This is a genomic window from Streptosporangium sp. NPDC000095 (assembly GCF_042899335.1).
Taxonomy (GTDB): Bacteria; Actinomycetota; Actinomycetes; order Streptosporangiales; family Streptosporangiaceae; genus Streptosporangium.
On sequence record NZ_JBIAZS010000003.1, the window covers coordinates 57672 to 171091 of the forward strand.

106 protein-coding genes and 1 tRNA gene (2 of these 107 cut by a window edge) are annotated in these 113420 nt (G+C 69.1%); 55 read left to right on the forward strand and 52 right to left on the reverse strand.

Features of this window, described 5'->3' with window-relative positions:
• The 5 genes from ACFY3V_RS08565 to ACFY3V_RS08585 form a co-directional block, all read left to right on the forward strand.
• Positions 1–314: the final stretch of a lytic polysaccharide monooxygenase gene (locus ACFY3V_RS08565; protein WP_362905053.1), read on the forward strand. It extends 553 nt beyond the left edge of the window; 314 of the gene's 867 nt are visible here — the last part of the coding sequence; its start codon lies beyond the left edge, outside the window; it ends in the stop codon at positions 312–314.
• Positions 315–427: 113 nt separating this feature from the next.
• Positions 428–1222, forward strand: a complete 795-nt coding sequence (locus tag ACFY3V_RS08570; protein WP_362905055.1) for a DUF305 domain-containing protein — start codon at positions 428–430, stop codon at positions 1220–1222.
• A gap of 89 nt (positions 1223–1311) precedes the next feature.
• Complete coding sequence (locus tag ACFY3V_RS08575; protein ID WP_362905057.1) at positions 1312–2148, forward strand: MetQ/NlpA family ABC transporter substrate-binding protein; 837 nt, start codon at positions 1312–1314, stop codon at positions 2146–2148.
• A gap of 271 nt (positions 2149–2419) precedes the next feature.
• Positions 2420–2686, forward strand: a complete 267-nt coding sequence (locus ACFY3V_RS08580) for a DUF6458 family protein (protein ID WP_350944916.1) — start codon at positions 2420–2422, stop codon at positions 2684–2686.
• Between the two features lie 127 nt (positions 2687–2813).
• The gene (locus ACFY3V_RS08585) at positions 2814–3065 is read left to right on the forward strand and encodes a DUF4235 domain-containing protein (protein ID WP_350944918.1); all 252 of its coding nucleotides are present in this window, start codon (positions 2814–2816) and stop codon (positions 3063–3065) included.
• 228 nt (positions 3066–3293) lie between these two features.
• Here the strand turns inward: ACFY3V_RS08585 and ACFY3V_RS08590 are convergent, their stop codons facing one another.
• Positions 3294–4580, reverse strand: a complete 1287-nt coding sequence (locus ACFY3V_RS08590; protein WP_389772185.1) for a glycosyltransferase — start codon at positions 4578–4580, stop codon at positions 3294–3296.
• 145 nt (positions 4581–4725) lie between these two features.
• Here ACFY3V_RS08590 and ACFY3V_RS08595 point away from each other — a divergent pair, with 145 nt between their 5' ends.
• Both ACFY3V_RS08595 and ACFY3V_RS08600 read left to right on the forward strand, forming a co-directional pair.
• Positions 4726–4971 carry a BON domain-containing protein gene (locus ACFY3V_RS08595; RefSeq protein ID WP_389771391.1) on the forward strand — a complete coding sequence of 82 codons (246 nt, stop codon included), beginning with the start codon at positions 4726–4728 and terminating at the stop codon, positions 4969–4971.
• Positions 4968–5681, forward strand: a complete 714-nt coding sequence (locus ACFY3V_RS08600) for a metallophosphoesterase (protein ID WP_362921225.1) — start codon at positions 4968–4970, stop codon at positions 5679–5681. The genes ACFY3V_RS08595 and ACFY3V_RS08600 overlap by 4 nt, the downstream gene beginning before the upstream one ends.
• A 469-nt stretch (positions 5682–6150) precedes the next feature.
• Here ACFY3V_RS08600 and ACFY3V_RS08605 read toward each other — a convergent pair whose 3' ends face one another.
• Both ACFY3V_RS08605 and ACFY3V_RS08610 read right to left on the reverse strand, forming a co-directional pair.
• Entirely contained in the window at positions 6151–6300 is a 150-nt protein-coding gene (locus tag ACFY3V_RS08605) for a GPGG-motif small membrane protein (protein ID WP_184719841.1), read from the reverse strand.
• A 22-nt stretch (positions 6301–6322) separates the two neighbouring features.
• Entirely contained in the window at positions 6323–6835 is a 513-nt protein-coding gene (locus ACFY3V_RS08610; RefSeq protein WP_362905066.1) for a DUF6328 family protein, read from the reverse strand.
• Between the two features lie 66 nt (positions 6836–6901).
• Between ACFY3V_RS08610 and ACFY3V_RS08615 the strand changes: the two genes are divergently transcribed.
• Complete coding sequence (locus ACFY3V_RS08615; RefSeq protein WP_350944928.1) at positions 6902–7501, forward strand: hypothetical protein; 600 nt, start codon at positions 6902–6904, stop codon at positions 7499–7501.
• 150 nt (positions 7502–7651) lie between these two features.
• Here ACFY3V_RS08615 and ACFY3V_RS08620 read toward each other — a convergent pair whose 3' ends face one another.
• Positions 7652–8020 (reverse strand): PRC-barrel domain containing protein, encoded by a 369-nt coding sequence (locus tag ACFY3V_RS08620; RefSeq protein ID WP_362905070.1) that lies wholly within the window; start codon positions 8018–8020, stop codon positions 7652–7654.
• A 281-nt stretch (positions 8021–8301) separates the two neighbouring features.
• On the opposite strand from ACFY3V_RS08620, the gene ACFY3V_RS08625 reads away from it, so the two are divergent.
• Positions 8302–8375 (forward strand) — tRNA-Lys (locus ACFY3V_RS08625).
• A gap of 145 nt (positions 8376–8520) precedes the next feature.
• A complete protein-coding gene (locus ACFY3V_RS08630) occupies positions 8521–9123 on the forward strand; it encodes a DUF998 domain-containing protein (protein WP_389771396.1) in 603 nt (200 codons plus the stop codon).
• A 46-nt stretch (positions 9124–9169) separates the two neighbouring features.
• Here the strand turns inward: ACFY3V_RS08630 and ACFY3V_RS08635 are convergent, their stop codons facing one another.
• Positions 9170–10042: a hypothetical protein gene (locus ACFY3V_RS08635; protein ID WP_389771398.1), complete on the reverse strand. Its 873-nt coding sequence runs from the start codon at positions 10040–10042 to the stop codon at positions 9170–9172.
• Between the two features lie 325 nt (positions 10043–10367).
• On the opposite strand from ACFY3V_RS08635, the gene ACFY3V_RS08640 reads away from it, so the two are divergent.
• From ACFY3V_RS08640 to ACFY3V_RS08650, 3 genes are all read left to right on the forward strand, one after another.
• Positions 10368–13238, forward strand: a complete 2871-nt coding sequence (locus tag ACFY3V_RS08640) for a BTAD domain-containing putative transcriptional regulator (RefSeq protein WP_389771401.1) — start codon at positions 10368–10370, stop codon at positions 13236–13238.
• A 468-nt stretch (positions 13239–13706) separates the two neighbouring features.
• Complete coding sequence (locus ACFY3V_RS08645) at positions 13707–14564, forward strand: alpha/beta fold hydrolase (RefSeq protein WP_389771404.1); 858 nt, start codon at positions 13707–13709, stop codon at positions 14562–14564.
• A 184-nt stretch (positions 14565–14748) separates the two neighbouring features.
• Complete coding sequence (locus ACFY3V_RS08650) at positions 14749–15204, forward strand: DUF488 family protein (protein WP_389771407.1); 456 nt, start codon at positions 14749–14751, stop codon at positions 15202–15204.
• On the opposite strand, the gene ACFY3V_RS08655 is transcribed toward ACFY3V_RS08650, so the two are convergent.
• On the reverse strand, positions 15182–16045 hold the full coding sequence (locus ACFY3V_RS08655; RefSeq protein WP_389771410.1) for a hypothetical protein: 864 nt from the start codon (positions 16043–16045) through the stop codon (positions 15182–15184). The two genes, ACFY3V_RS08650 and ACFY3V_RS08655, sit on opposite strands and share 23 nt — an antisense overlap.
• 332 nt (positions 16046–16377) lie before the next feature.
• On the opposite strand from ACFY3V_RS08655, the gene ACFY3V_RS08660 reads away from it, so the two are divergent.
• Positions 16378–16533, forward strand: a complete 156-nt coding sequence (locus ACFY3V_RS08660; protein ID WP_389771413.1) for a hypothetical protein — start codon at positions 16378–16380, stop codon at positions 16531–16533.
• On the opposite strand, the gene ACFY3V_RS08665 is transcribed toward ACFY3V_RS08660, so the two are convergent.
• Positions 16534–16905, reverse strand: coding sequence for a hypothetical protein (locus tag ACFY3V_RS08665; RefSeq protein WP_389771416.1), 372 nt, complete (start codon positions 16903–16905; stop codon positions 16534–16536).
• 576 nt (positions 16906–17481) lie between these two features.
• Here ACFY3V_RS08665 and ACFY3V_RS08670 point away from each other — a divergent pair.
• Entirely contained in the window at positions 17482–20427 is a 2946-nt protein-coding gene (locus tag ACFY3V_RS08670; RefSeq protein WP_389771418.1) for a glycosyl hydrolase, read from the forward strand.
• A 6-nt stretch (positions 20428–20433) separates the two neighbouring features.
• On the opposite strand, the gene ACFY3V_RS08675 is transcribed toward ACFY3V_RS08670, so the two are convergent.
• Positions 20434–21330 carry a hypothetical protein gene (locus ACFY3V_RS08675; protein WP_389771421.1) on the reverse strand — a complete coding sequence of 299 codons (897 nt, stop codon included), beginning with the start codon at positions 21328–21330 and terminating at the stop codon, positions 20434–20436.
• Positions 21331–21672: 342 nt separating this feature from the next.
• Here ACFY3V_RS08675 and ACFY3V_RS08680 point away from each other — a divergent pair, with 342 nt between their 5' ends.
• The 6 genes from ACFY3V_RS08680 (at position 21673) to ACFY3V_RS08705 (ending at position 28333) form a co-directional block, all read left to right on the forward strand.
• Complete coding sequence (locus ACFY3V_RS08680) at positions 21673–22740, forward strand: hypothetical protein (RefSeq protein ID WP_362901537.1); 1068 nt, start codon at positions 21673–21675, stop codon at positions 22738–22740.
• A gap of 250 nt (positions 22741–22990) precedes the next feature.
• The gene (locus ACFY3V_RS08685; RefSeq protein ID WP_362901539.1) at positions 22991–23947 is read left to right on the forward strand and encodes a TIGR03885 family FMN-dependent LLM class oxidoreductase; all 957 of its coding nucleotides are present in this window, start codon (positions 22991–22993) and stop codon (positions 23945–23947) included.
• A gap of 335 nt (positions 23948–24282) precedes the next feature.
• Positions 24283–24753: an ATP-binding protein gene (locus tag ACFY3V_RS08690; RefSeq protein WP_350944949.1), complete on the forward strand. Its 471-nt coding sequence runs from the start codon at positions 24283–24285 to the stop codon at positions 24751–24753.
• A 270-nt stretch (positions 24754–25023) separates the two neighbouring features.
• Complete coding sequence (locus ACFY3V_RS08695; protein ID WP_362901542.1) at positions 25024–26325, forward strand: MFS transporter; 1302 nt, start codon at positions 25024–25026, stop codon at positions 26323–26325.
• Positions 26326–26503: 178 nt separating this feature from the next.
• A complete protein-coding gene (locus tag ACFY3V_RS08700; RefSeq protein WP_350944953.1) occupies positions 26504–27667 on the forward strand; it encodes a M20 family metallopeptidase in 1164 nt (387 codons plus the stop codon).
• Between the two features lie 252 nt (positions 27668–27919).
• Positions 27920–28333, forward strand: coding sequence for a VOC family protein (locus ACFY3V_RS08705; RefSeq protein WP_350944954.1), 414 nt, complete (start codon positions 27920–27922; stop codon positions 28331–28333).
• Between the two features lie 64 nt (positions 28334–28397).
• On the opposite strand, the gene ACFY3V_RS08710 is transcribed toward ACFY3V_RS08705, so the two are convergent.
• Positions 28398–30689, reverse strand: coding sequence for a hypothetical protein (locus ACFY3V_RS08710; RefSeq protein WP_389771429.1), 2292 nt, complete (start codon positions 30687–30689; stop codon positions 28398–28400).
• Positions 30690–31338: 649 nt separating this feature from the next.
• Here ACFY3V_RS08710 and ACFY3V_RS08715 point away from each other — a divergent pair.
• From ACFY3V_RS08715 to ACFY3V_RS08735, 5 genes are all read left to right on the forward strand, one after another.
• Complete coding sequence (locus ACFY3V_RS08715) at positions 31339–31971, forward strand: hypothetical protein (protein WP_389771432.1); 633 nt, start codon at positions 31339–31341, stop codon at positions 31969–31971.
• 73 nt (positions 31972–32044) lie between these two features.
• Positions 32045–32602 carry an SdpA family antimicrobial peptide system protein gene (locus ACFY3V_RS08720; protein ID WP_389771436.1) on the forward strand — a complete coding sequence of 186 codons (558 nt, stop codon included), beginning with the start codon at positions 32045–32047 and terminating at the stop codon, positions 32600–32602.
• A complete protein-coding gene (locus ACFY3V_RS08725) occupies positions 32596–33759 on the forward strand; it encodes a sporulation-delaying protein SdpB family protein (RefSeq protein ID WP_389771438.1) in 1164 nt (387 codons plus the stop codon). Before ACFY3V_RS08720 ends, ACFY3V_RS08725 begins: the two co-directional genes overlap by 7 nt.
• Complete coding sequence (locus tag ACFY3V_RS08730; protein WP_362901553.1) at positions 33756–34217, forward strand: DUF393 domain-containing protein; 462 nt, start codon at positions 33756–33758, stop codon at positions 34215–34217. Before ACFY3V_RS08725 ends, ACFY3V_RS08730 begins: the two co-directional genes overlap by 4 nt.
• A gap of 199 nt (positions 34218–34416) precedes the next feature.
• Positions 34417–35067, forward strand: a complete 651-nt coding sequence (locus ACFY3V_RS08735; protein ID WP_389771441.1) for a hypothetical protein — start codon at positions 34417–34419, stop codon at positions 35065–35067.
• Positions 35068–35248: 181 nt separating this feature from the next.
• Here the strand turns inward: ACFY3V_RS08735 and ACFY3V_RS08740 are convergent, their stop codons facing one another.
• Together ACFY3V_RS08740 and ACFY3V_RS08745 are read right to left on the reverse strand one after the other, a co-directional pair.
• A complete protein-coding gene (locus tag ACFY3V_RS08740) occupies positions 35249–38608 on the reverse strand; it encodes a BTAD domain-containing putative transcriptional regulator (protein ID WP_389771444.1) in 3360 nt (1119 codons plus the stop codon).
• Between the two features lie 372 nt (positions 38609–38980).
• Positions 38981–41170 carry an N-6 DNA methylase gene (locus ACFY3V_RS08745; RefSeq protein WP_362901559.1) on the reverse strand — a complete coding sequence of 730 codons (2190 nt, stop codon included), beginning with the start codon at positions 41168–41170 and terminating at the stop codon, positions 38981–38983.
• Between the two features lie 664 nt (positions 41171–41834).
• On the opposite strand from ACFY3V_RS08745, the gene ACFY3V_RS08750 reads away from it, so the two are divergent.
• Positions 41835–42359: a sigma-70 family RNA polymerase sigma factor gene (locus ACFY3V_RS08750; RefSeq protein WP_362901561.1), complete on the forward strand. Its 525-nt coding sequence runs from the start codon at positions 41835–41837 to the stop codon at positions 42357–42359.
• A gap of 26 nt (positions 42360–42385) precedes the next feature.
• Positions 42386–43495: a CU044_5270 family protein gene (locus ACFY3V_RS08755; protein ID WP_389771448.1), complete on the forward strand. Its 1110-nt coding sequence runs from the start codon at positions 42386–42388 to the stop codon at positions 43493–43495.
• A 165-nt stretch (positions 43496–43660) separates the two neighbouring features.
• Here ACFY3V_RS08755 and ACFY3V_RS08760 read toward each other — a convergent pair whose 3' ends face one another.
• Positions 43661–44071 (reverse strand): ATP-binding protein, encoded by a 411-nt coding sequence (locus ACFY3V_RS08760; protein ID WP_389771451.1) that lies wholly within the window; start codon positions 44069–44071, stop codon positions 43661–43663.
• Positions 44068–44355: a hypothetical protein gene (locus ACFY3V_RS08765; protein ID WP_362921265.1), complete on the reverse strand. Its 288-nt coding sequence runs from the start codon at positions 44353–44355 to the stop codon at positions 44068–44070. The genes ACFY3V_RS08760 and ACFY3V_RS08765 overlap by 4 nt, the downstream gene beginning before the upstream one ends.
• A gap of 216 nt (positions 44356–44571) precedes the next feature.
• On the opposite strand from ACFY3V_RS08765, the gene ACFY3V_RS08770 reads away from it, so the two are divergent.
• Positions 44572–45435 (forward strand): helix-turn-helix domain-containing protein, encoded by an 864-nt coding sequence (locus tag ACFY3V_RS08770; protein WP_389771455.1) that lies wholly within the window; start codon positions 44572–44574, stop codon positions 45433–45435.
• A 42-nt stretch (positions 45436–45477) separates the two neighbouring features.
• Positions 45478–45828, forward strand: coding sequence for a DUF397 domain-containing protein (locus tag ACFY3V_RS08775; protein WP_389771459.1), 351 nt, complete (start codon positions 45478–45480; stop codon positions 45826–45828).
• 46 nt (positions 45829–45874) lie between these two features.
• Here ACFY3V_RS08775 and ACFY3V_RS08780 read toward each other — a convergent pair whose 3' ends face one another.
• Together ACFY3V_RS08780 and ACFY3V_RS08785 are read right to left on the reverse strand one after the other, a co-directional pair.
• Positions 45875–46165 carry a hypothetical protein gene (locus ACFY3V_RS08780; RefSeq protein WP_389771462.1) on the reverse strand — a complete coding sequence of 97 codons (291 nt, stop codon included), beginning with the start codon at positions 46163–46165 and terminating at the stop codon, positions 45875–45877.
• 529 nt (positions 46166–46694) lie between these two features.
• Positions 46695–48923, reverse strand: a complete 2229-nt coding sequence (locus ACFY3V_RS08785; protein ID WP_389771465.1) for a hypothetical protein — start codon at positions 48921–48923, stop codon at positions 46695–46697.
• Positions 48924–49281: 358 nt separating this feature from the next.
• On the opposite strand from ACFY3V_RS08785, the gene ACFY3V_RS08790 reads away from it, so the two are divergent.
• On the forward strand, positions 49282–50712 hold the full coding sequence (locus tag ACFY3V_RS08790; protein ID WP_389771468.1) for a serine hydrolase domain-containing protein: 1431 nt from the start codon (positions 49282–49284) through the stop codon (positions 50710–50712).
• Between the two features lie 63 nt (positions 50713–50775).
• Positions 50776–51246, forward strand: a complete 471-nt coding sequence (locus ACFY3V_RS08795; protein WP_389771471.1) for a hypothetical protein — start codon at positions 50776–50778, stop codon at positions 51244–51246.
• 122 nt (positions 51247–51368) lie between these two features.
• On the opposite strand, the gene ACFY3V_RS08800 is transcribed toward ACFY3V_RS08795, so the two are convergent.
• Entirely contained in the window at positions 51369–52364 is a 996-nt protein-coding gene (locus ACFY3V_RS08800; protein WP_350944989.1) for a hypothetical protein, read from the reverse strand.
• Positions 52361–52954, reverse strand: coding sequence for an RNA polymerase sigma factor (locus ACFY3V_RS08805; RefSeq protein ID WP_389771479.1), 594 nt, complete (start codon positions 52952–52954; stop codon positions 52361–52363). Before ACFY3V_RS08805 ends, ACFY3V_RS08800 begins: the two co-directional genes overlap by 4 nt.
• A gap of 550 nt (positions 52955–53504) precedes the next feature.
• On the opposite strand from ACFY3V_RS08805, the gene ACFY3V_RS08810 reads away from it, so the two are divergent.
• Complete coding sequence (locus ACFY3V_RS08810) at positions 53505–55775, forward strand: elongation factor G (RefSeq protein WP_389771482.1); 2271 nt, start codon at positions 53505–53507, stop codon at positions 55773–55775.
• A gap of 242 nt (positions 55776–56017) precedes the next feature.
• Here the strand turns inward: ACFY3V_RS08810 and ACFY3V_RS08815 are convergent, their stop codons facing one another.
• The 5 genes from ACFY3V_RS08815 to ACFY3V_RS08835 all read right to left on the reverse strand — a co-directional run bounded on the left by ACFY3V_RS08815 (position 56018) and on the right by ACFY3V_RS08835 (position 66031).
• Positions 56018–58900 carry an NHLP bacteriocin export ABC transporter permease/ATPase subunit gene (locus ACFY3V_RS08815; RefSeq protein ID WP_389771485.1) on the reverse strand — a complete coding sequence of 961 codons (2883 nt, stop codon included), beginning with the start codon at positions 58898–58900 and terminating at the stop codon, positions 56018–56020.
• Between the two features lie 154 nt (positions 58901–59054).
• On the reverse strand, positions 59055–61298 hold the full coding sequence (locus ACFY3V_RS08820) for an NHLP family bacteriocin export ABC transporter peptidase/permease/ATPase subunit (RefSeq protein WP_389771488.1): 2244 nt from the start codon (positions 61296–61298) through the stop codon (positions 59055–59057).
• 133 nt (positions 61299–61431) lie between these two features.
• Positions 61432–62244: an HlyD family efflux transporter periplasmic adaptor subunit gene (locus ACFY3V_RS08825; RefSeq protein ID WP_350944999.1), complete on the reverse strand. Its 813-nt coding sequence runs from the start codon at positions 62242–62244 to the stop codon at positions 61432–61434.
• Between the two features lie 167 nt (positions 62245–62411).
• Positions 62412–63773: a SagB family peptide dehydrogenase gene (locus ACFY3V_RS08830; RefSeq protein WP_389771492.1), complete on the reverse strand. Its 1362-nt coding sequence runs from the start codon at positions 63771–63773 to the stop codon at positions 62412–62414.
• A 14-nt stretch (positions 63774–63787) separates the two neighbouring features.
• Positions 63788–66031 (reverse strand): TOMM precursor leader peptide-binding protein, encoded by a 2244-nt coding sequence (locus tag ACFY3V_RS08835; protein ID WP_389771496.1) that lies wholly within the window; start codon positions 66029–66031, stop codon positions 63788–63790.
• Positions 66032–66271: 240 nt separating this feature from the next.
• Between ACFY3V_RS08835 and ACFY3V_RS08840 the strand changes: the two genes are divergently transcribed.
• Positions 66272–68710 carry an AAA family ATPase gene (locus tag ACFY3V_RS08840; RefSeq protein ID WP_362901599.1) on the forward strand — a complete coding sequence of 813 codons (2439 nt, stop codon included), beginning with the start codon at positions 66272–66274 and terminating at the stop codon, positions 68708–68710.
• Between the two features lie 158 nt (positions 68711–68868).
• Here the strand turns inward: ACFY3V_RS08840 and ACFY3V_RS08845 are convergent, their stop codons facing one another.
• From ACFY3V_RS08845 to ACFY3V_RS08890, 10 genes are all read right to left on the reverse strand, one after another.
• The gene (locus tag ACFY3V_RS08845) at positions 68869–70275 is read right to left on the reverse strand and encodes an NAD(P)/FAD-dependent oxidoreductase (RefSeq protein ID WP_362901601.1); all 1407 of its coding nucleotides are present in this window, start codon (positions 70273–70275) and stop codon (positions 68869–68871) included.
• A gap of 191 nt (positions 70276–70466) precedes the next feature.
• On the reverse strand, positions 70467–71285 hold the full coding sequence (locus tag ACFY3V_RS08850; RefSeq protein WP_389771500.1) for a VOC family protein: 819 nt from the start codon (positions 71283–71285) through the stop codon (positions 70467–70469).
• Positions 71219–72064, reverse strand: a complete 846-nt coding sequence (locus tag ACFY3V_RS08855; protein ID WP_389771503.1) for a hypothetical protein — start codon at positions 72062–72064, stop codon at positions 71219–71221. The genes ACFY3V_RS08850 and ACFY3V_RS08855 overlap by 67 nt, the downstream gene beginning before the upstream one ends.
• Positions 72065–72138: 74 nt before the next feature.
• Complete coding sequence (locus ACFY3V_RS08860; protein WP_389771506.1) at positions 72139–72933, reverse strand: alpha/beta fold hydrolase; 795 nt, start codon at positions 72931–72933, stop codon at positions 72139–72141.
• Positions 72930–73967: a Rieske 2Fe-2S domain-containing protein gene (locus ACFY3V_RS08865; RefSeq protein ID WP_389771509.1), complete on the reverse strand. Its 1038-nt coding sequence runs from the start codon at positions 73965–73967 to the stop codon at positions 72930–72932. Before ACFY3V_RS08865 ends, ACFY3V_RS08860 begins: the two co-directional genes overlap by 4 nt.
• Positions 73967–75202, reverse strand: a complete 1236-nt coding sequence (locus tag ACFY3V_RS08870) for a flavin monoamine oxidase family protein (RefSeq protein WP_389771512.1) — start codon at positions 75200–75202, stop codon at positions 73967–73969. Before ACFY3V_RS08870 ends, ACFY3V_RS08865 begins: the two co-directional genes overlap by 1 nt.
• Complete coding sequence (locus ACFY3V_RS08875) at positions 75192–76514, reverse strand: cytochrome P450 (RefSeq protein WP_389771515.1); 1323 nt, start codon at positions 76512–76514, stop codon at positions 75192–75194. The genes ACFY3V_RS08870 and ACFY3V_RS08875 overlap by 11 nt, the downstream gene beginning before the upstream one ends.
• 242 nt (positions 76515–76756) lie before the next feature.
• The gene (locus ACFY3V_RS08880; protein WP_350945384.1) at positions 76757–77587 is read right to left on the reverse strand and encodes an ABC transporter permease; all 831 of its coding nucleotides are present in this window, start codon (positions 77585–77587) and stop codon (positions 76757–76759) included.
• A 5-nt stretch (positions 77588–77592) separates the two neighbouring features.
• On the reverse strand, positions 77593–78546 hold the full coding sequence (locus ACFY3V_RS08885) for an ABC transporter ATP-binding protein (RefSeq protein WP_350945018.1): 954 nt from the start codon (positions 78544–78546) through the stop codon (positions 77593–77595).
• An 89-nt stretch (positions 78547–78635) separates the two neighbouring features.
• Positions 78636–79022, reverse strand: a complete 387-nt coding sequence (locus tag ACFY3V_RS08890) for a hypothetical protein (protein ID WP_350945020.1) — start codon at positions 79020–79022, stop codon at positions 78636–78638.
• Positions 79023–79273: 251 nt separating this feature from the next.
• Here ACFY3V_RS08890 and ACFY3V_RS08895 point away from each other — a divergent pair, with 251 nt between their 5' ends.
• The 3 genes from ACFY3V_RS08895 to ACFY3V_RS08905 are packed head-to-tail and all read left to right on the forward strand — an operon-like array spanning position 79274 to position 81731.
• Positions 79274–80599: a cytochrome P450 gene (locus tag ACFY3V_RS08895; RefSeq protein WP_389771519.1), complete on the forward strand. Its 1326-nt coding sequence runs from the start codon at positions 79274–79276 to the stop codon at positions 80597–80599.
• Positions 80596–81549 (forward strand): class I SAM-dependent methyltransferase, encoded by a 954-nt coding sequence (locus tag ACFY3V_RS08900; protein WP_389771522.1) that lies wholly within the window; start codon positions 80596–80598, stop codon positions 81547–81549. The genes ACFY3V_RS08895 and ACFY3V_RS08900 overlap by 4 nt, the downstream gene beginning before the upstream one ends.
• The gene (locus ACFY3V_RS08905; protein WP_350945024.1) at positions 81546–81731 is read left to right on the forward strand and encodes a hypothetical protein; all 186 of its coding nucleotides are present in this window, start codon (positions 81546–81548) and stop codon (positions 81729–81731) included. The genes ACFY3V_RS08900 and ACFY3V_RS08905 overlap by 4 nt, the downstream gene beginning before the upstream one ends.
• A 270-nt stretch (positions 81732–82001) precedes the next feature.
• On the opposite strand, the gene ACFY3V_RS08910 is transcribed toward ACFY3V_RS08905, so the two are convergent.
• Together ACFY3V_RS08910 and ACFY3V_RS08915 are read right to left on the reverse strand one after the other, a co-directional pair.
• Positions 82002–82796: a hypothetical protein gene (locus ACFY3V_RS08910; RefSeq protein ID WP_389771525.1), complete on the reverse strand. Its 795-nt coding sequence runs from the start codon at positions 82794–82796 to the stop codon at positions 82002–82004.
• Complete coding sequence (locus ACFY3V_RS08915) at positions 82793–84202, reverse strand: hypothetical protein (RefSeq protein ID WP_389771528.1); 1410 nt, start codon at positions 84200–84202, stop codon at positions 82793–82795. The genes ACFY3V_RS08910 and ACFY3V_RS08915 overlap by 4 nt, the downstream gene beginning before the upstream one ends.
• A gap of 286 nt (positions 84203–84488) precedes the next feature.
• Here ACFY3V_RS08915 and ACFY3V_RS08920 point away from each other — a divergent pair, with 286 nt between their 5' ends.
• Together ACFY3V_RS08920 and ACFY3V_RS08925 are read left to right on the forward strand one after the other, a co-directional pair.
• Entirely contained in the window at positions 84489–85094 is a 606-nt protein-coding gene (locus tag ACFY3V_RS08920; protein WP_389772188.1) for an RNA polymerase sigma factor, read from the forward strand.
• Complete coding sequence (locus ACFY3V_RS08925; protein WP_389771531.1) at positions 85087–86091, forward strand: CU044_5270 family protein; 1005 nt, start codon at positions 85087–85089, stop codon at positions 86089–86091. Before ACFY3V_RS08920 ends, ACFY3V_RS08925 begins: the two co-directional genes overlap by 8 nt.
• Before the next feature lie 95 nt (positions 86092–86186).
• Here the strand turns inward: ACFY3V_RS08925 and ACFY3V_RS08930 are convergent, their stop codons facing one another.
• Entirely contained in the window at positions 86187–86870 is a 684-nt protein-coding gene (locus ACFY3V_RS08930; protein WP_362901631.1) for a methyltransferase domain-containing protein, read from the reverse strand.
• Between the two features lie 49 nt (positions 86871–86919).
• Here ACFY3V_RS08930 and ACFY3V_RS08935 point away from each other — a divergent pair, with 49 nt between their 5' ends.
• From ACFY3V_RS08935 to ACFY3V_RS08945, 3 genes are all read left to right on the forward strand, one after another.
• Positions 86920–87558 carry a helix-turn-helix domain-containing protein gene (locus ACFY3V_RS08935; RefSeq protein WP_362901633.1) on the forward strand — a complete coding sequence of 213 codons (639 nt, stop codon included), beginning with the start codon at positions 86920–86922 and terminating at the stop codon, positions 87556–87558.
• Positions 87559–87879: 321 nt separating this feature from the next.
• Positions 87880–89301, forward strand: a complete 1422-nt coding sequence (locus ACFY3V_RS08940; RefSeq protein ID WP_389771535.1) for a hypothetical protein — start codon at positions 87880–87882, stop codon at positions 89299–89301.
• Positions 89302–89386: 85 nt separating this feature from the next.
• Positions 89387–90541 carry a hypothetical protein gene (locus tag ACFY3V_RS08945; RefSeq protein WP_389771538.1) on the forward strand — a complete coding sequence of 385 codons (1155 nt, stop codon included), beginning with the start codon at positions 89387–89389 and terminating at the stop codon, positions 90539–90541.
• A gap of 1125 nt (positions 90542–91666) precedes the next feature.
• Here the strand turns inward: ACFY3V_RS08945 and ACFY3V_RS08950 are convergent.
• The 3 genes from ACFY3V_RS08950 to ACFY3V_RS08960 form a co-directional block, all read right to left on the reverse strand.
• On the reverse strand, positions 91667–93784 hold the full coding sequence (locus tag ACFY3V_RS08950) for an NACHT domain-containing protein (protein WP_389771541.1): 2118 nt from the start codon (positions 93782–93784) through the stop codon (positions 91667–91669).
• Positions 93785–93899: 115 nt separating this feature from the next.
• Positions 93900–94109, reverse strand: a complete 210-nt coding sequence (locus ACFY3V_RS08955; RefSeq protein ID WP_362901641.1) for a hypothetical protein — start codon at positions 94107–94109, stop codon at positions 93900–93902.
• Positions 94110–94258: 149 nt separating this feature from the next.
• Entirely contained in the window at positions 94259–95506 is a 1248-nt protein-coding gene (locus ACFY3V_RS08960; RefSeq protein WP_389771544.1) for an FAD-dependent monooxygenase, read from the reverse strand.
• Positions 95507–95620: 114 nt separating this feature from the next.
• Here ACFY3V_RS08960 and ACFY3V_RS08965 point away from each other — a divergent pair, with 114 nt between their 5' ends.
• Positions 95621–96145, forward strand: coding sequence for a TetR/AcrR family transcriptional regulator (locus ACFY3V_RS08965; RefSeq protein WP_362901645.1), 525 nt, complete (start codon positions 95621–95623; stop codon positions 96143–96145).
• A gap of 284 nt (positions 96146–96429) precedes the next feature.
• A complete protein-coding gene (locus ACFY3V_RS08970; RefSeq protein WP_362901647.1) occupies positions 96430–96552 on the forward strand; it encodes a hypothetical protein in 123 nt (40 codons plus the stop codon).
• Between the two features lie 64 nt (positions 96553–96616).
• Here the strand turns inward: ACFY3V_RS08970 and ACFY3V_RS08975 are convergent, their stop codons facing one another.
• Genes ACFY3V_RS08975 through ACFY3V_RS08985 form a run of 3 tightly spaced genes read right to left on the reverse strand, consistent with a single transcriptional unit; the run spans position 96617 to position 97964 of the window.
• Positions 96617–96826 (reverse strand): DUF397 domain-containing protein, encoded by a 210-nt coding sequence (locus tag ACFY3V_RS08975; RefSeq protein WP_389771548.1) that lies wholly within the window; start codon positions 96824–96826, stop codon positions 96617–96619.
• A 23-nt stretch (positions 96827–96849) separates the two neighbouring features.
• Complete coding sequence (locus ACFY3V_RS08980; RefSeq protein ID WP_389771551.1) at positions 96850–97056, reverse strand: DUF397 domain-containing protein; 207 nt, start codon at positions 97054–97056, stop codon at positions 96850–96852.
• Between the two features lie 14 nt (positions 97057–97070).
• Positions 97071–97964 carry a helix-turn-helix transcriptional regulator gene (locus ACFY3V_RS08985; protein ID WP_362901651.1) on the reverse strand — a complete coding sequence of 298 codons (894 nt, stop codon included), beginning with the start codon at positions 97962–97964 and terminating at the stop codon, positions 97071–97073.
• Between the two features lie 353 nt (positions 97965–98317).
• On the opposite strand from ACFY3V_RS08985, the gene ACFY3V_RS08990 reads away from it, so the two are divergent.
• Genes ACFY3V_RS08990 through ACFY3V_RS09000 form a run of 3 tightly spaced genes read left to right on the forward strand, consistent with a single transcriptional unit; the run spans position 98318 to position 99494 of the window.
• Positions 98318–98788 carry an ATP-binding protein gene (locus tag ACFY3V_RS08990; protein WP_389771554.1) on the forward strand — a complete coding sequence of 157 codons (471 nt, stop codon included), beginning with the start codon at positions 98318–98320 and terminating at the stop codon, positions 98786–98788.
• The gene (locus ACFY3V_RS08995; protein WP_389771557.1) at positions 98785–98946 is read left to right on the forward strand and encodes a hypothetical protein; all 162 of its coding nucleotides are present in this window, start codon (positions 98785–98787) and stop codon (positions 98944–98946) included. Before ACFY3V_RS08990 ends, ACFY3V_RS08995 begins: the two co-directional genes overlap by 4 nt.
• Before the next feature lie 5 nt (positions 98947–98951).
• Positions 98952–99494: an NUDIX domain-containing protein gene (locus ACFY3V_RS09000; protein ID WP_362901657.1), complete on the forward strand. Its 543-nt coding sequence runs from the start codon at positions 98952–98954 to the stop codon at positions 99492–99494.
• A gap of 230 nt (positions 99495–99724) precedes the next feature.
• Here the strand turns inward: ACFY3V_RS09000 and ACFY3V_RS09005 are convergent, their stop codons facing one another.
• The 4 genes from ACFY3V_RS09005 to ACFY3V_RS09020 form a co-directional block, all read right to left on the reverse strand.
• On the reverse strand, positions 99725–100189 hold the full coding sequence (locus ACFY3V_RS09005; protein WP_350945083.1) for a hypothetical protein: 465 nt from the start codon (positions 100187–100189) through the stop codon (positions 99725–99727).
• A 659-nt stretch (positions 100190–100848) separates the two neighbouring features.
• Positions 100849–101250 carry a hypothetical protein gene (locus ACFY3V_RS09010; RefSeq protein ID WP_389771562.1) on the reverse strand — a complete coding sequence of 134 codons (402 nt, stop codon included), beginning with the start codon at positions 101248–101250 and terminating at the stop codon, positions 100849–100851.
• Positions 101251–101484: 234 nt separating this feature from the next.
• Positions 101485–102252 (reverse strand): hypothetical protein, encoded by a 768-nt coding sequence (locus ACFY3V_RS09015; RefSeq protein WP_389771565.1) that lies wholly within the window; start codon positions 102250–102252, stop codon positions 101485–101487.
• A 103-nt stretch (positions 102253–102355) separates the two neighbouring features.
• Positions 102356–103513 carry a hypothetical protein gene (locus tag ACFY3V_RS09020; RefSeq protein WP_389771568.1) on the reverse strand — a complete coding sequence of 386 codons (1158 nt, stop codon included), beginning with the start codon at positions 103511–103513 and terminating at the stop codon, positions 102356–102358.
• A gap of 143 nt (positions 103514–103656) precedes the next feature.
• Here ACFY3V_RS09020 and ACFY3V_RS09025 point away from each other — a divergent pair, with 143 nt between their 5' ends.
• The 4 genes from ACFY3V_RS09025 to ACFY3V_RS09040 are packed head-to-tail and all read left to right on the forward strand — an operon-like array spanning position 103657 to position 105281.
• Entirely contained in the window at positions 103657–103818 is a 162-nt protein-coding gene (locus tag ACFY3V_RS09025) for an NUDIX domain-containing protein (protein ID WP_389771571.1), read from the forward strand.
• Positions 103819–103846: 28 nt separating this feature from the next.
• Positions 103847–104185: a metalloregulator ArsR/SmtB family transcription factor gene (locus ACFY3V_RS09030; RefSeq protein ID WP_344746984.1), complete on the forward strand. Its 339-nt coding sequence runs from the start codon at positions 103847–103849 to the stop codon at positions 104183–104185.
• A complete protein-coding gene (locus tag ACFY3V_RS09035) occupies positions 104182–104658 on the forward strand; it encodes an SRPBCC domain-containing protein (RefSeq protein ID WP_362901669.1) in 477 nt (158 codons plus the stop codon). Before ACFY3V_RS09030 ends, ACFY3V_RS09035 begins: the two co-directional genes overlap by 4 nt.
• Positions 104655–105281 carry a dihydrofolate reductase family protein gene (locus tag ACFY3V_RS09040; RefSeq protein WP_389771576.1) on the forward strand — a complete coding sequence of 209 codons (627 nt, stop codon included), beginning with the start codon at positions 104655–104657 and terminating at the stop codon, positions 105279–105281. The genes ACFY3V_RS09035 and ACFY3V_RS09040 overlap by 4 nt, the downstream gene beginning before the upstream one ends.
• On the opposite strand, the gene ACFY3V_RS09045 is transcribed toward ACFY3V_RS09040, so the two are convergent.
• Genes ACFY3V_RS09045 through ACFY3V_RS09055 form a run of 3 tightly spaced genes read right to left on the reverse strand, consistent with a single transcriptional unit; the run spans position 105278 to position 107159 of the window.
• Positions 105278–105730 carry a hypothetical protein gene (locus tag ACFY3V_RS09045; protein ID WP_389771579.1) on the reverse strand — a complete coding sequence of 151 codons (453 nt, stop codon included), beginning with the start codon at positions 105728–105730 and terminating at the stop codon, positions 105278–105280. The two genes, ACFY3V_RS09040 and ACFY3V_RS09045, sit on opposite strands and share 4 nt — an antisense overlap.
• A gap of 48 nt (positions 105731–105778) precedes the next feature.
• A complete protein-coding gene (locus ACFY3V_RS09050; protein WP_389771582.1) occupies positions 105779–106693 on the reverse strand; it encodes a hypothetical protein in 915 nt (304 codons plus the stop codon).
• Position 106694: 1 nt separating this feature from the next.
• Complete coding sequence (locus tag ACFY3V_RS09055; RefSeq protein ID WP_362901858.1) at positions 106695–107159, reverse strand: sigma-70 family RNA polymerase sigma factor; 465 nt, start codon at positions 107157–107159, stop codon at positions 106695–106697.
• A gap of 212 nt (positions 107160–107371) precedes the next feature.
• On the opposite strand from ACFY3V_RS09055, the gene ACFY3V_RS09060 reads away from it, so the two are divergent.
• Positions 107372–107740: a hypothetical protein gene (locus tag ACFY3V_RS09060; RefSeq protein ID WP_389771585.1), complete on the forward strand. Its 369-nt coding sequence runs from the start codon at positions 107372–107374 to the stop codon at positions 107738–107740.
• 152 nt (positions 107741–107892) lie between these two features.
• On the opposite strand, the gene ACFY3V_RS09065 is transcribed toward ACFY3V_RS09060, so the two are convergent.
• From ACFY3V_RS09065 to ACFY3V_RS09075, 3 genes are all read right to left on the reverse strand, one after another.
• Positions 107893–108495 carry a DUF6461 domain-containing protein gene (locus tag ACFY3V_RS09065; protein WP_389771589.1) on the reverse strand — a complete coding sequence of 201 codons (603 nt, stop codon included), beginning with the start codon at positions 108493–108495 and terminating at the stop codon, positions 107893–107895.
• Positions 108496–108586: 91 nt separating this feature from the next.
• On the reverse strand, positions 108587–109150 hold the full coding sequence (locus ACFY3V_RS09070; protein ID WP_389771592.1) for a hypothetical protein: 564 nt from the start codon (positions 109148–109150) through the stop codon (positions 108587–108589).
• 190 nt (positions 109151–109340) lie between these two features.
• The gene (locus tag ACFY3V_RS09075) at positions 109341–110447 is read right to left on the reverse strand and encodes a hypothetical protein (protein WP_389771595.1); all 1107 of its coding nucleotides are present in this window, start codon (positions 110445–110447) and stop codon (positions 109341–109343) included.
• A gap of 432 nt (positions 110448–110879) precedes the next feature.
• Here ACFY3V_RS09075 and ACFY3V_RS09080 point away from each other — a divergent pair, with 432 nt between their 5' ends.
• From ACFY3V_RS09080 to ACFY3V_RS09090, 3 genes are all read left to right on the forward strand, one after another.
• A complete protein-coding gene (locus tag ACFY3V_RS09080) occupies positions 110880–111131 on the forward strand; it encodes a hypothetical protein (protein ID WP_389771598.1) in 252 nt (83 codons plus the stop codon).
• Positions 111132–111142: 11 nt separating this feature from the next.
• Entirely contained in the window at positions 111143–111316 is a 174-nt protein-coding gene (locus ACFY3V_RS09085) for a hypothetical protein (RefSeq protein ID WP_386209026.1), read from the forward strand.
• A 211-nt stretch (positions 111317–111527) separates the two neighbouring features.
• Positions 111528–113096: a CBS domain-containing protein gene (locus ACFY3V_RS09090; protein ID WP_389771603.1), complete on the forward strand. Its 1569-nt coding sequence runs from the start codon at positions 111528–111530 to the stop codon at positions 113094–113096.
• A gap of 199 nt (positions 113097–113295) precedes the next feature.
• On the opposite strand, the gene ACFY3V_RS09095 is transcribed toward ACFY3V_RS09090, so the two are convergent.
• Positions 113296–113420 carry the 3' end of a helix-turn-helix transcriptional regulator gene (locus ACFY3V_RS09095; RefSeq protein ID WP_389771606.1) on the reverse strand. 715 nt of this gene lie beyond the right edge of the window, so only the last 125 of its 840 coding nucleotides appear in the window; its start codon lies beyond the right edge, outside the window; its stop codon occupies positions 113296–113298.

Below are 113420 nucleotides of genomic sequence, written 5' to 3' on the forward strand. Positions count from 1 at the left end.
AGCTCATCTTCTCGATCTGGCAGCGTGTCGTGGGCAGTACCGAGGCCTTCTACACCTGTTCCGACGTGAACTTCGGCGGCAGCAACCCCACCCCCACATCGACTCCGACCCCGACGCCGACTCCCACGCGGCCGACCCCGACTCCGACGCCCACCCCGACGAGCCAGCCGGGCGGCACCTGGAAGGCGGGCACCGCCTATGCGGTGGGCGCGACGGTGACCTACGGCGGCGCGACCTACCAGTGCCTGCAGGCACACACCGCGCTGGCCGGTTGGGAGCCGCCGAACGTACCCGCCCTGTGGCGACGACTCTGATCCGGTGAGATCCGGGCGGGGCGGTGATCACCGCCCCGCCCGGATCCGTCGTTCCTTCCGGGAATCCTCCCGAGAACTTTCCGGGAATCCTCCCGAGAACCGAGGAGTTCGTCTTGAAGCGTGCGGTCACAGTGGTCCCGGCGATCCCGGCGGCCTTGGCGGTTCCGGCGGTCTCGGCGGTGGTCCTGGGGGTCCTCCTGCTCTCCGGTTGCGGCGCCGACAGCATCCAGGAGCTCCGGGGAGGCCCCGCCGGTCACGGGGCACACGGCGCCGTCGGCGCTCCCGCCCGGCCAACATCCGCCCAGGGGACGCACGGCGACCCGGAACACGGCTCAGGCCCGGGTTCCGGAGAGGACTCGGCCCAGGGGGCTGATCACTCGGCGCGGGGCGCCGGTGCGGGAGTGCCCACGCCCTCGCCCGCCCCGCCCGTCGGGACCGCCGCCGGAGTCGCCTTCAACCCTCCCGACGTGATGTTCCTGCAGATGATGGTGCCCCACAACGCCCAGGGGGTACGGCTGGTGCGGTTGGTGCGCGAACGGCAGGTCCGTCCGGAGGTCAGGGAGCTCGCCGAGGCGATCGGCGTGACCCAGGAGCGGGAGTCGGTCTCGATGTCCGGCCTGCTGGACGCCTGGGGGCAGCCCGCGACCGCCGACGACGACGAGCACGCCGCCCACGGCGGGATGCCCGGGGTGAGCGAGGAGGAGGTGGCGGCGCTGACCGCCGCCCCGCCGGCCGAGTTCGAGCGGAGGTTCCTCGACATGTTGATCGCCCAGCAGGACGACGCCGCCCAGATGGCGAAGGTGGCGGTCGCGACCGGGCTGCACCCCGAGGTCACGAAGCTGGCCAGGCTCGTCGACGTCTCGCGTACGGCGCAGATCGCGCGGATGCTCGCCCTGCGCGGAGAGTAAAGATCTGCGCGGACCAGTAGGGATTTGTCCTTGCACTCCCTTTTGTGAGATATATTTCCTACTTGATGTGTAGGAATTTAGGGAGAGTCATGCGCAAGATCTTTGGGGTTGTGGCCGGACTGATCCTGGCCGGGACCCTGGCCGCGTGCGGGGGGACGTCCACCGACACGGCCCAGCCCGCCGGCGGCACACCGAACGCCGACGCGCCGCTCAAGGTCGGGGTCAACCCCGTGCCCCACGGCGAGGTGCTCAAGTACGTCAAGGACAACCTCGCCGCCAACGCCGGGCTGAATCTGGAGATCGTCGAGTTCACCGACTACGTCCAGCCCAACACCCAGCTCGACGAGGGCAACCTGGACGCGAACTACTTCCAGCACATCCCGTACCTGGAGGAGTTCTCCAAGGGCAAGGGCATCAAGCTCAGCTGGGTCGCCCCGGTGCACATCGAGCCGCTCGGCCTGTACTCCAAGAAGATCAAGAACGTCTCCGAGCTCGCTCAGGGCGCCCAGGTGGCGCTGCCCAACGACGCGAGCAACCTCGGTCGCTCGCTCAAGCTCCTGGCCGACAACGGCGTGATCACCCTCAAGGAGGGCGTGGGGGTGAAGGCGACCGAACGTGACGTCGCCGACAATCCCAAGGCACTGGAGTTCAAGCCCCTTGAGGCGGCCCAGCTGCCCCGTTCCCTGGAGGACGTGGACGCCGCGATCGTGAACGGCAACTACGCCCTGGAGGCCGGGCTGCAGCCCGCGACCGACTCCCTGATCCTGGAGAAGGGCGAGGGCAACCCGTACGCCAACGGCCTGGTCACCGTCCCGGCCAAGGTGGAGGACCCCCGGGTGAAGAAGCTCGCCGAACTCCTCACCGGCCCCGAGGTCAAGAAGTTCATCGAGGACAGGTACAAGGGCGCGGTGCTGCCCGCGGAGTAGGCCGTCCGGTGCCCGGCCTCGGGGGATCACCGTTCGCGCCCGCCCGCGGGGTGGACCGTCCGGGATCCCCACCGGGGAGTGCCGTCACCTTCCGCGCGATGCCCTCGGCCGCGCCCCCACCGTCGCGGGGGGCGCGGCCGAGTCTTTTCCGGGGCCTTCTACGCCTGTGACGACGCGTGGGAGGCCGACGTCCGCATTTACCGCCGCCAGGTGACGTTTGAGATTCGCACGGAGGATAGAGGAGGTGAGTTGGCTCGAAGGAGGAGATCCCATGACCATCGCAGGCGGCATCGTTCTCATAATGCTCGGCGCCATTCTCACGTGGGCGGTCGAATTCGACATCGCGGGCTTCGACATCAACATCGTCGGTGTCATCCTGATGATCGGCGGTCTCGCGTGGCTCCTGTTCGCCGTGTACCGGCTCAGCCTCGCCCGCCGGGCGGTGGCGGACACCACGGCCACCACGGTGATCGAGGACCCCGTCACCCACCGCCGCACCTACCAGGAGCGTCACTACAACGACCCTCCGGTGGTGTGAACCGCGGATCTCTCTCATAGGGGAGCCGCACCGTCAGCGGGTGTCGCCCGTCGTTCCGGATCCGTTATGGACTGGTTCGCATGGGTAGGCAGGCCGCTTCAGTGAACGCGAACGGAGGGCAGAGGACGTGAGCAGAGTCGTATCCCGCGGCGCGAGCGCCGTGAGCGGAATGCTCGGTGGCGCGATCGCCGGAGTCATCTTCAAGCAGGTCTGGAAGCTCGCGTCGGGCAAGGACGACGCCCCCCAGGCGACGTCGGACGAGTACGGCTGGGGCGAGATCCTCGTGGCGTCCGCCATCCAGGGCGCCATCTTCGGCGTGGTGAGGGCCGCGATCGACCGTTCCGCCGCCCGGAGCATCCACAGAGCCACCGGCAAGTGACTTTGTGAGGTGGCCGCCCTCACCCCTGGCGGCCGACCTCGTGCGGAGGCCCCCGATCCCGTCCGAGGGACCGGGGGCCTCCGCACGTCCGAAGCGTGTCCGGAGCGGTGTCCCGAACCGTGTCCCGCCTGTGTCCCGAGCCGCACTCCGAGCCATGTCCGGAGCCTTGCCCGGGGCGTGTTCGAAGCCGTTCGCGAAGTCACGTCCGAAGACGGACCGCAGGATCCGTCAGGCGGCTCCGGGACACGGTTGGGCGCCGTGTGCGCGTTCCACCCGCCGTACGGGGGCGGGGACGCCACGGGAGGCCGGGAGGTGGTGGGGTGTCGGGACGGGGGAGGCCGGGACGCGGGAGGAGAGCACCTCCGCGTACACGGCGGACGTCTGGGCGGCGATCCGGTTCCAGTCGTAGCGGGACCGTGCCCGCGCGACGGCCGCGGCGCCGTAGGCCGCCAGCACGGACGGCGCGGCGAGCAGCCGGCGCAGCGCGTCGCCCAGCGCGTACGGCTCGCGCGGTGGGACCAGCAGACCGGTGACCTCGGGCACGACGGTGTCCAGGTGCCCGCCCACCGCGGACGCGACCACCGGGACACCGCAGGCCATCGCCTCCAGCGGCACGATGCCGAACGGCTCGTACCACGGCATGGTGACCACGACGTCCGCCGAACGCATCAGGGTGGGGACGTCCTGCCTGCTCACCTTGCCGAGGAACCTCACGCGGTCGGCGACGCCGCACCTGGTGGCCAGGCGGGAGAGCCGCCTCGCCTCCGGGTCGTCGACATCGCCCCCGGCGACGACCAGGGTGGCGCCGGGGATGCGGGCGAGGGCGTGAATCGTCGTGTCCACGCCCTTGCGGCGTACGGGACGGCCGATGGCGAGCAGGACGGGCCCCGGCCCGAGGTCCCTCTTCGGACCGGAAGGGGTGAAGGACCGCACGTCGACGCCGCAGGGCACGATCCTCGTCCGGCGCCGGGGGATGTGCATCCGGCGCAGTTCCGCCACCTCGTCGGCGCAGGTCGCGATCACCGCGTCCACCTGGGAGGCGACCATCGCCTCGACCCTGAGACGCTCGCGCGGGCTGGAGTCGGCCGGTCCCTGATGGCGGCGCTTGACCGTGCCGAGGGCGTGGAACGTGTGCACGATGGGGACGGCGGCGTCCCTCGCCGCGGCGAGGGCGGCGAGGCCGCTCATCCAGAAGTGGCTGTGGACCATGTCGGGGGGTGCGGCGCTCCACCGCCTGGCGAGCCACCGGCCGAAGTCCGGCATCCAGGGGAGCAGATCGTCCTTGGCCAGGGTCATCGCGGGTCCGGCCGGTACGTGGACCACGGTGACCCCGGGGGCCAGGGAGGTCTCATCGGGTTGGGAGGGGCACTCCCTGCGGGTGTAGACGGTCACCTCGTGCCCCCGGGCGGCGAGCGCGAGGGAGAGGGCGGCTACGTGGACGTTCTGGCCCCCGGCGTCGGCTCCGCCGACGGTGGCTAGAGGGCTCGCATGCTCTGACACCATCGCGATCTTCATGGACACGTCTCCACCGGGTGTACGGGGCAGGCGTGCCTGCGTCCTGGGCATGACGCTCTCCCCTGCCCTGACCGGGGGGTTTAAACGTGTTTGACCTTGGGATTCGCGGGAAGGCGATGAGTTTTCGACGGAAAGGAGTTCGGCGATGGAGGCTCCCCAGTACGTCGCGGCGCGTGTGCAGCGCGCGCTCGCCGAGGACGAGAGGACCACGGAACTCGGCATCCGGGTGGACATTCGAGGTGATCAGCTCTACCTGCGAGGTCAGGTCGTCGGCTCCGAGCGGCGCGAGCTGATCGCGGAGGTGGCGGGTGAGGCGGCTCCCGAGCTGGAGGTCCACAACGAGATCGACGTCGTGGACGTACGGGAGCCGATGGGGGAGGAGAGGCTGTGACAGACGTGCGGATCGCGGCGGTCGGGGACGTACACCTGGACGAGAGCCGCAGGGGAAGCTACCGCGAGCGGCTTCACGACATCGGGGAGAAGGCCGACGTCCTGCTGCTCGCCGGGGACCTGACCCGGCACGGCACCATGGACGAGGCGCGGGTGGTGGCGGACGAGTTCCGCGACCTGCCGATCCCGGTGGTGGCGGTGCTCGGCAACCACGACCACCACTCCGACCAGCCCGCCGAGATCGCCGCCCTGCTGCGCGACACCGGGATCGAGGTGCTGCACGACGACGCGACGGTGCTCGACATCGACGGCGTGCGGCTCGGCGTGGTCGGCGGCAAGGGCTTCGGCGGGGGGTACGCGGGCAAGTGCGCCAGCGACTTCGGCGAGCCGGAGATCAAGGCGTTCGTCGGGCACACCAAGCGGATCGCCGACCGCTGGCGGGTCGCGCTGAAGGAGCTGCAGGCCGACCGCACGGTCGTGCTGTCCCACTACTCGCCGGTCAAGGACACCCTCGCCGGGGAGCCGCTGGAGATCTATCCGTTCCTCGGCAGCTACCTCCTGGCCGAGGCGGTCGACGCCGAGGGCGCCGACCTGATCATCCACGGTCACGCCCACTCGGGTACCGAGAAGGGCGTGACACCGGGAGGCATCAGGGTGCGCAATGTGGCGCTGCCGGTGCTGGGCCGGGCGTACGGCGTGTATCTCCTCTGACGGGGGTCTCGCGCTCGGGTGCCGAATGACGCGAATACCCGCTGATGTCTCAGCGGGTATCTCGGATTTTCCGACCGAAGAAGAAGCGGGCCTGTCCCTGTCCGGGAAGAGGTGGACATATCCCGGTCCGGGAAGAGGCGGGCCGGTATCCCGGACAGCCGGGGACGACCGGTATTCCAGACAACCGGCGACGATCGGTATCCCGGACAACCGGGCAAGAAGAAGCGGGCCGGGTACACCCGGCCCGCGAGGCTTCTTATGGGAGTTCGGGGCGCTTACATTCTTGCGAAGTGTTCTCGCGGGTGTGAAACCCGCTTGGAGAAAATGGTGCCGGCCTCAGGGGCGCACCGGACGGCGTACGGACATCGGACCGTACGGAATCGGCGTGCGGGTCGGGTGGCCCGCACCTGGACGGTGTGCGAGCCGCCGGCTCGCACCGATCTGTGCTGTCGCGAGCGCGAGGCTCGCGTCACACATTGAAGATGCTCACACCCCCAGGGCCGACGAGGAAGCCGAGGACGATCAGGACGATCCCCCAGAGCAGGTCGCGACGGGCCAGGATGACGTAGATCCCGGAGATGACGAGGACGACTGCGATGATCCAAAGCAAAGTAGCCATAACCGGCCTCTGCCCTCACAATTCACTGCTTAACATCTTCCTCATCCTTGGTTCTGTACAGATCAACCAGCGGCTGGACGAACCACAGCCAGGCGCTCAGCAGCGCCACGACCCCGGCGAACAACGCCGCGGGCCAGGCGTTGAGCACCGTCTCGGCGACCAGTGCGACCGTGCTCGTCATCGCGACCGCGAGTCCGGCGGCCCCCGCGATGCCAAGGGTGTTGGCGCGGTGCAGCATCTTCTCCTTCAGGTTGCTCCTGAACAGGAGGCGGTGCTGGGCCGCCGGGGTGATGAAGCAGACGGACGCGACGCCCGCGCTCAACAGGGCGATGAAGAACAGTATGTGCCCCAGGTCGTCCAATTTTTCGAAGCCCGCCGCGAATGGCAGGCTGAAGAGAAAGGCGAAAAGCACCTGCACGCCGGTGACGGCGACGCGCAGGCCCTGTAACAACTCGCCGAGTTCGCGGTCGACCCGCTCCTTGTGTGTCTCTCCGGGCGCTGATTGTTCTTTTTGCGAGGGTTCGGGGTGAATCATGTGCATCGTTTACCCAAGGAAAGGTTTGGCATGCCTACCTGGGGGGTTACGGGGTACGCGTGGGTTATGGGAAGCCACAGTCACGAGGTCACCGACGCGATCCTGGAAACGCTGAAGCGGGCGAGCAGCGGTTTGAAGGACGCGGACGTCAGGTTCGCGCTCGCCGGAGGTTGCGCGGCCTACGCCCGCGGAGCCGCCCCCTCGCTCCACGACGTCGATTTCGTCCTTCCCCAGGAGGACGTGCCGCTCGCGCTCGAGGCGCTGGGCAAGCTGGGATTCGAGACCTCCAGGCAGCCGCCGGAGGACTGGCTGGTCAAGGCCTTCGACGAGGGCAGGCTGGTGGATCTGATCTTCTCGATCTGCGACCACCCGGTCACGCCCGAGTTGCTGAAGCGCGCGGAGCCGATGAAGGCCTCGGCGGTGATCCTGCCCGTCCTGGAGGCCACCGACCTGGTCATCTCGTGGCTGCTGCCGCTCTCCGAGCACAGTTGTGACTACGGCTCGCTGCTGCCGCAGGTGCGTGCCCTGCGCGAGCAGGTCGACTGGAACCGCGTCGCCGCCGTCGTGCGGGACTCCCCCTACGCCTCCACCTTTCTCACCCTCCTTCAGCGCCTCGATGTCATTCCCGGTCCCGTCGACTCCTCGGGCGACCCGACCTGGCCCTGAGACGGCCTCACCTGCGACCCGCACCCGTGCCCGAGACGACCTGGCCTTCCAAGACGTGGCCGTTCTCAGGACGACATGAGGAGGGGGCCCACCAGATGGTGGGCCCCCTCCTCATGTCGTCTCGCCCGGTGTCCCGGGATCGGAGGACGCTCAGACGGTGCCGGGTCCGCCGAAGGGGAAGCGGCCGTAGTACTCGCCGACCCGATCGCGGTACGCGGGCTCCTTGAAGTTCGCCTCGTCGAACTCGGGGGCGTCCTTGATCTCCTGCTTGGTGCGCGCGACGTAGACCTTCTTCTCCTGCGGGTCGATCTGCGTCACCGTGCTCGCGGGCAGGAGGACCTTCTTGCCGAAGATCCAGGGGCCCGTGTCGACGACGAGGTAGCTCTCGCCGACCTCGTAGGTCGCCTCGTCGACGGAGCCGATCTTCCCGTCGGTGGCTTCGACGTGGTACCCGGCGACGTCGAGTGTCTTGTCCTGGGTGTGCACGTCGGCTCGATAGTTCCAGATCTCAGGCTGCATGACTGAATGTCTCCCTTGATGTGATACCTCGGGCTCCGGATCTCGTACCCGAGAGAGAAGTCCTAAACGGCATTTGCCCAAGTCAGCCGGTACGGAACACTGTTCGCTCCGCCCTCGGCACCAGGTCGTCGCGGGATTTCGCCCCGCCCGGCTCGGGGTGAAGTTTCTCCGGTCGGCACCCCCGATGGGCATATGTCAGCTCATCTCCAGACTTCCGGATGGGCATATATCCGATCATGTACGGACCACGGCGCCGGGTCCGGTAGGCTTGTCACCGTCAAGCGCCGCTAGCTCAGTTGGTTAGAGCAGCTGACTCTTAATCAGCGGGTCCGGGGTTCGAGTCCCTGGCGGCGCACCCAAGGAAACCCCAGCTCGCACGCCGAGCTGGGGTTTCCTGGTTTTCGAGAGGCCGAGACCGCCGAAGCGCCGGCGTCGAGCCGTGGTCGGCCGGTTCGCGGTAGGACCTCACCGATGGCGTGCGAGACAACGGAGGACGTCAAGTGGCATACGTCATCGGCGCGAGCGGTGCCCTGTTCTTTGTGTTGGTCTTTCTGATCGACGGACTGACCCGTCCCGGTTACTCGCCGGTACGCCACCCGGTCAGCGCCCTCGCCCTCGGTGCCCGCGGGTGGATCCAGATCTCGAACTTCGTCGTCTCCGGCGCCGCGATCACCGTCGGCGGCGTCTCGATCGCCACCGCGGGGCGGCAACCGCTGCTGGGCGGGATGTTGGCGATCTTCGGGCTGGGCCTTGTGGCATCGGGCTTCAGGATGGACCCGATGCGAGGCTATCCGCCGGGTACGCCGGAGGGTGATCCGGCGGACGTCACCGTCTCCCACAAACTGCACGACTACGCCGGAGCCGTCGTGTTCTTCTCGCTGCCCGTCACGGCGGCGGTGGCGGCGTTCGTCCTGCCGGAGGTGGCGTGGAAGGTCGTTTCCGCCGTCGCCGCGGCCGCCCTGATGGCCGCCTCCTACGCGTTCGGCAAAGCCTGGGAGCGTGACTCGCCGAGGACCGGACTCGTCCAGCGGGCGTTCATCGTCCCGGGATGGCTCTGGGTCGCGGCGGTGTTCCTGCGCTTCGGCTCGCAGAACGCGCTCTGACGCCTCGATCCGGATGCCGGGATGCCGGGTGCGCCGACGCCGGGTGTCAGGCTCGCGGGCCCACGGTCTCCCTGGTGCCGCGACGGCGCCACAGCAGTCCGGAGACGGCGCCGAAGGTGACCAGGGAGCCGGTGAGCACGAGTGCCCGTCCGTCGGGGCCGCTCTCACCGCCGCCTCCGGTCTCCGCTCCTCCGGCCGGTGTCTCGGAGATCTCCCCGTCCGTGTCCTGCGGGGTCTCGTCCGTCTCGGCGTCGTCGTCCGACGTGGTCTCGTCGGAGGGCTGCGTGGTGGTGTCCGTCGGGTCGGGGTCGGCTTCCTGGCCGCCCGCCGTGATGGTGAGGGGGTAGGTCGTGAGGGTGTCCCTGTTCTTCGGCTCGCACTCGATGGAGGTCTGGCCGGGCGCGGTCCCGAAGTTGACGGCGCCGGGCTTCACCGTCGCGGTGCCCGGACTGTTCGACGTGGTGGCGAGGGAGACCGGGGTCGTCGGCAGCGGAATGGTCTGACCCGCGCCGGTCGCGTCGAGGGTTCCAATCCCGGTGGCGGAGGTCAGCCCGGAAAGCCCGCTGATGGAGACGTACGCGTACAGCTTGGTGCCCGTGGGCAGTCCCGCGGCGGGCGCCGTCAGCGCGGTGCCGGTGTAGGTGCCGCTCCAGCCGATCGTGAACTGCCGGCCGGTGGTGGCGTCGGTCGGTATCGTCAGCTCGACGTTGATCGAGGTGGTCTGCTTCCCGGTCACGCCGCTGGTGGTGCACTCGTACTCCACCATGCCTATCGTGTTCACTGTGCCCGCCGTGCTCGCTGTGCCCGCGGTGACGACCGAGCCCCGCTCCGCCGGGGGAACGGAGGCGTGCGCCGGTTGCCAGAGGAGGGTCAGGCCGCAGACCAGGGCGGCGACTGAGAGAACCGAGCGGACGCGCACATCGCCTCCTGCGTACGACAGATAGGGCTTAAGTGAGACGGGGGGCAAAGGTGATTGGTTGCCAGCAATGCCACTAATGGCCTGATCTGGACAGCTGTAACTCCTATAGCGGACACGTCCATCCGGCAGCGGATCGACGGTGTTTCCCCGGCAAAGGTCGATGTGCTGCCATACGATGCTTCATCGTGATGAATCGGGGCGAGCTGCCACGGTGCGGCACAGCGGAGCGAAACGGCCCCGAGCCGACCGGGCGACGCCCCGGCGCGGGAGAACGGCATCGGTTCCACGGCACCGTTCGAGAACAAGGGAAAGACGGCGCTGTCGGATGAGTGATCCCGGGCTGCGGTTCTCGATCCTGGGACCGGTACGCGTCTGGCGCGACGGCGCGGAGGTGGAGATCGGTTCTCCCCAGCAGCGGCTGGTCCTCGCCGTCCTCCTCCTGGCCGAGGGCAGGGCCGTCGGCCACGACCACCTGCTCGACGCCGTCTGGGGCGAGGAGCGTCCCCGCGCCGCGATGAGCACGTTGCGCACGTACGTCTCGCGTCTGCGCTCCGCCCTCGGCGCCGAGGCGATCATCTCGATCGGCAGCGGATACGCCCTCGCGGGAGGGGCCTGCGACCTGGTCACGATGGAGAGGCTCGCCAACGAGGGGAGATACGGCGAGGCCCTGGCGCTCTGGCGAGGAGAGCCGCTTGCCGGGCTGGAGGGAGGCTACGCCGAGGGGCAGCGGGCGCGGCTCGGGGAGCGGCGGCTCGCCGTGCTGGAGCGCAGGCTCGCCCAGGAGGTCGAGGAGGGCGGGCACGCCGAGGTCGTCGCCGAGCTGACCGCGCTCTGCGGGGAACATCCGACCAGGGAGCGGTTCTGCGGGCTGCTGATGCTGGCGCTGTACCGCGCGGGAAGGCAGGCCGAGGCGATAGGCGTGTTCACCGACACCAGGAAACTGCTCGCCGAGGACCTCGGTATCGATCCCTCGCCCGAACTGGCGGAGCTCTACCAGCGGATCATCACCGCGGACCCCACACTCGGCCAGGCGAGGACGACGAGCCCGGTCCCCAGGCAGGTGCCCCGCCAGCTCCCCGCCGACACCGCCGACTTCACCGGCAGGGAGCCCGAGATCGACGAGATGGTGGCCGCCCTGAGGTCGGGGCACATCTCGGCACTCGCGATCTCGGCCGTGTCGGGCGCCGGAGGCATGGGCAAGACCACCCTCGCCGTCCACGTGGCCCACCGGCTCGCGCCGGACTATCCCGACGGTCAGCTCTTCGTGAACCTCGGGGGCTCCGGGACGCGGCCGCTCACGCCGGAGACCGTGCTCGCCCGGTTCCTGCGCTCCCTCGGGGCCGAGGTCCCGCCCGACTCCGAGGAGCCGGGCGAGCGGGCGGCCATGTACCGCTCCATCCTGGCGGACCGGCGGATACTCGTCGTGCTGGACAACGCCGCGAACGCCGCGCAGGTACGGCCGCTGCTCCCCGGCGCCGCCGGGTGCGCGGTGATGGTGACGAGCCGCGCGAAGATGATCGGACTGTCCGGCGTACGCCAGGTCGACCTGAGCGTGATGTCCCACGACGAGGCGACGGTGCTGCTCGCCACGATCGTGGGGGAGACGCGGGTGGCCGCCGAGCGCGAGGCCGCGGCGGACCTGATCGGGGCGTGCGGGCACCTGCCCCTCGCGATCAGGATCGTGGCCGCACGGCTCGCGGCGCGGCCCACCTGGAGTGTGGCCAGGATGCGCGACCGGATGGCCGACGAGCGCCGGCGCCTCGCCGAACTGCGCGTGGACGACCTGGCCGTCGAGGCGACGTTCGCCCTCGGCTACGACCAGCTCGACGCCGCGCACGCCTCGGCGTTCCGGCTGCTCGCCGTCCCCGACGCGTCCGACTTCTCACTGGGTTCGGCGGCGGCCGTACTCGGTCTGGACGAGCAGGACGCGGAGGAGGTGTGCGAGGCGCTGGTGGACGTGAGCATGCTGGAGTCGCCCTCTCCCGGCCGCTATCGCTACCACGACCTTCTCAAGATCTTCGCCCGGTCACGACCGGACGACGAGGACGTGCGGCGAGCCGCGCTGGACAGGCTGCTCGGCCACTACCTCGCGGGCATGACCGCGGCCCACCGCCTCACCTATCCGGGTGCCCCGGTGTCCGACCCGGGCCGACCGGCCGGTGCGGGACCGTCCTTCGCGGACGAGGAGGCCGCGGTGACCTGGGCCGAGGACGAGGAACAGGGGGTGATCAGCTGCGTACACCAGATCGCCCAGGAGGGGGGAAGCGCCCTCTCCGACGCGATACGGCTGCTCGACATGGCGTCCGACGTACTGGAGACCGACGTGACCCCCGAGCGCTACGAGCGGGCGGCCGGAGCCCTCGTCGAGGCGGCGGCGGCCCGCGGGGAACGTCGCGCCGAAGCGCACGCCCGGTGCGTGCGCGGAGGGTTCTGGGCGAACCGGTGGCTCCTCGACGCGGCGACCGAGGACTGCGTCGCCGCGAGGGACCTCAGCCTCGCCGAGGGCGACCGGGCACGGTACGCGGACAGCCTCAACCTGCTGGCCACGGTCCTGTCCCGTCGCGGATCGACGACCGAGGCGATCGCGCTGTACGCCGACGCGGTCGAGATCTGGCGCGGGCTCGGCGACCGAAGCGGTGAGGCGGCCGGCCTGGGCGACATGGCGCTCGCCCTCGCGTCGGTCGACAGGATCGACGAGGCGGTGGAGGTGGTGGAACTGGCCGACCGCACCGTCCGCGAGTCGGGCGGTGGGACGGATCCCGACGTCATGTACCGGTCGGCCGTCGTGCTGTGCGACGCCGGGCGTCCCGAGGAGGCGCTCCTTCGGCTCAGGGAGACGCGCAAGGCGTATCGGAGGCTCAAGCAGCGCGTCCGTGAGGGGGCGACCCTGCTGCGGATGGCCGAGACCCACCTCGCCCTGGGGCAACCGGAGCGCGCCGTCGACTGTGCCGAGGACTCGCTGGGCCTCATGGCGGAGGCGGGCGACGAATGGATCCAGGGCAAGGCGCTCGTCGCGCTCGGCGAGGCGTTCTCCCGGCTCGGCCGACCGGGAAGGGGAGTGGCCTGCCTGACCGAGGCGCTGGAGATCTTCGTGCGGCGGGACATGCCGGAGGCCGACGAGGTACGGGCACTGCTCGACCGGGACGAGGACTCGCGGTGGGACGCCGAGCGGAAAGAGACCACCCTGACCCGCTGAGCGCACACCTCCGCTCGGCCCACGTGGTGAAAACGGAGCCGTGTGCCGTTCGGCTCATGGGATGGATTCCTGGGCGGTGCGTTCGTCCGGCCCGCGCGGTGAACTCCGGTGTACCGCCGGTGCGCGCCCGGCCCGCGAGACGGGCGAGGGGCACTGTGTTCGGCCGGAAACTGTCGGTGCCCACTGGCATCATTAGGCGTGTGGAACCGCACTACTACGCACGCGTCGTCGCGGTGGCCGACATGTCGGCCACCGCGACGACGCGTGGTGTCCCCCCTGAGGGGAAGTGGGCAGGACGGTGGCGGTGGTGCGGTCCGGCACGCACCGCCGACCCGGGGTGGCCCGCCACAGGAGGAGACGCTCTTTCGCTGCGACTGTGCGGGTGGGGATGTCGAGAACGCATCCGTGGCTCCGATTCTCTGTGATCAGAGAAGCGAGACGGCCGACGACTTTCGAGGAGAAGCGACCATGCAGCCCGTCAAGACGAACACCCTGAAGGTTCCCGGCGCGACCCTTCACTACGAGATCCGCGGCTCGGGGCCGACCCTGCTGCTGATCTGCGGCGGGGTTTACGACGCCGCCGGATACGCGGGTCTGGCCCAGCGGCTCGCCGACCGCTACACGGTGGTGACCTACGACCGGCGCGGCAACTCGCGCAGCCCGCTGGACGGGCCGCCCGAGTCGCAGAGCATCGAGACGCACGCCGACGACGCGCACCGCCTGCTGGTGGAGGTGGGCGTCACCGCCGACGAGCCCGCGTACGTCTTCGGCAACAGCTCCGGCGCGATCATCGGCCTGGAGCTGGCCACCCGCCACCCCGAGCAGGTGCGCACCCTCGTCTCCCACGAGCCGCCGCTGTTCGAGCTGCTGCCCGACCGCGACCGCTGGCGCGATGTCATCCGGGACGTGGAGGAGGCGTTCGCCAAGGAGGGGACCGGAGCCGCGATGCAGGCCTTCGCCACCGGGTTCGACAGGACCGGCAGGGAGCACGAGGAGGCGGCCACCCAGGGAGAGCAGGAGGAGCCCACTCCCGAGGCGGCGGAGACGATGGCGCGGATGGAGAAGAACATGGAGTTCTTCATCGGCTACGAGGTGCCGCCGTTCGTGAGATACGTCCCCGACGCCGACGCGCTGCGGGCCTCCTCGGCACGCGTCGTGATGGTGGCGGGCGAAGCCTCGGAGGGGCAGCCACCTTACCGGGCCTCCTTCGTCGTCGCCGAGCAGATCGGGGGGACGCACGTGATGTTCCCCGGTGACCACGGGGCCTTCGGCAGCCTGCACGAGGAGTTCGCCGCCAAGCTCGACGAGGTGCTCTCGCGCTCCTGAGCGAACGCGGCCGACAGCCGTCTCCTGACGACCCGGCTCAGGAGACGGCCGTGACCTGACCGACCACACATTGAGTGCGACGACACATGGCAGTTGTGAGTACCACTGCCTGCCGTGGGAGTGGATGCCGAGGTCTTACGAGATCTGTGTGACGGTTACGACTGGGCGTGAGAGGGTGCAGATCATGCTTACGATCGGACAGTACGCACGGTTGACCGGGATCGGATACGAGGGATGTGACCTCGAAGGGTTCATCCAACGGCTTCACCGCGAAAACGTCACCTTGCTGATCGACGTCCGGCTGAACCCGATCTCCCGGAAGCGCGGATTCAGCAAGACCGCCTTGGCCGCCGCGCTCGCCGATACGGGAGTCGCCTACGAACATATGCGAGTGCTCGGCAATCCCAAATGGAACAGGGCAGGGTTCAGCGGCAGCCCGGCCGAGCTGGGGGCGGCTCGGGGTGTTTACGTGGGACAGCTCATGGATGCCGACGCACGTGAATGCCTGGACCGGATCGCGGAAGCCGCTCGACGACAGATGGTGGCGATCATGTGTTTTGAAGCCGACGAGCATCGCTGTCATCGCGACCTCGTCCTGGAAGCCGTCCGTGAACGGTTCAGCCACGCGGTGTCGGTTTGAGCCGCTGGGGATAAGCGACTCCCAGAATTATGAAGCTCTGCGGATGGGCTTGTTGGTTACCGACGTAGAAGACGGTGTCTCGATCCGAGGCGCACATCAGATCCCAAAACTTCTCACGAATGGCCCGTTTTACCCCGATGTCGTCGCGGGCGTTCACGGTGCGTTGGAGAGCGACCAGTTCCCAGTCGTAGATCCCCTGACGGTGTGTGTTGCAGGCAGCCGAATGACAGCGGTAGCGGTACCAGGCCTTGAAGCGGGGAGCTTGAAGCGCGGTGCGGGGTACGGAGTCGAAAAGACCGAGTTGCTGAACGTACCGGTCTATCTTCTGTCGCTCCGCGGGCGTCCAACCCGGGTGGGGTTCGACATCCAGGGCAAGGATCTCCTCGGGCCGTATGGCTGCCAGCGACCGGGCCGCAGGGTGTCGACGGACAGCGGCGATGAGGTCGCACATAGATCCCTCAATGTAGTCATCGAGGTACGGCATCCGTTTTGACCAGCCATCGAGATGCTTCTCTACGACGAAGCTGTCGGACCGTGGTCGCCAACTCTCCGCCCGTGGATCGTTCGAAGTAGGTTTGGCCTCCAGAGTGACGACATCATATTTTCGGAATTGGCTATTACCATCCAGTTCGCGGAAGTTGATTGGGTAGAGCCGTACCCATCCCGGTTGGTCAAGGTCGAGCCGTAGCGCGGCTACGCACACGGTCTCCCCGTAGCTCTCTGAGGGGTTGGGGGCGGCCTTGACAGTGATCAGCACTCTCATGCGCTGGAACCGGGTTTCCGACGGCTTGATCTGAACCGTTTCGAAATCGGGACTGAACAGGGAACGCTGCTCCGCCAACAGACCCTGCGTGCTGCCCGCGATGATGATTCACCAGGCTAACCTTGCTCCTCCTTGCTGTTTCCTTACTGGAGTGAGCTGTCCACAACTGGACGGATTACCGGCTGATCGAGGGTCTCGCTCAGTTGCTTGGCAATGCGGGTGTCCAGCCGTTCGGGATCCGGTTCGGCGCGCTGAATCTCTACTGGTTCGGAGCCAGGGCGACCCTTGGGGCGGGGTTCTTCGCGGGGCGGTTTGGGGGAACGTGCGGAACGGCTCCGGTCGGACCTTTTATGGTCTGGCCGGAGCCGGTGTTTCCCTGGGGACGCTGATCAGGGGAAGGTGATCAGACGGTGGTGATCGCTGGGGACGGCGATCACCGGGGGGAGATGGGCGGGGTGGTGGTGACGGCGAGGACGGTGGTCACCGTGGTGGCCCGGGTGCTGTGTCGCAGGGGGAAGGTGTCGCAGGGGGCCAGGGGGGGGACGGCAGGTGTCGCGGAGCGGTGATCAGCTGACGTTGGCACAGATCGCGTAGACGCTGATGCCCACGTCGTTGTAGCCGATCTGGCGACCGAGCCCGATCCAGCCGTTGCCATCGTCGGTGGGGAAGGAGCCCACCAGGATGGCCCCGTTGCCCTGCGCCTCGGCGCCGCCGCCGATGACCTTCTTCCCGCCGGGGCAGTAGACCACGCGGCGCTGGAAGTTGGGCACGTTGGCGTTCGGCAGCTTGACGATCTGGTAGCCGGTGAAGGCGGCGGTGGCGGGAGCATCGGGGACGGTGGGCACGGAGGCCGTGGCCGGAGCGGCGGCGGTCATCGTGGTCAGACCCGCGACGGCGGCGGCGCTCAGCACGGCGGTCATGAGCTTCCTGCTTCGCATGATGTCTCCTGTGGCAGAGGGTGCCTGTGTGTTCACAGAGAGTAATTCTTCATCACTCTCAGTGTCCAGCCCTGTTTTTGTCGCCGTCTCGCCAGTTGCGTCCGCCCTGGTGATCGGGCATGTGCGGGCGTGGGGGGAGGGCGTTCCGGGTGAAGGGTTCGCGCCGCCGAGGAGGTGTTTCAGGTGGGGGTTCACGCCGTCGAGGGGGTGGTCGACGGTGAACGGGGAGGGGTGCCCTCGGGGCCCGGCCGGGAGGGAGCGGGCGCCGTCAAGAGGTCGACCGGCGTTGAACGTCGACCGACTATGAGAGCGCTCTCAGATCAGGGTAGGGCCATTTCTTGATCGTCGGCCAGGCGGGCGATGTGATAGGTGGGCGGACGAAATGATGGCACCGCGCGGTAGAACGCCCTATTTTTCTGGGCTTACGCCCTCCCGCCTGCACCTCCGTCCTTTACCTACTCGTTACCAACGTGAAACATTGACTGACGTGACGCATCCCGTTACTTTTCGGTGAGAGAGCGCTCTCTCGTATCGGTCAGCTTCAGAGCCCGATTCCTCTCCCCGGAGGCACCCCCTATGGATCCCTCGATCCGGACCACGGGTCCGGACAGTGCGCACCCCCGCGAAGGACGACTCGCCCGGTCGGCGGCCCGCCTCAGGACCCGCCGTCGCCGCCTCGCCGCCGGTGTGGTCGTCGCGATGGTGGCCGGGCTGCTCGGCCTCGGCGCCGCCCGCTCCGCCGAGGCCGCCACGGTCGGCGCCGGCAGCTACGCAGACACCCTCCCCGCAGGACGCTCGCTGCCGACCGGCTGCGGCTCCATCTCCACCAACCCCCGCCAGTGGGTGACGTCCAACGCCCCCGCGGGGGCCGTGCCCACCAACGACTGGTGGTCGTCGATCCTCTACAAGAAGACCGACTGCGCGTACGGTGAGCCGCTCCACGCGCACCCGATCTCGTACGACACCTTCGGCAACGGGCTCGGCTTCTCCTACAACACCACCCCCGCCATCAGCGGCACCGCGACCGGCGTCGGCGAGTACCACTACCCATACGTCGAGAACATCCGCGTCGGCGTCGCGGGCCTGAACTCGCCGGACGTCAAGGTCGACGGCTGGAGCGACTGGACCGTCACCCCGTACTGGAGCGGCGGGGGCCGGACGATGAAGGCCACCATCGGCCACGGCCTGCCGTTCGCGTACTTCCAGATCACCGGCGGCAACGCGCAGATCACCGCCGCGGGCACCCCCACGGTGTGGTCCAACAGCGGCGCCACCATCGGCTTCACCGTCGGCGGCCGTGACTACGTCGCCTACGCGCCGACCGGAGCGACCTGGTCGGTGAGCGGCACCACGATCAGCTCCTCCCTCGCGGGCAAGGACTTCTTCTCCGTTGCGGCGCTCCCCGCGGGCGGCGACCGCGCGGCGCTGGCGAGCACCTACGGCCAGTACGCGCACGCGCACGTCACCGGCACCCGTGTCTCGTACGCCTACAACCAGTCCGCGAGCACGCTGACCACGACGTACGCCTTCACCACCACGGCGAGGCAGGGCAGCCAGACCGGCACGGTCATCGCGCTCTACCCGCACCAGTGGAACTACCTGACCGGCTCGACGCCGCTGGCGCAGACGTACGTGTCGGCGCGCGGGCAGATGAAGATCGTCACCGGTACGCAGTTCAGGACGACGATGAAGTACACCGGCGTCCTGCCCGAGGTCCCCGCGGTGGCCGACAGCTCGGGGGCGGACCTCACCACGGTCACCAACCAGCTCAACGCCGAACTCGGCAACCCGATGGACATCCGGGGCGACGACACCTACTGGACGGGCAAGGGCCTGGGCCGGGCCGCCCGCATCGCGGAGATCGCCGACCAGCTCAACCTGACGTCGGTGCGCACCGCCGCGCTGAACGCGATCCGCACCCGCCTCAACGACTGGTTCACCGCCTCACCGGGCAAGACGACCAGGGTCTTCTACTACAACCAGAACTGGGGGACCCTGCTCGGCTACCCGGCCTCCTACGGCTCCGACCTGGAGCTCAACGACCACCACTTCCACTACGGCTACTACATCGCCGCCGCCGCGACCCTCGCCAAGTTCGACCCCAACTGGGCGAAGGCGAGCCAGTACGGCGGCATGGTGGACCTGCTGATCCGCGACGCCAACAACTACGACCGGTCCGACACCCGCTTCCCGTACCTGCGCGACTTCGACATCTACGCGGGCCACGACTGGGCGTCGGGTCACGGCGCGTTCGGTTCGGGCAACAACCAGGAGTCGTCGTCGGAGGGCCAGAACTTCGCCAACGCCCTCATCCAGTGGGGACAGGCCACCGGCAACACCGCCGTCCGCGACGCGGGCATCTTCATCTACACGACCCAGGCCGCGGCGATCCAGGAGTACTGGTTCGACGTGCGCGACCAGAACTTCCCCGCCGCCTTCGGCCACAGCACGGTCGGCATGGTCTGGGGCAGCGGCGGCGCGTACGCCACCTGGTTCAGCGCCGAACCGGAGATGATCCAGGGCATCAACATGCTCCCGATCACCGGCGGGCACTTCTACCTGGGCGACAACCCCGCCTACGTGAACACCAACTACGCCGAACTGGTACGCAACAACGGCGGGCCGCCCACGGTGTGGCAGGACATCATCTGGCAGTTCCAGGCGCTGGGCAACGGTGACGCGGCCCTGGCGAACCTGCGCGCCGCCGGAGGCTACACCCCGGAGGAGGGGGAGAGCAGGGCGCACACCTTCCACTGGATCCGCAACCTGGCCGCCCTCGGCACGGTGGACAACTCCGTCACCGCGAACCACCCGCTGGCGAAGGTGTTCAGCAAGAACGGGGCACGCACCTACGTCGCGTCCAACATCACCGGGAGCCCGCTCACGGTGACCTTCTCCAACGGCACCGTGCTCAACGTCCCGGCGGGCAAGACGGCCACCTCCGGCGCCTTCACCTGGAGCGGCGGCAACGCGGGGGGCGGCACCACGAACCCCGACCCGACCCCCACGCCGACCCCCACCCCGACGCCGACCCCCACCCCGACCCCGGGTGTCTTCGCCGCGACGCGCTACCTGCAGAGCGGCGGAGGGCTGACGGGCACGACCGGTACGGCGGGCAGCGTCACGCTGGCCGCCGCGAACGGCAACCACGACGGCGTCCCGACCAACGCCCAGGTCTTCACGGCGACCGGGCTCACCGCCAACCGCAACGGCGGCACCACCGCGTTCGACCTCTTCCTGGACTCGGGCACCGCGGTCGCGAACGGCACCCAGGTCAGGGTCTCCTACGACCTGACCGGCGACGGGAGCTGGGACAGGGTGGAGACCTACGCCTACTTCGCGACCGACCCGGTGACCGGCTGGGAGCACTACACGCAGGGGGGCGGCCCGCAGTCCTCCTCGGGCACGCTCGGCAACCTGTCGAACGGCCGGGTGAGGGTCGAGGTCTGGAACGCCATCGGCACCAACACCGTCAGCCTCGGTGTCGGTAACCGGTCCTTCGTACGGCTGCCGTTCGGCTGATCCCCCTCAGCCGATCCGCGAAGGGACGGCCGGGAGCGTGAGCCCCCGGCCGTCCTCGCCTGCCGCGAGTGAGCGCGGCAGGCCGATCGCGTTCGAGGGCGGAATGACGCCCGACTCCAGGACGGCCGTGGTCAGCGGGTGGAGCAGCAGGGCGAGCTCGGAGGTGCGCTCGTCTCCCAGGGCACGCCACGGGGTGGCGGCCGCCTCGTCGGTGAGCCGCTCGATCCGTCCGCGCTCCCGCGCGCCCTCGGCCGTCAGGACGCCGGAGTCGTCGACCCATCCGCGCTCGCGCAGGGCGGCGGCACCGGCCTCCCACTCCTCGTCGTCCCAGTGCCGTCCCAGGCGCAGCTGCTCCAGATCCGTCTCACCCGCCGCGACCTTGAGCAGATGGGCCTGGACGGGGGAGACGCCGTGGGCGACGAGGGCGGCCACGTGCCCGTCGCCCCGGTGCTCGCGCAGCGTGGTCGCGGCCTGCCAGAGCAGCAGGTGCGGCTCGTCGGGCGCGGGCAGCGCCTGGTTGGCCGCGCCGAGCACCCGGCCGGCGGTGTCGGCGAGCCGCGCGGCCTCCCAGGCGAGGTCGGCCGCCGCGCGCATGTCGTCCGATCCGATCACCTTGTCGGTGAGCACGTTCCGCAGCGCCGCTCCCGCCCCGTCGAGCCTGGCGCGCAGCACGTCGCCGGGGGTCGCGAACGTCCACGCGTCGGGGAGCGCCCTGGCGACCCTCGCCGGGGGGAAACCGTGGAAGGCCGCCGTGACGACGCCGGGACCGACCGGCCCGAGGGGCGCCGCCCTGGACGCGAAGTAACCCATCCAGAAACCGCGCATGCCGACCGCGTCGGACGCCGCCAACGCCTCGGGGGCGAAGTAGGTGACGGCGTGCAGGGGCTCAAGTAACTGCCACATGACACGCGGAACGTTCGGTTCGAGCTCCGGCACGGTCTCACACCCCGTCTAGGGATCCTGGCGGATCGGCTGTGCGTTGTTCATACGGTACTCGCAGGAACGACCGGGTGATCTCTGGGGGAGAAGACCGCCATCTGGTCGGAACCCTGACCTGATCTGGGAAGACGAAGTCATCTCACCCGTCAGGTTGGGTCTTTTCAAGGGGGGACGGGCGGGTTATCAAGAGCTCAGGACGAACTGTGATTCCAGACATTTCCGCTCACTTCGCTGGTTCCTCGGTCGCGTCCGATCGCCCAACCCCCCAAGCCGATGGAGTACGGCATGCCGCAGTTACGAAGAGTCATGATTCAAATCCTGTGTGTCATCGCGATGCTTGCCGCGAGCGTCACCGCGGCGGCAACGGGCGCGCAGGCCGCCGTTCCCAACCGGTGGGGTTTCGCGGTGGTCGACGTGACCTCCGGCGTCCCCGACATCAACCACCAGGCGGGCAGCTGGGCGCCGGGCTTCAACGTCACCGTCACCCCTGGCGTGGTCGGGCAGACGTACGTGAGGTTCCCGCAGCTCGCGATCAACGGCGGCGTCGTCCACGTCACGGCGATCTCCCAGAACGCCTACTGGTGCCAGGTGCAGAAATGGGGCCCCTCGGGATCCGACCTGCTGGTGGCGGTGCAGTGCTACCGGTACGGAGGGGCTCAGGTCTTCACCCCGTACAGCATCGTCTTCGAGCAGAGCACCGGCACCCTGCCCGCACCGCAGGCGTTCGGTTACGTGCACCACAACGGTGCTGGCATCGCCGACCAGTTCAACTCGGCCGGGGGCGTGAACACCGCCGTCCCCGGTGGGGTGGGCGTCTGGACGGTCACCCTGCCGGGCCTCGGCTCGGCGAGTGCCGCGGGAAACCTCCAGGTCACCGCGGTGAACCCCAACCAGCCCGCCCGCTGCAAGGTCGGCGCCTGGTCTCCGGGCGTGGGCGCGCAGGCGGTCCAGGTGCGCTGCCACAACGCGACGAACGTGCCGCTCAACACCGGATGGACCCTCACCTACCAGCGTGAGCGCGCCATCACCGGTGCGGCGATCCCGCCGAAGAACTTCGCCTACACCTTCGACACCAACCCGGCCAACCCCGGCCCGTACGCGCCGACGCCCGCGGGTCTGAACTACAACTCCCAGGGGGCCACGAACACGATCCAGAGCGCGGGACTCGGTCTGCGTCTGGTCACCTTCCCGAAGGTCGGGCTCCTGCAGGACCAGGTCCAGGTCACCGCGTACGGGCCGGGCCCCGAGTTCTGCAACCTGCAGAGCCTGTGGAACACCAACGCCGGCAATGCCATCGTGCGCAACGTCGCCTGCTACGACGCGGCCACCCGCGTCGACCGGCTCTCGTTCGTCACCTACACGTCGGCCTTCTGAGGCCCGGGTGATGTCCGGGTGAGGCCGAGCGCGGTACCGTCCGTGACCTCGGGCGGTACCGCGCTTCCCGTCCGGCCCGTTCCCCCGTACGCCTCCGGCCTGTTCATCGGTACGGCTTCGGCCCTGCCATCCGTCCGAGCCGGTCACCCGTCAGGATCCGGCCCGGCCGCTCACGTGAGAGGCTCATCCGTACGGCCAGGTCGGGGGCGTGTGCCCGAATGGACGGCCTTCTCCCGGGTAGCCGGAGGCGATGACGACTTATGGCTTCCATTCCTCACACGAGCAGATCCACCCGGCAGAGCTTCTGAAAGCCGTCACCCAGGCCGAGCAGGCGGGGTTCGGGGCGGCGATGTCGTCGGACCACTTCTCCCCGTGGAGCGAGCGACAGGGGCAGTCGGGGTTCGCCTGGTCCTGGCTGGGCGCGGCGCTCCAGGCCACGAACCTGCCGTTCGGCGTTGTGAACGCCCCCGGCCAGCGCTACCACCCCGCGATCATCGCCCAGGCGATCGGCACCCTCGGGGCGATGTTCCCCGAGCGCTTCTGGGCCGCCCTCGGCACGGGCGAGGCGAGCAACGAGCACATCACCGGTGACCGCTGGCCGCGCAAGGAGCTTCGCACGCGGCGTCTGCGGGAGTGTGTCGACATCATCAGGGCGATGCTGGCGGGGGAGGAGGTGAGCCACGACGGCCTGGTGACCGTCGACCGCGCCCGGTTGTGGACCCGGCCCGAGGTCCCGCCGAAGCTGGTCGGCGCGGCGGTGAGCGTCGACACGGCCCGCTGGTGCGCGGAGTGGGCCGACGGCCTGATCACCGTGGGAGGACCGGTCGACCACCTGCGCGAGGTCATCGGCGCCTACCGGGACGCCGGAGGTAAGGGGAAGGTGGCGCTCCAGGTTCACCTCAGCTGGGCCGAGAGTGACGACGAGGCGATGGCCATCGCCCACCACCAGTGGCGAAGCAATGTCTTCTCCCCGCCGGTCAGCTGGGATCTCGACACCCCCGAACTCTTCGACGTGGTCTCCGCGGACGTCTCGTCCGAGCAGATCGCCGAGGTCGTCAACGTCTCGTCCGACCTGGGCTGGCACGCCGCCAGGATCAACGAGTACGCCGACCTGGGCTTCGAGGAGATCTATCTGCACCATGTGGGCCAGGAGCAGGCCCCCTTCATCGACGCGTTCGGCGCGAAGGTCCTTCCCCAGCTGCGCTGACGTGGTCGCGGCCCTTCCAGGCGCGTTGGTCCGGGAGGGCGGGGGACAAGGGCACGGACGGGTTCACGGACGGATTCACGGAGGGAGGGGCGGGGCGCGGGCGGGTTCACGGACGGAGGGGAACCCGCCCAGGTGGTGTGGCGTGGTGTCCGGTAAGGGGTGGTGATGACTCCTGCTGGGGTCTGTGGCCCCATCCTCCCCAAACGTCACGAAACGCACTGACTTATCGTCACTCTTACGACATCTAATAGAAACAATTAGGAGGGAATCAATTCCCAGACGTGACCGGATGTTCTACATTTGTCATGGGAGCGCTCCCATCAGAAGGAGGCGCAGTGTCTCTCCAGCACAACTCATCCGCGGCGGCCCTCGAGGTCGCCCACGAGTACGTAGGCGAGTGCCTGCTGCCCGCCGTCCCCGCGAGCGTGCGCGACGCCCGCTCGCTGGTTCGCCGGGAGCTCTCCCTGTGGGGCGCTGACGATCTCATAGACGACTGCATGCTGATCGTGAGCGAGCTGGTCACCAACGCCGTCAGGTACGGCGGCGCCGCGTGCGCGCTGCGCATCCGAGGCGGCGAGAACCTCGTCCGCGGTGAGCTCTTCGACCCCGGGGCGGGAGTTCCCCGCATGTGTGCCCGCGACATGGACGCCACCAGCGGCCGGGGCCTCCAGATCGTCGACTCCCTCGCCGACGACTGGGGCGTCGCCCATCCCGCCACCGGAGGAAAGATCGTCTGGTTCGTGCTCGGCCTGCCCGCCTCCCCCCGCTCGCATTCCGCCGTCGCCCCGGTCCTGCAGCTCAAGTAGGCGCCACGCGCCCCGAACCGCCCGGCCGCCCGGGGAACGCGCGGCCCAGGAGCACGATCGTCCGCCGGGGGTGAGAGGCCCGCGGCCCAAGACAGCCGTCCGCCAGGTGTGAGATCCGCCGCCCAAGGTCGCACGGCTGTCCGACCCTCCCGATGACCTGGTGTTTTCGCGCGCCGGGGGTGGGTGTCCCGCGGTGTCGGCGCGCCCCGTAGTGTGCGGACGATCGCCCCCCAGGGCGATCGGCCCCCCAGGGAGAGAAACGCATCACCCATGACGACGTACGACCACACCCGCCGCGCCTGCTACACCGGATATGTCACCCAGGCCATCGTCAACAACCTGGCCCCCCTGCTGTTCATCGTGTTCCAGACCCGCTACCAGTTGCCGCTGGAGATGCTCGGGCGCCTGGTGCTGCTCAACTTCGCCACCCAGCTGGTCACCGACATCGTGGCCGTGAAGTTCGTGGACCGGACCGGTTACCGCGTCCCGCTGGTGCTGGCCCACGTCCTGTCGGCGCTGGGACTGATGCTGCTCGCGGTGGCCCCGGCCGTGTCGCCCTCCCCGTACCTGGGACTGTGCGTCGCGATCGTCGTCTACGCCGTCGGCGGCGGCCTGCTGGAGGTGCTCGTCAGCCCGGTCGTGGACGCGCTGCCCAGCCCGCAGGAGGGCAAGGCCGCGGCGATGAGCCTGCTGCACTCCTTCTACTGCTGGGGACAGGTCGCGGTGGTGGCGGGCAGCACGCTGCTGCTGGCCTGGATCGGCCAGGACGCCTGGCAGGTCCTGCCCGTCGCCTGGGCGCTGGTCCCGCTGGTCAACATGGTGGCGTTCCTGAGGGTGCCGCTGCCCGCGACCGTGCCCGACGAGCACCGCACCTCCCTGCGGGCGCTCTTCGGGGCTCCCGCCTTCGCCGCCGCCCTCGTGCTGATGCTCAGCGCGGGCGCGGCCGAGCTGACCATGTCGCAGTGGTCCTCCCTCTTCGCCGAGGAGGGGCTGGGAGTCTCCAAGGTGTGGGGCGACCTGGCGGGTCCGTGCCTGTTCGCGGTCCTGATGGGCATCGGCCGCATCGTCTACGGCCTGTGGGGTGAGAAGATCCCGCTGGTGCCCGCTATGGCCTCGTGCGGCGCGCTGGCGACCGTCTGCTATCTCGTCGTCTGCCTGTCCTCCAACCCGGTGGTCAGCCTCATCGGCTGCGCGGTGTGCGGCCTCGCCGTCAGCCTCCTGTGGCCGGGTACCTTCAGCCTCGCCGCGGCCCGCTTCCCCCTCGGCGGCGCGGCGATGTTCGGCGTGCTCGCCGTCTTCGGGGACGCCGGTGGCGCGGCCGGCCCCTGGATCGCCGGGGCCGCCGCGGACGCCTCCGCCGCCGCCGGCGGGTTTCTCGCCACCCTGTCGGCCGCGCTCCCCGACGACGGCGGCTCCGGTCTGCGCACCGGCATCCTCGTCGCCGCCGTCTTCCCGATCACCGTCGTCGCCCTCACCCTCGCGTACGCCGTCCGGGGGAGGAACGCGGGCACAGTAGCGGGCACGGCGACGGGCGAGGCGCCCGGTGAGGTGGAGCGGCCGATCGGCGGGTGAGCCGGCGGGGATATTCGGGCATGACATTTCCTTGGGAACGGCCCCGCCTCACCCATGCACCATGAGAACGGCACCACGCACAGCAGAGGGAGATCCATGATCGGCACCCACGTCCGCGCGCTCGCACAGGAGGGCGCGTGAGGGTCGGCCACGACGCACCCCGGTCCGGGGAGGGGCGATGAACGAGGTTCGTGAGCGGCTCCGCGCCGCCCTGCACGCCGAACTGCCCGCCGCCTTCCAGCTACGGCGAGAACTGCATGCCGAGCCCTGCGTCTCGGGAAAGGAGGAGCCGACCCTCAAGCGTGTGCTGGACGCGCTGCCCGAGGGCAACGCGATGGAGCGGGTGGCCGTGACCGGCGCGCTCCTGCGGGTCGGCGGCGAAGGGCTCGCCGTCGGGGTACGCGGAGAGCTGGACGCCCTGCCGATCCCCGAGGAGACGAACGTTCCCTGGGCCTCGCGCAACGGCGCGATGCACGCCTGCGGCCACGACGTGCACCTCGCGGCCCTGGTCGCGCTGACCAGGGCGGTCGACCGGGTACGGGCGCCGGCGCCGATGGTCGCGGTGCTGCAGCCGCGTGAGGAGACCCCTCCCTCCGGTGCCAGGGACATCGTCGAGTCGGGCGCGCTGCGCAGGAACCAGGTCGGCGCGATGATCGCGGCACACGTCCAGCCGGTGCTCGGCGCGGGTGAGACGGCCTGCACCCCCGGCGCGGTCAACGCCTCCTCCGACGAGTTCGCCGTCGTCGTCCGCGGGCAGGGCGGGCACGCGGCCTACCCTCACCTGTCCAGTGATCCGGTTCTCGCGCTCGCCCAGATCATCGTGGCCGCGCAGCAGCTCGTGAGCCGCGACGCCGACCCGATGACGCCGACCGTGGTCACCTTCGGGACCGTGTCGGCGGGCAACGCCCCCAACGCGATCCCGGGACAGGCCGCGGCGCGCGGCACCCTCCGTACGATGTCGGAGCCCTGGCGCCGGCAGCTGCACCACCGCTTCCGCGAGGTCGTCGAGGGGGTCGCCCGCGTCCACGGCTGCGAGGCGGAGGTACGGATCGCGAACGGGGAGCCGGTGCTCGTCAACCACGCCCGGCTCGCCGAGGAGACCGGCCGCATCCTCGTCGAGGTGGCCCACCACATGCCCGCGACGCTGCGCTCCTGCGGCGCCGACGACTTCGCCCACTTCGCGTCGGTCGTGCCGTCGCTGATGCTGTTCGTGGGCACCGACACGACCTCGGGGCTGCACAGCCCGTACTTCCTGCCGGGAGACGAGACCGTGACGGCGGTCGCCGAGAGCCTGCTCGCCGCCTACCTCGCCGCCGCGCGGGTGATCGGCGCGGACACCTGAGCGGGCGTTCCCGGCGTGGGCTCCGAGGTCGGCGGCGGTTGACAGCCGCCACGCGGGCCTGTAGAAAGCCGAATGACCATAAATCGAACAGGTTGTCGAATGGTGGACGCCGACCGGCTCGACCCACGTTCGCGGGACTCGCCGGTCTGAGGAGGCGGGCGAGGTCGCGGTGACGGGGCCGGTCGTGCCGTCGCCGCTGTGAGCCGACCGGCCCCCTTCGCAGCAGGGGCCGCCGACAGAAGGAGCGAACTCGTGAACTGGACCCTGGAAGTGGTCGTGGTCCCGGTCAGTGACATCGACCGTGCCAAGGACTTCTACGCGGAGAAGCTCGGCTTCACGGTGGACCACGACACCCGGATCGACGGCGGCCCCCAGTTCGTCCAGCTCACCCCTCCGGGATCCGGTTGCTCGATCGTCCTGGGGAAGGGGTTCGTCGCCATGGAGCCGGGCTCGCTCCAGGGGCCGCAACTGGTGGTCTCCGACGTCCACGCGGCCCGCGCGCACCTCGTCGAGCGAGGTGTGGAGGTGAGCGAGGTCCAGGTGCTGGGCCCGTCGGGCGCCCGCCCGAGCCGTGAGGGCGACGACCTGAACAACGTGGGATTCGTCTTCTTCAAGGACCCGGACGGCAACGGCTGGGCCGTGCAGCAGATAACCTCCCGCGGCTGATCGGTTCCACGGCCGCGGGAGCGCTCGTCCGGGAGTCCACGACCCCTCGAAGGCCACGGGGCGGTCAGTTGGTACGGGTGTTGGGGAGGTGCCCGCCCAGGTAGCCGATCCAGATCTTGCCGGTGGCGCCGCCGGAGTCGTCGTGGAAGTACATCCGGGGCGCGGGATAGCCCACCGGCCGCAGCTTGACGTGGGACTCCATCAGGACCTGCCCGCCGGGGCTCACCTCGGGCGGGACGGCGAAGGTCCGGCGATCGCTGAACTTGGCGCGGGTGACCACGCTCTTCGACTCGCGCATGGACAGCATCCCGGTGGGGATGGTGCGGCGCCCGGGGGAGCCCTGGGCGCACCAGTCGTAGAAGCCGCCCGCGAACTCCCCTCCGGACCGGGCCCTCGCGAAGTCCTCCAGGGCGCGCAGGGAGTCCCAGGCCTTCGCCGCCCAGGTCCGCGACTGGGCCGGATGGTCCAGGTCCAGTCGGGCGGCGGGACCGTCGGTGTCGCCGACGACGATGTGGCGCAGGCTCTGGCGGGCCTCGATCAGGACCTCGATCAGGCTGGCGGGTTCGAAGACGGGCACCTCCTCGTTCACGCCGTACACGGGCTGGCCCGCCTCCGCGAGCCTCGCCTCCAGCCAGCGGACCCGCTCGGTGAGCTTCCTCGCGTTCGTGACGGCCTCGGCGTACTCCTCGGTGAGCAGCCGATGCTCCTCGCGCAGGCTCCTGGTCCGCGTGGCCGACCGCTCGCTCCCCTCCTCCGTGACGGATCCGTCGATGTGACGTCCGTTGCCGTGCCCCCGGGATTCGACGACATCGCCATGCCCTCCCGTGCCGTCGCTCCGGAGGTGCGTGAGGTCGCCATGCCGCCCGGCGACGATGTCACGCTGTTCCGCGACGATGTCGCGCAGGCCGGAAAGGTGCGCGCCGAGCGTGCGGATCTCGCGCAGCACCCGCTCGGAGTCACCGTCGGAATCACCGCCGGCGGCCTGTGACGACGTGGCGAGCCCCAGTGCCGTCTCCAGCTCCCCGCGCAGTTCCTTGACCACCATGTCCGCGACCACCTGGGCGATCTCCTCCGTACTCGACGCCGGGACGCCCGCCGAGGTGGTCGTTCCTGTCTCCGTGGGCTTTACGGGTTCCAGGGTGGCGGTGGGTTCCTCCGAGCCGGGAGCGGGTTCGGAGTCCTCGGCGGTCCCGGTGACCGAGGCGGGGGTGGTGGGAGCGGGGAGCACGACGGGCGCGGGACGCCGGGTCATCGCCATCATCCGCCGCCGTAGCTCCTCACGAGCGGCATCGGTCTTGGCGGGCCGGGGCGCGGCGGCCTCGGAGATCTCACTCAGTTCGGCGCGTCCGGCGAGCACGCGGTAGACGACGCCGAGCGTCCGCCGGACGTCGTCGGGAAGCTCGCGATGGACGGTCGCACCGACCGCTCCGGTGGCGATCAGGTCTAGGGCGGCGACACCCTGTTCCCGGATCATGGCGGCGCCCATCGGCGGATGCCTGCGGGGGTAGGGCTCCCCGGCGGGGTCGAAGGGGGCGAGATAGGTGCGGATCCCGCCGCCGAACACCCCCAGCTCCTTGCCCATCGCCTTGTTGAACCGGTTCTGGGTGCGCAGGTCGGCGAGCCGTACGACCAGGCTCGCACCGGTGACCGCACCGGCCAGATAGTCGGCATGGGTCCGCACGCCCTCCGGGTTCTGCGGATCCACGGAGAGGACGAGGATCGGCACCCTCCGGAGAGGCTCGGTCATCACCGGGACGAACCGGTCCAGGTCATCCTCGTGGAGAACCAGCGGGCCGTCCTCCAGGTGGATGCCGCCGTCGCTGATCCGCGCGGTGCGCAGGTATGCGGGGAGGAACCCGGGCGCGCTCGCTGTGGGCGGTTCTCGCCTTTCCGCTCGCCCCGGCTCGTGCTTTCCGTTCCGGTACGACCCTGGTGCATGTCGTCCTTTTTCTGGTTTTCCATTCTGCTGAGACACCGGTTGGTGTCGTTCCGTTTCGTGCTTTCCGTTCTGGTACGGCGCCGGCCGGTGCCCTTCCGGGTCGTGTCCCTCGTGCCGGTCCACGGTGACGATGACCCAGCCGGTCATGCCCGCGACCGACTCGGTGTAGGTCACCCTGGTCTTCAGGTGCCCTTTCCCGTACGGCTCGTCCAGCGTGTACCGGCCGCAGTCGCCGCGCCGTTCCATCGTGAGCCGTGCCCGGCCGGCCTCGGCCTCGACCATCGCCCGCGCGGCACCCGGGGGCGGGAACCCCTTCTGCTCGACCCACTCCGAGAAGGTGCGGCGCAGCCGGATCGAGATCGGGGCGACCGGGTCGCGCAGCACCGCCTGGTATAACCGCGTTACATTCGACGCCATAGTCACGACACCTCATATGTCATCAACCTGGGGGATGTACGGCTCACTTCCGGTAAAAGGACGTCAGTCGTACGGGGTTGGATGTCAGCCGGGCTCCGCAGGTTCCAGCGGGGGCAAAGTGCGCCGTAAATGCTGTTTTAATGCGGAATTAGGCTGTATATGACGTAAATCGGGTTCAAGGGCTTCGTGTGCTGCCACAATCAACCGACTTTGTCACACCTCAGTGTGACGACATCCTGACGCGGTGTCGCGGTCTTTCCCGAGGTCGCAGCTGAGCGACCATCCGGAACGGCCGCCCGCGCGGGGCCTTTTCCCGGTCGAGAAGAATCCGAAACGGACACCGTCGTCGACGACGGCATGGAAACCCGCCGAGCCGCGGACCGGAGCGGGCCGGTGTGGTTCGGGCTGGTCCGACCGGGCTGGGCTGGGTTCCAAGTGATTCACTGGCGAGGGCGGCGCCGTTCCAAGCGCACGCCAAATCGCCTGTGACACCCTCCGTCGAAGCGGCGAAAAGTCCGTGGAGACAATGGCCGGAATCCAACCTCTTTTGCGCCGGAATGTCGCGGACCGTAGGAAAAGGCTCCTGTCGCCGGCCAACGAGCTCACATCGGGATTCCGGGCGCCGTCTCACGTTCGTGGAAGGAGTTCGATGCGGGTATCGAAGACGGTTCTGGCGGCGTTGGCCGCGGGGTTGGTGGCCGGTGCGGTGGTGGTGCCGGTGCACGCGGCCGGTGCCAGTGCCGGTGCGGTCGTGGCCGGTGCTGGGGCCGTGGTTTCGGCGTATGACGGTGAGAGTGTCTATCGGGGTCTGATCCTGGGGATCGGGCCGGTGGCCGAGAGGTTCCCCGAGATCGTGCGTCCGGCCGGTGGGGTGACGGAGAAGCAGGAGGAGTTCGCCTCCGCGGTGGTGGCGGCGATCTCGAAGAAGGACCCGGCGTTCCTCGAATCGTTCGGCAGGGAGATGACCAGCGGCGACCGGGTCAGGATCGACCGGGCCTTCACCAGGGCGCAGAACCTCACCCGCGACGTGCTGGCCGAACGGTTCGGCTTCAAGGCCGACTCCACGGCCGTCGACCAGGCGGCCGGCCTGGCGTTCTTCGTGTACATGGTCTATCTCGGCAACGTCTACGAGATCGTCAACGTGTACAAGATGGCCAACGCCGTCCGCGAGTCCAATGTCTACGAGATCGAGAACTGGACCGAGTCCCTGGTGAGCAAGGACCTGGCCAGGCTCGACCGCGAGCGTTTCGTCGACCTCGTCGCCAAGCGGCTCGCCGCCTGATCTCCGGCCCCCACGCCCGGTTCCGCGCCGCGTCCGGCGCGGAACCGGGCCTTGAGAATCCACGGAGATTCCGTTGACCGAAACCGCCACGGCCAGGCGCCTCGGGTGGGCGCTCGTCGGCATTGTCGCCTTCTGGGGATCAGTGATCTTCTACGTGGTGCACACCCAGCTGCCGAGCAACGCCATCTCGCTTCCCGGGCAGGAGCAGCTGAGGCTGACCATCACCACCCTCACCCCGCAGGGGTGGGCGTTCTTCACCAAGTCGCCGCGCGAACCGCAGATCGGCGTGTGGCAGCCCGCGAACACCGGCGGCTGGCAGGACGCGCGACTCGGCCCGCACTCGGAACCGCGCAACGTGCTGGGCTTCAACCGGCGCTCCCGGGCCCAGGGGCTGGAACTCGGCATCATGCAGACCTCGGTTCCCGCCGACGGATGGACGGCGTGTGACGGCGGCGACGTCGCCTCATGCCTCGACCGAGCCACCAGCGCCGTGACGATAAGCAACATCGCGCCCAACCCCATCCACTGCGGTTCGGTGGGCCTGGTCCAGCGCGAGCCGCTGCCGTGGGCGTGGGCCGGGAGCGACACGGCCATGCCCGCCACGGTCGCCCGATTGGAGGTCACATGCTGACCAGAGCCGGTCTCGCCGTCGCGCGCCTCGCGCGGGTCTCGCCGTGGACGAACGTCTACGGCCTGGCCCGTACCCTGATGGCGCTCGGCACGCTGGGCACACTGCTGTTCAGTCACAGCACCTCGCTCTTCCGCCCCGCGCAGGGAATGCCCGACTTCCCCAACTGCTCGGGCATCGCCCAGGTCAGCGTCTTCTGCGTGGTCCCGAGCGACCAACTGGAGATCGCCCGCTTCCTCTCGGTCGGCCTGCTGCTGCTCGTGGTCATCGGCTGGCGTCCGAGGTTCACCGCCCTGGGGCACTGGTGGGTCACGGTGAGCCTGATGGCGTCGGCCACCATCCCCGACGGGGGCGACCAGATCAGCGCGGTCGTCACCCTGCTGCTGCTTCCCGTCGCGCTGATGGACGGGCGCAGGTGGCACTGGGGCCCGCCCGCCGACGTGAGCGGACGCCCGGTCCTGTCGTTCTTCGCCTGGACGACCTTCTTCGTGATCCGCCTGCAGGTCGCGGGACTCTACTTCCAGGCGTCGGTGGCCAAGCTGAGCCACGCGGAGTGGGCCGACGGCACGGGACTGTGGTACTGGCTCACCGACCCGTTCTTCGGCATGCCGAGCTGGATCAAGCCGTTGCTCACCCCGATCCTGGTCAACCCGATCGGCGTCACCCTGATGACGTGGGGGCCACTCGTCATCGAGTTCGCGATCGCACTCGGAATGATCGCTCGCCGACCGGTCCGGCCGTACCTGCTCGCCGCGGGTGTCGCCTTCCACATCTCGATCGGTGTGCTCATGGGCCTCGGAAGCTTCATGTTCGCGATGCTCGCCTGCCTGGTGCTCCATTTGCGCCCGGTCGACGTGCCGTTCCGGCTGCCCAGCCGCCTGCGGGTTCTCGCCCGGCTCGACCGCGTACGGGCGACCTGGCCGGTCCTCACGCGCCGTACGGACGCGACCTCGGGGGCCGCCTCCGCCGTTCCTGACGAGGTGACGGCCGTTCCCGCACCGCAGGAGGCGTCGGTCGCACCGCAGGAGGTGGTGGTCGGCGCCGCGTCTCCGGAGGCGATCACCGCCCCCGACCCCGAGGACGAGGCCGGGCGGACGTCTCCCGTCCCCGCCGTCCCCGCTCCGGCCCATGCGGGCCCGGCTCCCGAGGGGCGGCCGTGATCCCGGTGGGAACGCCCGCGCGCTTCCTGGTCTACGACGGCGACTGCGGATTCTGCGCGAACGCGCTGCGCACCCTGCGCCGTGTGCTCCCCGACTGGCCGGACACCTTCGCCTGGCAGGCCCTCGACCTCGCACATCACGGGCTCTCGCCGGAACAGGTGGCCGGAGCCGCCTGGTGGATCGAGCAGGGGAAGGCGCCGGCCGGTGGCGCGCGGGCCTTCGCCGCGCTGCTCGTCTGGCAGCGCTCGCGCGGATGGCGCGTACTCGGGAGGCTCATGTCGGTCCCTCCGGTGTCCTGGGCGGCACACCTGGTCTACGCGGTGGTGGCCAGGACGCGGCACCGCCTGCCCGGTGGCACCCCCCTGTGCTCGGTACGCGGCGAGAGCCCGGAATGGCGGGCCGGTCTGTCGGCGAGATCGGCGTCAGAGCGCCCCTCGCGCCGCGAAGGACGGTCGTGACGGTCATGACCGGGCCGGGCGTCGCCGGCCCGAGCTCGAAGGAGCCCTGTTCCGGCCGGTCGTACCGGCCGGGACACGAGTGGGTTCCAGGCTGAGCCCGGCGGGCCCCGGGCGCGGCGCGAGGTGCGCCCACCGCCGGGGACCGCTCCGGTCTCACGACCGGGTTTCATCCATCGTTCACGTATGTGGAAGGAGTTCGATGCGGGTATCGAAGACGGTTCTGGCGGCGTTGGCCGCGGGGTTGGTGGCCGGTGCGGTGGTGGTGCCGGTGCACGCGGCCGGTGCCAGTGCCGGTGCGGTCGTGGCCGGTGCTGGGGCCGTGGTTTCGGCGTATGACGGTGAGAGTGTCTATCGGGGTCTGATCCTGGGGATCGGGCCGGTGGCCGAGAGGTTCCCCGAGATCGTGCGTCCGGCCGGTGGGGTGACGGAGAAGCAGGAGGAGTTCGCCTCCGCGGTGGTGGCGGCGATCTCGAAGAAGGACCCGGCGTTCCTCGAATCGTTCGGCAGGGAGACGACCAGCGGCGACCGGGTCAGGATCGACCGGGCGCTCACGACGGCGCGGAACCTCACCAGGGACGTGCTGGCCGAACGGTTCGGCTTCAAGGCCGATGCCACGGCCGCCGATCGGGCGAACGGCCTGGTGACCTATCAGATCGCCCCGATGGCGGGCTATGTCTACGAGGTCGTCACCGTCAACCAGGTCGTCAACGTGTACAAGGTTCTCAACATGGTCCGGGAGTTCGGCGACACCGCCGGGCAGGAGGGGAACGCGCTCGTGCTGGACCCGGACATGGCCCGGTTGCAGCACGAGCGTTTCGTGGATCTCGTCGCCGCACGGCTCACCGCCTGAGCGGCGTGCCCTTCGTCCCCTCGTCCTCTTGTCGCCGCGTGACTCGCCCTGCGGGCCTGCCTGAGCGGTTCACGGCTTGAGCGGTTCACGGTCTGGGAGTTTCACGGTCTGGGCGGCTTGTGGCCTGAGCGGTTCACGGCTTGAGTGGCTTGTGGCCTGAGTGGTTCACCATCTGAGCGGCTCATCGACCGAACGACGGCCCCACCCGCCGGGCAGCGCCCAGCGGGCCCGGGGCCGTTCCCGCCTCGCCGTTCCCTCGGGACAGCGCAGCCGTCGCCCGGTCCCGCCAGGCGGTGAGCCCGTTCCTGTCGGCCTGCCCGGCCAGGCTCAGGAGATGCCCGGCGGCGCTCTCGTGCTCGCCCAGCGTCGAGGCGAGCAGGGCGAGGAACCAGTCCACCGGGCCCGCCAGGGCGATGGCCGAGCCCACCGCGATGCTCCCGCTGTGCGGCAGTAGCGCCGCGTAGCTCTCCCGGCAGGCCGGGAGGTCGCCGACCACGGCTTGGGCCTCGCCCTGCAGGCAGGTCATGGTGAGCCAGGACCAGTCGCCCGGCGGCCTGGGCCAACCGTTCTCGACCGTTCGAGCGGCCTCCTCGACGCGGCCCTGGGCGCACAGCCGTAGAATCCCGGCGTCGTGGTCCATGGTGGTGTGGATGCCGGTGATCGAGTCGATCAGCGTCTCGGTGTCGGTCATGGAACCGCGCCGGTGATGCAGCAGGATGCGCCCGGTGGCCACCACCGCGCCCGCGTACCACATGCCGAGCCGTCCGGCCTGCCGCTCCGCCTCGCGATACAGCGCCTCGGCGTCGTCGAAACACTCGGCCAGGACCAGCCGGTTGGCGCGCCACATGGTGTGCTGGAATCGTGGCCAGGGCAGCGGCAGCCGTTCCAGCATCGCGTCGCAGCGGAGGGCGGCCTCGTCCGCGCCGGCCACGTCGAACAGCTGCAGCCTGTGATGGGTCAGCAGGATCCACCCGAGCAGCTCGTACTCCGGCATCCGGGTCCGCGACGCCAGTTCGACCAGCTCGGTGGCGATCTCGACCAGCTCGTGTGGGTGGGCCGCCTGGGGCAGCGAGAGCTGACGGGCGTTGAGCATCCGCATGAGCAGGTGCGGATCCCCCAGCCTGCGCGCCATCTCGACGGCCTCGGCGGAGAAGGAATCACAGCGCGGGTCGTCGCTTCCGTCGTAGAGCTCCTGCGCGAGCCCGCCGAGCAGCCTCGCCCGCTCGGGACCGTCCTCCTCAGGCAGCGACCGCAGGGCCACCTCGAAGCGGTGCACCAGCCGAAGCTCCACCTCCTCGTACGGGTTGCGCAGGGTCCAGGCCGACGGGGCGTCCAGCGAGGTCAGTACGCGGGCGATCAGCGTGGGGCCGCCCCGATCGGCGACGCGGTCGGCGACGCGGATGGCCCGTGCCCGCGCCTCGCGGGCGCCGAGCGGGTCCCCGGCCTTCAGCAGTGCCTGGATCTGCCGCAACAGGAGTTCGACGTGGTCGAGCGGGTCGCCGGCGGAGGAGCCGTGGGCCTCCACCGCCCGGCCCCACCACAGGGCCGCCTCCTCGTACGCGAGCCGGAGGGACGCCTGCTCCGCCACGGCGCGGGCCCACCTCGTCGCCTCGCCGTACGCGGCGGGACCGGCCTCGATCGCGTGATGGGCGATGACGGCCACGTCCACGGCGGGGCGGGCGGCGAGGGCCGCCATCACCTCCCGGTGGATCCTCGCCCTGCGCAGCGGAGGGATGTCCTCCAGGAGGGTCTCTCTGACCAGGTCGTGCGCGAAGGCCATGCGACGGTCGCGGGCCAGCAGCAGCCCGGCGTGCGCGGCCCTGTCCAGCGGGTCGTACACCTCCCCCCGGCACGCCTGGGCGACGACGTCGGGATCGAAGTCCCGGCCGATCACCGCCGCCCTCCTGAGCACCGTGCCGACCTGCGGGCCGAGCGCGGCCACCCGCCGTCGGATCAGGTCGGCGACCGCGCCGGGTACCGCGTCCAGGGTGCCGCCCTGGGCGAGCATCCGCACGGTCTCCCTGACGAAGAAGGGGTTGCCGCCGGTGCGTTCGGTCAGCGCGCGGGCGGCGCCCCCGTCGATCTCGACACCGATCTCCGCGGCGATGGCCCGTACGGTGTCGGAGCCGACACCGGTCAGCCGCAGGCGGAGCGGGTTGTGGCGGGCGAGCCGGCCCAGCACGCCGTCGAGGGGGAGCAGGTCCGCGCCCTCGCGGAACGCGGTGACCACCGTGACGGCGGCACCTCTCCCCGCGTCGTTCCCCATGCCGTTCCCCTCGTCGTTCTCCGCGTCACCGATGAGCGCGACCAGGTCGCCGAGCAGGCCGAGTGAGGCCGCGTCGGCCCACTGCAGATCGTCCAGGACGATCACCGTGGGCCGGGTCCGCGCGGTCTGCCTCACCCAGTCGGCGACGGCCTGGTGGCGGCGGAGCCGGGCGGCCTCCGCCGAGCCCGTGGGCGTCTCGTCGTCCATCAGCCCGGCGAGGGCATCGGGGTCCGGCGGGGGGTAGACCCGGGCGAGTGCCCGCAGGATCTGCAACCACGGCCAGAGCGGAGGAGCGCCCTCGGTCTCGGGACAGCGCCCCCACAGCACCAGACGGCCGGACTCGACGCACCGGTCCCTGAAGGCTTCGAGCAGCCACGTCTTACCGATGCCGGGCTCACCGCCCACCGTGGCGATCGCGAGTCCGCCGCCCCGCGCCGGCAGGCTCTCCAGGTCGGCGAGCTGCCGGTCCCTGCCGTGCGGGACCCGGCGGGCAGGGGAGATCGGGACGGGAACCTCGGGGGCGGAGGGGAGCAGGAGCCGGTCGGACTGCCGCAGGATGTCCGCCTCCAGAGCCCGCAGCCCGGGACCGGGATCAAGGCCGAGCCGTTCGGCGAACAGGTCCCTGACCCGGCGCAGCACGGCCAGCGCGTCGGCCTGCCGCCCGGTGCGGTACAGGGCCAGGGCCAGCAGATGCCAGAGCCGCTCGCGCAACGGGTTCGCGTCCGCCTCGGCCTCCAGGCCGGTGATGACGGTCTGCGGACGGCCGAGATCCAGCCGGGCCTGGGCGCACCGCTCGACCGCGACCAGGCGCAGTTCGCGCAGGCGGTTGACCTCGGGGGCCGCCCACAGCTCACCGTGGAACTCGCCGTACGGCAGGCCGCGCCAGAGCCGCAACGCCTCCTCCACGCGGGTGAGTGCCTCGGCGGCGGGACGTGACTCCGTCCCGGACACCAGTTCGGTGAACCGGGCCGCGTCGACGTCGGTCGCGGCGAGCAGGTAACCGGGCGGCCGCCCGACGAGCAGTCGAGGCGGGGTGCGCGGCGGGCGTTCCGGCTCGATGATCCGGCGCAGGTTGGACACGTACGCCTGGACGGTGGCCACCACGCTCGGCGGCGGGGCGTCACCGTACAGGTCGTCGATCAGGGTATCGGTGGGGACGAGCGCGCCACCCGCGACGAGCAGCCGCGCCAGCACCGCCCGCTGACGTGGACCGCCCAGCCCCAGGCGAGCCTCGTCATGATGAACCTCCAGCGGGCCGAGAACCCGAAAATCCATGCCTACCGCCTTCTTACGGTTGGCACAGCAGGTGCGGACCACTGTGACAGGAACGCGAACTGGGGTACATCGAACATCGTTTACCCCCAGTCGGCAAACCAGGTCCGATGCCCAGATAAATCATGAAATGTTGCCAGGGCATGGAGGCTCGCCGTGTCCGGCTGCGATGTCGCGAACGCCCAGGCGATCGCCCGCGTCCGGTCTGGGGTGTCGTCCGGAGGGGATCGTGACCGGCTCCGGGGGTGTCCGGTGGAGATCACGTCCGGTCTGGGGTGTTGTCCGGAGGGGGGCGCGGCCGGTTCCGGGGGGTGCCCGGTGAAGATTGCGTCCGGTGTGAGGTGGCGTCCGGTTCGAGGTGTTATTCGGTGGAGATCACGGCCGGTTTCCCGGAAGCCTCCCGGCGGCGATGCCGTCGGTCAGACCGTCGACCAGCTTCCCGCCGATCGTCCCCGCCTCCCGCAGTGATCGCTCGAAGGCGGTGAGCCGCCGGAAGGCCTCGCCGTAGCGACGCTGCTCGTCGAGAGGGAGCCGCAGCACCTGCAGCCTGCGGACGTCGATGCGGGAGGACGTCGAGGCGTGGGTGCCCGCCTGCCTCGCGTTGGCCGGGGCGCGCAGGCAACCGGCGAGGAACCAGGGATCGAGGAGTGCCGGATCGGCCCGGAGGGCGTACAACTGGGAGCCCAGCACCGTGGGGGCGTCGGTGTCGACCCAGGCGCCGAACGCCCGGTGGGCGCCGACGACCACCACCTCCTGCGGTGCGGTCAGCGTGAGGCCGCCCGCGTTCTCTCCCGCGGAGGCGTCGGACGCGGTCAGCCAGCCGGACGATCTGCCTCCGGCCGGCATGTCGGCGACGGTCAGCACGCGTACGGCGTCGTCGGGGGCGTCGCCGGTGCGCACCAGGCCGTCGGCCGGTTGCTGCCCGGCCCGCATCGTGAGCGCACCCGCCCGCAGCAGGTCGCCCACGGTCACCGTGCCCTGGCCCGCGAGCTCCTCACCGCTCAGTTCGAGGGCGGACAGGGTCGCGGTCAGATCGCGCAGCTCGTGCAGGAGGGTGCCGAACCGGTTCCACGAGCGCCGCAGGCCCAGGTTCGCGGAGGTCGCCTTCTTCGGGACGTGCCGCGCGGGGGTGAGGTCCACCTCCTCGTCCAGCAGGTCGATCACCGGGACCACGGCGTGATCGGCCGACCGCTCCCCGTCGGCGTCTCCCACCGGAGCCGCCGGAGTCGTCCGGGCCGCCTGGGGTGCCTGGCCCGTCCAGGCCGCCTGGATCGTCCGGAGCTCCTGGACGGCCGACACCACGCGCCTGTGCAGGAGGGGCCAGTCGATCGCCGCCCTGCCCGCTCGCTGCGTTCCCCCCGACGGCTCCTGCTGGACGTCGGCCGCGTCGACCAGGAGCACCCCGGCCCCCGCGTCCGTTCCGCCCTCGGCCGGTGCCCGCAGGACCCACAGGTGCAGCGCGACGCTGTGCGGGGGCGCGGACCCCGGAGGCAGGGCGACCACCGCGCGCAGCACACCGCTGCGGAGCAGCCCCGCCCGGACCCGGCGCCCCGCCCTGCGGGAGGCGACACCGGGCGGCAGCAGCAGCACGGCCGTCCCGCCGGGTGCCAGGCGGCTCAGCGCGTGCTGCGTCCAGGCGAGCTCCGGCTCGGTGCGGGGAGGCAGGCCGTACGTCCAGCGGGCGTCGGTGGCGAGTTCCTCGTATCCCCAGTCGCGTTCGTTGAACGGCGGGTTGCACAGCACCACGTCGGCGCGGACATCGGGTTGGGGATCGGCGCGCAACGTGTTCCCCGCCCGTACGTCGACCTCCCAGGCGCTGTCACGCTCCGGGGAACGGCCGGCGAGCAGGAGCCGTACGGCGGCGAGCGCCGCCTGGGTCGCGTCCACGTCCTGGCCGAGCAGTCTCAGCGGGGCACCCGAGGCAGGCGCGTCCGCCGTACCGGCCCACTGCCGGGCGGCGGCGAGCAGGAGACCGCCCGTGCCGCACGCGGGGTCGAGCACGGTGCCGACGTCACCGGCCTCGCCGTCGCGCGACAATCCGGCGACCTCGGCCATCAACGCCGCCAGCGGGGGCGGCGTGACATTGATCTGCCGTACGTGGGTGTCGAGCCAGCGGCCGAGCAGGAAGTCGAAGGTGTCCCGGGCCCCGTGCTTCTTCGCCAGGCCGACCGCGCGTTCCACCAGGGACCGCTGGGCGTCGGAGAGGTCGGCGCCGCCCGGAAGCCATTCGGCGGTGTCATCGAGGCCCGCCTCCTCACCGGTGAGCCTCGCGAGCCGGGCACCGGCGACGGCGATCGCCCTCCCCATCGCGTCGCGGTCACCGAGCGCCTCGAACTCCGGCCACAGCCGTTCCCGGCTGCCGACCTCGTCGAGCTTGCCCTGCCGCCTCAGCCACTCCTCCACCTGCGACAGCGCGAACTGCGGGCTGGTGTCCGTACCGCCGACCGGCGTGGGAAAACTGTCGTGACGGCGGCGCCAGTTGCTGACGGCCGCGCGCCCGACACCGGCGATCCTGGCTATCTCCGCCAGAGTGACGGAGACGGTGGGGTCGGCAGAAGGAGGCATCGTGTCTCCGGGTGAGGGCCAGAAAGGTGACGACCCGGCAGGAAAGCACGATGACGGCATGTGCCCAGGTAGGCGGCCCCGGCTTTCCAGAAGGTCATTTTGGCAGCCTATCCGTTGACTCAGTTCACCGTGGAGCCAACCCGGCCGTGGAAGCTCAGTGGGCGTATCGCCACTGAGATGTCGGTCGGCTGGGAACGAGCCAGCTCGGATGCCGCGCTGTGGACGGCCGATGTCGTCGCGGGGATCGTGACCGGATGGCTGGGGGAGATCAGCGATGGTGGCCGCTGTTTGAAGACCGTGTCACATTCCTGGAAGCGTCGGAGACGTGAAGGGAGAAAGCGCAAGCGCCGGGCTCCCGATTCCATCGGGGGGTTCCCGGCGCCACTTCCGTGCCCCAGAGGACACGACACGGTCGGTATCCGCCTGCTTCCCCTCAGTCGTCAAGCCGGATGGTGTGATCAAGGGACAGGGTGAGTCCGGCTATCGCGCCAGTTCGTGAAGTAGGGCGATCCACATGGTCTGCTTCGCCGTAGGCGGGTCATCGCGCAGGTGGTGGCCTTGCGGCGTGCGTGGATGGTCGCCGTCAGCCCATATGGTGCCGCGAGCATGAGGGATGAATCGACGGGACGCGGTAATCCGGACGCGTTCGGAGGGACTACTTGGTGTGGACGATCCCGAAGAACGATTCACCGACCTGTATGACCGGCACTACCGCAGCGTGCTCGGCTACGCCCTGCTGCGGGCCGAGCGCGACGTGGCCGAGGACGTCTGCAGCGAGACGTTCCTCGTGGCGTGGAGGCGGCTCGCGGAACTCCCCGAGCCGGCGTTGCCCTGGCTGCTCGGTGTGGCCCGCAACCTGCTGGCCAAGCAGCGCGACTCGCGCACCCGCCGCCAAGCCCTGGTCGATCGGATAGCCGCACTCACCACCGCACGCGACCAGGTGGCGTGGGACGTGGCCGAGCACGTCATCGACAGGGAGAACGCCCTGGCCGCGCTGTCGGCCCTGCCCGAGCAGGACGTGGAGGCGATGGTGTTCGCCACCTGGTACGGCCTGCCACCGGAGCAGGCCGCCACCGTCATGGGGTGTTCGGTCCGCACGTACAACGTCCGGCTCCACCGGGCGCGCAAGCGCCTCACCCAGGCGATGCACGTCGGCGGCCCACGCCGCGTTCGCAGTCTCGAATCCTGATCCGCACCCCTTTGGAGACCCCTTTCATGGATGACCGTACGTTCGCCCGGCTCAGGCCCAGTGAGCTGGACGAGTTGACCGAAGACGGCTACCGGCGCCGCCGGGCGGGCGACCTGGCCCGCGCCTTCGCCACTCCGCGTACCGAACAGGCCGGGCCCGCCCGCCCTGCCCGGCCGCGCCTGCGGTGGCCGCACTTCCTCATGGCCGGCACGGTGGCCGCCGGGCTCGCGGCCACGGCCGTCGTCGTCACGACCGGCGGCTCCGGTGCGGACCCGACCGGTACGGGCCCGAGCGGCGCCGTGGTCGCCTCCACGACGCAGGGCGCGCCAGAACGCGTGGCCGACGCCCGCACGTTCCTGCTGGCCGCGGCCTCGACCGCGCGCCGGGAACCGGCGCACTCCGGCCGCTACTGGTACGTCAACGAGCGCACCCTGCAGAAGGTGGACAACGCCCCCGGCGAGTCCACCGCCAAGACCAAGGCGGAGCCGGCCGAGTTGCCGTACGAGGCATACCTGGCCGACACCCGCGAGACCTGGCGTGCCATGAAGGCGGGCGAGGTCGGCCGGAGGGCGAGCAACCAGGACGTGAAGGTCACGTTCGGCTCCCCGCAGGACGAGGCCGCCTGGAAGGCGGCGGGGTCGCCCATACTGGCGGACGACAAGCCCAGGACCACCGACGACACCTTCGAGCCGATCCTGTCGATCGACAACCCGAGCCTGAACCTGCGGAACGTCACCAAGCTGCCCACCGGCAAGGACGAGCTCAAGCGCCACCTGGACGACCTCTGGAAGCGCAGCCCCAACTCCGCGGGCTCCGGCAAGGCCGTCTACCTCTGGCAGACGGGCGTGGACCTGATGACCGCGCCGATCACGCCGGGCACCCGGTCCGCCCTGTTCAAGGTGCTCGCCGACCAGCCGGGCATCACCTCGCAGGGTGAGGCGAAGGACGTGTTGGGGCGTACAGGGGTCGCCCTTTCCTCCTCGGCGGCCGACGCGCTCACCTTCCGCCTGGTCATCGACCCGGGTACGGCCGAACTGCTCGAGTACGACGTGGTGCAGAAGGATGTGCCGCTACTGCGCGTGGCGCTGGCCGACATGGGCTTCACCGACAGGCTCGGCGAGCTTCCGAAGGACTGATCTCCCGCGTGACCGTCATCCCACACCCTCACCGTGACGGTCACGGCCCCGCCCTCCTGGTCGGCGAGCCGCTCGAACCTCAGGCGTGCCGCCGGTCAGGAGGGCTTCGGCCGAGGAGGTGGGGGGAGCGCGCAGCGGGGTGGGTGGTCCCAGCGGATCACGGGGTCACCGGTCGTTCAGCTGGAACCACACCACGCGGCCGGCGAGGATCTCGTACCAGCCCCAGGCCGATGACAGTTCTCTGACCAGCCAGAGTCCGCGTCCTCCACCGCTTTCGGGGGAGACGTTCGCGCGCAGCAGGGGCCGGTGTCCGGCCGCCGATCCGGCGTCGATCACGTCGATGTGGAGCGTTCCATCGTGGTGGGCGACGGCGACGGTGATTCGTCCGCCGGCGCAGCGGCCGGAGTCGGAGTGGCGTACGGAGTTGGTGACGAGTTCGGTGAGCAGGAGGAGCGCGTCGTCGGTGTGCGGGTGGTCGAGCCCTTTGAGCAGGTCGCGGACGTAGCGGCGGGCCCGGGGGACGGCGGCGATCTGCGCGGGCACCTCGACCTGGCCCAGCAGCCCCAGCGCCCTCACCGCGCCACCTCCACCAGCCGCTCGGCCGCCTCCCGCATGCTGTTGCGTTTTTGCCCGTCGCTGCTCCGTCGGGCGTGGCTGTCGTCTCGCCGCCGCCAGGTGAACACCGACGTGCGGCCCCGCTGAGCTGTGGCGACCCTTGATCGCCCCGGGGGGACGAAGATCTCCACGCTCGGCCGCCGACCGGGCGAGAGCCTGACCACGGAGTCGAACCCGAGATCGTTCAATTCCCAGGCCAACTCCAGCAACTCACCACCCCACCCCTGAAGATCACGAATCCTCATCCCTCGCCCGCCCTTCCCGTTGTGTCCTGTGGGTCATATGGCGCGGTGTGTCGTGGGCTCCCTTGACCTCTGGCCTCACAACACAGTCAGATAGTCCAGCGTGTACGTTGAGTTATCAAGCGGTTCTGCAAAGTTACCGATTTTCCAACTTCCCGATTCTGCTGTCACGGATCGCTGATGGGTGCACACTGTCGGTAGTCAACTCGGGAGGTTGTGATGGCAGCAGGGCGTGGCCCCACCGTTCGGCGTCGGAGACTGGCCAGCGAGCTTCGTAGGCTGCGGGATCTCAAGGCGATGACACTCGAAGATGCCGCCCAGGGCGTTGGATGGTCCGTCGCGAAGGTGTCCAGGATCGAGACGGCCCGCGTCGGGATCACGTCTCCGGACCTCACTCGCCTGCTGGACCTGTACGAAGTCGATGCGAGCAAGCGGTCTGCCCTGTATTCGCTGGCGCGAACAGCGCGTATGAAGGGATGGTGGGACGCCTATGCAGGCTCGCTGCCGAGTGACTATGCGACCTATATCCAACTCGAAGCGGACGCTGCGTTCATTCGTAGCTTCGACGGAGTGCTTGTGCACGGTCTGCTCCAGACAGAGGACTACGCTCGCGAAGTCATCCGTTCTGCCTTGATGGCCCTGTCCTCGCCCGCAGAAGTGGAGCGCCGTGTCGAAGTCCGCATGACTCGTCAGAAGCTTTTGCTGAGAGAAGAGAGCCCTGTCCGGTTCTGGACCGTGATCGACGAAGCTGCTCTTATTCGCCAGGTCGGTTCGACGGGGACCATGCGGGGGCAGTACATCAAGCTTCTTGAGCTAGCGGACCGGGACAACGTCACGATCCAAGTACTGCCGCTTGCCGCTGGTATCCATCCGGCAACCGCTGGCACCTTCGCTGTCATGGAGTTCCGTGAACTCTACGATCCTGCTGTGGTGTATGTCGAGACTATGACGAGTAGTCTGTATGTAGAGAATGACAGTGAAATGTACTGGTATACGCTGGCCTTTGATCACCTGCGGGCGGTAGCGCTTGGCCCGGACAACTCAAAGGCGTTGATCGAGAAAATGATCGAGCAATTCACCTGAGATATGCCCGGTGCTGAAGGAAAAAGGAGGCTTGAAGTGGACATGTCCCGTATCGAGTGGCGCAAGAGTAGCCGCAGTGGTAACGGTTCCAACTGCGTTGAAGTTGGCGTCTGGAAGAAGAGCTCTCTCAGCGGTGCTGGTCAGGACTGCGTTGAGGTCGGCGCCTGGAACAAGAGCACTCTGAGCGGTAATGGTCCCGACTGCGTCGAAGTCGCTCTCGCCGAGACCTCCCAGGCCGAACCCGGCCCGGATGCAGACCTGCTCGTCCTGGTCCGTGACTCCAAGGACCCTGAGGGTCCCGTGCTGGCCTTCACCTCGGCCGAATGGGACGCTTTCATCGTCGGCATCAAGAGTGATGGCTTCGGCAACCTGGCCACGCGTCACGAAGCATGACGTGAGTCGGTAGCGTCGGCTTCCGGTCAGGTTTCGGTCCGATGCGTCACTGTCGCGTGGTGGAGGGCGGAACCTTCGCCGGAGCCGACCGGAGCTCCTCTTCGATCGTGTCGATGAGCGCCCTGGCCGTTTGGCGCAGCCGGTTGTTACGGGCTGTGAAATCCTGGGTGAAGGTCCGGGCCTTCGGCCCGACCCACACCGACTTGCCGGTGAGCTGGCCATGAGCCGGGTCGAGCGCGGCCTCAAGGAGAGCGACTCTCGCCTTGAGTTCCACCAATGTCTGTTCCAGCACCTGACGCCGCGGGTTGGGCGCCAGGCCGTCCGGGCCAGGATTCATATCCCCTCTTCGGATGCCGATACATCGGGCGGACTATTGGACATTATTGGATCTACAGCACCTGGGCCAGCTCTGGAGGAATGTGTGACACGTTTTGCATGGCGCGGTGTTTTGGTCTGCATGATTATGGTGTCGACAGTGTCCGGATGTGGGGATAGTGGCCCCACGGCGGCCGAAGCGGGGGAGACGCTTAAATCGCACATCACTGAATTGATGAGGGAAAGCCATGTTTTGGATGTCCGAATTACGGATTCTGGTGGGCGTGATATTCCGTGTGGGGAAGGGAAGGCCAAGAGAACCTTTGCTGCTGCAGCCAGAGACTCCGCGTCGACGAGCAATCCCGATGGACTCAACACCTTCATGGTAGGAGCGCTCTCCTCGGTTGCTCCTTATCGGATCATCGAAGATCGAGGTAACGCCCCCATCCGGCTCGCCAATGACGAGTACAAGACAGTGATCATCTTGGAGTCTCCGGCTAACGGTCAGTACGCGGTTAGGGGCGAGACCGAGTGCCTTCCGATCTCCTGAGTCAGCTATCGAAGACAGATGTACGCTCCTGACCACGCTTGGCGCCACCGTCAAATCGATTCGCCGTTCTGTTGGATAGCTCTCCGAGCGAGAGTGTCTCGTCCTTCCCCATCCCGTTGGCAATCATCCACCGTTCGAACGCCTTGAGTCCTTCGTCCCCCTTCGCGACCAACTCGGAAGGCGGCCTGAGGTTGCCCTTGGCATCGGTGAGGGGGACGTCGGGTGGTTTGATCAACTCGGAGAACGGTTTGAGGTTGCCCTTGGCGTCGGTGATGGACGCGCGGTCGGCCTGGAACTCGGCGGGTGTCACCTTGGGAACGAAGCCATTGGCCATGAGCATTTGCGCGTACATGTGCTGACGGCCGAGGGTCGCCACCCGCTCCGCCGCGTTGGTCCGGTCCATCCGGGTCTCGGGGTCATCTTCGATGAAGGCGCCGTAGCCCGAGAGGCCGGTGCTCAGCGCGTACCAGGCGTAGGCCGCGACCGCGCCGCTTCCGATGTACATGCTCGCGATTCCGATGGCGGCGTCGCGGAAGAAGTTGAACGTGTCCTTCGCCTGCTCGTCGATCGAGTCCAGGTTTCCCTGGACCTTCTCGACGGCGGCGAGTTCGAAACCGCGTACGTTGCCCAGGGCGGTGAAGACCCGGTCCAGGTGGTCGACGTCTCCGGTGCGGCGGGTCTTCTCCGAGGCGTCGGCGATGAGCTTCTGGGAGAGGCCGCCCATCGCCTGGTCGAACGGGAGAAGGTTCGCAGGGGAGTCGGCGAAGGTTTTGAGGAAGCGGTAGGTGTCCTTCGGGCTCAGGGTGAACGCGGAGGTCATGCCGAAGGCCGAGGTGAAGGGCTTCAGCGTGCTCTCCTCGGTCATGTTGGTATCGCCGATGTTCGCGCCCTCGGTGATCTCGGCGGCGTAGGCGCCGGCCAGAGTCGACATGAAGATCCTGGCATGCGGTGCGACCTCCATCGGGGTGGCCGGAGAGTCCGCGGTGCCGTCGGTGTCCTTGAGGTCTCCCATGATGGTCATGACGTTGAAGGCGAACTTCGCGGCCTCGGGACTGTGTGGTCCCTTGTCATAGGCTCCACCTGCGGTGGCGAGCATACGGCCGAACTCCGCACCGACGTCGAAGTTCATGCTCTTCGGCACCTGCCAGGGAGATTGTGATTTTTCTATCTTCAGCCAGGGGAAAACGACGACCTCGGTGGCCCCCAAACGGTTGAGCTCGGTGAAGACGTCTCGGAGGTCTTCACGGGACATCGCGTTGAACAGGCTCCTCGCCGCGTCGGGGTTGTTGGCCAGGGCCGGCAGCAGTGGGCCGAGGTCGGTCTCCCAGCGTCGGGGGCGGGAGCCGTCGCCGTCACCGACCGGCTTGCCCACCCTGCTGCGCGCTATCTCGGTGAGCCACGCGGTGGGAAACATGCCGTGTCTGAGCAGGGACGCCAACTCGTGGGTCGGTGCCTCCTTGAGGTTGTCGGCCTGCCAGGCGGAGCCGAGGACGGCTGGTTGCGTGCCGATTGCCGTGGTGAGGGCGTCGCTCATGACCTTCCGGTGTTTGTCGGCCGCCTTCTTGTCGTACTTCTCCAGGCGGTTGATCATGTCGATCATGCCCTTGGGGCCGAGGGACCGGAAGAACCCGGCGGTGAAGTAGCCGTCCTTCTGCTTGTCGGCGAGCTTGTCGAGGACCCGGTCGTAGGTGGCGTCGGGCAGGCCGGGGGACGGCTTGGGGAGGTGCCTGAACTTGTCGGCGAGTTCGACGCCCTTCTTGGCGTTGCCCGCAGGGGATTTTCCCGTCTTCTCGTCGTAGGGCAGCAGCCCCCACTGGAACGGGTCCTGGACCTGGCCGCCGGTCCACGCCGAGCCCTGTTTGGGGATGTGGGGGGCGTCTCCCACCATCAGGGGAAGGTCCTGGTCGATCGTCTCCAGGCGCTGGCGTAGTTTCGGCAGCTCGTCGCCGATCCAGCCGCCGATCTCCCCGATCGGCCGCAGCCCCACCGCCGACACCTCCGCCGCCGCGAACAGTTGCCGGATCCGAGCGGACTGCTCGCCGATCACATCGCGACCGCGCTCCAGCGCGGTGATGAAGCCTCGCATCAGATCAGGGTCGATTCCGCTGAAGTCCGGCGACGTGGGCCCCATTTCCGGCGACATCGACTCCATCATCTCCTCAGCCTGTTTTAATTTTTTCACTCTAGTTCCAGGCTGAGCGATTTTCATCTGGCGGAACAGGGCGCCCAAGGCTCCGATGCCCTATCCTTCGGGCGTCATACGCCGTCACCGTGTGGTGATCGGCTCTCCTCGGCGCGAACTCGATTCAGGACGGCGCATCCCGGCTCTCAGCAGCGCTACGACGTCGGAAATCCACTCAAGAACATTTCCGGTCTCTCGTTCAATGAATTTCGGTCCGCACGCTGGATTCGCGGCGTTAATTTCCTTTTTTCGCCGACGTGAGATATGGGCGATGATTCGGAGGAGTCGGCGCGGTGGTTGCGGTGGATCCGGACTCGCGCGTGAAGCGCGGTTTCGTGGAGAAAACGAGCAAACGACGTCCCGTAACTCCATTGAGTGGATTTGGCGGGTTTGTTACGGTGCCTGGATGCCCTCTCATCGTGCCCTGCTGCCACGGTCGACACCGGCCGCCTCGGGGATGTCGTCCCGCTCGATCATCACGCTGCTGGACCGGTTCGAAGCACAGTCGGTCGAGTGTCACTCGATCATGGTCGTACGCCACGGTCACGTCGTCGCCGAAGGCTGGTGGGCCCCGTACTCGGCCGAGCGCACGCACCTGCTCTACTCGGTGACCAAGTCGTTCACCTCGGTCGCCGTGGGGCTCGCGATCGCCGACGGGCTGCTTTCGCTCGACGATCGGGTGGTGGACGTGTTGCCCGACCACGTTCCGGACGACATCTCCGAACAGGGACGCCGCGTCACCGTTCACCACCTGCTGTCGATGACGGCCGGACACCGCACGGACAGCCTCGCCGACGCATGGCGACTGGAACCGGGCGACCTGGTGAAGGGCTTCCTGCGCGTACCGTTTCCCGAAGCCGAGGGGACATGGCACGCCTACGACAACCCGACCACCTTCATCCTGGCCCGGATGGTGGAACGGGTCACGGGCCAGGGCCTCCCGGAACTTCTCGACGAGCGCCTCTTCGCGCCGATGGGCGTCGACCATGCCGAATGGGACCGGGTGGCGAGCGGTGCCGTCTTCGGATTCCAGGGGCTGCATCTCACGACCGAGGCCGTCGCCGCCTTCGGTGAGCTGCTGCTGCGCGGCGGCCTGTGGGGCGACCGGCAGCTCATCCCGCGCGAATGGGTGGAGCTCGCGACCGGACGGCACATCGAGACCCTGCAGATCGAGGGCTGGTCGGAGAACCTCGACGCGCTTCGCGGGTACGGCTACCAGTTCTGGATGTCGCGTCACGGCTACCGCGCCGACGGCGCCTTCGGCCAGTTCTGCCTGGTCGTTCCGTCGCACGATCTCGTGGTCGCGGTGACCGCCGCGGTGACGCAGGGGGAGGCGATACTCGACCCGCTGTGGGAGTGTCTGCTGCCCGGCCTGGACCAGGAGGGAAGCGCCCGGGACGACGAGATCCTCGCCGATCGGCTGCGGCGGCTGTCACTCGCGCCGGTGTCGGGTTCGGCCGGCCCGAAGCGTTCGGTCAAGGCGAGCCTCGACGCCTCCGCCAGGGATTCGCCGCTGCCCGAAGGAACCACGGTGACCGTCGATCCCGTGGACGGTGGGTGGATCGTGGGGCTGGGGCCGTCCCTCAATGTCGAGGTCGGCCACGACGATTGGCGGGAGAGCGCACCGCTCGGTCGGCCCGTCGTCGCGGCCGGCGCCTGGCAGGACGACACCTTCGTCGCCGACCTCTACGTCATCAACAGCCCGCACCGGGTCCGGCTGGTGGTCGACGCCGAAGCGGGCACGGCGGTCGCGATATGGAACATCGTGCCCCTGACCAACTCCGCTCTGGCGTCACAGCTGCGCTCGCCGCTGATGACACGGCCCGACGTCGCATAGCTGACATCGGCCGGGCTCACAGGTGTCGGCTGGTTCGGGCTGTGTTGGAAAGGTTCTATCGCTGTGGCAGTCCTTCTCGCCTGTGCCCTCGACTCCATCCGTATCCACGCAGGCAGTGAATTCCTCGTTACAGAGGTGACCGCGGACGGTGAGCCCGTTGGCGCACCGTTCTCTGCTGAGAGCCTGCCGGGACAGCCGATGATTTCAGTTGGACCTAACGGCGTGGTCATCGACAGCGGCTCTCTGGCGAAGTCCGTGATCCACGTCAGGTACGAGCGCTGGGACGGGCCACCGGAGCAGCACGCCGCTTGGACTCCGATGTGGGAGGGGAAATTGCATCTCGGTTCCGGGGCCATCGGTCTGGTTCAGTATTTTTACGAGGGGTGGGACGAGTGTCTTCCATTCGATACCGGGGTGAAGGAAGCTTCCTGGTCGGTTCGTGTACAGACCAGAAAGCCGGCCAATACCGAGGAGCCTGACTTCCCTTCCGACGTCGTCCATGGCGAGCTCTACCGGGTGCAGTTGTGGCCGTAGGCGGCTGAACGGTGATGAGACCGGAGCGATTCGGTTGCACGGCACCTCGCGCCGGGGCGGCTCGGTCCGGGGCGGATTCGCCTCGGGAAGACTCGGATCGGCCGGGGCGAGGGCACGAGACTTTAGGGATTGGCGACCTTGGGGCCGCGCAGGGTGATCTGGATGCTGCCGGCGACCTCCAGGTCGACGCGCGTGCAGGAGGCGGCGGGGTCGGGCATCACCGCGAGGGGCCAGCGGTAATTCGTCGTCCCGAGAGCCTGCCTGGCCAGGCGCTCCGCCTCGTCCAGGCCGACGCACCGGGAGGCGATGCCCTCCCGGAGCGCGTCACGGAGTTCGTACACGAACGGGTCGACCGTGCCGGTGTTCTTCACATTGAGGTCGCGCTGGCGGTTGGGATACACGTCCACCGTGTTGTTCTTGCCGTCCGGTTCGGCGTACGAGCACGGCCCGCCCGGATCTCCGGGCTGGGGATTCGGAGGAATGACCTTGAACCGCCAGCCCTCAAGCCCCAGCCTGCTCAGCTGTTCCCGAGCGAACTCGATGGCCTCGGTCTCGGAGAAGCAGCGGGAGTTCATCCCGTCCACCCAGTCGCCAAGGACGGACTTCAGTTCCCGTACGGAGGTGTCCCGTGGCGCGGCCGGTCCCATCACGATCGCCGATGGCGGCACCTGCGATCGCGGCGCCACGTACACGTTCTCGTTGAAACGGAACACCACCGGGTCGGGGATGGGCGGCCGACCGCTCTGTTCCCGGTAGAGCCGGCAGTCGGCCACCGGATCACCCGTGAGATCCGGCCCGCTGATGCCGTCTCGCGCCTCGGCCTCCGGACCGGCCCACTCTGTCAGGCAGGACACGTCGCCGATGCCGGCGGGGGTGTAGATCTGCTGGTAGGTGGCGTAGGCGACCCCGCCGCCGAGCAGCAGGGCCGCCATGACGGCGACCACGCCACCTCGGCTCAGTGTGCCCCAGCGCTCCCTGCGAGCCGGGGTTCCCCGGTCCGTGAGCATGATCCCCTCCCGCAGGTCGTCGAGTGCCCCCCGATCGGTGCGGGACAGGTCGGCGCCGAGGATCGGGTCGGCCGCACGCAGCCGCGCGAGCACGTCGTCGTCGTTTCTCATCGCTGCTCCTTCACTGCGGAACGGACCCGTGCCCGCCCCTTCGCCACGAGTACGTCCGATGTCCTTTGCGCCGCCGCGCGGTGGAGGCTCACGCGACCGGCCGTCTCCTGTGCCCGTAACTCCTTCGCCAGGCGCCCCCGTGCGCGGTGCAGGCGTACGCGGACCGTCGCCCGCGAGACGCCCAGGACGAGGGCGATCTCGTCGCGGGTGAGCTCCTCCCAGGCGAGCAGCCGGAGAAGCTCCTGGTCGTCGTCGCCGAGCCGGCTCATGGCCGCCTCGACCGGGGAGATCACCGTGTCGGGCGGCGGCGCCACCTCGGGTATGTACGATCGCAGTTTCTCCGCCAGCGCGTGCCGTCTGCGCTCCCCGCGGTAGAGGTTGGCGAGGACCTTGCGTGCCACCCCGAAAAGCCAGGGGCGTGCCTGCTCACCCTCGGGAACCTCCTCCAGCCGACGCCAGGCCACCAGGAACGTCTCCGTCACCACGTCGGCCGCGTCCGCGGGATCGGTCACCCGCCGCGCGGCATAGGCGAGTAAGGGCTGATGAGTCTCTTCGAACAGCGCGGCGAACCGTTCCTCCGGTGAGTTCACGGGTCCCCTTCCACGTCGACGATCCGGCACTGCCCACATGTCCGCCTTGTCGGCGAGCGTTACGGCCGTCCTCGGGTTGTTCGCGGACATTCGTCGGCGCCCCTTGCGGGTCCCGCAGGTCCGTAGGTTCGCGGGTTCGCAGATCCGCGGCTCACGGGTTCGTACGGGAGAAAACCGATTTACCGCCCATGCCGGTCTCAGTACACTCGCCACTGATCATGTGCCGCCGCGACACCGTGGCGTGCGCGTCCTGACCAGTGAGGGGAGCATGTCGTGCGTCATCGCACCGCCGTGGTCGTTCCCCCGTCACGCTTCGACGTGATCCTGGTGTCTTCGTTGGTGCCCGACGCCGGCCGCGCGGCCGACGTCGACCACCCGTGACGAACCTCTGACCTTCAGACCCCCGCCGCCGAGTCGGCCCACGGGGCATGTCCCCGTGCGGCCATGCCGTGCCGGGGGCCACCTGACGACCTGAACCCAGATCGTCCCGTCCGAGAACGTCCGGGAATCGCGCAGTCCTGTCCGGAATCATTCCGAAAGGCCATGGGCCGTGCGCACCAACCCGCACCGTCGTATCACCGACTCGCTGACCGGCGTCCGCAACCTGGGCATCCTCGCCCACGTCGACGCGGGCAAGACCACCGTCACCGAACGGATCCTGTACGTCACCGGCGCCACCTACAAGCGTGGCGAGGTGCACGAAGGGACGACCGTCACCGACTTCGACTCCCAGGAGCGCGACCGTGGAATAACCATCTTCGCCGCGGCGGTGAGCTGCGTCTGGAACGACCACCGAATCCATCTCATCGACACCCCCGGCCACGTCGACTTCTCCGACGAGGTGGAGCGCTCGCTGCGGGTGCTCGACGGCGCGATCGCGGTGTTCGACGCCGTCGCGGGCGTCGAACCGCAGAGCGAGTCGGTGTGGCGGCAGGCCGACCGGCACGGGGTGCCGCGGATCGCCTTCGTCAACAAGCTCGACCGCTCAGGTGCCGACCTCGACGCGGCGGTCGCGTCGATCCGCGAGCGGTTGCGGGTGGTACCGCTCGTGGTCCAGCTGCCGATCGGGCGGGAGGACGGGTTCACCGGCGTGGTGGACCTAATACGTATGCGTTCGCTGGTCTGGGCCGGCGGCCGTGACACGTTCGAGGAGGCACCGGTGCCGGACGTCCTGCGCGAGGAGGCGAGTCGGCGCCGCCGCCTGCTTGAGGAGGCGGTGGCCGAACTGCACCCGGTCGCGTTCGAGGAGTTCTGCGCCGAGTCGGAGATCTCCGCGCCGACTCTCGACGCCGCACTGCGCGACCTGACCCGTACCGGGGAGGGCGTGGTGGTGCTGTGCGGATCGGCCTACCGCGACCGGGGGATCGAGCCGCTGCTGGACGCCGTCGTCGCCTATTTGCCCTCGCCGCTGGACGTGCCGCCCGTACGCGGCACCCGGGGCGGCAGCCTGGACGGTTCGCGGGACGGCTTCCAGCGCGGTGCCCCGGACGGCTCGCGAAACGGCTTCCTCGGCGGTTCGCGGAACGGTGCTCCGGACGATGCCCGGAACGGCCTCTCGGACGGTTCCCGGGACGGTGCGGTGCTGGAGCGGGCCGCCGACCCGGCGGCGCCGTTCACCGCGCTGGTGTTCAAGGTGAACTCGACGGCGACCGGACGGCTGTCCTACCTGCGCGTCTACTCGGGGACGATCCGGAAGGGGGACACGGTGCTGGACGCGGGTGCGCGGCGTACCGAGCGGATCGGCCGGATCCTGCATGTGCAGGCCGACCGGAACACGGAGGTGGACCTGGCAGTGGCCGGGGACATCGTCGCGGTGGTCGGGCTGAAGTCGGCCCGTACCGGCGCCACCCTGTGCGCGCCCGAGGCGCCGATCGTCCTCGAACCGCCGACGGCGGCCGATCCGGTGGTCTCCGTCGCGGTCGAGGCGCGCAGGAGCGTCGACACCGGACGGTTGGCGTCGGCGCTGGCACGGCTGGTCGAGGAGGATCCCTCGCTGGTGGTGCGGACCGACCCCGAGACGGGTCAGACGCTGCTTTCCGGGATGGGCGAGCTGCATCTGGAGGTCGCGGTGGAGAAGATCCGCCGTAACCAGGGGCTGGACGTGGGGGTCGGCCGGCCGCAGGTGGCCTACCGGGAGACGGTCGGGCGCGGGGTGTCGGGGCTGCTGTACCGGCACGTCAAGCAGGACGGCGGCGCCGGGCAGTTCGCCCACGTCGTCCTCGACGTGGAGCCACTGGAGAACCTCGCGGACACCGGCACCGGCACCGGCACCGGAGTCGGTGACGGTGAAGGTGACGGAGGTGCGGCGGGCTTCGTGTTCCGCTCGACCGTCGTCGGCGGGCGGGTGCCGAGGGAGTACGTCCGGGCGGTGGAGGCCGGATGCCGGGACGCGCTCGCCGAGGGGCCTCTCGGAGGTCATCCGGTGACCGGTCTTCTGGTCACGCTGACCGACGGGGCCACCCACCCCAAGGACTCCTCGGAGATGGCGTTCCGTGCGGCCGGCCGGTTCGCGCTGCGCGAGGCACTGCGGGCCAGTGCGATGGTGCTGCTGGAACCGGTGGTCGAGGTCACGGTCACCGTGCCCGACGACGCCGCGGGCGGGGTGCTGGGCGACCTGTCGGCGCGACGCGGCCGGGTCTCCGGCTCGGCCGCGCGGGCGGGGACGGTGGTGATCACCGCGACCGTGCCGCTCGCCGAGCTGTTCGGGTACGCGACCAGGCTGCGGAGCCGGACCCAGGGCCGGGGGACCTTCACCACCCGGGCCACCGGGTACGCCCCGGTCCCGCCGGGCGCGGTGCCCGGCGGGACGCCGTTCCGGTAGGAAGTAGTGGGAGTCGGTGGAACCGGCGACGGCCCCGCCCGAGAGCGGGGCCGTCGTCCGGCGACATGCCGTGCCGCCCTCCTGTCGCGACCGTCCCGGCATCGGCCACCCACGAAGGTTCACCTACGAAGGTTCGCGACCATGCGAGGTCCCGCGAGGTCGGGCACACCGATGCAGGGGCGTGCACACCGGTGTGGAGGCCGAGCAGATCGGTGTGAGGGCCGGGCGGTCCGATGCGCCGGTCAGGAGAGCTGGCGGGTGGCGAGGCGGGCGAAGAGCCCGTCCCGGTCGGCGAGGAGGTCGTCGTAGGTGCCCTGCTGGACGATCCGCCCCTCGTCCATCACCACGATGCGGTCGGCGGCCACCACCGTGGAGAGCCGGTGGGCGATCACCACCCGGGTGGCGTTGAGGCGGCGGGTGCTCTCGGCGACCCGGCTCTGGGAGGGGTTGTCCAGCGCGCTGGTCGCCTCGTCGAAGAACACGATGCGGGGCCGGGCGACCAGTGCGCGAGCGATCATGAGGCGCTGTCGCTGACCGCCCGACAGTGTGCTGGTGCCCTCGGAGAGCACCGTGTGCATGCCCATCGGCATCGCCCTGATGTCGGCGGCGAGCCCGGCCATCTCGGCCGCCGCCCAGGCGTCGTCCACGGTGTGGACGCCGCTGCCGACGATGTTGGCCTGGATGCTGCCCGCCTGCAGCGCGCCGTTCTGGAGCACCACCCCGCACTGGCGGCGGACCGCGGAGACGTCGAGTTCCGCGAGGTCCTGGCCGTCGTAGAGCACGGTGCCCGAGAGCGGGGTCTCGAAGCCGAGCAGCAGCCGCAGCACCGTGGACTTGCCGCTGCCCGAGGGACCGACGAGGGCCACGAACTCGCCGGGCTCGATGGAGAGGGCGACCCCGTCGAGGGTGAGCGGGCCGTCCTGGCCGTAGCGGAACGACACCTTGCTGAGCCCGAGCCGCCCCGACAGGTCGCCGGGGTCGGCCTTGGTGCCGTCGGTCTCCGGGCGGGCCTCCAGGATCGGCCTGATGTTCTCCAGCATCGGCACGACGCCCATCGCGGTGACGGCGGCGGCGGTGAACTGGAGGCTGGAGGCGAGCAGCAGGCTGAGCGCGGTGAAGAACGGCAGGAACGTGGCGACGGAGACCTGGCCCGCCATCGGCCCGGCGACCACCGCGAACACGATCCCCGTGCAGACCAGCGGGAACCCGGCGTTGAACGTGGTCACCGCGTTCTGGATGCGGCGGGCCGAGGCGGTGAGCGAGCGGCCCTTGGTGGCCTCACGCGTCCATTCGGCGAACGCCCGTTCCTCGGCGGCGGCGGCCCGCAGCTTCGGCATCGCGGTGAGCATCTGGAAGACCCTGGCCGACATGGTCCGCTCGTGCTCGTAGGCCTGTCGCTGCCAGCGGAGCTGCATCCGTCCCGCGACGAAGGCGAACCCGAGGCCGAACAGCATGAGCGCGGTGGCGACCAGGGCGAGGCGCACGTCGTAGAAGTAGACCAGGACGAGGTTCGCCGATCCGGTGAGCAGCCCCAGCGTGGCCGTGGTGAGCATCCCGGAGAGCATCTCCTGCGCCGAGCTGATGCCCAGCACCGTCGTGCCCAGCTCGCCGGTCGAGTAGCGGGCGAAGAAGCCGGCGGGCAGGGAGAGCAGCCGGGTCCACAGGCCCGACTGCAGGGCGGAGGTGGTGCGGCTCTCGACCCGCAGCACCGCGATGTTCTGCACCACCGACAGGGCGGCGATCACGAATCCGGAGCCGATCACCAGCAGGGAGCCCTGGACGATGAGGTCGAGTTCGGCCCGTACGGTGAACACGCCGAGCACCTTGCCCGTCATGATCGGGACGAGCAGTCCGAGCAGGGAGACGAGCACCCCCATGGCGGCGAACCGCAGCAGGTCACGGTGGTTGCCGCCGTCGAGGAGCCCCAGGCGCAGCAGCGCGCCGACGGTCTTGACCGAGGCGGGCAGCGGCCGGTACAGCACGTGGGCCCGCTTCTCCAGGCCGCGGGCGACGGTCGCGGTGACCGGGGTGAGCACGCCGTCGTCCACCATGACGTAGCCATGGCCCATGGTGAGCAGCGCCACGGGACGGCCGGTGGAGGTGCTGCCCACCATGGGGCCCAGGTCCTGGGTCCACCACGGGCCGTCCAGCCGGACCATCCTGGTACGGACGCCGGAGGCGAGCGCTATCGCCTGCAGGTCGCCCATCGGCCGGTCCTGGCCCCCGCGCCGTACCGGCGGCCGTACCTCGAACCCCTGGTGCGCCGCGACCAGCCGGGCCGCGGCGAGGGCGGGCGGGTCGTTGGCCACGTCGGCCAGCTTGACCTGGACCTCGGTGTCGCGCAGTACGGCGTCGAAGCTGCGCACGGCCTGCGTCAGCACGGTGCTCTCGCGTTCGCGCAGTTCGGCGAGCGCGGCGCGCTCCTCCTCGCGCTGCCGCTCCAGGCGTTCGTCGACGGTGGCGAGCAGCCGGACGGCGTGAGCGGCGAGGAACTCGCACAGTACGCCCTCGTCGAAGACCGAGTGCAGCGAGCGGGTCCGCAGCCGGATCCTGGTGTGGGCGAGGAGCCAGTCCCGCTCGGTCAGGCAGATGTCGCTGTCCGCGCCGAACACCAGGCCGTCGCTGTTGCCGATGCCCACCTCGCCCTCCTCGACGCGCACGCAGCGCACGCCGTCGACCGACCGCAGGGCGCGGCCCGCCTCCAGTTCGGCGGTCCCCTCGACGGGCAGCGGGACGAACTGCCTGGGCGGCAGGGTGGCGGGCAGCGCCTCGGCGAGCAGTTCGATACCTCGGCCGAGCCCCTTGACCAGCCAGGTGGCGGCCTCGGCGGGCAGGTCGTGCAGCACCGCGACCGGGACGTCGGCCAGTACGGTGCCGGGCACCGGGCGGGCCACGATCACGTGGCGCGGACCGGAAGGCGCCCCGCAGGCGAGCACCATGCCCGCCTCGGCCCGGCCGAGGAAGTTCCAGCGTCCGTTCAGTTCGCCGTCGACGGTCCTGACCGCGAACAGGTCCACCAGGCCCGACTCGACGAGCAGCATCCGCCCGGGGTTGTCGAGGACCGTGAACCGGTCGGTGCCGAGGTCCAGTGGGATGGCGATCCCGGCGAGCGCGGCGGGGCTCACGATGCTTCTCCGATGTCGAGCGACGGTACGGTGATCCTGGCGGGGCTCATGGTGCCCCTCCGGTGCCGGGCAGCGGGACGATCCTGGCGGGGGCTCACGGTCGTCCTTCGGTGTCGAGCAGCGGGACGGTGATCCCGGTGATTTCGGCGGGGGCTCACAGTCCTCCTCCGGTGTTGAACAGCCGCGTGTAGATGCCGTCGGCGGCGAGCAGTTCCTCGTGGCTGCCGCGCTCGGCGACCCGGCCGCCGTCCAGGACGATGATCTCGTCGGCGTCGCGGATGGTGGACAGCCGGTGGGCCATCAGCAGGCAGGCGCAGCCGCGGCGGCGCAGGTTGTCCATGATGACGTGTTCCGTCTCCGGGTCCAGGGCGCTGGTGGCCTCGTCGAGGATGAGCAGGGTCGGCTCCGAGGCGAGGGCTCGGGCGAGTTCGAGCCGCTGCCGCTGGCCGCCGCTGAAGTTGCGGCCGTCCTCGCGGACGAACGAGTTGATCCCGCCGGGGCGGGCGAGCACGGCGTCGTAGACGGCGGCGTCGCGGAGCGCGGCGAGCACCACCTCGTCGGGGACGGCCTCGTCCCACAGGGTGAGGTTGTCGCGGACGGTCCCGGCGAACAGCACGATCTCCTGGTCGACGTAGGCCATCGAGCCGGCGAGCACGGTTCGCGGGATCTCGTCCAGCGGGTGGCCGTCGAGCAGGATCTGCCCGGAGCGCGGTTCGTACAGGCCGGTCAGCAGGCGGCCCAGGGTGGACTTCCCGCTGCCGGAGCCGCCCACGATCGCGACCCGGCTGCCCGGTGTCATGCTCAGCGAGAGGTCGGTGATGATGGGGTCGGTCAGCGGGCCGTACCCGAAGGTGACGTTCCGCAGTTCGAGGCGGCCCTCCAGGCGGGTGCCGATCTCCGCCGCGTCGCCGCTGCGCTCGAAACAGCGGGCGATCGGGTGCCGTTCCACGTCGTGGATGCGCTTGGCGTCGGCGCTGAGGTCCTGCAGACGGCCGCCGAGGTTGGTGAGCTGGGTGACCGGCCTGCTGAGCGCGGCGAGCAGGGTCTGGAAGGAGATGAGGATGCCGACGCTGAGCACGCCCTCCACCACCCGCAGCCCGCCGATCAGCAGCATCAGGCCGGTGTTCACCGTGGCGAGCAGCGGCGGTACGACGACGAGCACAGCGGTGGGCACGCCGAGCCGCTGCTGCGCGGAGACGACCTTGGCGAGGAAGCCCGCCCAGCGGGTGAAGGCGTCGGGTTCGGCACCGGTGGCCTTCACCGTCTCGATCATGCTGAGCGTGGCGAAGGTGGTGCCGGTGAGGTTGCCCCGGTCGGTGCGCAGCGCGGTGACCGCGTCCTTGCGCGCCCGCGCGACCCAGCGCAGGACCAGGATGTTCAGCGCCGCCATGCCGACGCCGATCACGCCGAGCAGTGGGTCGTAGCGGACCAGCAGCGCGGCGTAGAACACCACCAGCACCATGTTGATCACGGTCAGCGCGAGGTCGCGGGAGAGGATCTCGGCGACGGTGTCGTTGGTGGAGATCCGCTTGGCGACCTCGGCCGGGCGGCGTTGCAGGAAGAACTCGATGGGCAGCCGGAGCAGGTGCCGGAAGAAGCGGGCCGAGCCGACCAGCCCGACCCTGATCTCCAGTCGCAGCAGGTAGTACTGCTGCACCGAGGTGAGCACGAAGATCGCCACCGCGGTGAACGCCATCACGATCAGCAGTGGCGGCAGGATGCCGGGGGAGTTGCCGGTCAGCACCCGGTCGATGAACACCCGGTAGTAGGCGGGGCCCGCGATGCCGGGCAGGAGCAGCAGCGCGCTGGCGAGCAGCACCAGCGGCAGGGCGCGTCCCGACGGCAGCCGCCACTGCAGCAGCGCCTTGCTGAGCTTGGCGCGTTCGCCGCCCGGCTTGAAGTCCGGACCCGGCTCGAAGGTGAGCATGATCCCGGTGAAGCCGGAGTCGAACTCCGACCACTCCATCAGCCGCGGGCCCGACGAAGGGTCGTTCACCGCGACCATGGTGCGGCCGAACCTGGTCACGAGCCCTTCGACCACGATGAAGTGCTGGAACGCCCAGAAAATGATCACCGGACCGGTCTGGTCGCGGAGCAGTTCGGCCTCGACCTGGAAGCCTTTCGCGATCATCCCGTAGGAGCGGGCCGCCGCGAGCATCGAGGAGGCCTTGGACCCGTCCCTGGACACCCCGCAGCGACCGCGCAGGTCCTCCAGCGGGACGTGCTTGCCGTAGTGGCCCAGGACCATCGCGAGCGCGGCCGCACCGCACTCGACCGCCTCCATCTGGATCACGGTCGGCACCCGGTGGCGGTTCTTCCTGCGGGGACGCGGGGGCTGCGGCTGTTTCTTCGGCGCGGGCTTGGCGGGTTTCGCGGGGTCGAGTGTGGTGTTCGTCATCGGTGCCTCCTCCGCTTCGTGACCGCGGGCTTGGCGGGCTTCGTCGTCGTGTTCGTCATCGGCGCCTTCCCCGCTTCGCGGGGGCGGCTTTCGCGGGCCTCGTCGTCATGTCCGTCATCGGTGCCTCCTCCGCTCAGCGCCCGAGCACCAGGTCGAACGGCGTCTGCTCGCCCAGGTGGATGGAGGCCGAAACGGTCACCTGGGAGTCGAGTTGCACGGGTGGCCCCTGCGCGGTCGACCAGGTGTATCCCGAGTGCGTGCCCGGTTTGGGGATCAGGTCCACGATGATCATCAGGGGTGCCTGGACGGCCGCGTACCTCTTGGCGGCGAGCTCGCCGCCCACCAGTCCGGCCAGTGCCTCGCCGGTGAGGGGGTAGCGGCTCACCGAGGTGACCTGGCCGCGCAGCAGCCCGAAGGCCGCGGCGGGTGCGGTGGACACCTCCAGGTCGACCGGGCGGCCGGGGGCGATCCACGCGGCCCGGTCGGCGGGTACGAACACCATCGCGACCAGGCGGTCGTCGGGCAGGTCGGTCCGTTCGACGGTGGCGATCGTGGTGCCGACGGCGACGACCTGGCCGTCGTTGACCGTGGTGCCGACCACCTGGCCGGTGAACGGGCTCGCCACCTGCTGGATCTTGCCGTCGGCGTCCTGCAGCTCCGCGACGGACTGGCCGACGATCACCCGGTCGCCCGGCCTGACCAGCACGCGGCGGGCCAGGCCCGAGTAGTGACTCTGGATGCGGGCCGTACCGCCCGGGTGGGTGAGGACGCCCGGGGCGGCGACCGAGATGCGCAGCTCGGCGGCGAACGCCCAGACCAGCCCGCCCGCCATCACGATCATCACGACGAAGACCGCGATCCAGCCCCGGGGGGTGGCGAGCAGGGTGGGGGAGTCCAGCTCGTCGGGTTCGCGCATTCGTTGCAGCGCCTGGTAGCGGAATCTCATCGCGCTCCACCCCTTCGTCCGGGGCCGGGGCCGGGGGCGGAATCCCATTTCGTCCGGGGCCGGTGGCGGAATGCCATCGCGTTCCACCCCTCTGTTCGGGGCCGGTGGCGGAACGTCATCGCGCTCCGCCCCTTCGTCCGGGGCCGGTGGCGAGAACTCATCGGGGCCTACCCTTCCGTCCGTGGCCGGGAGCCGAGGACGAGTTCCCCGACGGTGCCCTCCAGGAGCGGGTCGCGTCCCGAGGCGGTGGCGAAGGCCGCGGCGTCCCCGCCGCCCAGGCCGCACACGGCGAGGTCCATCGCGGTGGCCACCAGGTAGAGGGTCTGGTAGAGCACGCCCACGTGCTTGAGCACCAGCGGGTAGGCGACGGTCTCGTACTTCCACATCACCCGGCCGAACCTCGCCGTCACCAGCAGCACGACCTGCGGGTCCGTCTCCATCATCGCGGCGTTTCGCGACTCCTTGACCAGCACGTCGGTGGCCTTGCCGGGTTCGGCGACGAGTTCCAGCTCGTGCCGGTCGGTCGCGTAGTGCCACAGTCCTGCGGGCAGGCCCTCACACGCGGTGACGAGCGGGTAGACCTCCAGCTCGTGCACGGCCCCGCCGCTCGGATACGGCCGGTTGGCGAGCCGCTGGCCGTCGCTGCCCGTCATCGTGCCCCGCCTGCGCAGGCTCCGGTAGAGCAGCTCGCCGAGCTGGGCGAGGGTGATCGGCGTCTCCTCGTCGTGGGCGCGGGTCGAGCCGCGCCGTTCGAGGATCTCGGTGAACGACGGCTCCGTCGCCGCTATCCGGTCCAGGTCGGGCACCGGCAGCGCGACCGTACGCAGGCCGGAGGGCGGCGGGGAGACCGGTTCGGGCGGGAAGCGGTCACCGAGGGGGTAGGTCCCGCCGTACCCGCCGACCGTGGCGGGGAAGCGGGTACGGGAGTGGAAGGCCAGGTCGGCGGGGTGCCACTGCGCGTAGGACCGCTCGGTCGTCTCCAGGTCCTCGTCCGGGCCGCCGGGCGCGAGCAGGCCGGCGGTGGCGAGCAGCCGCAGCAGCGGGGCGGGTGTCCCGGTGTTCCAGGTCGCGAGTTCGCCGAGCAGTCCCGCGGCCTGGGGCATCAGCTCGACGGCGAGGTGACGGCCGGGGGCCCGCAGGGTGAGCGTGCCGTCCACCACCCGCGCCTCGGCGAACCGCGACAGCCGCACCGGTCCCGCGGGGGCCGCCGCCGGCAGCGTCGAGCCACGGCCGACCGGATAGAGCCTCGCCGTGACGTCGCCGTCCACCTGTACGGCGTGTTCGATCAGCCCGGAGGTGTTGAGCCTGCGAAACAGCAGGTGCCAGCGCAGCAGTCCCGCCTCGCCGTCCGCGGTGGTCACCGCGGCGGCGAGGGCGGCGTCGTCGTGGTCGCCCTCGGCGAGCAGTTTCAGCGCGGTGCCCTGTCCCTGTGACAGGTTCTTCAGTTCGAGGACCGTGGCGGCGAACCGGATGTGCTCGCCGGAGAACGACGCGTCCCGGCGGAGCCGGGAGACGATGATGGGGTTCATGGGCACCGTCCGTCTCAGAAGAACACGTTCCAGGAGTTGATCTCCTCCTGGGGGGTCGGGCGGTCGAGCCAGCCGAGCCGTACCGGCGCGTCGTAGAGGCGGCCGGGTGCCAGCCGGCGCCAGAAGTGCCGCAGGCCGGGCGCCATCACCTTGACAACGTTCAGGTCCAGGTCGGGGCGGGTCTGGTCCAGGACGATCACCTCGGAGCCGGCCGCCTCGATCGAGTCCACGCACCGGCGTACGCACTCGGCCAGGTCGGTGGGGGCGGGCGGGCCGACGGTGGTGAGCGGCCGGTCCGGATCCGGCAGCAGCCAGGGTTCGCGGTCGATCACCGCACCCTTGCACCAGGCCAGCATCTCCGGGTCGTCCACCCGGTAGAGCGTGTTGCCCTCCTCGTCACGCCGGTCCACGCTGGGCAGGAACTGGTTGAGCTCGGTGAGCGCGCGGAACGCCGCGATGCGCGGGTCGGGGTGGCTGCCGAAGCCGACCATGATGTCCTCGACCTCGTGGCGGCGCCGGGAGACGGCCGCGTACACCGGTATGTTCACGTCGGTGGTGAGGTCGAGCATCCACAGGTCGCGGCCCATGTTTCCGTAGAAGTCTCGCAGCTCGTCCACGTAGGGGTCGTTCAGCGAGTCGAGGTCGAAGCCGGGGCGGCGCAGCCGGTTGTACCACCACAGCGCCACCGAGTCGCGTTCGACCAGCTCGCAGATGCCCTGCAGGATCGCCTCCTCCAGGGTGTTGCCCGCGGCGCTGCCGTTGGAGTCGGCGATGCAGAAGAAGTGGCCGTAGAGGTCGGGGTGGCCGTACCAGGCGTAGGCGGCGGGGACGAGCCGTTCCTCGTCCCTGGTGAGCGACCAGGCTCGCGACCAGTCGAACGGCACGTTCTCCTCGAACGGGTCGGGCACCTGCTGCAGCCGGTGCGCCGGGTCGGCGTTCCACTCCTTGCGACCGGCCCGCTGCTCGTCGGAGAAGAGCAGCATCCGGTCCGGGTGCACGGCGGTGGCCGGGTCCAGGTCGGCGTACGCGGCCCGGATGACCGGCTCGTCCCCCCGCCAGACCCCCGAGTACCGTTCGATCGCCTCGCAGACCGCGCTCACCTTCGCCTGGATCTCCGAGCGGCCCTTGCCGCCGCTCTGGCCGCGCAGGTTGCGGCGGAGCAGGTCCATGCTGTCGTTGACCATGGCGAAGTTGTGTCCCGCGGCGTAGCTGAAGGTCAGGCCGCTGGAGTCGGCGCCGATCGAGATCAGCTTGGTGATCGCGCCGAGGTGCGGGCTGATGTGCCGCTCCAGTCGCTCGAACGTCTCCTGCGGCTGGTTGACCCGGTAGCCGCCGTCGGTGACGTGGTTCGCCAGGCTCGGGGTGAGCACGATCTTGGGGTCGCCGTCGGGTGGCGTGCCGCACGAGGGGCACTGCGGCTGGCGGATCAGGATGTGCCCGCCGGTCTCCATGGTCGCCAGGTCGAGGGTGACCATCCGGCCGCAGAGCGCGCCCGGCTCACCGGTCGCCACGATCCTGGCGACCTCGGCCGCGAGCATCCCGGCCAGCGCGAGCGGTCCGGCCGCGATCTGCGCGCGCACCGGGTGCAGCGGCGTCCGCTCGCCCCGCTTGCCGGCGAGGTAGCGCTCCAGCTGGCGGTTGCCGCCGAGCCGCTGCGCCAGGCACGACCAGCAGCCGGTGTGGTCGGGGTCGAGGTAGGGGCCGAGCCACGGGCTGACGCCACCGGGCTTGGCGAGCAGCCAGGGCAGCCCGGAGGCGAGCTGCAGCGCGTTGCGGTGCTCCAGGGCCGGGTCGAGGTAGTCGTCGACGAGCACGACCGACACCCCTTCGGCGGGCACCTCGCCGATCGCGCCGGTGCTCACGTTCAGCCCCAGCTCGGTGAGGGCGTTCACCACCGGTGCGGCGTCCACCCTCTCGGCGGCCGAGACGGTGACCGGTGTGCCCCTGGTGACGGCCGCCGGGTCGATGCCCAGCGCGTCCCAGTAGGCGAGCACCCTCTCCGGCAGGTCCGGCCTGCCCTCGGCGAGGTGTCCGGCCGCCTCGTAGCGGCGCAGCGTGGTCAGCACCGTGGTGAACGGAACGCGCCCGGACAGCTCCTGGACGATCTCACTCACGGTCCTGCGACCGTCGAGGTAGGGCAGCACCGCCGCGGCGGCCTGCCCCGGCACGAGGAAGTCCTTTCCCTCCGCGTACAGGAAGACCCGGGATCCGTCCACGACCTCGACATGGAAATGAGCCTTCAGCCGTGGACTCTCCATTGCCAACCGCCTTTTTTATATCAAGCTCTCGAAACCCTCTTCAATGCGGATTCAAACACGAGATGACCGCTATGGTGAATGCGCAAAAAAATGTACGCATCGCGCGGCGGATACTTAGGTTTCGGAGGCGGACGCCTCAGTATCGCCGTATCGGCGGTGGTGGGAGCGCACATGGGGTCGCCGGGAAAGACGGGCGGGGCGCCCGTTGAGATCTGTATCGGGAGAATGGGACCATGAGGTATGGCATCACTTCTTCACCGGGACAGAGAATTGACTGTCTTCCGGGAGGCCATTGACGGGCTCCGGTCAGGAAGGCCGGTCGTCGCGTCGATCCTCGGGGAGAACGGGATGGGCAAGAGCTCCCTGCTCGGCGCCGTCACCGAAATGCTTCCCCAGCGCAGCAGGGTGTTACGGGCCCGCTGCCATCCCAGCGAGAGTCATTTCGCCTACGGCATGGTGAGGCAGCTCTTCGACCCGGTGCTCTCCTCGGGGGAGCGGACCCGCAAGCAGTTCGACCGGGCCTCCGACGGCGACGGCGCCGCCACCCACGACCTGCTGCTCAACCTGTTCCACATCACCCGCGAACTCGTCGCCGACCACCCCGTGGTGATCGCGATCGACGACCTGTCCTTCGCCGACACCCCCTCGCTGAGATGGTTCTCCTACATCGCGCGCCGCCTGGACGACCTGCCGGTGATGATGGTCGCCACGCTGCCGGGCAGCACCCCGGCCGCGCTCGGCGCGGACCTGGGCAATCTGCCGTACGCACGGTCCGTGCAGCTCAGACCGTTCTGCGCCACCTGCACGGCCGACTTCGTCGCGGAGGCGATGGGCGCGCCGCCCGACGTGGAACTGGCCGCGCTCTGCCACACGCTGTCGCAGGGGAACCCGCTGGTGCTGCGCGAGCTGACCGGCCGGATGCGGCAGGCGAGGGTGAGTCCCGGCGAGCCCGACATCGACCAGGTGCTGGAGATCGGTACGGCGGCACTGTCCGACACCGTGCTCGAATGGCTGAACGAGCACGACCCCGTGGTCTCCGAACTGCTCACTCAGCTCGCCGTGATGGGACCCGACACCGACACCACCGTGGCGGCGATCCTGCTGAGCCAGGGCGAGCCGCAGATCCGCCAGGCCCGCCGGGCCCTCGTCCAGGCGGGACTCATCTCGGAGGGGCCGCCCGTACGGTTCCGCAACCCCCTCGTCCGCGCCGCCGTACTGTCGCGCGTCGACAACCAGACCAGGCTCGGCCTGCACGAACGCGGGGCCACGCTGCTCGACAGGCTGGGCGCGCCGGCCGCGCAGACCGCCGAGCACCTGATGCTCACCGACTCCGACTGGGGAATCCCGGTGCTGCGCAGGGCGGCCACCGAGGCGGTCGCGGCCCGCCGGTACGACGACGCGACCCGATATCTGCGCCGCGCGCTGGCCTGCACCGACGACTCCGCGACCATCCACGAGCTGACCTTGCAACTCGGCATGGTCGAGCTGCGCCACGACCTGGACGCCTGCGTCCGGCATGCCGAGGCGCTGGCCACCACCGCGCCGGATCCCGCCCGGCGGGCCAGGTCGCTGCTGAACCTGGCCAGCCCCGCGCTCGCCGCCGGCACGGTGGGCGTCAGGCCGTTCGTCACCGCGGCCCACGAACTGGCGACGATGGCGGACCCGCCCAGGGAGCCGCTGCTGCGGCTCACCGCGCAGGGAGTGCTGTCGGGATACCGTGCGGGGTTGCGCAGGTCGCTGCGGATGGCCGCGGCGGGCACGCCGGACGCGGCGGCGAAGGAGTTCTCCGGGGCGCTCGCGGCGATGGTCGCGGCGGGCGGGCGATACCCGGACACCGCCAGGCGGCTGGCGACGCGAGCCACCAGAGACCGATCCCCCAGGGACCGGCCGGTCGGCACCGGCCTGGTGGGTGCCGCGCTCGCGTTCGGCTGGACGGGCCGGCCGGAGGACGCGCTGGACGTGTGCACCAGGATCCTGCGGGACGCCCGCACCTGGGACCAGCCGGACCTGCACGCGCTCGGGCTGCTGCTGCGCTCGGACGTCGACTACCGCAGGGGCGAGTCCGCCGACAGCCTGCGGGACGCGCTCGACGCGCGGGAGGGAGCCGAACTGATCGGCGCGCGGGTGCTGGCCACGGCGGCCCGCGCCTGCGGCGCGCGGGCCCTGATCCGGATGGAGCGGGTGGACGACGCCGAGGCACTGGTACGCGAGATGACGATCCCCGCCGACGCCCACCCCCTGGTCAAGAGCATGGTCCTGGAAGTGCAGGGGCTGATCGCGGCGGCGGCGGACGACCACGCCACCGCGCTCGGCCTCTTCCTCGACTGCGGGCACCGGCTCTCCGCCCGGGGCATCACCAACCCCGCCTGCCTGCCCTGGCGCGCGCACGCCGCCCGGGCGTACACCGCGCTGGGCGAGCACTCCGCGGCCCGTACGATCGCCGCCGGCGAGCCGGGGAGCCGGGACCACACGCCGGAGGCCCGCCCTTCGCACGCCAGGATCGTGCTCACCCCCGCCGAGCAGCGGGTCGTCGAGCTGGTACGGCAGGGCATGAGCAGCATGGAGGTCGCCGAGCGGCTCTGCCTGAGCAAGCGCACCATCGACACCCACCTGGGCCGCATCTACCGCAAGCTGGGCATCCGAGGACGGCACCAGCTGGCCACCGCCCTCGACCTCTGACCTGCTCCCGCTGGGGCTCCGTCGTTTCGATTCGCCGAGCCGCCTCGCGCACGGCCGCCACCCGGTCGGCCTCCGGTCCGGCTGGTACGCCGATCGGTCGGCCTCCGGTCAGCGCGATGCCTCCGGTTCGGCGGGTACGCCGGTCGGTGGACCTTCGGTCAGCGTGGCGCCACCGGTTCGACGGCCCTGCCGATGCCCAGTCTCGGCTCGGTGACCAGGTAGAGCCCGGACGCGTCGCCGGGGCCGCCGAGGTCCGCGCTCCGGTCGCCGGTCTTCCCCGCGACCAGCTCGCCGGCGAGCACCATCGCGTCCAGCGGGGCCGCGCCGCCGACGCGGGTGGCGTCGTCCAGGTCGGTCAGGCCGGAAGTGATCGAGGCGAAGGCGCCGTCGGAGGGAGCCGGGGCGTCGCCGCCGCGCTTTCTCATCAGCTCCGGGTACTGCCCCCTGGCCAGGCGCTGGGCCAGCCAGAAGTAGCTGTTCCTGCCCCGGTACTGCTCGTAGAACCCGGCGACCATGGAGAACATTCGGCCGTAGGCGTTGCGGTAGTGGGACTCGTGGAACGCCAGCGCCTCGCGTTCGGTGACCTCCCCCGCGTGGGCGGACAGGATGCTCGCGGCGGCGAGCATGCCGCTGTACATGGCCAGGTGCACGCCGGTGGAGAGCAGCGGGTCGAGGAAGCAGGCGGAGTCACCCGCGAGGAAGTAGCCGGGCCCGCAGAAGCTGTCGGCCGAGTAGGAGAAGTCCCGCTCGACGCGGATCTCACCTTCGAGACGACCGTCCGCCACCAGCTCCGCCACCGTCTGCGACTCCGCGACCAGGGCGAGGAACATCGCGTGCTGCGAGGGGAACTCCGGCCTGCGGGCGAGGAACTGGTCCCGGTGGGTGACGAAGCCCACGCTGTAGACGTCACCGCTGAGCGGGATGACCCAGTACCAGCCGTTGGGGGAGGAGATCACGTTGATGCCGCCCCGGGGAGTACGGGGCAGCAGCGTGCCGCCCCGGTAGTAGCCCCAGATGGCGACGTTGCGGAAGACGTCGTGCGGCCGCCGGTTGCGGAAGTGCTGGGAGGAGAGCACACCGGCGCGGCCCGAGGCGTCCACCACGAACTCGGCGGGAGCCTCCAGGAGACGCCCGTCGTGCGTCCACTCCACGCCCACCGCGCGGTCTCCGTCGAAGCGGACCTTCTTCACCTGGGCGCCCTGGACCACCTCGACGCCCTCGTCGGCGGCGTGCCTGAGCAGGACGTCGTCGAAGTCGGCGCGGTCCACCTGCCAGGAGCGCACCTGGTCGCCGAAGAGGTCCGGCCAGTTGATCGCCCAGTCGCGCTCCGCGCCCCAGCGGAGCAGCAGCCCTTCCTTGACCTGGTAGCCGCGGGCCTCGATCTTCTCCCTGGCGCCGACGAGGTCGATGATGGCCCGGCAGGAAGAGGAGATCGACTCGCCGATGTGATATCTGGGGAAGAAATCCCGTTCCAGCAGGCGGACCCGGGCGCCCGCCCGAGCCAGCAGCGCCGACGAGATCGCTCCAGCAGGGCCCCCGCCTATCACCGTCACGTCAGGCGCCATGAAATGCCTTTCCCCTGCGAGAATTACCAACTTCAGAATCATCGCAAGGGTGAGGGAAACTTGTTAATACGTATTTATGCTCATCATGATACGCATTTTCCGACTGTTGGCGCGGAAAGCTCGGCTTGACACGTGCTCACGCCCCTGACCTGCGGCGACGGGTGGCCTTTGTGTGACGTGCGCTTTGGTCGTCAGTAATTCCCACCGGTGAGGCCGAAGACCCCGCCCAGGGGGTCGGCGAACAGGCCGGAATCCAGTCGGCGGGCCCCGGCGGCGAGCGCCGCCGCGACGGTGATCCCGGTGATTCCCGTGCCCCCGGAGCCTTCGGTGTTCCCTGGGGCCGTCTCCGTCGTGGTGCTTCCGCTGTTTCCGGTGCCCTGGCCGGTTTCGTCGCCTCCGGCGTTCCCGGTGGACACCTCCGCCGCGCTGCCCTCGTCGCTTCCGGAGCTTTCGGTGTTCTCGGCGTCCTGAATACCGAAGAACGGCACCCAGCCGGTCCTGGACGAGGAGCGGATCACCGCGGGCATGTCACCGTACAGGCCCCGGTAGAACTCCTCCGCCGTGTCGGGGCGGGCGGTGTGCAGCTCGCAGGCGCACAGGGCGCCGGGCTCGTCCACCAGGACCACGCCCTCGTCCCTGCCCCCCTCCCAGAAGCCGACCGCCGCGCCGGACGGGTCGACGGCCAGGCAGAGGCGGCCGTCCTCGCCCGCCGGTACGGGACCCATCACGACACGGCCGCCCAGGCGTCCGACCTCCGTCCGGGTGTGGTCGAGGTCCTTGGACGCCAGGTAGACGTTCCACGACGAGCCGGGCGTCATGCCCATCGGGCTGGGGCCGAGGCCGCCGATGATCTCCCCTCGCAACGTGATCAGGTGGTAGCCGCGGTCGTTCTCCCTGGTGAACTCCCAGCCGAACAGGCCGCCGTAGAACTGTTTCGCGCCGGTCAGGTCGACGGTGATGTGGTCGACCCAGCAAGGTGTTCCCGGGCCGTACGCGGTCCGCCGGGGCATGGCGTCTCCTGGAGCATGTCGTCGATGAGTGTCGCGGCCTCCTCCGCGCCGCCGAACTCCGGCATGAGCAGCCGGTAGCGGGGCGCGTCGGCCAGGTCCGAGGTGTTCGGCGGCCAGACGTGCGGCTGGAAGGCCCAGGGCGCCAGCTCGCAGCGGTCACCGTCCTCCTGGCAGATCCTGACCAGGGTGGGCGGGGCGAGCCTTGCGGTGACGGGGACGATCGGGCCGAGTAGTTCCGGGCGGACCAGAACGGATTCCCCGGCCGGTGTGGGCTCGGCCCGCCGCCAGGTGCCGGGGTCGGTCTCCGGGCCGATCAGGCCGCCGGTCCTCGCCGACTCCAGGGCGCTGCCGCGCAGGTCGAGCGGTACGTGGAAGGGGAGCGTCTGGCCGGTGGCCCGGTCGACCACGAGGAGCTGTCCCGACACCGGCCTCCAGGACCGCCTGGCCAGCGCGGTCGCCACGGCGGCACCGGGTGAGCAGGCGGTGCCGATCAGCGCGACCGTCGAGTCGCCCTTGGCCATGACGATGGCCCGCATCACCAGGAAAAGATGGTCGAGCACGGCGAACGGGGGGAGAGGGGGTGGCATCGTGCTCCATCCGCGGAACACGCGACGCTGCAGCAACATCCCGTCGGGACGGTAGACCAGCAGCTCCCCGTCCGACGACTTGCCGGTGAGAAGCTTCACGACCAGCTGTGGTTCGCCGCTCTCCACGAGGTGCGGGCCGAACAGGAATGCCAGGTCGCCTAGGTTGAGCTCGGTGAGAACCATGACGGTCATGCCGAAGAAACTCAATAGCAGGGGCAACTAACCCCCCTTACGGGTGTCTAACTGTAAACGCTCGTACAACAGCCTCAAACCCGATCTACTCTCTCAGATAATGTCAGTCCCGCAAATACCGCTTTTGCCGACATTTCTGGCTGCTCCAACAGGGGAAGGTGCCCCGAGTTAGGGATTGTCCGAATATGACATTCGGGGACCATCTGTCGCAGCGTCTTCGCATTGGCCACGAAGGTGGGCATGTCCGAGTCACCGATGATAACCATGGTGGCCGCCCTGATCCGGGTCAAATCCTCAGGAGGATGCCGGTGCGCGCTGAGCGCGGCCATCGCCCCCGTGTCCAGCTCGGCCCAGGAGTGTCCGCCGATCACCGCCCGCAGTCGCGCCCGCAGCTCGGGGTGCGCCTCGGTGCCCCGGAAGATGTCGGGAGGAGAGCTCATCCACAGCTCGGCCATCTGTTCCCGTCCGCCGCCCGCCCTGCGCACCATCATGAGCTCCATGTAGCGCCGCCGGGCGGCCGGGTCGGGCGGCGCGCCGCCGAGCGTCGGCGCCGCGAGCACCAGGCGCCGCACCACCTCCGGCGCCTCCAGGGCCATCTGCAGCGCGACGCCGGAACCGAAGGAGAGGCCCACGACCCGCTCCGCTCCCTCGGCCTCGGCTATTTCGGTCAGCCTTAACGCCAGCGACGGCAGGGTCACACCCGGCTGCAACGGTTCGGAGCCACCGTGGCCGGGAAGGTCCACGCCGATGTGCCGCCAGCCGGGCAGCAGCTTCCACAACGGTTTCCACAGCGTGAGGTCCATGGTGTAGCCGTGCACCCACAGCACCGCAGGACCCGTTCCCGAGCTGACGACCCGCAGCCCGTTCACGCCGGCTCCCCGAAGGTCGCGCAGAACTCCCGGTAGGCCAGCACCGCGACGTCCCTGCTGTCGAAGCGGGGCACCGCCCGCGGGTTCAGCCGCTCCCAGATCACCGCGTCCTCCTCCAGCGCGCGTTCGCTGCCGTGGATGAGCAGCGGCAACTCCCCGCGCTGCTCGGGGCGGACCCCGATCGCCACCCGCGCCACGCACCCGCCCCTCTCGCACGGCACGGCGGCGGTGACGATCACCTGCTCCCACCCCGGCGGCCCGAACCGGGTGACGACCACGCCGGGACTGTAGGCGCGGGCCAGGAACCCGGCCCGGGTGACCTGCTGCCCCGAGCTGCTCCCCGGCTTCGCCCCCATGACGAACTCGCCCTCGATGACGAGCTCGCCCTCGTCCCCGTCCCGATGCGCCATCCCGCGCAGCCTCGGCACCTTGTGCACCTCGGTGAAGTGGTCGACGTCAAAGGCGTTCTCCACGACCAGCGCGGGATCGGCGGCGAGCGGCCTGGTCACGGCCGCCGTGAGCGGGTGGGTCGCCTCCAGCTCCTTGAGCGCCCTGGTGAGTCCGCGGTCGTCGTCAGGGCCGTCCGAGAGGCGGACGAACACGGCCTCACCGGAGACGATCACGTGGTGTTCGCGTACCGACAGCCGTCCGGCCGCGTCGCCCAGCGCGATCCTGCGGCCGTGGAACGGGCAGACCAGGCAGCCGCCGGAGAGCCGTCCCCCGTAACCGAGATGCGCGCCCCGGTGTGGGCAGTCGGCGTCGAAGACGCGGAGCCCCGTCTCGGTCCGCACCGCCACCAGCCGCCGGGTGCCGATCTCCAGGGGAGTCACCTCGGCTTCCAGCTCCGAGGTGAAGGCGGGCAGGTACCAGCCGGAGTGCGGTGCCGCCGAGTGCGCCCGGGGTGCCGCCGACCGCTCCGGATGCCGCGAATTTTCCGGGCGTGACGCCGCCGACTGCGCTGGATGCCGTGAATTTTCCGGATGCGGGGTCATGGACCGCGCCGGCTGTCGTCGATCTTCCGAATGTGATGCCATCAGCCCATCGCCTCCAGGAGCCGGTCGGCGGCGATCACCCCGCTGGCGATCGCCCCCTGAACCCACGGCAGGCGCGTCCCCGAGACCGTGGCCTCGCCCGCGAAGAAAAGCGTGTCCGCGACCGGTTCGGCCCAGATCACCGGAGCCCACTCGGCGCCCACCGTCGGCGCGGTGAACGCACCCCGGCTCCACGGGTCGGCCCCCCAGTCGGCGACCTCGATGTCCACCACCTCGGCCCGCGCGGCCCACGGCAGGGCGACCGCGAGGAGTGTCGCGAGGCCGGAGCCGGGGCTGGAAGCGGTCGCGGGGCCGGAGCCGGCGGTCGCGGCGCGCACGTGGGCCGCCGCCGCGTCCCTGGCCACGATCAACGCCTCGGGACGTCCCTCGCGGCAGCTCACGAAACCGCCGATCCCGTCCGCGTCGAACACCGACGCCGTCTCCGGCGCGGGCACGGACAGGGTCGCGACGACGCAGCAGCCGTCCCCGCCGGCGAGGGCACGCGCGGCCTCGACCTTGGGCTCCGGCAGATCCTTGACGGTGAGCGTGCCGTGGGTCACGACCGAGGGCGGCACGGTCACCACCACCCGCTCCGCCTCCACGACGCCGGCCGGCGTCTGCGCGGAGACCCGCCCCGGCGACCAGCCGAGCACCTGGACGGGGCAGTCCGTACGCACGTCGAGCCCCGCGGCCAGCCGCCTCGCCAGCAGGTCGAACCCGCCCGAGACCACGAACTCCCCCCGCCCCGCGGTGTCCCCCCGATGGGCCTCGGCCACGCCCCGGGCACTGAGTCGCTCCGGATCGGTGGCCCAGATCTGACGGAACCACTCGCTCGCCACCGGGTACGGGCCGCCCCTGTCCACGAGCCAGTCGTTCACCGACTCACCGATCCCGGCGCCTTCGGCGTTCAGCCTCGCCTCCAGCGCCCACGGCGGATTGGGCGTGCGGGCCAGCGCCCCCATAGGACGGCCCACCCGCCCGCTCACCACCCGCGCCGCGGTCGGCCGCGGCGCCGTCTCGGTGTTCACGATTTTGTGGACGGGGTTCAGGTCTCCGTGGACGACCTGCGCGCCCAGCTCCAGCGAGGGGCCGCCGTCCGCGGGGCGAAACGTCCGTATCCGCCCGCCCACCCGTGACCTCGCCTCGACCACCGCCGTACGTACCCCGGCCTCGACCAGCCGGGTGGCGCAGGTCAGCCCGCTCACCCCGGCGCCGATCACGAGCACCTCAGTACGCATCCCCGCCTCCCGGGTCCGCCGGAAGGGAGTGCGAGGCCGTCGGGAGGGAGTCCGGGTCCACCGTGGGGAAGTCCGGGACGCCCGAGTCCGTCCCAAAGGAGGACAGATTGCCCGGGCCCGTCGGAGGGGAAGCCGGATCGCCCAGGTTCACCGGGAGGGAGCGCAGCCGCCGGGGGATGAGGGTGGCGGCCCAGGCCGGTTTCTCGTCGGCGAGTGACGCGGCCGGGAACCGCCCGGCCAGCCGGGCGAGCAGCACCGCCCCCGTCTGCCGGACGAGCTGCGCCGCCAGACAGAAGTGCGGCCCACCGCCGAAGGCGAGGTGCGGGTTGGGCGTCCGGTCGAGCAGCAGTTCCCCCGGCCTGTCGAAAACGGCCGGGTCCCGGTTGGCGGCGGCGACGACCGCGAGCACCCTCGCCCCCCGGGGCACCTCACCGCCGGGCAGTGTCACGTTCTCGACCGCGACCCTCGCCGTGAAGGGAATCGGCGCTTCCAACCTCAGCAACTCGTCCATCGCCGTACGCGCGGACTCGTCCCCGCCCTCGCGCAGCGCGGCGAGCGCCCGCGGCCGGGGGAGCAGCCAGTACAGCGCGTTGCCGATCGCCTCGGCGAGCGGTTGCCACCCGCCGACCACGGCGAGCCCGAGCACCCCGAGCATCTCCGCCCGGGTGAGCCGGTCGTCGGCGGCGAACCGGGTCAGCGGGCTGGGCGCGGCGCTCGCACGGCGCTCGTCCAGGAACCGGCTCAGCTCCGACATCGCCGACCTGCCCAGCGCCGCCACCTGCGGCCCGGCGAGCGGATCCAGGTTGATCGAGGCCGCCTGGGCGAGCTGCTCGAAGACCTTCCTGTCGCTCTCCGCGAGTCCGAACAGCCGCAGGAAGACCGAGGTGGACAGCGGGCTCCCGATCTGCCTGACCGCGTCGACCACGGTCTCGCCCGCGAGCCGTTCGAGAAGGTCGTCCACGTCGGCGGCGATCCCCCCGGCCACCGACGCGATCGCCGCGGGGCCGAGCAGCAGCAGTCCCGGCGCGCGCAGCCGCGTGTGGTCGGGCGGGTCCGTGGTGAGCATCGACGGCGGCAACTCCTCGCCGCGCGCCCGCCCCTGCTGCCCGGCGCTCGCCGAGAACCTCCGGTCACGCAGTACGGCGGCGCAGTCGGCGTGCCCGGTCACCAGCCACAGCCGCGACATCACGTCGTGGTGGACGGGGGCACGGGAACGCAGCCAGTCGTAGGCCGGATAGGGATCGACCCGTCCCGCGGGGGAGAAGGGATGGGGGAGGTGGGCGGGGAGACGGATCTGAGTGCCTGCCGTCACGCGTCGGTTCCCTTGCTGTCGCTTGCCTGATCAGCCGCTTTCCCGATCGACGGCCCGTCTGGTCAACGGCCTGCCCGGTCAAGCGCCTGGACGGGATCCCCCATCTGGACGAGCCGCCGCCTGGATGGGATCACTCACCTGGACGAACCACCTTGCCTGGACGAATCACCTGCCTTGACAGGATCACCTGCCGGGACGCGTCCCCCACCTGAACGCGTCCCCACCCGGCTCGCCTGGACGGATCACCGCACGCGCGCGGTGCGCCAGCCGAACGTCAACGCGGTGAGCAGCAGGCCGCCGGCCGCCCACAGCCCCAGAACGAGCGCGATACGGCCGAGCTCCCAGCTGCCCGCCGGTTCCACGACCGTGAAACTGTCCGGCAGGAACACCGAACGGAACCCCTGCGCCATCCACTTCACCGGGAACAGCGCGGCCGTGTTCTGCATCCACGCGGGAAGCTGATGGAAGGGATAGAAGACTCCGGAGATGAACTGCAGCACCATGAACACCGGCGTCACGATCGCCGCAGCCGAGCGGCTGTTCGGGATCGCCGCGCTGTAGGCGATCCCGGTGAGGGCGCACGTGACGGTGCCCAGCGTCAGCACCCAAGCGAGGGTGAACCAGCGCTGCGCGGTGCTGGGCAGCGGCAGCCCGAACGCGGTCACCGCGATGCCCAGCAGCAGCACCATCTCCACCACGGTGGTCACCACGACCTTCACCAGCTTGCCGATGAAGTAGGCGGCCTTGGGCATCGGCGTCATCGCGAGCCTGCCGATGAGGCCGGTGTCCCGCTCGATCGCGATGTTGATGGCGAGCCCGGAGAACGCGGTGCTCATCACGCCGGCGGCGACGATGCCCGCCATGAAGACCTGCCGGAAATCGGTCTCGGTGCCCTGCACCTTGCCGGTGAAGATCGCGCCGAACACCACCAGCAGGATCACCGGGAAGAACAGGGTGAAGACGAGCGACTGCCTGTTGCGGAAGAACGACTTCAGCTCGACCGACGACCGGGCGGCACTGGCCCGCCACAGGTCGGGCAGAAAACCGCGACCTGGCGCGTGGACGGATTCCATGACGCTCACGTGTTCTCCTCCGGCTGCTCGCGATGCCGGTCGATGAGGTTGAGGTAGATCTCTTCCAGGGTGAGCCGGTGCACGATCAGGTCGGGCAGCTCCGTCCCGGCCCAGGCGCCGAGCAGGCTCACCAGCTGGGTCGGCTCCGAGGTCAGCACGGTGACCGGGTCGCCCGCGCCCGTCGGCCCCGGTTCGAGCACCGCCCCCCGGGGCAGGTCGGGAAGCTCCCGGCCGGCCAGTGCCTCGGAACGCCGGAACGACACGGTGGCCGGGGTCGTCGCCCGCCCGCCCAGCTCGGCCGGCGGCCCGCAGGCCACCAGGCGCCCGCCCGCGATCACCCCCACCCGGGTGGCGAGCGTCTCTGCCTCGTCCAGATAGTGGGTCGTCAGCACCGTCGTGCAGCCGCGCCCGGAGAAGAACCGCACCAGCTCCCACGCCTCGCGGCGGGCGACCGGGTCGAGCCCGGTGGTGGGCTCGTCAAGGAAGATCAACTCAGGGTCGCCGATCACGCCGACCGCCACGTCCAGGCGGCGCTGCTGGCCGCCGGAGAGTTCCGTGGTCTTCTTCTTCTCGTACGTTCCCAGGCCGACCATGTCGAGCACCTGCGTGGGCGGCAGCGGCCTGGGGTACATGGCGGCGAAATGCCTCACCACCTCACCCACGGTGAGATCGGGGTAGGAGCCGGTGGACTGGCCGACCACCCCGATACGCGCCCGCCATTCCCGACGGTCCCTGGCCGGATCCTGGCCGAGGACCTGTACGTCTCCACCGCTCCGCCGCCGTACTCCCGTGAGGATCTCCACGGTCGTGGTCTTCCCCGCGCCGTTCGGCCCGAGCAAGGCGAACACCTCGCCGGGGTGCACCCGCAGGCTCAGATCGGTGAGCACCGTGTGCTCTCCGTAGCGCTTGTTCAGGCCGGTGACGGCGACCGGATCTTTTTCCGCGGCGGCGGAAGCCATCGACTTATTCCTCCGATGGAGACGTTGACGGGAACGGCATGGCGATTTTAAAAACGGCGCCGGAAATTATGCCGGAATTGCGCCGGGAATCAGGTGCAGCAGCAGCAGGGGCAGCAGCAGTAGTAGCAGGCGGCCGCGTCGGCGGCGCCGGCCGCGATGTCGGACAGGTCCCCCTCGCTGAGCTCGGCGGCGTCGACCACCGGCGTCTCAGGGATGTGGAACTCGAACTGCCCGGTCGCCAGGCCCACCTCCCACAGCCCCACCTGGACGTCCAGGTTGCCCTCCTCGTGCCCCTCGGGGATGTGCCGCACGATGACGATCTCGGCGCCCTCCGGAACCACCAGCCCGGACTCGGCCAGCGCGGCACGCGGGTCCGCGTTCAGCCGGGCCGCGTACTCCTCGTCCGACCAGGCGGTGATGAGCGTACGGGTGTAGGCGTTGATGAACTCCGCGCGCTCCTGCGGTTCGAGAGCCATGCGATTCTCCCTCTCGGGTGTTTGCCGCTGCTTTTTGCATCGGCAACTGAAATGGACTGTCGCATGCTCTGCGGCGCTTACCAAGACTTAACTTGTGTGCCATTCATGTAAGTATTGATACCTTCTTCTGCGCGGTGTTACATTAGCAGCATCCCACAGTACGGATGGAATCATCAACAATACTCAATACGTATATCCGACACCCGTGAATACGTAATGCGGATACTTAAGCACGTTGAACGGAGGCGTCGGTGACCACCACAGGCACGCGGTTTCCCCCCGGCCCGGCCGACCCCGTGGACATGGGACGCATGCGCAGCGACCCGCTGGGGTTCGTGACCGGCCTGGCCCGCCGGTACGGCGACGTCACCGCCCACCACGCGAACGGCGAGACCGTCCTCATGGCGCACCGCCCGGACCTCGCCCGGCACATCCTCAAGGACAACGTCGGCAACTACACGAAGAAGAACACGCCGGACGACCATATGCTGCGCCCGCTGCTCGGAAACGGCCTGCTCACCAGCACCGGCGCGGAATGGTCACGTCAGCGCAAGCTGTGCGCCCCCGCCTTCCGCCGAGGCGCGGTCGCCTCCTTCGACGAGATCATCGCCGACGAGACCGCCGCCCTGCTGGACCGCTGGCGCGGCCCCGCCGAGACCGGCGCCCCCCAGCCGATCGACCACCAGCTCACCTCGCTCACCCTGTCGATCCTGACCCGCGCGGTGCTCGACGTGGACCTCGGCGGGACGGGCGACGGGTTCGGCCGGGCGGTGGACGACGTCAACCGCTTCATCGGCCACTACGTACCCGACCCCGACCCCGATCCCGCCGACACCGTCCGCAGGCAGCGGGGCTACGTACGCGCCCGCGCCCTCCTCGACATGATCACGCGTACCGTGATCGCCGCCCGCCGAGCCTCTCCCCAGGATCCCCAGGCCGTCGGCACCCTGCTCGACACCATGCTCGGCTCGCTGTCCGACACCGACCTGCGCGACCAGGTGCTGACCCTGATCATGGCGGGCCACGAGACCACCGCCAAGGCCCTGACCTGGACCCTCTACCTCCTGGACCGCCACCCCGAGGAGGCGGAACGGATCCGCGCCGAGGTCGACCACGTCCTGGGCGGCCGCCGGCCCACGGCCGCGGACCTGCTCGACCTGCCCCTGTGCGGCCGGGCCGTGCAGGAGGCAATGCGCCTGTACCCGCCGGTCTGGCTGATCTCCCGACGCGCGACCGGTCACGACGAGCTCGACGGCCATCCGGTGGCGCCCGGCACACTGGTGTGCGTCAGCCAGTGGGTCCTGCACCGCGATCCTCGCTACTGGGACCGCCCGGATGCGTACGTACCCGACCGCTTCGACGGCGCCGACCTGCCGAGCCACCTGTACCTGCCGTTCGGCGGCGGCGAGCGCGTCTGCATCGGCCGGCACCTGGCGCTCACCGAGGCGACGCTGGTCCTCGCGATGCTGGCCCAGTCGGTACGGCTCACGCTGGAACCCGGCTTCCCGGTGGAGCCCGAGGCGCTGGTGACGCTACGGCCGAAGCACGGCATGCGCATGACCGTGAGCCCCCGATGACCACCGCCCCCACCCCTCCGCCACCGGCCACCGCTGCTCATCTGACCGACAACGGCCACGACACCGCACGGCCGGTCCCCATCCGGAAAGACCCCGCCACTCCCGCACCGAACGCCGGTTCGTACAACCCCGCCGCCACCACGGCGGGTGGGATGGCAGGAGAGCTGGCGCGGTTGGAGGCCCAGGCGGCGCTCTCGTTCGACGAGGAGCTGAGCCTGCTGCGCGAGCTGGGCCTGACCGCGTCGAACGGCCCGCTCGTCGAGGTCGGCGCGGGCTCTGGCGCGATCACCAGGCGGCTGAGCCAGGCCATGCCCGACCTGTCGCTCGTCGCCGTGGACATCGACCCCGACCTGCTCGCCCACGCCGAGGGCGCCGGTGCCGAACTCGTCGTCGCCGACGCCGCCGACCTGCCGCTGGAAACGGCGAGTGCGGGATACGTACTCCTCAGGTACGTCCTTCAGCATCTCCCCGACCCCGCACCCGCCCTCGCGGAGGCCCGCAGGATCCTCCGCCCCGGTGGCCGGATCCTGGTCACCGAGGTGGACGCCTCCTGCTGGGGCCTGGCGGACCCGACCTATCCGGAGCTGGCCGGGATCCACGCCAAGATGGCGGCGACCCAGCAGGCCGCCGGTGGCGACCGTACGATCGGCCGCCGTCTCACCCGCCTGTTACGTGACACCGGCTTCACGGAGGTCGCCCTTCGCCCGTTCGCCACGACCAACGACACCCGACCGACGGATGACTTCGCCCCCCACCTCGGCCCGGGACGGCTGCAGCCGCTTCTCGCGGCCGGTGTGCTGTCGCTTCGAGAGTTCGCCCTCGCCGCCGACCGCTGGAACCGGTTCCGCGCAGACCCCAACGCCTGGGTGATGCTCCTCGGGTTCACCGCAGCCGGTACCGCCCCCGACGCGCCCGCAGACGGCCGTCGCCCCACCGAAGGAATCCAGTGAGCACCAACGTCAAGATCTTCATCACCATTTTCTGCTACATCAGCGGCGTGATGGGCCTCGTCACCGCCGTCTTCCAGGCGAGCAGCACCCCCGCCAACACTCCGGGAGCGATAGGCGCCGGGGTGATCGGCGGCATCTTCCTGGTGGCCGGCATCGCCCTGAGCCGCAAACCCCGTTACTAGGAAGATCTGACGGCTCGGCAGGGCTCGGTAGGGCGCTGCCGGACATGAGGCATGTGACGGCGGCGCCCGCCGGGCAGCGGTCGGCAGGTAGCGCCCGCCGGGCAGCGGTCGGCAGGTAGCGCCTGCCCAGCAGCGGTCGGCGAGCCGGTCGAAGCGGGTCGCGACGGCCCGCCGCCGCTTGAGCACGCCGAAGCGGCGTTCCACCCGGCCGTGCGGCGTGTCCGGATCGGCGGACGACGGAGCCCGAGGGGCCGCTCGACGGCCCGCACGTCATTCGATGAAGGAGCCCGCTCCTTCATCGAATGACCTCGGCGCCGCGGACGTGGGGGCGCAGCCGTGGGTCACGAAGTAGATCTCGGCGGAGATCGATCCGCTCGGGGCGGAAAGGTCGTGAAAGTCACGGGTCACGGCCGTGCCGAAGGTGCCCGGGTACGCCTCCAGGATGGCCGCGTTGACCCTGGAGGCGAGCTGAACGCCGCCCCTGGCACCGTCGTCGGAGCCGAAGGTGAGAAGCATGCCGACGCGCCGTCCGGCGAGTTTCTCCCGGTGCCTGCGTAATTCCTGGCGGACCTGTGCGGCCAGTACACCGTCACCGGCGCCGGGGGTGACCCGGAACGAGAGCGTGACCGGTTTCGCCCGCACGCCTCCGACGAGGCCGGCGCAGGGTGATGGCGAAGGGCCTGGCCGGGCGGGACTCTTCTCTTCGGGGTCCTGCTTGGCCGGCTTCTTCTCCTCCTTGGAGTCCTCGGTCCGGAGTTCTCCTCCCGATGTCTCCTTCGAGGTCTTCTTTGAGGGCTTCTCCGAGGTCTCCTCCAAGGGCTTCTCGGCGGAAGGCCCTTCTGCCGAGGACTCTTCTTCTGGGGACTCTTCGCTCGGGAGCCGGGTCGAGCCGGGCGCGGACCAGGAGGGGTCCGGTTGGAAGCGGGTGCCGTCCGTCACGAGGTCGGCGGGGGAGGCGGGCGGCGCCTGCGCGCCCAGCATGATGATCGTGAGTCCGAGCAGCAGGTCGGCGAAGAGCCAACCGGCCAACAGGGTCGTGGTGGAGGTTCTTCTGCGGGTGGTCATCGCGAGCTTCGGACTCTCTGGCCTGAGTCCGGCTCGTCGTCGCCGCCGTCGTCTGTTTCCCCGGTGCCGGTGCCGGTGCCGGTGCGAGTGTCAGTGTCGCTGTCGTCGGTGCCGGTGACCGTCTCGATGGTGGTGTCGATCCGGGAGGCGTGTGTCCCGGCGACGGCGGACCAGCTCTCCAGGGCCTCCCGGATCTCCGTACCGGCGCCCTCGAAGGTCCGGTGAAGCTCCCTGGCCGTACCCGCGATGGTGTCGGTGACCCGTGCGCCGAGCTGGTCGACCGCCTTCTCCGTCGAGGAGCCGACGGAATCGATCGAGATGGCCGCGCGGTCGACGGCGTGGCCGATACCCGCCGTCACACCGACCAGCTCGTTGATCCGGAGATCCAGAGCGGAGACGCTGCCCTGGACCGACGTGATGGACCGTACGAGTTCCTCGTTGAACGCCTGGCGCATGTCGAGGGCGGTCCGGGAGACGGTCGTCGACAACCGGTTCCCGACGTCGGTGACGGCCTGACCGGCCGTGGATCCTGCGGTGTCGATCACGGCCGAGAAGCGGGCCACCGCCGCGGCGAGGTCGTCACAGGTGCTGTTGACGGCTGCCAGGTGCCCGCCCAGGTGCTCGACGGCGTCGCGCACGTCGATCGCGCTACCTGCCAGTGCGTCCGTGGTCTTACGGGTGGCCTCCAGGGTGAGGGTGAGCGCCTCGACCAGCTCGGTGTGCACCTTGCGCGCCGTGGTCCCGACGAAGCCGATGTCGGCCGCAGCCTTGCTGAGTTCGGCGCCGAACCGCTCCGGTGCGGAGAGGCGGACCTGTCCGAGCACCAGGCTCGCCCCGGTCAGCGCCCCGCGGAGCCGGACGCGGAGGGCACGCAGCTCCTGCTCCGAGGCGTCCTCCCTGGTGTTCCGGGTGACGTTCTCGAACACGGTCCAGCAGATGAGGCAGAAGATGGCCGCGAGGGTACAGAGCGCGATGTTGTCGAATTTGAAGAATGCGGGCAACCGGCCGCCGAAGCCCTGCTGCCACATCTCCAGGAAGGGGCGCCGAGCCGCCTCCAGGCCACCGGCCGCGAGGAGGTCGCCGTAGGCGCCGGTCGCCATCATCAGGCCGAGCCAGGTGATGAAGATCGGTACGAAGACGAGGGCGGGACCGACGGCGCCGCCGAGCCCACGTCGCCATCCCGGCCTCCTCGGAGAGGACGTGGTCTCCGCCGGTTCCCCGTCCACCAGGATGGTGTCGTCGGGGGAGAAGGCGGCGAACAGGTCGACCTCACACCAGTGCCCGGCCCTGTCGGGATCGGCGACCGCGTCCGCGAGATCACGTAGCTGGTCCCGCCGGGCCGCCAGGTGGGGGTGATCGGCGAGTTCGCGAAGCTCGCAGGCGGTCTCCAGATCCGTCACGGACAACCGACATCCTCTCCTGATGGCGTTGAGTGCCTTCTCGGTAATCCGGATGGACCGATTCACGCCTCCGGGAGAGTGATCATTTTGGCATACGGCGCGCATGTCGGCGGAGGAAACGGTTCGTCCCGGAGGAGAGCACGCCGGACCGACGGCGTGCTCTCCTCCGGACGCGGCCGGCGCCGTGCGGTGAACATCGAGCGCGGGCGTGGAGAACCCGATTCGCGGTACCGGGTGAAAGGGGGTGACGGACCGAGGAACCCGGATCGAGGAACGGAGCTCACGCTTGAATGTGGAGACGGATCTGGACGACGCGGAGGTGATCAAGCATGCCCGGCGTGATCCCGCCGCGTTCTCGGTGCTGTTCGACCGGCACGCCCCCGCCCTGCACCGCTATGTGACGCGGCGCCTGGGAGACTCGGTGGCCGACGACATCGTCTCCGAGACGTTCCTCACCGCTTTGCGGCGGCTCGGGCGCTACGACACCGACTATCCCAATGCCCGCCCCTGGTTGTACGGCATCGCGGCCAACCTCATCGGCAAGCACCGCCGTGCCGAGGTCAGGGCGTACCTCTCGCTGGCCAGGACCGGGGTGGACGAGGTCGCCGAGAGTTACGCCGACCGGGTGGAGGCCCGGGTGACGGCGTCGGCGGCGCAGCGCGATCTGGTGAGGGCGCTCGCCACGCTGTCGCCGAAGGACCGCGAGGTGCTGTTGATGATCGCCTGGGCGGACTTCAGCTACGAGGAGACGGCGCGGGCACTCGGCGTGCCCGTCGGCACGGTGCGCTCGCGCCTGCACCGTGCCAGGAGAAAGACCCGCGAGGCCCTGGGCGGGGTCGACCCGTCCGCCGTCTCGGATATCGCGGACAACTCGGAGGAGGAGACCGGCCGTGGATGACCTGAAGCTGCTGAGTGAGCTGCGGGCGGACGCGCCCGAACCCGACGCCGACCGCCTGCGCGCGCTGCGGGCGCGTTCCCTGCGGCCCCGCCGCCGGTTCCGTCCCGTACTCTCGCTGCCGATGGTCACGACGGCGGCGATGACGGCCGTCGCGGCGATCGCGGCGGTGGTCGTGGTGGTGAACGACGACGGCCGGTCGGTCGCGTCGCCGCCCGCGATCGTGGAGGTGACGCCGGTGAGCGCGCAGGTCATGCTGCGACAGGCGGCGCTGACGGCCGAGAAGCGCCGGCCCGAGGACACCCCGCCCCGTCCCGACCAGTGGCTGTACCGCAAGAGCGTCGTCATGCAGCCCGCCGACGGCGCGGTCGAGATCCAGGAGTACTGGACGCGCTACGACGGCACCGAGCAGGCGACCCGGCTGGGTTCGGGCCCGATGGAGAGGCGGACCGTCGAGCCCGACCCGGATGACGACGACCTGTCCCCCCGGCAGTACGCGGCGAGGCTGGCCAAGCTGCCCACCGACCCGGACGAGCTGCTCGCCCACGTCAAGGGCGACCTGCACTGGAGGGACAAGCCGGTCGAGGAGCGCGGTCTCCACGAGCACCCGGACGCACGGGCGTTCCGAGTGCTGTCGCTCTACCTCGGCCAGGAGGAGTACATGCCGCCCAAACTGGAGGCCGCGATCTTCCGCGCCCTCGCCAGGATCCCGGGAGTCCGGGTGGACCTCGGCGTACGCGACGCGGTGGGCAGGTCGGGCATGGGCATCGCCTACGAGGCGGACTCTCCAGGCTCCGGCACGCGGCGCGACGAGAACGGCGAGGTCGTCGAACGCTCCTACGTCGTCCTCGACAGCACGACCTACAACCACCTCGGCTCGCGGACGGAATACCTGCGGAACTACCTCATCAACGGCGAGGTGGCCTTCCAGAAGGGGAGCGTCTTCGCGACCGCCGAGGTCGCGGCGGGAGTCGTCGACGAACCCGGACAGCTCCCTTAGGGATTCGACACCCGGGGGATCGGGAACCACCGGGTGTCGTCCACGAGATGCCACGGCCCCGCGACCGGTCGATCACTGGGCGCGGGGCTATGGCATCAGTAGGCGTCGCGGCGCAGCGTGAACCAGAAGGTCGGCACCGAGTTGGTGCCCGGTGTGACGTCGAGTAGTTCCCAGCCGGTGAACCTGGCGCGGAGCTCGTCGGCTGTGACGCCCGCCGCCCACGACGTGACCTCGGGGATCGGATTGCCGAGCGGCTCGGGGCCGTACCCGAACATCAGCAACCGTGCTCCGGGAGCGGCGCGGTGGGTGAGCCCGGCGGCGTAGGCGTCGCGGCGGTGCAGCGGGATCCCGCAGTAGCAGCTCAGGTCGAAGAACAGGTCGAAGGGGCCCGGCACGTCCAGCTCGTCGAGGCGGGTGGCGTCTCCGTGCAGCAGCCGTACCGCCACCGCCGCCTCCGCGGCCTTCTTCCTGGCCTGGTCGACGGCGCGGTCGACCAGGTCGACGGCCGCCACCTCCCAGCCGTGCCGTGCGAGGTAGACGGCGTTGGTCCCCGTGCCGCAGCCGAGTTCGAGGGCGCGGCCGGGTGGCAGCGCGCCGTGCCCCTCTACCAGGGCGACCAGCTCGGGCGGCGTCACGCCGGTGTCCCACGGTGGTTTGCCGGTGCGGTAGTAGCGCTCCAGCGCGCGGTGGACGGACTCCTCCTCCGGGTCTCGCCGCGTCGAGGCCGGGTCCGGTTCCGTCGCCCGGGGGGTGCTGTGCCGGTCCATCGTCTCCTCCAAGAATTTAGAGTTGAACTCTAGTGACGTACTCTAGAGATATACTCGCAATATGGACAGAGTCAAGCGACCGGATCAGCGGGCCGAGCGCTCACGCCGCACCCGTGGAAAGGTCATCGAGGCGGCTCGCGAGCTGTTCGTCGCGCAGGGTTACGGGGCGACGAGCCTGCAGGAGGTCGCGGACCGGGCGGGCGTGGCCGTCCAGACGGTCTACTTCGTCTTCCACAACAAGCGCACGCTGTTCAAGGACGTCGTCGACACATCCATAGCCGGGGACACCGAGCCGGTCGCCACCATGGATCGCGAGTGGTTTCGCGCCGCGTGCGCCGAACCCACCGCGGCCGGGCAATTGCGTGCGCACGTCCACGGCACCGGCGAGATCCTGGGCAGGGTCGCTCCGATCATGCCGCTGATCGCGGCCGCCGCGGCCACCGACCCCGAGATCGCCGCACAGTGGCCGGACGGCCCCGACCCGCGTTACACCGTGCAGCACGCGGCGGCCGAAGCCCTGGTCGGCAAGCCCGACGCCCGTCCCGGCCTCTCCGCCGAGATGGCGGCGGACCTGCTGTTCGGCCTGCTCAGCCCGCAGCTCTACCTGATCTTCGTCCGCGACCGGGACTGGTCACCGGACACCTGGGAAGAGTGGGCACGCACCACCCTGACCTCCCAACTCTGCGCCGACCCCGGCTAAGCGGACGTGAGCAGCACGTCCGGCGGATCCCGCAGGATCGACGCCTCAAAAGGAGGAGGCGCGGAGCACGGCGGATCGCGGGCGCCTACCTGGATACCGCCGAGCGGGCAATCAACCGCAAAGGGCTCCTACCGCTCATCGAGGATCGTCGGCCCACATGGCGGCGGTAAATAAGGAAGAAGAAGGCGATATGCCGGTGCTAGCCTTCCGGGGTCGGCCGCGGGACTTCGGTGCGACTTCCGGGACCCGCCTTTGAAGCGATGATTCGCAGCTCGTGCCCCCACTCCCCGGCCGACCCCGTGCACACCCCCGGAGGCGGAGATGGAGACCAGCGCGGATCTGATCGCCGCCGAGGACGTCCTGCTGTTCGTGAACGCGGCGATCACCGCCACCGGCCAGCGGGAGTTCCACTCGGGTGCGGAGGAGCAGGGTCTCTCGCTGGACTTCCTGCACGACTACCTGCTGGGAAACTACCGCGACCTGTACGCGGCCACCCTCGCCCTGGACGTCAACGACCACAACGCCGTACTGATCGCGAGAAACCTGCTGGTCACGGCGGGGGAGGCGGACCTGGAGCAGCGTCGGGCCGAGGGGCGCCTGATCGCCCGGAGGCTCGCCCTGCTGCCACCGCCTCGGGTGTACGGGCTGTTTGCGGCGCTGCGCCGCGCCAGGGTGAACAACCGGCGCACCAGGGCGATCATGCGAGAGTGGCTGGCCGCCCGGCCGGATCTCGCGTTCGACGCGGTGAAGTACCGGGGTGCCGTCAAGAGCGCCGTCCGTCACGCTCACCTGAGCCCTGAGGGGGAGCTGGGGCCGTTTCTGTTCACGCCGCACCGGCAGGCCGCCTACACCACACCGATCCTGGAGACCTGGCGGCGGGCCCACTACGAGCAGGCGGCGCTGTACGAGCTGCCCTACACGGTCGCGGAGGGGTTCGCGGCGAAGCATCGCGTCGCCCGCGCCACCTTCCTGGAGCGCATCGCGCCCAGGCTCACCCGGCTGGAGCGGCTACGCCTGCAGGAGTCGGCGCACGCCCTGAAGGTCGACGCGGTGCGTGCCGACCTCACCACGATGCCGCTGACCCGGCTGGCGTCGTACGTGCTCGCCCTCTCGGCAGAGGATCGCGTGCGCCGCCGCGCGGAGTTGACGGCGGCGCTGCGTGCGGCCGCCCGCCGGGCCGCGGGCGACGAGGCCGGGAGCTGGGGCGCGACGGTCGCCGTCCTCGACGACAGCTTCTCCGCGTACGGCTCGGGGCAGAAGCGCCGTCGCCCGCTCGCCGTCGCGCTCGCCTGCCACTTCCTGCTGGAGGCGCTGTCCGCCGAGTACACGCCGCTGTGGCTGTCGGGTCGTACGGACGCGCTGCTCGTCAATCCGTACGGGGCGACACCGCTCGGCGAGCGCATCCTCGACGGCCTCGAACGCGGACCCGGCCGCCTCGTCATCGTCTCCGACGGATGGGACAACTCACCGCCGGGGCTCGCGGGAGAGGTACTGCGGATCTGGCGCACCCGGCTCGACCCGGACCACACCTGCGCCGTCGTACACCTCAACCCGGTGTACGACGCCGCCGACTTCGACGTACGGCGGCTGGCGCCCACCGTCCCGACCGCCGGGATCCGTGACGCCGAGAACCTGGTCGCCCTGGTGGAGCTGGCCCGGTTCGCGGAGGGACGCACCGGGATCGGCGAGCTGCGAGCCCATCTGGCGCGCCGCGTCGAGCGGTTCCTGCGGGAGGACGCGTGAGGTCGTGAGCGGTTCCCGCAGGAAGACGCGTGACGGAACCTGACCGCCCGGTGTGCGGCGTCGAGCGGTTCCCGTAGGAGGACATGTGACGGATCTCGCCCTCACCGGGCTCACCACCCGCCCCGCGCAGGCATGGGGTGGCGTACGGCTCGTCCCGCTGGTCAGGGAGGAGCCGATCGAGGACCTGCGGCTCGACGCACGCCTCTACGACGCGGAACTCGGCGTCGTCGAGGTGGGTCCGCGGACCGAGTACTTCTCCTACATCCCGCACGGGTTCGTGGCGACCTGGACGGATGACGGCACCCCCGCCTCGGCGTACGGAACGCAGCTTCGGGGGCCACGGGAGCGTGATCGCCCGCCCGGCCGGATGCCGCTGCGCTTCCACCGCCGGATGGCCCGCAGAATCGACAGGAACCGGCTTCGCTTCCTGCCCCTGCACCTGGCGCTCGAAGGGTATCTGGCGCTGCACTTCGGCGGGCCGGAGATCGTGTGGGAGGAATGGTCGCACCGTGCGATCAGCCGCGGGCTCTCGCCTCGCGTCGAGGAGGCGTACACGGGCGCGCAGGTCAGCGGCCTGGAGGACGCCCTTCGCGTCTTCGAGATCCACCGCGGCCAGTGCGGCGTCCTCGTCTACGTCGCGGACGCGCTCGCCGCCGCGTTCGTGGTGCCGCACCCCGACGACTACCGCGCCCTGCACACCACCCTCGTCCACGACCTGTACGGCGAGCTGATCTACCACTACGCGCTGCTCAGCGGTCCGGTGGCCGACTTCCGCGCCCGCATCGAGGACGCGACGGTGCACTCGCTCGCCGACCTGCGCGCGGGGGCCCGCCGGCAGCAGCAGGAGTGGGCGGCCTTCCACGACCGGGTCATGGCGGGCGCGCTGCTGGGCACGGACTACACCTACCAGCGCGTCTACCAGATGGGCGGGTATCGCCTGTCACGCTTCCTGCCGCCCTTCGAACGCCGGCGTGAGAACCACATCGGCGAGCTCATCACCGACGGCGCCGGCCGACTCGCGTACCTCAAGACGTTCCGCCTGTCGGAGAACCAGGTCCGGCGCGGTCACCTGCTGACCAGCCTCGCCGCCGCGGGCTGGAGCGTGGCCGACACCGCCGTCTCGCTCGGCGTGACCGAACACGAACTCGGCCTGCGCGTCGAGGCCGCGGGCTTCGGCCACCTCCTCCGCCAGGACGTCCTCGACCACTACCGCGCCCAGGCCCGCCGCGCCCGCCCCTGACCGTGATCGAGGCCGGCACGGCATCTCGGGAGAACTCGTACTCGATTGGCCGGTCAGTGTGGTGAGCCGATCGATGAATCCGCGCTGTTCGACCGCGTGTTCCCCTACCTGATCGACGCCTCAGCGACACCCTGGAAACTTATAGGTTGTCGAAATCGCAACCAAATAGTTCTAATTGCCTAGGTTCTCTTCAAATCGATGGAGGAATTTTCGCATGGCAGGACACGAGGGATCCACCACGTCGCGTCACAACCGCCTCACCCGACGTTTATCGGCGGTAGCACTTTCCTTGACGCTCGGCGGACTCGCCTCGCTGGCATGGGCGCCGCCGGCATCGGCCGCGAGTCAGTCGATTCCGGGTGTCATCGGGACCGTGACTCCAACCCTCTCCCAACTCTGCACAAGCTCAACCATGCAGTACGGGTCTTTGTACTATACCGAGTCGGAAATCCCGGGTCGGGAAATCGGCGGCTCCTACTCTGCGGGAAGGGGTAAATGCCTGCAAAAAAATCCGATCACCAGCAAGTCCAGGTTCCGCAGCTTCCACGTTTGCAACAGCAACGGTGTCTGTGGCCCGGAGATCTATCTCTAGACTTCTGGGTCGGGAATTCTGAGCTCACTTGGCCTGCTGATCGATCGCAGGCAGGCTCGGACACTCGGGCTGGAGTTCGGGCAGGTGCTTGTACGGCGTCGTCCGTGACACGCCCGGCAGTCGCCGAGCACGAGCCGCCATCTCCGCGTCCATAGCGGGTGGTCGGCCGAGGCGCTGTCCGCGGGCCCGGGCGGCAAGATTTCCTGGCCCGTCCTGACAGCCTCATCGCCTCCCGAGGGGCAGGCCGGTGAGCATCACCATGGGCCTGGCCTCAGCTCAAACACCGGGACCCGAGGCCGGGCCCACTGATCGTCGAAGAATTCCCCCGAGGAGCTGGATCCCGCCGTGAGAGGGGCGGCGGTTGGGGTCGCGGACAGGTGCGAAGAGAGCGATCAGAACGCGATGGCCTGGTGCCCGTCATGAGGCCGGAAGCCCGGCCTCACTGCGCGGTTCGTACTCGATCACGCGCCACTCACCGTAGTCGGGCCGTCGATCCCGGCCACCGGCGGCGACACGCACTTGGCCATTGACAGTCACAACGCGCCTCCACTCGAAGGCAGCTGATCTCTGTCGGCCATCGCTGTTAAATGGTCATGTAGTTCAGCATGTCGGAGCTGATAGAACGGGCCGACCGCACGTAGCAGGCCGAGCTGGTGCATTTCATCGAAGAACCTCACCGTGCGCACCGGCAGCTCGCCCGAGACGGCCAAGAATATGAACGTGATCCGGGACGTCAACCAGACATGCTGTGACCGCTGTGTCAGACCGGCACTGCATCCGACTATGAGCCCCAGCCCAATGTCACTCCAGATGTCTCGCGGCCCGGGGAAATATGAGAGCACCCACTCCGAGGAGATCGCCAAAACCGCCCCAAAAACCAGTGCTCCCATCAGTTGAAGTCCTACTAAAGACCGGTTGATCTTCCAGGCGGACAGGGGGGTGAGAGCGTTGGTGAACTGCGGAAGCCGATCCTCCGGCGCCTGGCCGGAATCCTTTGGCGGGGACTTGTCATGCAGTGCGAGGCCAACCCAGATGGTGAGCGTAGAAGCCACGGCTGAGAAGATCCCGGCTCCGATCCCCTGAATGGCCGTCACCCCTGCCGCCAAAGGCAGGCTCATCGTGAGAAATACGGGAGCAATGCGGCCACTGTTCTCGCGTAGCGCCGTGGTGACACGTCGCCAGATCTGTAGTCGCCTCAACTCCGGTGGCTCGGGCGTGTCGATCGATTTTCCGAACGCGAAGCCGAAACCGGCGACAAGTCCAAGTATCGGGCTCCCGGCCAGCGCGGCGGCGGCCGCGACAGGTAGTGCGTAAACAAGTACGACAACCAGCGAGACGACCCATTGAGGTGGCACTCTCAATCCGCCCTGCCGAGGTTGGTTTATCTGCCACCAGGCGAAATCGGGTTTTCCGCGTTCTGCGGCGTACGTCGCGAGCCGGACCAGCCACCGGCGTATCCGCTCGGCATCCCAGGTTCGTGGGATTTTCCGGCGAGTCGTCCCCGACAGCCTCTGGGCGATCAGCAACGCCTCGATGAGGTTGTCCATCAGGTGTGCGCGCAGCGCGGGAACATCGTCGCGGTAGACCGTGAACAGCGGGGTCGGGTCCCGGTCTTGGTCGACGTACACCGTTCGGATCAGCCACAGTCCCAACGCGGTCGAGGATATGGCCGCCAGAGCAGGCGTCGCGCCGGTCCGCAAAGCTCGCAGCAGCGTGCTCCAGGGCTGCGGGGGGTGAGGCGGGAGGCAGGTGGCCAGATAGTCGCCGACGACGTTGGGGATCAGCGTCTTAGGGGCGATGACAGCGGCGGCCCGGACCGCGCGTCGTGCGTTCATGAGGGCATCGGAATACTCGCCGGTGCGGGAGGTGATGATTACTTGATCCCGCGGGGCCAGGGTTCTGCCCAGCTGGGTGATCACTTTCGCGCGAGCGAGTTCGGGCAGCTCGTCCAGGCCGTCAAGAATGGCCAGGATATGGCCACCCGAGGCTAATATTTCGGCGGCATCGCGGCCCTGCTCGGGCATTTTCGGAGCCAGATAGTCATTCCGCAGGCGTTCTGCGATCCAATCGTGTAAGCGCGGATAGAGCTCCGTGTCCCAGTCGGCGACCGGCACCAACATCGGCACCGGCTCCGCCGGCTCGCGGGTGTCGATCAGTTGTACGAGGAGTTGAACGGCCAAGGTGGTCTTTCCTGTCCCGGCGCCGCCGGTGATGACCAGGCGACGGCGGGGCAGCCGGCGGAAGCGGGTGGCCAGCTCGGCGATGTCGTCGGATCGGCCGGTGAAGGACAGCTCACCCTCGGTGATCAGGTGCGGATGGTCCATGAGTTTGGTCCGCTGGGTGAGATGCCAGGGGACCGGAATCGGCGGATCGCCGAGAGACCGTTTCGCTATCTCGGTATTCCAGAAATCGACCACCAGCCCCGCCAGCCGCCCCTTGACCTGTGCGAGGTCCCCGGCGGCCGAGGTCGAGACGCGCGTGATCAGGCGGGTGACGTACCATCCCGCGAAGGCCAGCACCACGGTGACCACGATCCATGGCCTGCTCCACACGCCTGCGTTGAGCACTTGATTGACCGCCACGCTCAGGGCGACCGGAAGAAGGACCCCCGCCGACGACAACGCGGCGGACCGCAGCCCCGTACCCGTCATGTCATCATCTTGGCATTCCGCCGCCTTGAGAAAACCGCAAAGACAAAAACGACTGAATGCGAGAAAACCGACGTCCCACTCGATGACCCGCCCCGCCGTTCTCGCCGTTTGCGTCTTATACGGGGATGACTCTGGGGAGGCGGGGGCCGTCGTACCAGTCGGCCTTGTGCTTGCGCAGCAGCGCTTCGCCGTCGCGTTCCCAGGAGAAACGCCGCTTCTTGAGCAGCTTGCGGAAGACCTCGCTCGCCTTGCCGGGGTCCTTCGCGGCGAGGCGTTGCAGTATGCGGGGGCTGACGTCGTCGCCGCGCAGATATCCGCTGACCACCTCGCGATACCGGCCGCGGGCGATGAGCGCTGGGTCGGCGAAGACCTCCTGGAGCAGGTCGAAGTCCGGGTGGAAGCCGAGGCCGGGACGGAGGGGGCACCGATCAGCACCGAGCTCTTGGCTGATCCGGCGGTCAACCGTCGTGAAGGTCAGAGGTCAGGCGCTGCGGCGTTCTTCACAGCGGGTCCCTGCGGGTAGTGCTTCAGCGTGACCTCGTCGTGCAGTCGTGTGCCCCTGCCGCCGAAGCCGACCAGAGTGCGGGTGATCGGCGTGGGGACATGGCTGATCAGCCGCGCTCCCTGGATCAGGCCCCACAGGCCCAGGCGGGTGTCGGGGATGAGCCGTTTGGCGGCGCCGACCGCGTAGGTGCGGCTGCGCCGTACATAGTCGCCGATCTCCCGCTCGTAGGCCGGGAACGCCCGGGTGTGGTCGCCGCGGGCCTCGGCCAGCTCGCCGGCCAGGACGTAGGCGCCCACGACGGCCAGGCTGGTGCTGCCGCCGACCGCGGGGCCCGGGCAGTAGCCGGCGTCGCCGACCAGGCTCACCCGTCCCCGGGACCAGGTGTCCATGCGCAGTTGGGTGATCGAGTCGAAGTAGAACGTCGAGGCGCGGTCCAGCTCCTCGCCGAGCAGGCGGGGCACCTCCCAGCCCAGCCCGGCGAAGTGCCGGCGCAGCAGTTCCTTCTGCCGGTCGACGTCCCGGTGGTGGTAGTCGAGCTCGGCGGCGGGGCGGAACAGGAAGACCGCGCGGGCGTCGTCCATGTGCGCCCCGCCGTACACGCCCACCATTCTGTTCACGCCCGTGATCCCGTCCATGCGGTCGCGCAGGCCCAGATAGTTGGGTATCGACATGACCGCCAGGTAGGCCCCGATCCAGGTGGAGAAGCGCGACTCCGGACCGAAGGTCAGGCACCGGACGTTGGAGTGCAGTCCATCGGCCCCGATCACCAGGTCGAACCTGCGGGCGGGGCCTCGCTCGAAGGTGACGTCGAGGCCGTCGGCGTCCTCGGTCATGGAGGCGATGGAATCGCCGAAGAGGTATTCCACGTCGTGCCGGGTGGCGTCGTAGAGGATCTCCCCCAGGTCGTCCCGCATGATTTCGACGTGCCGGTCGGACACGATGCGCATCAGCTTGCCGACTTCCAGTTCGTGCGGCCGGTCGCTGTTTTCCGAGCGGAACGAGAGCCACTCGGTGCCGGTCTTCCTGGCCTGGACCGGCTTGGTCAGGCCCATCCTGTCGATGATGTCCATCGCCGGACGGAACAGGTCGACCGCGTGTCCGCCCGCTTTGCGCAGTGCGGGAGCCCGCTCGACCACGGTGACGGTGAAGCCGTAGCTGTTGAGCCAGTAGGCCAGAACAGGGCCGGCGATGCTGGCACCGGATATGAGGATCCGCATACGCCATCTCCCTACTTAACGGAAGGTAAGTCGATTACTTAACGATAGGTAAGCAGAATTCGAGGCGGAACGCAAGGTATTACTTAACGATAGGTAAGCGATACTCTTGGTTCCATGGCGAGGGCTTCGGACACCAAGATGCGCATCCAGGCGGTGGCCCGCGAGCTCTTCCTGGAGCAGGGTGTGCAGAACACCAGCCTGAAGCAGATCTCCGATCGGCTCGGCATCACCAAACCGGCCCTCTACTACCACTTCGAGTCGAGGGACGACCTGGTCAGAAGCATCATCCAGCCGCTCATAGACGAGCTGGAGACATTCGCGACCGAGCGTGAGCCCGGAGACGAGCGGCGGCTGCTCGAAGACTACTTCGAGCTCATCTGGCGGCATCGGGAGGTGTTCATGGTGATCCTGAACACGCCTGTCATGTTGGTCGAGCTCGATCTGATGGACCGGATGTGGGCGTGGCGCAAGCGACTGACCACCCTCCTGCTCGGCCCCACCCCCTCCACCGCCGCGCAGATCCACGCGACCGTGGCGCTCGGCGGCATATCGGACTGCGTGATGGAACACGCTGACCTTCCGTTCGACGAGGTCAAGACCGCCGCCGTGGAAGCCGCGCTGACCGTCCTCGCCATCTGAACCGGTGAGGGTCCTGCTGGGGCGGCCGAGTCATGTCTTCCGCGCGCACCACTGAGCCGCCGGTCTCGTTACCGCGCCCAGGCCCACCTCGCCGACCCTGATCGCGATCGGAGGCCGGCACGACACCGTGGGAGAACTCGTATCGGCCAAGGGGCGATGGCGGGGATATCCGCCCGGATGTTCGCCGACGTCAGCCGTGTTCCGAAACGGGGAAAGCCGCTTGCGGGTTCGTCGACTGCCGGTATGCCTCGATCACCTCTGCGGGGAGGCGGCCACGATCACCGATGGAGTATCCCCTGCTCTGGCTGATCGGGCCGCTGCCACCGCTGCCGGGCCTGATCAGCAAGGACCTCACCACCGACCCGGTGCACATGTACGCGGCGGTCATCCGGAACGTGAGCATGTGAGGTCCACGGTTGTTTCCGGGAAGCGCCCGTCTTGTACGACGACACACTTCCCGGGGTTCTGTGGTCAGACAGGGTTGTCGTAGTGGCCGTTCTTGATGCCGTTGATGAAGATGGTCCACTCGGTGCGGGGAAAGACGAGGGTTCCGCCGTCGCGGTTTTTGGTGTCGCGGACGGCGACGTCGTTGCCGGCGAAGGCCATCTCGACGCAGCTTGGGCCGTCGCCGCTGAGGCTGCTTTTGCGCCAGCGCACTTGGGAGAGGTCAGGTTTCCGCATCCTGTGTCCTCGGTGGGTGGGGGTTAGGGGAGGGCGTCGAGGTCGCCGTTCTTGATGTTGCCGATGAAGGCGTTCCACTCGGTACGGCTGAAGATGAGGGTGCCGCCGTCGCGGTTTTTGGTGTCGCGGACGGCGACGTCGTTGCCGACGAAGGCCGTCTCGACGCAACTTGCGCCGTCGGCGCTGAGGCTGCTCTTGCGCCAGCGCGCACCGGATAGGTTTGGCTGCATCGCGGTTCCTTCCGCTAATGATCTTCGCTTAGAGACGCGAGTAGCGCGGCTGTGTCGGCTGGACTGAGCGCTATCGCGCGAAGATGCTGACACATATGGTTATACATCTCGATATCCGATTCCTTCTCAAGGAATAGGTCGCCGGCCATGCTGTCGATGTAGACCACATCGAAGTCGTCCTCGGCGAACTTCAGGGCGATGAAGCTGCCGGGCATTCCTGGATGGGCTCCAGCGGAGAATGGGATGACCTGGACGGTGATGTGCGGGCGTCGAGCCTGCTGGGCCAGGTGCTTGAGTTGGGCACGCATGACAGAGACGCCGCCGACCTGCCGGAGCAGAGCGGCTTCGTCCAGAATCGCCCACAGGTGGAGAGGGGCGTCTCCCTCCAGAAGGGCTTGCCGCTGCAGCCGGGCGCTGACGCGATTCTCGATCTCTTCGTCGGTGGCGGCTGGCCGCACACCGCGGATCATCGCCCGGATGTAGTCCTCGGTCTGCAGCAGGCCGGGGATGAACAGCGACTCGTAGTTGATGGCCTGTTCGGCTTCTGCCTCCAGGCCGATGAGGGCGGTGTACTGGTCGGGGAGACTCGCCTCGAAGCTGTGGAGCCAGCCGCGCTGCTTGGCCTCCTTCTGCAATGCGACCAGGTCGGCGCGGCGGCTTCCGGTGGCGTTGTAGAGGTCAAGCAGCGCGTTGAGTGTCCGGAGTTGTGGCTTGGTCTTGGCCGTCTCGATTCGGTAGAGGGTTGCGAGGTTGAGGTCGGTCTTCTCGGTCACCTCGGCCTGGGTTAGTCCAGCCTCCTCGCGGAGGCGACGCAGTTCGGCTGCCAGGCGACGTAGGCGGACCGTGGGTGGCTGGCGCTTGGGCGACGACAGAGGCGCGATTCCGGTCATCTCCTCTTTCTCTCGCATCTTTAGCTCCTTTCTGGATCAAGCAGGCAATGTAAAAGCCCGGATTGCTTTTACTTTGTGTGATGGTGCATGCTCTCTCCGTAAGCATTCCAGGTGGGGTTCCCGCCGGAAGGCAAAACGAAGGATTTCCCCAGACGGCCGGGCGGACAATCTTCCCTCTCGGTGCGGCCCACCCCGTACCGGGTGCCCGCCCGGCCTCAGCGGTACGACCGGCGATACATCTGCGACGCTCCCCGGCCGTACTCCCGTAGGACCGGCGCCGTGCCCTCTCGTCCCCCGTGAGGGAGCGCGGCGTCCCCGGCCGCGAACGGCGCCGGTCCTATGTCCGACGTACTGACCAGGAGCCAGGGAAAATGACCGATGTCGCCAGCAGCACGCAGTACCTCAAACTCTCCGTCTTCCCCACCTCGCCCTACTACGCCCGGGTCCACGTCCGACGCGTACTGGAGAGCTGGCACCGGGACGACCTGATCGAGACCGCTCAGCTCCTCGTCTCCGAGCTGGTCTCCAACGCGATCACCGCGCACGCCGCGTGCCCCGAGGCCGCCAAGGCGATCCCGCACGCCGACCCGGACCAGATCTGGATGGACGTCTACCGGATGGGCGAGACCGTCGTCCTCCGCGTCTGGGACGCCAGCCCGCTCACCCCGGTCGTCCGCGATCCCCACCCCGACGACGAGAACGGCCGCGGCCTGCACCTCGTCGAGCTCCTCGCCACCGACTGGGGCTACTACCGCCCCACCCCCGGCGGCAAGATCGTCTGGTGCACCCTGGCGCTCCCACCTCCCGAAGAGCGGGAAGGAACGATCCAACCGCACCGATGAGAGAACGGCCTTCGCCGTTCGTCCTCCTGGCCCAGGACGAGAGGCTCGCCAGGATCGGAAAGCTCGCCCGTGGAGACCTCGCACCCGGTATGCATGAGGTCTCCGCGGCCGACCGCGCCGCTGTCGCGGCGATCCGGCTCTCCTACGTCAACAGGTGATCGACTTGGCCATCACGGCAGACCACATTCGCAGTGTCATCGGCGACTACCTCGACGCGTACCCCGAGGACAGGCAGAGCCTCGCCCCGGCCCTGGAACTGCTCGACGACGGCGCGGACATCACGACCCGCAAGGAGTTCCGCGGCCACGCGACCGCCGCCGCGATCCTCGCCGACCCCGACGGGCGGATCCTGCACATCCATCACCTCGTCCTGGACGGTTGGTTGCTGCCCGGCGGTCATCTGGAGGCATCCGACACCACCCTCCTGGACGCGGCCCTGCGCGAGCTCGCCGAGGAGACCGGCATCCCCACCGCCGCTGTCACCCCGGCCGGGGAGCGTCCTCTCCAGATCGACATCCACTCCATTCCCGCCAACCCGGCCAAGGGCGAGCCGGACCACCGGCACATCGACTTCCGCTTCCTCCTGCACACCACCAGTGCGATCGGTCCGCTCCAGACCGAAGAGGTCACCGCCGCCGCCTGGCACGACCCCGACAGCATCGGCGACCCCATCCTGAGACAACGCGTCATCCGGGCACTTCACTGAACCCTTCCGGCCGAGTTCGGTGGGTGCTCTTCACTCTCGTTAAGGGGCACGGATATCAGTCATGCGAACTCTTGGTGGCCCTGAAACGGAAAGGAGTCCGTCGATGAAGCGTCCTATTGCTGCTCTGGCTCTCGTTTCGGCTTGAATGGCATCGGCTTCGATGGTGGCGAGTGACGAACTTGCCGGAACAGCGCCCATTTACCGAACCGGTTCGTTCTGTTGGATCGAGGTCAGTCGTCCCACCACTTGCTTCCGCCGGGCCCGGTCTTGTTGCCGTTGGTCGCGCACTGGGTGATGCCGTCGACATTGACGCACACGCGCATCCACTTCCCCTTGTGGTAGGAGAAGTAGGTCCGGTCGCGGTAGTACGGGCCGCACTGGGTCCAGCTCTGTCCCTGGTTCTCGGAGACGTCTATCCACACCTTGTCGCCCGACTTGTAGCCGGAGGCGATGTTGCCCTGGCTGTAGTCGAAGATCGGTTCCGTGCGCAGCTGGAACACGCGGCCACGGAACGAGGTGAGGCCGTTGTTCTGCGAGGGGGTACCCGCCCCCTTGTGGGTGACCGTGGGATCCGTGGTGAAGGTGGTGGAGCCGCACGACACGGCGGCCTGAGCGGCCTGGATGCCGGCGAACGGCGCCACGGTCGCGGCCAGCAGCAAACTGCCGGCGATTGCCAGACGACGGGATGGTTTCATCTCTTCCTTCTCTCCTGCGTTTCCAATGACGGGGGAATCGATTCGGCGTGCTACCTGTCTGGTCGGGAGGCGGTTACTCGATCAAATGATCGAACGCCGGCGGGGATCCGGGAACCTGGAAGCTTCCAGGGGTGACGAGAACATGTGGAGATCAGGCAGGTGGTGCTGTCGCCGAGGATGGCAGGCGTCGCCCACTCCATGACCGGGCCGGTTCATTCGGACGTACTGATGACGAGACGGGCCCCAGGTCGGTGGGAAACAAAGAAGGAGAACTGGATATGTCGGTTCTAATGGGATTAAATCCCCGGAGTCAGGACAGTTACGGCAAGGGGGGGCGCTGAACATCAAGGCTGGAACCAGCCGCGACGCCGTTACCTTTGATATCCGGATCGGCGCAGAGCACAAGCAGCTCGTCATCAACGACGGTGGCCGTCAGTTCGCGCTCACTCCGATCAACTGCGTTGCCGACGGTCGCGCCTCATACGGTGAGGTCCGGAGCATCCAGAACTTCCGGAGCATCGACCCGGTCAAGCGGCCCGAGCGCTGGCGCACTCTTGAATGCTGAGTTGTGCTGTTCGAAGAGTGCGCCTGCGAAGCTCCGGGCGGCTGCCCGATCCATAACTGAACCTACGCCCGTACGCGCGATGATGGCCGCCGAGTCACAGTCGTCCTCCGTCCGCGTAGGACCGCCGGACCCGGTGGCCGTCATGGGTACGCCAGGAAACCCACGCTTCCATCACGTCAACCTCCAACGACTTCCGCCGGGCAGCGGTGGTCACCTCAGCCTCAGTGGCATTGGCCGAGGCCGTACCGCTGTGCAAGCTGCCGTCACTCAGGCGCCAGCCCAGCACATACCCCACAGTGGAGACGCGCTCCTGCTCACGCCGGGCTTTTCTCCTGCGCTCCACCAGGGTCAGAGTCAGCAGTCCTATGCCGGTGCCTACCGCCCCACCCCAGCTGGTCACGTTGATGGCGAACGGTACGAGCATCACGGCGCCTCCCGAGGGGTGAGTCTGCACAAGGAAAAACGGTTCCGCTTCCGCGATGGTGCCCGTCGCCACCCTGATCGGCCACCTCGCAAAGCGAACAATCAGCAGCTCGGAATCGCAAGCCTGACCCGCGATGATGCCGCTCGTCGCGAGTCAAAAGCGAGCCCCGAAGTGGTTCCAGTACGCCCGTTCGGCACTGGCCGCCCCCTTCGATCGTTCACCGAGAAAGGCCGGAGGACCCCGCATGACCGAGCGATCCAAGTACCTCGTATGCGGCACCATATCGGCGGTCGCAGCGTGGGCCGCCTATACGATGCTCCAGAACGGATCGACTCGGCTATATCTGTACATCTCACTTGTTGTATGCACGGTCGCCGCGGTGGGTTTTTTCATTGGCGCGATCGTGGCCTTTGTGACCGGCGACGATCGGTAGGGGCGGTTGTGCGGGACTGCGCTGAGTTCTGAGGCCTGCATGGTCTTCGGTTGTTCCGGGCCGCGCGCTCCCAAGTCGCCGCCGTCCCAGGCGGCAGATCCGGGCGCGATGGATTCCAGACGCAGACGACCTTCCGTAGCCGTGTCCGGCGTGTTCATCCAACGGTCGTCTGACGAACGTCTGCGGGAGCATGCGTCCGACACCGCCGCTGGTACACCGACGGCGAGCTCGCCGCCGTCCAGCTCCTGGCCACCAGCGTTGGAAACCGGTCGCCGATCAAGGCGCCGATCAGAACGTGGCCGGCCCCAGGTGGTCCGTCCACTCGCGGCGGAGAGCGTCCTCGACGTCGTCGGGGCGTCACCATGCAGGCCAGGGGCGGCGTGGACGCGGCGGCGCGCGGTGTCGTGCTCGGCGGGGGTGGCGACTCGGGCCCACAGCGGACCGCGCCAGCCGCACTCGCACACCGCGCACCAGCCGACCGCGTCCCGGCCGTCCAGCAGACCGGCCGGTTCGGCCTCGCCTTCCGGGCCCCAGTGCACCACCACGGCACCGCCTGTCTCCGAGCCCACCGAGACCCTGCCGTCTGAAAACTCGGCAGCGGCCCATCCCGCGTGTGCGTAGTCGTCGGTTTCCCAGATCATGCCCATCTCCCGATCAAGTATCAGATGTTCCCAAGCGTCAGGATCAGGCCTTGAGCGACAACGGAGCGATTCAGCGTCAGTGAGCCGACCGTTCCTGGCCGCTTCAAGGCCCGAGCCGCATTGCGCGCTTTTCGCCGACGTCCGGCCCGCTCCATGCCGCCTCCGCGCAGCGGAGGCGGGCTGCCTCGGCCGGTGTGGCGTCGCGGACCTCATAACCGCTCTGCCCGTCGTGCCCCAGGACCGTCACGACGCCGGTGACCAGCACCTTTCCGCTCATGATGTCGTGGCAGACGACGCGTCGGTCAACACCGAAGGTTTCGTGGGCAGGCCGATCGGCGTAGTCCCAGCGCCAACCCCGGTAGGTTCCACCCGGCTGCGGCTCGTACGCCTGGACGTCGGCGGTGAAGGTGACGTCGTCCGGGTTCAGGACCTCGGCGGTGTGTAGGCGCGCGGCAAGGTCTCGGGCCCGCTCCTCACGCTGCTCGGGAGCCCACTGTTCGACCGTTTCCGGCAGGTGGTGCCAGTGGCCGGCGATCTGCGGGTATTTGCTGACGAGCTCGGTCAGCCAGTGCGGCCATCCCTCGCGTTCGGCGATGTCGGGCACCTCCCGCTCCGCCATCGCCGCCTGCCACCGGTCAAAGGGCATGTCCGGCGCCAGCCCCTGGGCCGTCAGGAAGTCGGCCATGGTCATTCCCTGGCGGACGAGGTGCTTGTTCAAGGCCGCCTGCCGACGGCCGATCCGCGCCGCGGGCCAGTGCTCGGCCGTAGAGACCGGCACTTCGACCGGGCGCGCCTGCTGGCCGTCCGCCCTGTCGGGACGTGCGTGCCGGGCCGGATCGAAGACGTCTCGAATCGGCCAGAACCTGATCAGCCACCGCTCGGGCGTGCGCTCCTCCCACGCCCGTTCGAACTGCTCCTCAGAGATGAACTCCGGCGGATCCCCGCCCTTTTGAGTGTGCGCGGTGACGCCGTACAGGAAGTGCGGTGGGCCGATGATCAGTTGTCGGCTCGCCTCCTCGGCCAACGACCCCACGGTGACGAACCCGGTGCCGCCTTCGATGGTGGTGTCCTGGAGCAGGAACCACGGAGCCCCGGGATCAGAAGGCCGCCCATCCCACGCCTCCAGCCGGATGTCTGCAAGGTGATTCTCGCCGTCAGGACTTTCCAGCAGGAGATCGCCGTCGCTGCGTTCGAAGAAGACCCCCAGCTCCCCGAACTGCACCCACACCTCGTCATCGCAACCGCGCAGCAGCCACGCCATCGGACCCGCCTTCCTGCCGCCGCCCATTGATCAACGGGATCGGAGCGTAGAGGACGGCGGCGACAGAACGCAGACGGCCGGGCGTGGGGCCGGGAGAAGAAACCCCACCAGCCCGGTGGCCAAGCATCGGCACCGAGACGGCGATGGCCAAGGCCGTCGCCCTGGATCGACGACTGCTGCCCGGCGGTCACCTGGAGGACTCCGAGACCACCCTGCTGGAGGCGGCCCTGCGCGAACTCGCCGAGGCGATCCGCTTCCTCGATGTCCGGCAGCGGACCTTTGGCAATACTTTGCTCTTGCGCTAAGTATTAGGGGCGGGCAATACTTAGCCGCATGGCACAGTATTCGGCCGAGCTCGACGGTGTGTTCGTCGCTCTCGCCGACCCGACGCGGCGCGGTGTCATCCGACGCCTCGGCCGCGGTCCGACGAGCGTTGGTGATCTCGCCCGCGAGTTCCCGATGACCCTTCCCTCCTTCATGAAGCACGTGCGGACGCTGGAGGCGAACGGCCTGATCCGCACGGTCAAGCTCGGCCGGGTACGCACCTGCGTGCTCAACCGCGACCGTCTCGCCCTCGTCGACGGCTGGCTCGAAGAGCAGCGCCAGGTCTGGGAAGAGCGCACCGACCGGCTCGAACGCCTCGTCACCGATCCGAAGGAGAAACACCCGTGAACCCCGATCTCGACCTGCTCCTGCAGCGGGTCATCCGCGCTCCCCGCGCCGCGGTGTGGAGCGCGTGGACCGATCCGTCCCTCTTCGAGCAGTGGTGGGTTCCGGCGCCGACCGTGTGCCGCGTCGACCGCCTCGACGTCCGGCCCGGCGGCGCGCTCGTGACGCGAATGAGCGAGGACGGGGTCGGCTTCGTCCCGCACCTCGACGCGAGCTTCCTCGTCGTCGACGAGCTTGAGCGGATCGTGTACACGAACGCGATCGACAGCGCCTGGCGCCCCGCGAGTCCCGCACCGGTGCTCATGACAGCCGAGGTCACGCTGAGCGATCATCCGGACGGCACGGAGTACCGGATGATCGTCCGGCACGGTGATCCGGCCGCCCGTGCCCGTCACGAGGAGCTCGGCTTCTTCGACGGCGTGGGCTCGGTCGTCAAGCAGCTCGCCGTGGTCGCGGAGAGCCAGGCCGTACGGTGAGGATCGCTCTCACGGAGTTCGTCACCCTCGACGGGGTCAGCCAGGGGCCCGGCTCGCCGACCGAGGACACGAGCGACGCCTTCACCCATGGCGGCTGGCTCGTGCCCCACCTGGACGAACTCTTCGTCCGGCGTACCTCCGACTGGCTGGACCTCGCCGACGGCCTGCTGCTCGGGCGGCGAACCTACGAGGCGTTCGCCCGGGACTGGCCGCAGATCACCGACCCGGACGACCCGTACACCGCGCGGATGAACGCACTGCCGAAGTACGTGGTGACCAACACCCTCACCGAAGGGAGCTGGCATCCGACGACCGTGCTTCGCGGCGACCCGATCCAGACCGTCGGGGAACTCAAGGCACGACCAGGAAGGGAACTCCAGATCCACGGGAGTGCCCGGCTCGGCAACGCCCTGCTGGCGGCGGGCCTCGTCGACACGCTCCGGCTCGTCGTCGCCCCGGCCGTGACCGGTTCCGGACGGCGGTTGTTCGACCAGCCGAGCCGACCCGTCGGCCTTCGACTCGTCCGCCACGAGGTGACGGCGAAAGGCCTGCTACTGCTCCAGTACGAGGCCGCCGGTGCCGCCCCGACAGCGGAATACGAGGGCGTCACGGCCTTCGTCTAGCACGGTGACCGGAACCGAAAGATCTCGCTCGCTTTGCCGGGGTCCTTCGCGGCGAGGCGTTGCAGTATGCGGGGGCTGACGTCGTCGCCGTGCAGATATCCGCTGACCACTTCGCGATACCGGCCGCGGGCGATGAGCGCGGGGTCGGCGAAGACCTCTTGGAGCAGGTCGAAGTCCGGGTGGAAGCCGAGGCCGTCCTCCTCGTCGAAGAGGATCGCGACCATCCCCGTCTGAGGGAAGCCGGGATCGGGCAGGTCGGGCGGAGTCCACGGGCCGCTCTTGCTTCCGGCCCGCTCGTAGTCGTGCCGGTAGAAGGCGAGGACCTTCGCCTTCACCTCGTCTCCCGGCACGACGACCGTGTCGCTTCCGTAGAGGTCGACGAAGGGTTCGCGTTGGGCGGCTTGAAGGCGACCGGTGGCGGCGTTGAGGTGCCCGGCCGGCGGTGTCATACGGATGGGTCTCGCCGTGATCCGAATGCTTGCCCGAGGGGACGCGTGTCAGGGGCGAGGCCGGTCCAGGTTGAACGCCACGTCGGCCAGACGGATCGTGCGCACCCTCGGGTCCTTGAGCAACTCCCGCAGCTCGCGGACCGAGCTGAGCTGGTCCACATAGCCGTAGGCGAGTCCGGCTTTGGCCGCCTCGCGCAGCCGGTTCAGGGACAGATCGAAGGAGCGCAGGTTCGCGTCGTCGTGGTCACGCAGCCGGCCGACCCAGTCGCGGAACTGCGGCAGGCCGCCACCGCACATCTCTTCGGTCATGTCGCCGCTTATGCCGAGTTCCATCGGGTCGGTCCAGTAGTCGAAGCCCCAGGTGATCGGGAGGGAGCCGGGCCTGCGCTCGTACACGATCCGTTCGGCGCAGGAGCCGTGCCGCTTCGTGAACGCCTTCAGATCCGCCTCGCCGAGTGGCTGCTCGAACTCCACCACCGCGAGCGCGCTGAGGTCGGCGGGCAGCCGGGCGAGCACCGCGCGCACCTCGTCCTTGGGCGCCAGCCTGGTGCCGACGTTGAACAGGGACTGGGAAAGCCTGGTGTTGGAGGTGTGGCCCAGCGGCAGGCGTCGTACGCGGCCGAAGAAGTCCTGACCGATCGTGTGCGACTCGCCCCCGGCCGGCCAGGCTCCGACAGGTCCTACGGGACGTGCCACCACCTCGAACGACATCGACAGGGGCGAGGTCTGGCAGCAGGGGTCGATCGTCACCGTATAGGCCGGGTTGTAGATCTTGAAGGCGGTGCCGAGCACGGCCTGCATGCGGTCTTCCCGGTCGCCGCGGGTCTGCAGCAGGGACGAGCCCTCGGTCGCCGCCACCGCGAGCAGCGCCAGGACGGCCAGGACGATGGCGACCGTCCTGAAGAGTCCTCGCCGGACCGCACGCCGGGTGCGCTTGGGGTCGAAGTCTGGCAGGTCTGGCATCTCAGGCATGTTCATCGGCTCTCCCGTAGAGGTCGGCGAAAGCGGCTCTCGCCCGCCACACCGCGGTTTTGATCGAGTTGTGCGACCTGCCGGTCATCGCGGCCACCTCCACCATCGAGAAGCCCTCGAAATAGACCAGCGTGAGGAGCCGGTATTGCTGCTCGGGCAGCCGCTCCAGCGCGTCGCGAACGTCCAGTGATTCCACGTGAAGTGGCGGCACGCCCAGCTCGTCGGGATTCGGGAGGGCGAGTTCGCGGCGGCTCCTGCGTACGTGATCCACCAGGGTGTTACGCGCGATCGTGAGCAGCCACGCCGCCGCGTTCTCCCCCCGCCAGCCGAGCAGTGCCCTGGTCGCCTTGATGAACGTCTCCTGCGCCAGGTCCTCGGCGAGATGCGGGTCGCGGGTCCTGCGCAGAAGGAACCCGCACACGAGCGGCCAGTGCTCGCGGTACAGCTCCTCGATGATGTCGCCCCCCGAACGGTTTCGATTGTCACGTCACATGCAGACGCGACCGCGCCGGGAATGGTCACACGGCTTGCCGGTCAATGCGCCGGAAGCATGACGTCGCAGCAGGGGCAGGGGAGTGCTGAAGTTGGTGGACACCTGCCCTCTGAAGAGCTCTGACGTGCGAATCCGCCATCCCGTACGTTCACCTGACGTCTCGATAGGATGGGCCGATGTCCTGGACGCTCGAAACCCCGGGTGGCGAGTCGCTCGACGTCAACGCGTGGAACTGGCGACCGACTCTGGAACTACTGGAGAGATCCGGTCTCCTCGACGCCGACACGGCCGAAATGCTGGGCTACAACATCGCCGTGGAACTGACCGGTGAGCAGGCCCGGCGGATCGCCGCTTTCTTGGACACCTACCTGGCGACCGCTCCCGCCGAAGGCCGAGTCCTCCTGGACGGATCGATCGTCACGGAACCCGACACCTACGAGTTCCACCGCGACGACCTCGGACACAACTATTCCGCGACGGTCGCGTGGCTGACTCGCTTCCGCGATTTCTGCCGCACCGCGACGGACGGTTTCACCGCTTACTGAAGCGGCAGGGTACCCAGGGCCCGACGGTTCCGGGTTCTGATGCGGTATGGCAACGTTGAGCGGTTGGCCAGGTGAGGCGGCCGTTCTCTCTACCGAGGTCGAATTCTGCGCCGTAGGACACCCCGACTTTGGCGGGCCGTGACGTCCCGCTCCTACGACTGGAAGGCCCAGGCGTCTCGGGGAATCACGTAGAACGTGTGGCGGGCCTCGATCCAGTCGCGATCGATGGGATGTCCGGTCATTCGGCCGATCAAGGTCAAGGCGGCGTCGATGCTCTCCTCGACATCGGCCCCCTCCTCGTACCCGAGAACAAGCCCTTCCATATACGGGTCGAGCGCCTGGCGATCAGGCCCGCTGCGGTCCTCTGGAAACGTGAAGTCCATTGAGACCAGGACACGTCCATCTTCTGCGTAGATCAGCCGCTCGTCACCATTGACGCTCCAGCCGATTCCAACCGCTCGCCCGGCTCCGGCGGACAATGCCTCAAGTGTCGAATACCGAGTGCAGTCCAGTCCGTTGAGCTGCAGGATCATTGTCCAGGCTCCGGCCGGACCGATGAGGACCGCGCCTTCATCGAAGTCGTGGTCTCCTTCTTCGTGCATCAGTTCGTCGACGGTGGAGGCGTAGGCGCTGTCAAGGTCTGCTCGAAGGCGACGCGCGGCCTCCTCGCAGGTCAGGCCTTCGCACCAAGTCGCGCGGAAGCCGAAATCCTCGCTGTCGAGGTCGTATTCATCAAGAAGATCGTAGAGTTCCAAATCGTCTGTCATATGGATGGCGGAGTTCGCTGGACAAGCTTTTTTGTCCAAGTTCTGGAGATGGCTATCGCCGCAGGATGAACATCGAATGTCAGTCAACGATGTCGACACCGCTTCGCGCCTCAGGGCGACGAGGAACGTCAGTGAGGTTGCGGCGACGGATCTCGACCAGGGTGTGGGCGGCAAAAGCGTAAGCAGGACTGTAGAAGAAGGGTGGAATACCCGTCCCTGTGCCGTTCCTGTAACAGGAGTACTGGTCGGGAAGAGACAGGGGATCGGTCGGCGGGCATTGGGTCAGGTCCGACCAGGGGCCGACGATGTTGGCGGCGAGGTTGACCACCGCGAGAATTCCGAGGAAGACCGCCAGGACGAGGGTGGTTCGATCCCGCCACCTTCGCCGGAGCAAGGCCGCCACGGCCACCATGGGTACGGGGAGTGCGAAGGCCAGCACGACGACTTCGGCATCCCACAGCACCTGCATGATGTCCACGCCGACAGAGCCCAGATAGCCGATACCAAGGCCCTGCGCCAGAGGGAAGATCCCGATCCCGTCGCTGACGTGGAAGTCGTAGTAGAAGAGACCGGTGCTCGCGATGGCGTCGCTGCCGAACCAGGCCATGACCGAGGGGAGGAGCGCGAGCAACGCGGCCGTCAACCACCACCGCTGTAACCGCATCTGTCCTGCTTCCCGCCACCGGCACTGGATGAGACGAGAAGCATGTCATGAGGGCTCCATGGATCGTCCGCCCGAGGACGGCAGTCCACCACGATGACGCATATCCGTTATCTCACTCGCCCCAGTCGCAGCGCGATCCCATCCGAAGGCAGTTCAGGGCTTCGTCGTGTCAGGTCGGGTTCCCTACGGGAGCGTCTTCGACACGATGATCAGCCTGTCTCCTTTGTAGTTGAAGTCCTACGCCGACAGCCGGCGAGGACGGCTCCGCGGTGGGCTCGTCGCCCTCGTTGATCAGGCACAACCGCAGCACCTTGTCCAGATCGTGGGGAAACCGAGTGGGCGGGGTGTCAGTGGTCGGCTCAACGGTGGTCGGCGAAGGTTCGTCGGTGACCACCGGGTCCATCGAGCTGTTGGCTGTTCTTTCTTCCTCCTTGGTCTGGCGGATCATCGAGAGGCGGTAGGCGGCCTCGGCGTGACCGTGGTTGGCGGCCAGGCGGTAGAAGAACGTCGCGACGCTGAGCTTGCTGGGGAAGCACTGGTAGTGGCGGCCGTAGCGGCAGGCGAGCTCAGTGGCGACCTGCAGGCGATGAGGGTGGTTGAACAGGCCCGCCGCGTCGGTCTGCCCGGCATCGCTGGCTCGACGCAGCCAATGAAGCGCTTCTGGAGGCCAGCCCCTCAGCAACGCGATGACCGCCAGGCGCATGCAGTCTTCGACGTTGCCCTCCTGGCTGTGCTCCAGCAGGCGGGTACCGATCCTGCCGTAGATCTCCAGTAGCCGTTGCCGATCCTCGGGCAGAGGCGCGAAGCCGGTCGGAGTGGCGGGGCGGCGAGGCACATCTGCCCGCACCGGAGGCGCCGGCGCGGAGGCGGGTCGCTGCTGGAGAGGGCGCACGGACTCGGGTGGGGCGGCCTGAGCTGTGATCGGCCGCCTGGGAGGTGAGGGGGGATCGGGTTGGGCGTCACGGGCCATAAGCCATCGCTGATGCCACACCTGCATGTCCCCCATGCGGCGCACGTCCAGGCCGGTCCGGTCGGCGGCCATCGTGCACGCGGCCACGAAACACGACACCCACTCCCAGGGCGGGGCGTGCTTGCGTTTGCCGGACAAGATGTCGTGCGTGGTGCTGGGGGCCAGAATCCGGTCCTGGCTGTCTTCGGAGATGAGCTTCGAGATCGTACGCAGGCGCGACAGCGCCGGGGAGCCGGCCAGGTCGCGCAGTTCGTTGAGCTGGTCGACGAAGGCGCGAAGCGCCGCGTCACGATGTTCTTCCACCATCGCCTTAGCCGAAATAAGTGATCCGTGATCTACAGGTAGTAGCTGGAGTCATATTGGCACTAACGGGCGGTCAAGCTGGTGGGGATCGCATTTTCTACCTTGTCCGGAATTGGCAGGTAATTGACCTGCGCTTACGGACTCCGGACGAGTCCGGATGAGACCGGACGACCTCGAAGCGATCCGGACCGAAGCGGATCCCTTCGGAGACAACCGGAGCAGGGTGCGCGCCAACGGTCGTCGATCTACGAAAGGCGAGCCGTATCAATGATCAAATCAGCCGCACCGGAAGAACCGCAGAGAAAGAGGGGGCGCTTTTAGCCCATATGGAGTCATTTACTCCGGTGTTGTCCGAAGGCGGTTGAACCGGTGGCGGCTAGGTCAACGGCGCCCTCATTGTTGATCTCAATCCCGCCGACCACGAAGGAGACGTCCATGCCGCACGCTCTCGCCGTCTCGCGTGCCCTGACCTCTCCGCTCCGTGTCACCGGCACCCGGCAGGGCTCCCCACCCTCGCCGTGGGCTCACGACGACGACCAGTTGCTGACCCTGCTGGTGACGGTCTGGGCCCTGATCACCGGGCGCACGCCGCCCTGCCGTCCCAGCGATGAACTCACCGACACCGAGCTCATCGCGTTCTGGGCCGATGACCACACCGCCGGAATTCCGGCGTCCTTCCCGGAGTGACGATGTTTTCCGTGCCTGTCTTGCTCACCCTGACCACTACCGCGTTGGTGGCGGCCATCGCCTGCGCGCTCACCCTGGCCACCGGCGCCACCTGGCCCGCGGCCCTGCTCAGTGGCGGTGCCGCCGGCGCCGCCACCATGGGCCTGCTCACCCACCTGCTCGACAACCGCCACGACCGGCAGTGAGTGGCGAGGCGGAAACGAACGACCGATCCGAACCACGCCGGTGCCCGTGAAGTGGTGCGGGCCGGGACCGGCCGAAGAGCCACAATCCGGTCCGCGATCGCCCGGCGGACCTCAATGCTCGTTGTCCTCCTCGTTCCAGCCGATGGCATATCGGTTTGGTTCGGAGAGCCTTTGGAAACTCTCGTTTGAGGCAACCGAAGGGAGATCAATCATGGGGGAGAAGCTGCGGCGAGAGAATGAGCCGCTGGCATGGCTGATCCGCGGTGGCCGGGACGGTGAGGGTAACGAGGAGTTGGAGGATAGAAAAGAGGACAAGGCGCTCGCTGAAGGGCTTGCGGTCATCGGTTGGCGCGAACTCGGAGATATCGGGCATTACGTGCACCGGGATGATCTGAAGGAAGAGGTGCAGCGCGCCTATCCGAAGAGTTCGCCGGGTGTCATCGCCAACTGGACCGGGCAACTCTGGCGATTCTCCAAGGAGATCCAGGAAGGCGACCTCGTGGTGATGCCCAGGAAGCGGGATCCCAAGAAGGTCGCGATAGGGAGGGTGATCGGCCCTTACGAATACCGCCCGGACGAGGCGTCGGGATTCCGGCAGGTCCGCAGGGTCGACTGGATCCGCACCGACCTTTCCCGGGATGTCTTCAAGTCCGACCTGCGTGCGAGCACCACCTCCCTTCTCACGGTCTGTGGTTTGAGCCGCAATGACGCGGCACGACGAATCGCCTACCTTGCCGAACACGGCGTCGACCCCGGGGTGGAGGGGCAGGAGGAGATCACCACGGCCGCCGAACTCCTGGAGGACGCCGTTTCGCGAAGTCCGCAGGATCCCAGGAAGCTGACCATTCGCAGCCTCCTGGAACACTGGGGAACCTCACGCCGGACCGGCGCGGTCATCGAAACGATCAAGTCTGATCTCGCGGCCCAGGGCCTCACCACTCAGCCGCCGTTCACCGAGGGGTCGGTGGACACCGAGATCGCTCTGGTGCGGATCGTCGCGGAGCCCGATGCGGTCGTGGACGCCGCCGAAGACACCGAAGACACCGCGGATGTCGACAAGCTCGAACCTGTGACGCTCCGGATCGGCAGCCTCCCGGCGCAGCTCGTATCGGTGCCGCGATCGGCAGAGCTGAGATATGTCAAAACCCGCATGCTGACGGAGAACTTCTCTCAGCTGGCCGTGATCGACGAGGACGGGACCTTCCATGGTGCGGTCAGCTGGGAGTCGATCGGCCACGCGCATGTCGCCTCCGCCGATCCGGCGCTGAAGGAGGCTTTGACGTCCGCCGTCGTCGTGGATCACGATGCGCCTCTCCTCGACCAGATAGAGACCATCTACGACAAGGGATACATCTTCGTCCGGAGTGCCGATCGATCGAGGGTGACCGGGATCATCACGGCCGCTGATCTGACCCGCCAGTTCGGCTACCACGCGCGGCCGTTCATCCTGATCGAGGAGGCGGAGAACAGGCTTCGCCGAGCGGCAGAGGTGTTCGGCGTGGATGACCTCAAGCAGGCGGTGCCATCACATCAGAAGTCCAAGGTTCATCAGGCCACAGATCTCACCTTTGGTAATTATTTCCATCTGTTGAAGGACCAGGAGCGATGGGAGAGGCTGGGCTGGAACGTTGACCAGCAGATCCTCCTCGATTACCTAGAGAGGGTCCGACAGGCACGTAACGACCTCATGCACTTCTCCGCCGACCCGCCCTCTCCCAAGCAGTACGCGGCCATCAACGGCCTGCTGTCGCTACTCCGCGCCGCCGACCCGCAACCCTAGTTCGCCTGACAATCCCGGATGACGATCGCTGGGGTCGGCGATCCCTCAGTCTTTCCTCTTCTCCGATTCTCCGGACACGGCTCGCCTTGGATGGACCTGATCCATGTACCGGCGAAGAGATCTGCCGGTGTCCGCGCCGTTCGCGGATGTCGGCATCGTCACATAGCGAACCGTCCTTCGGGCTCGGGGCGCGACTGCTTCAGTGAAGGGTCTGGGCTCCGATGACGGAGAGCAGGTTCAGCTTGTCGTGGCTCTCGCTGCCGGGAACGGCGGTGTAGACGAGCAGCGAGTGGGCCTGGTCGGGGTCGATCAGTCTCTGGCAGG

Coding starts and splice junctions, on each gene's coding strand:
- ACFY3V_RS09045 (WP_389771579.1), bottom strand. CDS start 105,730: ATGACACCGCCGGCCGGGCACCTCAACGCCGCCACCGGTCGCCTTCAA.
- ACFY3V_RS08645 (WP_389771404.1), top strand. CDS start 13,707: ATGCAGCCCGTCAAGACGAACACCCTGAAGGTTCCCGGCGCGACCCTT.
- ACFY3V_RS08615 (WP_350944928.1), top strand. CDS start 6,902: ATGGGAAGCCACAGTCACGAGGTCACCGACGCGATCCTGGAAACGCTG.
- ACFY3V_RS08715 (WP_389771432.1), top strand. CDS start 31,339: ATGCGGGTATCGAAGACGGTTCTGGCGGCGTTGGCCGCGGGGTTGGTG.
- ACFY3V_RS08995 (WP_389771557.1), top strand. CDS start 98,785: ATGAGAGAACGGCCTTCGCCGTTCGTCCTCCTGGCCCAGGACGAGAGG.
- ACFY3V_RS08755 (WP_389771448.1), top strand. CDS start 42,386: ATGGATGACCGTACGTTCGCCCGGCTCAGGCCCAGTGAGCTGGACGAG.
- ACFY3V_RS08640 (WP_389771401.1), top strand. CDS start 10,368: ATGAGTGATCCCGGGCTGCGGTTCTCGATCCTGGGACCGGTACGCGTC.
- ACFY3V_RS08710 (WP_389771429.1), bottom strand. CDS start 30,689: ATGGCGTCGAATGTAACGCGGTTATACCAGGCGGTGCTGCGCGACCCG.
- ACFY3V_RS08830 (WP_389771492.1), bottom strand. CDS start 63,773: ATGAACCCCATCATCGTCTCCCGGCTCCGCCGGGACGCGTCGTTCTCC.
- ACFY3V_RS08575 (WP_362905057.1), top strand. CDS start 1,312: ATGCGCAAGATCTTTGGGGTTGTGGCCGGACTGATCCTGGCCGGGACC.
- ACFY3V_RS08735 (WP_389771441.1), top strand. CDS start 34,417: ATGCGGGTATCGAAGACGGTTCTGGCGGCGTTGGCCGCGGGGTTGGTG.
- ACFY3V_RS09005 (WP_350945083.1), bottom strand. CDS start 100,189: ATGAAACCATCCCGTCGTCTGGCAATCGCCGGCAGTTTGCTGCTGGCC.
- ACFY3V_RS08880 (WP_350945384.1), bottom strand. CDS start 77,587: ATGGAATCCGTCCACGCGCCAGGTCGCGGTTTTCTGCCCGACCTGTGG.
- ACFY3V_RS08580 (WP_350944916.1), top strand. CDS start 2,420: ATGACCATCGCAGGCGGCATCGTTCTCATAATGCTCGGCGCCATTCTC.
- ACFY3V_RS08745 (WP_362901559.1), bottom strand. CDS start 41,170: ATGCCTCCTTCTGCCGACCCCACCGTCTCCGTCACTCTGGCGGAGATA.
- ACFY3V_RS08825 (WP_350944999.1), bottom strand. CDS start 62,244: ATGAGATTCCGCTACCAGGCGCTGCAACGAATGCGCGAACCCGACGAG.
- ACFY3V_RS08890 (WP_350945020.1), bottom strand. CDS start 79,022: ATGGCTCTCGAACCGCAGGAGCGCGCGGAGTTCATCAACGCCTACACC.
- ACFY3V_RS09015 (WP_389771565.1), bottom strand. CDS start 102,252: ATGATCTGGGAAACCGACGACTACGCACACGCGGGATGGGCCGCTGCC.
- ACFY3V_RS08610 (WP_362905066.1), bottom strand. CDS start 6,835: ATGATTCACCCCGAACCCTCGCAAAAAGAACAATCAGCGCCCGGAGAG.
- ACFY3V_RS08870 (WP_389771512.1), bottom strand. CDS start 75,202: ATGCGTACTGAGGTGCTCGTGATCGGCGCCGGGGTGAGCGGGCTGACC.
- ACFY3V_RS08605 (WP_184719841.1), bottom strand. CDS start 6,300: ATGGCTACTTTGCTTTGGATCATCGCAGTCGTCCTCGTCATCTCCGGG.
- ACFY3V_RS08935 (WP_362901633.1), top strand. CDS start 86,920: ATGGACAGAGTCAAGCGACCGGATCAGCGGGCCGAGCGCTCACGCCGC.
- ACFY3V_RS08850 (WP_389771500.1), bottom strand. CDS start 71,285: ATGCCCCGGCGGACCGCGTACGGCCCGGGAACACCTTGCTGGGTCGAC.
- ACFY3V_RS08975 (WP_389771548.1), bottom strand. CDS start 96,826: ATGCGGAAACCTGACCTCTCCCAAGTGCGCTGGCGCAAAAGCAGCCTC.
- ACFY3V_RS09090 (WP_389771603.1), top strand. CDS start 111,528: ATGGGGGAGAAGCTGCGGCGAGAGAATGAGCCGCTGGCATGGCTGATC.
- ACFY3V_RS08700 (WP_350944953.1), top strand. CDS start 26,504: ATGAACGAGGTTCGTGAGCGGCTCCGCGCCGCCCTGCACGCCGAACTG.
- ACFY3V_RS08855 (WP_389771503.1), bottom strand. CDS start 72,064: ATGACCGTCATGGTTCTCACCGAGCTCAACCTAGGCGACCTGGCATTC.
- ACFY3V_RS09080 (WP_389771598.1), top strand. CDS start 110,880: ATGCCGCACGCTCTCGCCGTCTCGCGTGCCCTGACCTCTCCGCTCCGT.
- ACFY3V_RS09030 (WP_344746984.1), top strand. CDS start 103,847: ATGGCACAGTATTCGGCCGAGCTCGACGGTGTGTTCGTCGCTCTCGCC.
- ACFY3V_RS08950 (WP_389771541.1), bottom strand. CDS start 93,784: ATGACGGGTACGGGGCTGCGGTCCGCCGCGTTGTCGTCGGCGGGGGTC.
- ACFY3V_RS08650 (WP_389771407.1), top strand. CDS start 14,749: ATGCTTACGATCGGACAGTACGCACGGTTGACCGGGATCGGATACGAG.
- ACFY3V_RS08910 (WP_389771525.1), bottom strand. CDS start 82,796: ATGACCACCCGCAGAAGAACCTCCACCACGACCCTGTTGGCCGGTTGG.
- ACFY3V_RS08680 (WP_362901537.1), top strand. CDS start 21,673: ATGATTCAAATCCTGTGTGTCATCGCGATGCTTGCCGCGAGCGTCACC.
- ACFY3V_RS08980 (WP_389771551.1), bottom strand. CDS start 97,056: ATGCAGCCAAACCTATCCGGTGCGCGCTGGCGCAAGAGCAGCCTCAGC.
- ACFY3V_RS08770 (WP_389771455.1), top strand. CDS start 44,572: ATGGCAGCAGGGCGTGGCCCCACCGTTCGGCGTCGGAGACTGGCCAGC.
- ACFY3V_RS08960 (WP_389771544.1), bottom strand. CDS start 95,506: ATGCGGATCCTCATATCCGGTGCCAGCATCGCCGGCCCTGTTCTGGCC.
- ACFY3V_RS08865 (WP_389771509.1), bottom strand. CDS start 73,967: ATGGCATCACATTCGGAAGATCGACGACAGCCGGCGCGGTCCATGACC.
- ACFY3V_RS09025 (WP_389771571.1), top strand. CDS start 103,657: ATGGCCAAGGCCGTCGCCCTGGATCGACGACTGCTGCCCGGCGGTCAC.
- ACFY3V_RS08985 (WP_362901651.1), bottom strand. CDS start 97,964: ATGCGAGAGAAAGAGGAGATGACCGGAATCGCGCCTCTGTCGTCGCCC.
- ACFY3V_RS08840 (WP_362901599.1), top strand. CDS start 66,272: ATGGCATCACTTCTTCACCGGGACAGAGAATTGACTGTCTTCCGGGAG.
- ACFY3V_RS08835 (WP_389771496.1), bottom strand. CDS start 66,031: ATGGAGAGTCCACGGCTGAAGGCTCATTTCCATGTCGAGGTCGTGGAC.
- ACFY3V_RS08965 (WP_362901645.1), top strand. CDS start 95,621: ATGGCGAGGGCTTCGGACACCAAGATGCGCATCCAGGCGGTGGCCCGC.
- ACFY3V_RS08820 (WP_389771488.1), bottom strand. CDS start 61,298: ATGACGAACACCACACTCGACCCCGCGAAACCCGCCAAGCCCGCGCCG.
- ACFY3V_RS08685 (WP_362901539.1), top strand. CDS start 22,991: ATGACGACTTATGGCTTCCATTCCTCACACGAGCAGATCCACCCGGCA.
- ACFY3V_RS08740 (WP_389771444.1), bottom strand. CDS start 38,608: ATGGATTTTCGGGTTCTCGGCCCGCTGGAGGTTCATCATGACGAGGCT.
- ACFY3V_RS08675 (WP_389771421.1), bottom strand. CDS start 21,330: ATGTGGCAGTTACTTGAGCCCCTGCACGCCGTCACCTACTTCGCCCCC.
- ACFY3V_RS08620 (WP_362905070.1), bottom strand. CDS start 8,020: ATGCAGCCTGAGATCTGGAACTATCGAGCCGACGTGCACACCCAGGAC.
- ACFY3V_RS08990 (WP_389771554.1), top strand. CDS start 98,318: ATGACCGATGTCGCCAGCAGCACGCAGTACCTCAAACTCTCCGTCTTC.
- ACFY3V_RS09060 (WP_389771585.1), top strand. CDS start 107,372: ATGTCCTGGACGCTCGAAACCCCGGGTGGCGAGTCGCTCGACGTCAAC.
- ACFY3V_RS08595 (WP_389771391.1), top strand. CDS start 4,726: ATGGAGGCTCCCCAGTACGTCGCGGCGCGTGTGCAGCGCGCGCTCGCC.
- ACFY3V_RS08665 (WP_389771416.1), bottom strand. CDS start 16,905: ATGCGAAGCAGGAAGCTCATGACCGCCGTGCTGAGCGCCGCCGCCGTC.
- ACFY3V_RS08800 (WP_350944989.1), bottom strand. CDS start 52,364: ATGAGAAACGACGACGACGTGCTCGCGCGGCTGCGTGCGGCCGACCCG.
- ACFY3V_RS08695 (WP_362901542.1), top strand. CDS start 25,024: ATGACGACGTACGACCACACCCGCCGCGCCTGCTACACCGGATATGTC.
- ACFY3V_RS08775 (WP_389771459.1), top strand. CDS start 45,478: ATGTCCCGTATCGAGTGGCGCAAGAGTAGCCGCAGTGGTAACGGTTCC.
- ACFY3V_RS08725 (WP_389771438.1), top strand. CDS start 32,596: ATGCTGACCAGAGCCGGTCTCGCCGTCGCGCGCCTCGCGCGGGTCTCG.
- ACFY3V_RS09020 (WP_389771568.1), bottom strand. CDS start 103,513: ATGGCGTGGCTGCTGCGCGGTTGCGATGACGAGGTGTGGGTGCAGTTC.
- ACFY3V_RS08590 (WP_389772185.1), bottom strand. CDS start 4,580: ATGAAGATCGCGATGGTGTCAGAGCATGCGAGCCCTCTAGCCACCGTC.
- ACFY3V_RS08790 (WP_389771468.1), top strand. CDS start 49,282: ATGCCCTCTCATCGTGCCCTGCTGCCACGGTCGACACCGGCCGCCTCG.
- ACFY3V_RS08940 (WP_389771535.1), top strand. CDS start 87,880: ATGGAGACCAGCGCGGATCTGATCGCCGCCGAGGACGTCCTGCTGTTC.
- ACFY3V_RS08670 (WP_389771418.1), top strand. CDS start 17,482: ATGGATCCCTCGATCCGGACCACGGGTCCGGACAGTGCGCACCCCCGC.
- ACFY3V_RS09075 (WP_389771595.1), bottom strand. CDS start 110,447: ATGGTGGAAGAACATCGTGACGCGGCGCTTCGCGCCTTCGTCGACCAG.
- ACFY3V_RS09050 (WP_389771582.1), bottom strand. CDS start 106,693: ATGCCAGACCTGCCAGACTTCGACCCCAAGCGCACCCGGCGTGCGGTC.
- ACFY3V_RS08885 (WP_350945018.1), bottom strand. CDS start 78,546: ATGGCTTCCGCCGCCGCGGAAAAAGATCCGGTCGCCGTCACCGGCCTG.
- ACFY3V_RS08970 (WP_362901647.1), top strand. CDS start 96,430: ATGGAGTATCCCCTGCTCTGGCTGATCGGGCCGCTGCCACCGCTGCCG.
- ACFY3V_RS08845 (WP_362901601.1), bottom strand. CDS start 70,275: ATGGCGCCTGACGTGACGGTGATAGGCGGGGGCCCTGCTGGAGCGATC.
- ACFY3V_RS08765 (WP_362921265.1), bottom strand. CDS start 44,355: ATGAGGATTCGTGATCTTCAGGGGTGGGGTGGTGAGTTGCTGGAGTTG.
- ACFY3V_RS08780 (WP_389771462.1), bottom strand. CDS start 46,165: ATGAATCCTGGCCCGGACGGCCTGGCGCCCAACCCGCGGCGTCAGGTG.
- ACFY3V_RS08900 (WP_389771522.1), top strand. CDS start 80,596: ATGACCACCGCCCCCACCCCTCCGCCACCGGCCACCGCTGCTCATCTG.